At 54.1% G+C, this 115343-nt stretch carries 95 protein-coding genes and 1 riboswitch (1 of these 96 running past the window's edge); of the genes, 60 read left to right on the top strand and 35 right to left on the bottom strand.

What is annotated here, in order from left to right; all coding sequences use genetic code 11:
• From DFK18_RS09465 to DFK18_RS09440, 6 genes are all read left to right on the top strand, one after another.
• A protein-coding gene (locus tag DFK18_RS09465) for a site-specific integrase (protein WP_114418022.1) crosses the window boundary here: on the top strand, positions 1–372 show its 3' end. 1191 nt of this gene lie to the left of the window's left edge; 372 of the gene's 1563 nt are visible here — the last part of the coding sequence; its start codon lies beyond the left edge, outside the window; it ends in the stop codon at positions 370–372.
• Positions 369–2363 carry an integrase gene (locus DFK18_RS09460; RefSeq protein ID WP_114418021.1) on the top strand — a complete coding sequence of 665 codons (1995 nt, stop codon included), beginning with the start codon at positions 369–371 and terminating at the stop codon, positions 2361–2363. Before DFK18_RS09465 ends, DFK18_RS09460 begins: the two co-directional genes overlap by 4 nt.
• Positions 2356–2784 (top strand): hypothetical protein, encoded by a 429-nt coding sequence (locus DFK18_RS09455; RefSeq protein WP_114418020.1) that lies wholly within the window; start codon positions 2356–2358, stop codon positions 2782–2784. The genes DFK18_RS09460 and DFK18_RS09455 overlap by 8 nt, the downstream gene beginning before the upstream one ends.
• Before the next feature lie 279 nt (positions 2785–3063).
• A complete protein-coding gene (locus DFK18_RS09450; RefSeq protein ID WP_114418019.1) occupies positions 3064–4698 on the top strand; it encodes a site-specific DNA-methyltransferase in 1635 nt (544 codons plus the stop codon).
• Positions 4695–7349 carry a DEAD/DEAH box helicase gene (locus tag DFK18_RS09445; protein WP_114418018.1) on the top strand — a complete coding sequence of 885 codons (2655 nt, stop codon included), beginning with the start codon at positions 4695–4697 and terminating at the stop codon, positions 7347–7349. Before DFK18_RS09450 ends, DFK18_RS09445 begins: the two co-directional genes overlap by 4 nt.
• A 459-nt stretch (positions 7350–7808) precedes the next feature.
• The gene (locus tag DFK18_RS09440) at positions 7809–9314 is read left to right on the top strand and encodes a metallophosphoesterase (RefSeq protein ID WP_114418017.1); all 1506 of its coding nucleotides are present in this window, start codon (positions 7809–7811) and stop codon (positions 9312–9314) included.
• Between the two features lie 25 nt (positions 9315–9339).
• Here DFK18_RS09440 and DFK18_RS09435 read toward each other — a convergent pair whose 3' ends face one another.
• Entirely contained in the window at positions 9340–11544 is a 2205-nt protein-coding gene (locus DFK18_RS09435) for a P-loop NTPase fold protein (RefSeq protein WP_114418016.1), read from the bottom strand.
• Between the two features lie 546 nt (positions 11545–12090).
• Here DFK18_RS09435 and acuR point away from each other — a divergent pair.
• The 3 genes from acuR (at position 12091) to DFK18_RS09420 (ending at position 15598) form a co-directional block, all read left to right on the top strand.
• Positions 12091–12723: an acrylate utilization transcriptional regulator AcuR gene (gene acuR, locus DFK18_RS09430; protein ID WP_114418015.1), complete on the top strand. Its 633-nt coding sequence runs from the start codon at positions 12091–12093 to the stop codon at positions 12721–12723.
• A gap of 51 nt (positions 12724–12774) precedes the next feature.
• Positions 12775–13755, top strand: coding sequence for an acrylyl-CoA reductase (NADPH) (acuI, locus tag DFK18_RS09425; RefSeq protein ID WP_114418014.1), 981 nt, complete (start codon positions 12775–12777; stop codon positions 13753–13755).
• 214 nt (positions 13756–13969) lie between these two features.
• Complete coding sequence (locus tag DFK18_RS09420; protein ID WP_114418013.1) at positions 13970–15598, top strand: methyl-accepting chemotaxis protein; 1629 nt, start codon at positions 13970–13972, stop codon at positions 15596–15598.
• On the opposite strand, the gene DFK18_RS09415 is transcribed toward DFK18_RS09420, so the two are convergent.
• Positions 15595–17685 (bottom strand): ATP-binding protein, encoded by a 2091-nt coding sequence (locus tag DFK18_RS09415; RefSeq protein WP_114418012.1) that lies wholly within the window; start codon positions 17683–17685, stop codon positions 15595–15597. The genes DFK18_RS09420 and DFK18_RS09415 overlap by 4 nt on opposite strands.
• A 212-nt stretch (positions 17686–17897) precedes the next feature.
• Here DFK18_RS09415 and crcB point away from each other — a divergent pair, with 212 nt between their 5' ends.
• Entirely contained in the window at positions 17898–18290 is a 393-nt protein-coding gene (gene crcB, locus DFK18_RS09410) for a fluoride efflux transporter CrcB (protein WP_114418011.1), read from the top strand.
• Between the two features lie 88 nt (positions 18291–18378).
• Here crcB and DFK18_RS09405 read toward each other — a convergent pair whose 3' ends face one another.
• Positions 18379–20547, bottom strand: coding sequence for a malate synthase G (locus DFK18_RS09405; RefSeq protein ID WP_114418010.1), 2169 nt, complete (start codon positions 20545–20547; stop codon positions 18379–18381).
• A 183-nt stretch (positions 20548–20730) separates the two neighbouring features.
• Here DFK18_RS09405 and DFK18_RS09400 point away from each other — a divergent pair, with 183 nt between their 5' ends.
• Entirely contained in the window at positions 20731–21702 is a 972-nt protein-coding gene (locus DFK18_RS09400) for an alpha/beta hydrolase (RefSeq protein ID WP_114418009.1), read from the top strand.
• Positions 21703–21734: 32 nt separating this feature from the next.
• Complete coding sequence (locus DFK18_RS14500; RefSeq protein WP_162299747.1) at positions 21735–21908, top strand: hypothetical protein; 174 nt, start codon at positions 21735–21737, stop codon at positions 21906–21908.
• A 40-nt stretch (positions 21909–21948) separates the two neighbouring features.
• On the opposite strand, the gene serA is transcribed toward DFK18_RS14500, so the two are convergent.
• Positions 21949–23181 (bottom strand): phosphoglycerate dehydrogenase, encoded by a 1233-nt coding sequence (gene serA / locus DFK18_RS09395; RefSeq protein ID WP_114418008.1) that lies wholly within the window; start codon positions 23179–23181, stop codon positions 21949–21951.
• A gap of 345 nt (positions 23182–23526) precedes the next feature.
• Here serA and DFK18_RS09390 point away from each other — a divergent pair, with 345 nt between their 5' ends.
• Genes DFK18_RS09390 through dxs form a run of 4 tightly spaced genes read left to right on the top strand, consistent with a single transcriptional unit; the run spans position 23527 to position 27994 of the window.
• Positions 23527–24924 carry an FAD-binding oxidoreductase gene (locus DFK18_RS09390; protein ID WP_114418007.1) on the top strand — a complete coding sequence of 466 codons (1398 nt, stop codon included), beginning with the start codon at positions 23527–23529 and terminating at the stop codon, positions 24922–24924.
• Positions 24925–24943: 19 nt separating this feature from the next.
• Positions 24944–25201, top strand: coding sequence for an exodeoxyribonuclease VII small subunit (locus DFK18_RS09385; RefSeq protein ID WP_425451594.1), 258 nt, complete (start codon positions 24944–24946; stop codon positions 25199–25201).
• The gene (gene ispA / locus DFK18_RS09380; RefSeq protein WP_114418005.1) at positions 25198–26070 is read left to right on the top strand and encodes a (2E,6E)-farnesyl diphosphate synthase; all 873 of its coding nucleotides are present in this window, start codon (positions 25198–25200) and stop codon (positions 26068–26070) included. Before DFK18_RS09385 ends, ispA begins: the two co-directional genes overlap by 4 nt.
• A gap of 25 nt (positions 26071–26095) precedes the next feature.
• A complete protein-coding gene (gene dxs / locus DFK18_RS09375) occupies positions 26096–27994 on the top strand; it encodes a 1-deoxy-D-xylulose-5-phosphate synthase (RefSeq protein WP_114418004.1) in 1899 nt (632 codons plus the stop codon).
• On the opposite strand, the gene DFK18_RS09370 is transcribed toward dxs, so the two are convergent.
• Complete coding sequence (locus DFK18_RS09370) at positions 27960–28817, bottom strand: NAD-dependent epimerase/dehydratase family protein (protein WP_162299746.1); 858 nt, start codon at positions 28815–28817, stop codon at positions 27960–27962. The two genes, dxs and DFK18_RS09370, sit on opposite strands and share 35 nt — an antisense overlap.
• Positions 28818–28952: 135 nt before the next feature.
• On the opposite strand from DFK18_RS09370, the gene DFK18_RS09365 reads away from it, so the two are divergent.
• The 6 genes from DFK18_RS09365 to DFK18_RS09340 all read left to right on the top strand — a co-directional run bounded on the left by DFK18_RS09365 (position 28953) and on the right by DFK18_RS09340 (position 39761).
• Positions 28953–29858: a hydrogen peroxide-inducible genes activator gene (locus tag DFK18_RS09365; protein ID WP_114418002.1), complete on the top strand. Its 906-nt coding sequence runs from the start codon at positions 28953–28955 to the stop codon at positions 29856–29858.
• Between the two features lies 1 nt (position 29859).
• The gene (recG, locus tag DFK18_RS09360) at positions 29860–31965 is read left to right on the top strand and encodes an ATP-dependent DNA helicase RecG (RefSeq protein ID WP_114418001.1); all 2106 of its coding nucleotides are present in this window, start codon (positions 29860–29862) and stop codon (positions 31963–31965) included.
• A gap of 157 nt (positions 31966–32122) precedes the next feature.
• Positions 32123–33505, top strand: a complete 1383-nt coding sequence (locus DFK18_RS09355) for an HDOD domain-containing protein (protein WP_162299745.1) — start codon at positions 32123–32125, stop codon at positions 33503–33505.
• A gap of 14 nt (positions 33506–33519) precedes the next feature.
• Positions 33520–36021, top strand: coding sequence for a bifunctional diguanylate cyclase/phosphodiesterase (locus tag DFK18_RS09350; RefSeq protein ID WP_114417999.1), 2502 nt, complete (start codon positions 33520–33522; stop codon positions 36019–36021).
• Positions 35996–37882 (top strand): MFS transporter, encoded by a 1887-nt coding sequence (locus tag DFK18_RS09345; RefSeq protein WP_114417998.1) that lies wholly within the window; start codon positions 35996–35998, stop codon positions 37880–37882. The genes DFK18_RS09350 and DFK18_RS09345 overlap by 26 nt, the downstream gene beginning before the upstream one ends.
• Positions 37883–38021: 139 nt before the next feature.
• On the top strand, positions 38022–39761 hold the full coding sequence (locus tag DFK18_RS09340; protein ID WP_114417997.1) for an HD domain-containing phosphohydrolase: 1740 nt from the start codon (positions 38022–38024) through the stop codon (positions 39759–39761).
• On the opposite strand, the gene DFK18_RS09335 is transcribed toward DFK18_RS09340, so the two are convergent.
• Positions 39758–40624: a hypothetical protein gene (locus tag DFK18_RS09335; RefSeq protein ID WP_114417996.1), complete on the bottom strand. Its 867-nt coding sequence runs from the start codon at positions 40622–40624 to the stop codon at positions 39758–39760. The genes DFK18_RS09340 and DFK18_RS09335 overlap by 4 nt on opposite strands.
• A 206-nt stretch (positions 40625–40830) precedes the next feature.
• Here DFK18_RS09335 and DFK18_RS09330 point away from each other — a divergent pair, with 206 nt between their 5' ends.
• Complete coding sequence (locus tag DFK18_RS09330) at positions 40831–41406, top strand: hypothetical protein (protein WP_114417995.1); 576 nt, start codon at positions 40831–40833, stop codon at positions 41404–41406.
• Here DFK18_RS09330 and DFK18_RS09325 read toward each other — a convergent pair.
• From DFK18_RS09325 to DFK18_RS09310, 4 genes are all read right to left on the bottom strand, one after another.
• Positions 41398–43023: a diguanylate cyclase domain-containing protein gene (locus DFK18_RS09325; RefSeq protein ID WP_114417994.1), complete on the bottom strand. Its 1626-nt coding sequence runs from the start codon at positions 43021–43023 to the stop codon at positions 41398–41400. The two genes, DFK18_RS09330 and DFK18_RS09325, sit on opposite strands and share 9 nt — an antisense overlap.
• Positions 43024–43151: 128 nt before the next feature.
• Positions 43152–43832 carry a gamma-glutamyl-gamma-aminobutyrate hydrolase family protein gene (locus DFK18_RS09320; protein WP_114417993.1) on the bottom strand — a complete coding sequence of 227 codons (681 nt, stop codon included), beginning with the start codon at positions 43830–43832 and terminating at the stop codon, positions 43152–43154.
• On the bottom strand, positions 43817–44812 hold the full coding sequence (locus DFK18_RS09315) for an amidoligase family protein (RefSeq protein ID WP_114417992.1): 996 nt from the start codon (positions 44810–44812) through the stop codon (positions 43817–43819). The genes DFK18_RS09320 and DFK18_RS09315 overlap by 16 nt, the downstream gene beginning before the upstream one ends.
• A 22-nt stretch (positions 44813–44834) precedes the next feature.
• Positions 44835–45731 carry a ZIP family metal transporter gene (locus DFK18_RS09310; protein ID WP_114417991.1) on the bottom strand — a complete coding sequence of 299 codons (897 nt, stop codon included), beginning with the start codon at positions 45729–45731 and terminating at the stop codon, positions 44835–44837.
• An 87-nt stretch (positions 45732–45818) separates the two neighbouring features.
• On the opposite strand from DFK18_RS09310, the gene DFK18_RS09305 reads away from it, so the two are divergent.
• The gene (locus tag DFK18_RS09305) at positions 45819–46859 is read left to right on the top strand and encodes an AI-2E family transporter (RefSeq protein WP_114417990.1); all 1041 of its coding nucleotides are present in this window, start codon (positions 45819–45821) and stop codon (positions 46857–46859) included.
• 76 nt (positions 46860–46935) lie between these two features.
• Entirely contained in the window at positions 46936–48663 is a 1728-nt protein-coding gene (locus tag DFK18_RS09300) for a putative bifunctional diguanylate cyclase/phosphodiesterase (RefSeq protein ID WP_114417989.1), read from the top strand.
• Here DFK18_RS09300 and DFK18_RS09295 read toward each other — a convergent pair.
• Both DFK18_RS09295 and DFK18_RS09290 read right to left on the bottom strand, forming a co-directional pair.
• Positions 48655–49308, bottom strand: coding sequence for a hypothetical protein (locus DFK18_RS09295; protein ID WP_114417988.1), 654 nt, complete (start codon positions 49306–49308; stop codon positions 48655–48657). The two genes, DFK18_RS09300 and DFK18_RS09295, sit on opposite strands and share 9 nt — an antisense overlap.
• 14 nt (positions 49309–49322) lie before the next feature.
• Positions 49323–49793, bottom strand: a complete 471-nt coding sequence (locus DFK18_RS09290; RefSeq protein WP_114417987.1) for a gamma-glutamylcyclotransferase family protein — start codon at positions 49791–49793, stop codon at positions 49323–49325.
• Positions 49794–49854: 61 nt separating this feature from the next.
• Between DFK18_RS09290 and DFK18_RS09285 the strand changes: the two genes are divergently transcribed.
• Complete coding sequence (locus tag DFK18_RS09285; protein WP_114417986.1) at positions 49855–50145, top strand: encapsulin-associated ferritin-like protein; 291 nt, start codon at positions 49855–49857, stop codon at positions 50143–50145.
• 132 nt (positions 50146–50277) lie between these two features.
• Positions 50278–50841 (top strand): cyclic nucleotide-binding domain-containing protein, encoded by a 564-nt coding sequence (locus tag DFK18_RS09280; protein ID WP_114417985.1) that lies wholly within the window; start codon positions 50278–50280, stop codon positions 50839–50841.
• Here the strand turns inward: DFK18_RS09280 and DFK18_RS09275 are convergent.
• Both DFK18_RS09275 and DFK18_RS09270 read right to left on the bottom strand, forming a co-directional pair.
• A complete protein-coding gene (locus tag DFK18_RS09275) occupies positions 50779–51795 on the bottom strand; it encodes an AbrB family transcriptional regulator (protein ID WP_114417984.1) in 1017 nt (338 codons plus the stop codon). The genes DFK18_RS09280 and DFK18_RS09275 overlap by 63 nt on opposite strands.
• A 118-nt stretch (positions 51796–51913) precedes the next feature.
• A complete protein-coding gene (locus DFK18_RS09270) occupies positions 51914–52480 on the bottom strand; it encodes a cupin domain-containing protein (RefSeq protein ID WP_114417983.1) in 567 nt (188 codons plus the stop codon).
• Between the two features lie 255 nt (positions 52481–52735).
• On the opposite strand from DFK18_RS09270, the gene DFK18_RS09265 reads away from it, so the two are divergent.
• The 5 genes from DFK18_RS09265 (at position 52736) to gabT (ending at position 58504) form a co-directional block, all read left to right on the top strand.
• Entirely contained in the window at positions 52736–53845 is a 1110-nt protein-coding gene (locus tag DFK18_RS09265; protein WP_114417982.1) for an ABC transporter ATP-binding protein, read from the top strand.
• A gap of 38 nt (positions 53846–53883) precedes the next feature.
• Complete coding sequence (locus tag DFK18_RS09260) at positions 53884–54948, top strand: ABC transporter substrate-binding protein (RefSeq protein ID WP_114417981.1); 1065 nt, start codon at positions 53884–53886, stop codon at positions 54946–54948.
• 39 nt (positions 54949–54987) lie between these two features.
• A complete protein-coding gene (locus DFK18_RS09255) occupies positions 54988–56241 on the top strand; it encodes an ABC transporter permease (protein WP_114417980.1) in 1254 nt (417 codons plus the stop codon).
• Between the two features lie 3 nt (positions 56242–56244).
• Entirely contained in the window at positions 56245–57081 is an 837-nt protein-coding gene (locus DFK18_RS09250; protein WP_114417979.1) for an ABC transporter permease, read from the top strand.
• Positions 57082–57229: 148 nt separating this feature from the next.
• Positions 57230–58504 (top strand): 4-aminobutyrate--2-oxoglutarate transaminase, encoded by a 1275-nt coding sequence (gene gabT / locus DFK18_RS09245; protein WP_114417978.1) that lies wholly within the window; start codon positions 57230–57232, stop codon positions 58502–58504.
• Positions 58505–58635: 131 nt separating this feature from the next.
• Here the strand turns inward: gabT and DFK18_RS09240 are convergent, their stop codons facing one another.
• The 3 genes from DFK18_RS09240 to DFK18_RS09230 form a co-directional block, all read right to left on the bottom strand.
• A complete protein-coding gene (locus DFK18_RS09240; RefSeq protein WP_114417977.1) occupies positions 58636–59823 on the bottom strand; it encodes a CaiB/BaiF CoA transferase family protein in 1188 nt (395 codons plus the stop codon).
• Positions 59824–59886: 63 nt separating this feature from the next.
• Complete coding sequence (locus DFK18_RS09235) at positions 59887–61065, bottom strand: acyl-CoA dehydrogenase (protein WP_114417976.1); 1179 nt, start codon at positions 61063–61065, stop codon at positions 59887–59889.
• 188 nt (positions 61066–61253) lie between these two features.
• Entirely contained in the window at positions 61254–61811 is a 558-nt protein-coding gene (locus tag DFK18_RS09230; protein WP_114417975.1) for a hypothetical protein, read from the bottom strand.
• A 142-nt stretch (positions 61812–61953) separates the two neighbouring features.
• Here DFK18_RS09230 and DFK18_RS09225 point away from each other — a divergent pair, with 142 nt between their 5' ends.
• From DFK18_RS09225 to lpxL, 3 genes are all read left to right on the top strand, one after another.
• Positions 61954–62739, top strand: coding sequence for a FadR/GntR family transcriptional regulator (locus DFK18_RS09225; protein ID WP_114417974.1), 786 nt, complete (start codon positions 61954–61956; stop codon positions 62737–62739).
• 126 nt (positions 62740–62865) lie between these two features.
• Complete coding sequence (locus DFK18_RS09220; protein ID WP_114417973.1) at positions 62866–64164, top strand: TolC family outer membrane protein; 1299 nt, start codon at positions 62866–62868, stop codon at positions 64162–64164.
• A complete protein-coding gene (lpxL, locus tag DFK18_RS09215) occupies positions 64164–65081 on the top strand; it encodes an LpxL/LpxP family Kdo(2)-lipid IV(A) lauroyl/palmitoleoyl acyltransferase (protein ID WP_114417972.1) in 918 nt (305 codons plus the stop codon). Before DFK18_RS09220 ends, lpxL begins: the two co-directional genes overlap by 1 nt.
• Before the next feature lie 342 nt (positions 65082–65423).
• On the opposite strand, the gene DFK18_RS09210 is transcribed toward lpxL, so the two are convergent.
• Positions 65424–68543, bottom strand: a complete 3120-nt coding sequence (locus tag DFK18_RS09210) for an efflux RND transporter permease subunit (protein ID WP_114417971.1) — start codon at positions 68541–68543, stop codon at positions 65424–65426.
• Between the two features lie 3 nt (positions 68544–68546).
• Positions 68547–69704 (bottom strand): efflux RND transporter periplasmic adaptor subunit, encoded by a 1158-nt coding sequence (locus DFK18_RS09205; RefSeq protein WP_114417970.1) that lies wholly within the window; start codon positions 69702–69704, stop codon positions 68547–68549.
• A gap of 155 nt (positions 69705–69859) precedes the next feature.
• Between DFK18_RS09205 and DFK18_RS09200 the strand changes: the two genes are divergently transcribed.
• From DFK18_RS09200 to DFK18_RS09180, 5 genes are all read left to right on the top strand, one after another.
• Complete coding sequence (locus DFK18_RS09200) at positions 69860–71242, top strand: sigma-54 interaction domain-containing protein (protein WP_114417969.1); 1383 nt, start codon at positions 69860–69862, stop codon at positions 71240–71242.
• Positions 71243–71509: 267 nt separating this feature from the next.
• A complete protein-coding gene (locus tag DFK18_RS09195) occupies positions 71510–72550 on the top strand; it encodes a TRAP transporter substrate-binding protein (protein ID WP_114417968.1) in 1041 nt (346 codons plus the stop codon).
• On the top strand, positions 72550–73161 hold the full coding sequence (locus DFK18_RS09190; RefSeq protein ID WP_114417967.1) for a TRAP transporter small permease subunit: 612 nt from the start codon (positions 72550–72552) through the stop codon (positions 73159–73161). The genes DFK18_RS09195 and DFK18_RS09190 overlap by 1 nt, the downstream gene beginning before the upstream one ends.
• Positions 73151–74491 carry a TRAP transporter large permease gene (locus DFK18_RS09185; protein ID WP_114417966.1) on the top strand — a complete coding sequence of 447 codons (1341 nt, stop codon included), beginning with the start codon at positions 73151–73153 and terminating at the stop codon, positions 74489–74491. The genes DFK18_RS09190 and DFK18_RS09185 overlap by 11 nt, the downstream gene beginning before the upstream one ends.
• A gap of 26 nt (positions 74492–74517) precedes the next feature.
• Entirely contained in the window at positions 74518–75291 is a 774-nt protein-coding gene (locus tag DFK18_RS09180; RefSeq protein WP_114417965.1) for a 3-hydroxybutyrate dehydrogenase, read from the top strand.
• Between the two features lie 104 nt (positions 75292–75395).
• Here the strand turns inward: DFK18_RS09180 and DFK18_RS09175 are convergent, their stop codons facing one another.
• The gene (locus DFK18_RS09175) at positions 75396–76313 is read right to left on the bottom strand and encodes a phytanoyl-CoA dioxygenase family protein (RefSeq protein ID WP_245944359.1); all 918 of its coding nucleotides are present in this window, start codon (positions 76311–76313) and stop codon (positions 75396–75398) included.
• Between the two features lie 122 nt (positions 76314–76435).
• Here DFK18_RS09175 and DFK18_RS09170 point away from each other — a divergent pair, with 122 nt between their 5' ends.
• Both DFK18_RS09170 and DFK18_RS09165 read left to right on the top strand, forming a co-directional pair.
• Positions 76436–78703: a tRNA(Met) cytidine acetyltransferase TmcA domain-containing protein gene (locus DFK18_RS09170; RefSeq protein WP_114417964.1), complete on the top strand. Its 2268-nt coding sequence runs from the start codon at positions 76436–76438 to the stop codon at positions 78701–78703.
• A 66-nt stretch (positions 78704–78769) separates the two neighbouring features.
• The gene (locus DFK18_RS09165; protein WP_162299743.1) at positions 78770–79249 is read left to right on the top strand and encodes a hypothetical protein; all 480 of its coding nucleotides are present in this window, start codon (positions 78770–78772) and stop codon (positions 79247–79249) included.
• Here the strand turns inward: DFK18_RS09165 and DFK18_RS09160 are convergent, their stop codons facing one another.
• Positions 79250–79651, bottom strand: a complete 402-nt coding sequence (locus DFK18_RS09160; RefSeq protein WP_114417962.1) for an acyl-CoA thioesterase — start codon at positions 79649–79651, stop codon at positions 79250–79252.
• 144 nt (positions 79652–79795) lie between these two features.
• Here DFK18_RS09160 and DFK18_RS09155 point away from each other — a divergent pair, with 144 nt between their 5' ends.
• Genes DFK18_RS09155 through DFK18_RS09140 form a run of 4 tightly spaced genes read left to right on the top strand, consistent with a single transcriptional unit; the run spans position 79796 to position 84024 of the window.
• A complete protein-coding gene (locus DFK18_RS09155) occupies positions 79796–81424 on the top strand; it encodes a methyl-accepting chemotaxis protein (RefSeq protein WP_114417961.1) in 1629 nt (542 codons plus the stop codon).
• A gap of 1 nt (position 81425) precedes the next feature.
• On the top strand, positions 81426–82595 hold the full coding sequence (locus tag DFK18_RS09150; protein ID WP_114417960.1) for a MalY/PatB family protein: 1170 nt from the start codon (positions 81426–81428) through the stop codon (positions 82593–82595).
• A gap of 18 nt (positions 82596–82613) precedes the next feature.
• Entirely contained in the window at positions 82614–83231 is a 618-nt protein-coding gene (locus DFK18_RS09145) for an ABC transporter ATP-binding protein (protein ID WP_218563932.1), read from the top strand.
• Positions 83224–84024, top strand: coding sequence for an ABC transporter permease (locus tag DFK18_RS09140; protein ID WP_245944363.1), 801 nt, complete (start codon positions 83224–83226; stop codon positions 84022–84024). Before DFK18_RS09145 ends, DFK18_RS09140 begins: the two co-directional genes overlap by 8 nt.
• Before the next feature lie 64 nt (positions 84025–84088).
• On the opposite strand, the gene DFK18_RS09135 is transcribed toward DFK18_RS09140, so the two are convergent.
• The 4 genes from DFK18_RS09135 to DFK18_RS14495 form a co-directional block, all read right to left on the bottom strand.
• The gene (locus DFK18_RS09135) at positions 84089–84547 is read right to left on the bottom strand and encodes an ATPase (protein ID WP_114417958.1); all 459 of its coding nucleotides are present in this window, start codon (positions 84545–84547) and stop codon (positions 84089–84091) included.
• Positions 84548–84580: 33 nt separating this feature from the next.
• The gene (locus DFK18_RS09130) at positions 84581–86947 is read right to left on the bottom strand and encodes a heavy metal translocating P-type ATPase (RefSeq protein WP_114418066.1); all 2367 of its coding nucleotides are present in this window, start codon (positions 86945–86947) and stop codon (positions 84581–84583) included.
• A 98-nt stretch (positions 86948–87045) separates the two neighbouring features.
• Entirely contained in the window at positions 87046–87396 is a 351-nt protein-coding gene (locus DFK18_RS09125) for a hypothetical protein (protein WP_114417957.1), read from the bottom strand.
• Positions 87397–87493: 97 nt separating this feature from the next.
• Positions 87494–87850: a hypothetical protein gene (locus tag DFK18_RS14495; RefSeq protein WP_162299742.1), complete on the bottom strand. Its 357-nt coding sequence runs from the start codon at positions 87848–87850 to the stop codon at positions 87494–87496.
• A gap of 231 nt (positions 87851–88081) precedes the next feature.
• Here DFK18_RS14495 and wrbA point away from each other — a divergent pair, with 231 nt between their 5' ends.
• Positions 88082–88681 carry an NAD(P)H:quinone oxidoreductase gene (wrbA, locus tag DFK18_RS09120; RefSeq protein ID WP_114417956.1) on the top strand — a complete coding sequence of 200 codons (600 nt, stop codon included), beginning with the start codon at positions 88082–88084 and terminating at the stop codon, positions 88679–88681.
• A 260-nt stretch (positions 88682–88941) separates the two neighbouring features.
• Here the strand turns inward: wrbA and DFK18_RS09115 are convergent, their stop codons facing one another.
• The 3 genes from DFK18_RS09115 to DFK18_RS09105 form a co-directional block, all read right to left on the bottom strand.
• The gene (locus DFK18_RS09115; protein ID WP_114417955.1) at positions 88942–90342 is read right to left on the bottom strand and encodes a DUF3482 domain-containing protein; all 1401 of its coding nucleotides are present in this window, start codon (positions 90340–90342) and stop codon (positions 88942–88944) included.
• Entirely contained in the window at positions 90339–91385 is a 1047-nt protein-coding gene (locus DFK18_RS09110; protein ID WP_114417954.1) for a DUF2868 domain-containing protein, read from the bottom strand. The genes DFK18_RS09115 and DFK18_RS09110 overlap by 4 nt, the downstream gene beginning before the upstream one ends.
• Before the next feature lie 123 nt (positions 91386–91508).
• Complete coding sequence (locus tag DFK18_RS09105; protein WP_114417953.1) at positions 91509–92036, bottom strand: hypothetical protein; 528 nt, start codon at positions 92034–92036, stop codon at positions 91509–91511.
• A 139-nt stretch (positions 92037–92175) separates the two neighbouring features.
• Positions 92176–92275, top strand: a riboswitch (TPP riboswitch).
• Between the two features lie 76 nt (positions 92276–92351).
• On the opposite strand from DFK18_RS09105, the gene thiC reads away from it, so the two are divergent.
• Positions 92352–94253, top strand: a complete 1902-nt coding sequence (gene thiC / locus DFK18_RS09100; RefSeq protein WP_114417952.1) for a phosphomethylpyrimidine synthase ThiC — start codon at positions 92352–92354, stop codon at positions 94251–94253.
• 81 nt (positions 94254–94334) lie between these two features.
• On the opposite strand, the gene DFK18_RS09095 is transcribed toward thiC, so the two are convergent.
• The gene (locus DFK18_RS09095; RefSeq protein WP_114417951.1) at positions 94335–96584 is read right to left on the bottom strand and encodes a polyprenyl synthetase family protein; all 2250 of its coding nucleotides are present in this window, start codon (positions 96582–96584) and stop codon (positions 94335–94337) included.
• A gap of 275 nt (positions 96585–96859) precedes the next feature.
• Here DFK18_RS09095 and DFK18_RS09090 point away from each other — a divergent pair, with 275 nt between their 5' ends.
• The 3 genes from DFK18_RS09090 to DFK18_RS09080 all read left to right on the top strand — a co-directional run bounded on the left by DFK18_RS09090 (position 96860) and on the right by DFK18_RS09080 (position 98853).
• Positions 96860–97441, top strand: a complete 582-nt coding sequence (locus DFK18_RS09090; protein ID WP_114417950.1) for a YqaA family protein — start codon at positions 96860–96862, stop codon at positions 97439–97441.
• A 150-nt stretch (positions 97442–97591) separates the two neighbouring features.
• Positions 97592–97996, top strand: coding sequence for a DUF423 domain-containing protein (locus tag DFK18_RS09085; RefSeq protein ID WP_114417949.1), 405 nt, complete (start codon positions 97592–97594; stop codon positions 97994–97996).
• Between the two features lie 116 nt (positions 97997–98112).
• The gene (locus DFK18_RS09080) at positions 98113–98853 is read left to right on the top strand and encodes a sporulation protein (protein ID WP_114417948.1); all 741 of its coding nucleotides are present in this window, start codon (positions 98113–98115) and stop codon (positions 98851–98853) included.
• Here the strand turns inward: DFK18_RS09080 and DFK18_RS09075 are convergent.
• Positions 98850–99191, bottom strand: a complete 342-nt coding sequence (locus tag DFK18_RS09075; RefSeq protein WP_114417947.1) for a HopJ type III effector protein — start codon at positions 99189–99191, stop codon at positions 98850–98852. The genes DFK18_RS09080 and DFK18_RS09075 overlap by 4 nt on opposite strands.
• A gap of 138 nt (positions 99192–99329) precedes the next feature.
• Here DFK18_RS09075 and thiO point away from each other — a divergent pair, with 138 nt between their 5' ends.
• Entirely contained in the window at positions 99330–100430 is a 1101-nt protein-coding gene (gene thiO, locus DFK18_RS09070) for a glycine oxidase ThiO (RefSeq protein ID WP_114417946.1), read from the top strand.
• 140 nt (positions 100431–100570) lie between these two features.
• On the opposite strand, the gene DFK18_RS09065 is transcribed toward thiO, so the two are convergent.
• Complete coding sequence (locus DFK18_RS09065) at positions 100571–100822, bottom strand: PP0621 family protein (protein ID WP_114417945.1); 252 nt, start codon at positions 100820–100822, stop codon at positions 100571–100573.
• A 97-nt stretch (positions 100823–100919) separates the two neighbouring features.
• Here DFK18_RS09065 and DFK18_RS09060 point away from each other — a divergent pair, with 97 nt between their 5' ends.
• Positions 100920–102542 (top strand): NAD+ synthase, encoded by a 1623-nt coding sequence (locus tag DFK18_RS09060; RefSeq protein ID WP_114417944.1) that lies wholly within the window; start codon positions 100920–100922, stop codon positions 102540–102542.
• Between the two features lie 26 nt (positions 102543–102568).
• Here DFK18_RS09060 and DFK18_RS09055 read toward each other — a convergent pair whose 3' ends face one another.
• The 3 genes from DFK18_RS09055 to DFK18_RS09045 form a co-directional block, all read right to left on the bottom strand.
• Positions 102569–102988 (bottom strand): (R)-mandelonitrile lyase, encoded by a 420-nt coding sequence (locus DFK18_RS09055; protein ID WP_114417943.1) that lies wholly within the window; start codon positions 102986–102988, stop codon positions 102569–102571.
• 117 nt (positions 102989–103105) lie between these two features.
• The gene (locus DFK18_RS09050) at positions 103106–103576 is read right to left on the bottom strand and encodes a cyclophilin-like fold protein (protein ID WP_218563931.1); all 471 of its coding nucleotides are present in this window, start codon (positions 103574–103576) and stop codon (positions 103106–103108) included.
• A gap of 260 nt (positions 103577–103836) precedes the next feature.
• Positions 103837–104691, bottom strand: coding sequence for an outer membrane protein assembly factor BamD (locus tag DFK18_RS09045; RefSeq protein WP_114417942.1), 855 nt, complete (start codon positions 104689–104691; stop codon positions 103837–103839).
• Positions 104692–104873: 182 nt separating this feature from the next.
• On the opposite strand from DFK18_RS09045, the gene rluD reads away from it, so the two are divergent.
• The 5 genes from rluD to ilvN all read left to right on the top strand — a co-directional run bounded on the left by rluD (position 104874) and on the right by ilvN (position 112099).
• On the top strand, positions 104874–105836 hold the full coding sequence (gene rluD / locus DFK18_RS09040; RefSeq protein WP_114417941.1) for a 23S rRNA pseudouridine(1911/1915/1917) synthase RluD: 963 nt from the start codon (positions 104874–104876) through the stop codon (positions 105834–105836).
• Positions 105833–106585, top strand: coding sequence for a peptidoglycan editing factor PgeF (gene pgeF, locus DFK18_RS09035; protein ID WP_114417940.1), 753 nt, complete (start codon positions 105833–105835; stop codon positions 106583–106585). Before rluD ends, pgeF begins: the two co-directional genes overlap by 4 nt.
• Before the next feature lie 317 nt (positions 106586–106902).
• Positions 106903–109482, top strand: coding sequence for an ATP-dependent chaperone ClpB (gene clpB, locus DFK18_RS09030; RefSeq protein WP_114417939.1), 2580 nt, complete (start codon positions 106903–106905; stop codon positions 109480–109482).
• Between the two features lie 401 nt (positions 109483–109883).
• Positions 109884–111605, top strand: a complete 1722-nt coding sequence (locus DFK18_RS09025) for an acetolactate synthase 3 large subunit (RefSeq protein ID WP_114417938.1) — start codon at positions 109884–109886, stop codon at positions 111603–111605.
• A gap of 2 nt (positions 111606–111607) precedes the next feature.
• A complete protein-coding gene (ilvN, locus tag DFK18_RS09020) occupies positions 111608–112099 on the top strand; it encodes an acetolactate synthase small subunit (RefSeq protein ID WP_114417937.1) in 492 nt (163 codons plus the stop codon).
• A gap of 74 nt (positions 112100–112173) precedes the next feature.
• Here the strand turns inward: ilvN and ilvY are convergent, their stop codons facing one another.
• Entirely contained in the window at positions 112174–113058 is an 885-nt protein-coding gene (ilvY, locus tag DFK18_RS09015) for an HTH-type transcriptional activator IlvY (RefSeq protein WP_114417936.1), read from the bottom strand.
• Positions 113059–113183: 125 nt separating this feature from the next.
• On the opposite strand from ilvY, the gene ilvC reads away from it, so the two are divergent.
• The gene (gene ilvC / locus DFK18_RS09010; RefSeq protein WP_114418064.1) at positions 113184–114200 is read left to right on the top strand and encodes a ketol-acid reductoisomerase; all 1017 of its coding nucleotides are present in this window, start codon (positions 113184–113186) and stop codon (positions 114198–114200) included.
• A gap of 126 nt (positions 114201–114326) precedes the next feature.
• Complete coding sequence (pssA, locus tag DFK18_RS09005) at positions 114327–115220, top strand: CDP-diacylglycerol--serine O-phosphatidyltransferase (protein WP_114417935.1); 894 nt, start codon at positions 114327–114329, stop codon at positions 115218–115220.
• Positions 115221–115343 lie beyond the last annotated feature (123 nt).

Raw genomic sequence — 115343 nt, 5'->3', positions numbered from 1 at the left:
GCTCCTTATGCTCAGGCATTTGCGGGTGTTTTAGTTGACTCGGAAAAGGATGCCAAGAGAGGTGAAGACGCTACAAGTCGCGTCAGGACAGAAGAGGGCTGCGGAATTGGAACGTGCGGAGAACATGGTTTTTGCGGAGCCAATGTTCCTATTCCCTGCTATACCTGCATGCATTTCCAGCCTTGGCTTGATGGGCCGCATGAAGAAGTCTATAAGCACCTCTTAGGGGAGCGTGAGAGGTTGATTGAGATTACAGGCGACCTCCAGGTTGCAGCAACGCTTGACCGAAGCATTACTGCTGTTGCTGACGTTATCCAGCGCTGTGAAAGTCGGCGGGTTGAGCTTATGCAAGAGCAAGGAGCACTTCAATGAGCAATGTGTTCTTATTCAAGCCACGCGATGAACTCACCGCTGAAAAGAACTTGGAAGAATTTATTAGGAAGTGCCGGGATGACCTCACAGTTTTTGGTGTAGATCTGCCTTGGTATCTCGCCACTTGGCCAAAAATTGCTACTTTTGCAAAACTCGGGGTGACAACTCGCAAGCCGAAAGATGATGAAGTCATGGACGCCGAGTTTATTGAGTTTGCTAAGGCTTATTTTCGGTATCAGCAAGGACATAAGCCAACAGGTACAAAAAATGAGGGTAAAGCCCTCAGGGCACTTGAAGCTGCGTTGCTTCAGGTGACAGGCTCCGCTGCGCTCAAAGGACTTTCCTATAGTGTGCTGGATGAGGCTGCTCAGTTAGTTTTACAGCATTATGGTGCAGGTGGTGGCTACCATGCTGGCCGAGAGCTGCAGCGGCTGAGTGAGTTTGTTTCCGATAACAAGCTAGTCCCTAGCCCTGTCCTGGGCTGGCAGTCACCCATTCGGCGACCAGATGATAGAAATAAAACAGGGAAGCAGGGAAACGAGCAGAGAGACAAGCGCTTACCTAATGATTTGGCTTTAGAAGCACTCGCTGAAATATTTGCCAATAATCCAACAGATGAGCGTGACATTTTTACAACCTCTGTATTTGCAATGTTGATGTCAGCACCTTCTCGCATTACTGAGGTTCTTGCTCTGCCAGTCGATTGTGAAATTACTGAAGTGGATCGTGATGGTGTTGAGCGATATGGATGGCGATTCTTTTCTGGAAAAGGCTTTGAGGGTGATATTAAATGGATTCCTTCAGAGATGGTTTCAGTCGCCAAAGAAGCCGTTAGCCGACTGAAAAAGTTATCAGCTAATGCACGTGCCTTGGCTGCATGGATCGAAGACCATCCTGAAAAATTTTACCGGCATGAAAGCTGTCCAGAGGTTGCTGACGACGAGCCGCTGACACTGAAGCAGGTTCAGCAGGCACTCGGTTTTAAGACATTTCAGAACCGTGGTCTTGCCCCCAAGGATGGTGCTCATACCCTAAATAGCCTATGGGCGCATGCGCTAGAGCACTTGCCTTCTGATTTTCCCTGGTTCGATAAAAAAATAGGAATTAAATACAAAGATGCATTATTTGCACTCAACATAAATCAGTTCCACGGTAATCGCCCTACTATACCGGTCGAATTACACAAACCAAGTCACAACTTCTTCAATAACGACCTAACCCCTAGAGAGACGTTAGGTGAAAAGCACAAAAGCATTTTCGATAGGCACGGTTATAGTGATGCAGATGGCCGCCGCCTCAAAATGACATCTCACCAAGCAAGACATCTGCTGAACACCATTGCCCAGCGTGGTGGGCTGTCCAACCTGGAGATTGCCAAGTGGTCAGGACGTGCGGATGTTAAGCAGAATCGCACGTATAACCACATGAGCGAATATGAGTTGGTGAGTTTGGCTGAAAGCTTTGACCCTTCAAAAGAACTGTTTGGCCCGATCGGTGAAGCCCCTGCAAACCTGCCTGTTTCAACCTTAGAGTTTAATGCGTTGACGCAGGCAGCTGCTCATGTGACCGAGTATGGCTACTGTGTTCATGACTACACGATCAGTCCATGTGAGAAGTACCGAGACTGCGTTAACTGTACTGAGCAGGTATGCATCAAAGGCAATACAGAAAATCTTGAGCGAATCAAAGCCCGTTTAGCAAAAGTCGAGCGACTTTTTGAGGTGGCAACCCAGTCGGTGAATGATGGTGAAATGGGTGCTGATCGGTGGTATCAATACCATGAGAAAACGCTTCACCGTCTACGTGAGCTTGCCTCTATTCTTGAAGATCCAAGTGTTGCTGATGGAGCCCAGGTCAAACTGCGCGGCAATGATTTCAGTCAGTTGAAAAGAGTGATCAATAAAAAGTCTCCAGAGACTCTTGGGAATGATAGTGAGCAGCCTGAAATGCTCGCAGAAGCAACGAAATTGCTAGGAGGCGGCCTTGGCTAAGCGACTGACAAGAAAAGACATAGAGGCTATTGTCAGCTTGATCTTAGGCTGGTCGGAAGCTGATAGCGGAAAACTCACCTGGGATGCGATTGCTGAAGCAATTGCTCCTATAATTGGATGGCAGCCAACCAGGCAAGCTCTGAATGCACATGAGCAAATTAAGTCAGCTTATCAGTCAGTTAAAAAAGGCCATAAGCAGAAGGTTCAAGGAGAAAAACGCCCATCAAGTTTGAAGGTTGCTGGTGAGCGCATAGCCAGGCTTGAGCGTGAAGTCCAAATGCTCAAAGATATCAATGCGAAGTACAAGCAAATGTTTGCGATCTGGCAATACAATGCTTACAAGCGCGGCTTGACGGAGCAAGATTTGAATGAGCGCCTACCACTGATTGACCGCGACAGAACCGATGGTGAGATGCGTTAATGTAGAATACAGTAATGATCATTCACCTCTTTGTCGTTACATAGGTCACAAGCAATATTTTAAGGGATTTGTAATGGAAACTCCTCTTCAGCATCTACTTCAGCAATTCCGTAAAAGAACACTCAGCGAGCGTGACAAGGGTACTAGCTTTGAAAACCTGATGGTTCAGTATTTCAAGACGGAGTCTTTTTATAAGCAGTAGTATGCTGCAGTGTCGATCAGGCCAGCTGTTTGAGCGAATGATCTAGAGTATAGACGGATAAAGGAAAGACTTAGCAAGTGCCTATTTTACAATGGTTAACACGAGAAGAAGATATAAGGGCAGCTGAGAAGGTGCCTTATCGTCTTTTAGAAGAAGTTCCTGAATTAGGCTATGGCGACCAGGAAGCAGGCAATATGCTGATTCAAGGCGACAACCTGGATGCCTTGAAGGCGCTGCTGCCCTACTACGCTGGGCAAGTGAAATGCATCTATATCGACCCGCCTTTTAACACCGGCCAGGCATTTGAGCACTACGACGATAATCTGGAGCACTCAATTTGGCTCGGAATGATGGTTCCCCGGATGCAGCTCATCCATGAGCTCTTAGCTCCAGGGGGAACGGTTGCTGTCCATCTTGATGATGAGGAACTCGCCTACTTCATCGTGATCATGGACGAAATTTTTGGGCGCTCGAATAGGGTGAACCTTGCGACCTTCGTGCAAGGAGCGGCAGTGGGGCATAAGTCGATTAACCCCGGCCTCGTGACCGTAACAAACTATGTTCTGATGTATGCGAAGGACAAGTCTGAGGCATGGGCCCCCTATCGTGTCTTTACAGGCCGGGAACGGGACAAGCGATACTCATCGTTTATCCAGAACTATGACGAACCCTATCAGGTCTGGAAGCTGATCCCCCTTACTAGGGCTTTTGCGACCAGTGCAGACATGAAGGTTACTGAGCATAAGAAATCGCTAGGCGACGAATACGAGAATGCGCTGAACGACTTTGTCATCGAGAATTCGCACCGAGTTGTTCAACCTGTTTCGCCTGACTACAACGCCGTCGGTCAGGAAACGCGGGATATGATCGACCTATCGCTTCAAGAGCCGGGGCGCCTCTTTCTTCAAGAACGGGAGAACCACCCAGACATCTATCTTCAAAACGGGAAGCGTTGGTTGTTTTATCGTAGTAAGCTCAAGGAAATAGACGGGCAACTTGTCGCTGGCGAGCCTTTGACCAACCTTTGGGACGACCTCCGGTCGAACAACCTGCACAATGAAGGGCAAGTAAAGTTCCCTAAGAGCAAGAAGCCCGAAGCGCTCGTGAAGCGCGTCTTCGAGCTGTTCTCCAAACCGGGCGATATAGTGCTGGATAGCTTTCTCGGCTCTGGAACAACGGCAGCCGTAGCTCATAAGATGAATCGTCGATGGATTGGCATCGAACGTGGTGATCATGCCGTGACGCATTGCGCCCCGCGCCTTCAGAAAGTTATCGAAGGCGAAAACGGGGGCATTTCAAAAGCAGTGAAGTGGCAAGGCGGTGGCGGGTTCCGCTTTTACCGCCTCGGCCCGCCGGTCTTTACCGAGGACGGCCAGATCCAGCCCGATATCCGCTTCCCCGTGTTTGCCGCTCATATCTGGTTCGCGGAAACCGGCAGCCCGTGGACGGAACCCCAGCCCCTGACCCCGTTTCTTGGGGCGCATGAGGGCAAAGGCTATGCGCTGCTTTATAACGGAATCCTTGGTGATAAGTCAGCCTCTGGCGGTAATGTCTTGACCCGTAAAACGCTGGCCGTGATCCGAGCCGCCCAGGGTGATTTTACTGGCCCACTAACTGTTTACGGTGAACGCACCGCACTTACTGAGCCAACCTTGAAGGCGGAACAGATTGAGTTCAAACAAACCCCCTACGATGTGAAGGCACGGAAATGAAGCTGAAGGAATACCAGAAAAGCTCACTCAATACGCTAAAAGACTTTCTGGAAAAGGCCCGTACCAGTGAACCTAAAGCAGCCTATGAAGCGGTCACAAAAAAGCCCGAAATAGCTCAGCGACTCAAGGGTTATAGTGGTAAATACGAGCCTATCAAAGCATTGCCTAGCGTGCCTTATGTTTGTTTGCGCCTGCCAACAGGGGGCGGTAAAACAATACTTGCTGCACACTCAATTGCAGTAGCCAAGGATGCCTGGGTGGAAAAAGACTTTCCGCTGGTATTGTGGCTAGTTCCTACGAACACGATACGCCGGCAAACCGCAGAAGCATTAAAAAACCCCCGTCACCCCTATCGAAAGGCACTGGATGAAGCTTTTGAGGGCCGCGTTCGTGTGTTCGATATAGGCGATTTCACACAGATAATGCCGCACGATTTACGCTCGAATCTTTGCGTTGTGGTTGGCACCATCCAAACCTTGAGAGTTAGCAACACGGATGGGCGTAGGGTTTATGCCCACCATGAAATGTTAGAAGGGCATTTCAGCACTGTACCACCTAATACACAGGGGCTAGAGAGAAATGAAGAAGAGCCGAGCAAGGGTAGAATCAAGTTCAGTTTTGCTAATTTGATGCACCTGCATCGGCCATTGGTGATTATGGATGAGGCTCATAAAGCAGGAACCAAGCTTAGCCAAGATGTCTATGAACGCATCAACCCAAGCGCCTTGATCGAGTTCACCGCCACGCCCAAGGGGTTTAATAACATTCTTCACACCGTAACAGCACAAGAGCTGAAAGATGAAGAAATGATCAAAATGCCAGTAGTGCTGGATGAAGCAGAAACCTGGCAGGGTGCGGTGAACTCGGCGATTCTTAAGCGCGCAGAGTTACAAGAACATGCTGACCGAGACCGTGAAGGTTATATTCGACCTATCGTGCTATTCCAAGCACAGAAAAAAGGTGGAGAGGTGACGGTGGAGGTGCTTCGCAGCCATTTGATCGACAATGAAAATATCGATCCAGAAAAGATTGCAGTAGCAACCGGCGCACAGCGTGATTTAGACGGAATCGACCTTTTTAAACCTGATTGCCCGATTGAGTATGTCATCACCATAGAGGCGCTAAAAGAAGGCTGGGACTGTTCTTTTGCTTATGTATTCTGTTCTTTAGCGAATATCAGCAGTGCAACGGATGCCGAGCAACTGCTTGGCCGTGTATTACGGATGCCCTATGCAAAAAAACGCAAAGAACCAGCACTTAATAAATCCTATGCCAAGCTGGTATCAAAGAGCTTTTCAGAGGCAGCTATGGCACTGCGTGACAAGCTGATTGATATGGGCTTTGAAGAGAGCGAAGCAGAAAGCAATATCGAACCTGAACAGCTAGGGCTAGATGACGGACTCTTTGGGCACCAAACACGCCCACGCCCAACAATGGAGATGGAGATTGACGCTAGCGAAGACGAAGCGAAAAACATTGCAGCGGCCATGCCCAGCAAAATCAAATTGCGATCAAAAGAAGCGGGTAAAACTGTTTTAGAGATTGAAGGGTTTCTAAAACCCGCAGAAGCTGAAGAGGTGATAAAGCGTACGCCAGAGCGACTGAAAGAGAGAATTAAAGCAGATATTGAGGCGCATAACACAAAGCACGAATACCAGATACCACCGGCCCATAAAGGTGAAGAATTCACGATTCCGCGCCTAATGGCGTATGTGCAGGACGAACTGGTCTTTGGTGAAACCGATATTCTGATGGAGTACCACGATTGGTCATTGAGCGACCACCCTGTAAGGTTAACCAAAACCGAGTTTGATATAGTCGAAACCACCAATACTTTTGAGATTGACCTGGATGGAAACCGCCTTTCAATTGCGGCTGCAGATAGCAGTGAGCAACTTGCCCTCAATATAGAGGTGGAAGACTGGACACAAGGCGCACTGGTAAGGTGGCTTGATGGGAAAGTACGAGATCCCTGGATCAGCCAAACTGAACTCCTAGCCTGGCTTAACGATGTTATAACACATCTAGTCAGAGATAGAGAGATACCGCTAGCCCAACTGATGCGCTGTAAATTTATACTGGCACGCAAGCTAAACGAAAAAATCAAAGCCTTTCGCCAGGCAGAGCGTAACAAGGTTTACCAGGCGAACCTTTTTGGTTCAACTGCACGTATTGAAGTTTCTTTCAGTGACGGTATCCGGTTTTTTGATGAAATGTACTTTGATGTACCCAAGTACCGTGGCATGTATAAGTTTAAACGCCATTTTATGGGGTCAGATGAAGTGCCAACTTTTGACAGCAAGGATGGCGGTGAGGAAGTGAAATGCGCCTTTGCATTAGATAGCTTGCCGGGACTGAAATACTGGACACGAAATGTCAGCAGGCATAAAAACTCCTTTTCATTGCCGACCTCAACGGACAAATTCTATCCTGATTTTGTGGCTTTAATGGAAGACGGACGCTTGCTAGTAGTTGAGTACAAAGGCAAAGACCGAACACCAGAAGAAAGCCGGGATAGCCGTGAAAAAGAACTGATCGGCCAACAGTGGGCTAAGGCTTCAAATGGCAAAGCCGTATTTGTTATGGTGACAATGGAAAAAGGAGATCCAAAGGAAGTGAAAACACAGGTGGTTGATGGTTTAAAAAACTAGGGGCTTTAACCCAACGAAATTGTGGGTTAAGCCGCTACTCGTATCACAGTAACTTGCCTGAACTTAAGGCGCTTAGCCAGTACAGCTTTGCCTACCTAGGTGTACCCGACAATAAAATACATCTCGTTAATTTGCTAAGTTGTAGATGAGTGGAAGAAAGGGAAGGGGTGCGCAAGAAAAGCTTGGAGAGAGCCAAGAACCCAAGAGCCAAGGGAACAACAAAAGCCGCTTACCGACCCGATTTATCAAAAGCCAGCCTGGAATCGATACCTGATTTTGTCGGGATGTCTTTCCCTGTTGCGACGCTGCCTGACACTTGCCTTGATTTGGTTTAGCTGGATGTCACTTAGGTAATGGAAAATCCAACGATTGAGATCGTTACATAGGTCGCGATTAAGAGGCTCCTATTGGCTGAGCTTATCAAAGCGCTAAATAAATTGGTCAAAGGGGTTTGTTTAGATGAGTTTTCTAAAGTTGCCCGAAAACTGCAAAGGCCGAGACTTTGCTGTCGGTGACCTTCATGGGCGGTTCAGTGAGTTTCAGGAAGCCTTACGCCTAGTTGATTTCGATCCGAGCCGAGACCGTGTCATTAGTTGTGGTGACTTCATTGATCGTGGGCCAGACTCTCTTGCTCTTGGTGCCCTCCTTGAGGAGCCCTGGTTTTTCTCGGTTCGGGGTAACCATGAGCAATTGTTTTTAGATGGTTTTTCTGGGTTTGTCGATCTAGCAGAAGACGAGAATCCGAGTACGCAAGAAGCGAAGGACTACATTCAGGGGGCAGGAGGCTATTGGGTACGCAAGGCACCCGAAAAAGAACTTTATAGGCTGCGTGACCGATTGAGGCAGCTTCCCTGGATTATTGAAGTCACTCACCAAGGACAGCGCTTTGTGATTGCTCATGCGGACTTGCCTGGGGGGCATCGGCTTGCACAAACTGACTATAGCCAGGCGGCTTCCTTGCTTGCTGACCCGGAAAAGAAGGAGCATGAACGCAGTTGGATGACCTGGGCCATTTACAAAGCCGCACTTGTATCCACTGACACCCTGAGCCATAGGATAGGAGGCGTGGACTACGCTTTATTTGGCCATACACCAGCGACCCGGATGACTGCTCTGGGCGCTTTTCATCGTTTTGAAAATCGAGTGTATATCGATGCGAGTTTTGTGCCCGCTGAGCTGATGCTGGTGGAGCTTGGGAAAATTAAAAATCTTCCGCTTTACCCTAGAGCTGAAAATGATGTGTTAGCCCAAAACAGGGTATGCATGACTGGCTTTTCTTATCCAGTTGACCTGCCAGGTGGCGGTACAAAAATGCTGGACTTATCCGGCGATGTAAGCCTGCCCGGTGGTGTACGAGTCAAGATGCGCACCGGATCTTATGAAGCCCTTTTCTTTCGACAGGATAACGATAGCGATCTGCCTCGAATTCGTGACCTTTTAAATCAAGCTCAAAAACAACCATTCAAACCTGGTTGGGAGTTGCGTGTACTCAGCAGTGAGCAAGATTTTGAGTGTCAACTCGTCAGTGAGAGCCATAAAAATAGCCCTGACTCGGCTGTACCTTATTATGCGAAAGATGCAGGGTTTAAAGTGTTATCGATTTCACGAAAGACGACTGCTTTTAGTCAGCCATGGTATCTGCGTGCGAAGCAAGCGGGTTTTGAAGAGAGAAGAATTTTGACCAGTAGTGATTCCCTTAATTTTTCACGAGAAAAAGACCGTTGGATGGTCGAAAAGGTCGCCAGTCTGGCACCCCTGATAATATATGGAAAGCACACCGTTTTTGATGAGCGTTTTTCTTCCTGGATCGAAGGTTTGCCTGAGAGAGGCATCCGGGCTGGCTGGTTTCCATCTGTTGATTCTAGCGCCAGTAAGATGCAACCAGTGCCGGATGGTTTGAGTAGTAATCCTGACGGCTTGTTTGTTTTTTATGCTGAAAAATACGCTCCAAATGAGCTTGGCTAAGGCGAGGCGCTTAGTTGATTGACCACTAAAAATCTCGGGACTGTTCAATCGCCGTTAAAAGGTCTTTGGCTTCATCAGCGAACTCGCCATCTTTCATGTGTTCTAATCGGGTAATTGCATCATCCCAATCAAAAAAACGAATAACATTGCTTTTAGCAAGAGGGTAGTAAACCTTGTCGCTCATTACCCAGCCTCTCAGGTGATTTAGGATACGAAGAAAGCCTTCGTCATTCTGGCTGTATTCTCTAGTCCAGGCTACAACAGCTTGGTCATCATTGGTTATGTTCATCCAGCCATACAAATAGGCAGAAATGTCGGGCAAACAGGGTATTTGCTCTTTTGTATCTTGCGAATTGAGACGTTCTTTCAGGATAGTGATTGCTTTATCCAGGATGGCGTTGGAGATTGCCCACTGTTCTGGTCTTTGGGCTTCCTTTCCTATTTTTCCATGAGCGATAAGCTGAAACCTGAAGAACTCTCCAACTAACCAATTGATGGCTTTTCCTTCACTTGCCATATATTCAATAGCCTCAAGCGGACTGCTCGGATTCAATTCGCTCAACTGCTTTAAGCATTTTTCTGCAACTTGAATGGCAATGCCACTAAGTGAAATAGCAAATGCACGGTGTCCGCCATCTTCTTTTATTGCTACATCCATCATGTCAGACAGTGCTTGGACGATGCCAAGCAGCTGCTTCTCGTCAAGATCTGATAAAAGCTGGTCATCTAGCCGATTTAGTACATGTTCAAACCATGTTCTGCCAGTTGTTCGGCGCTCCATAGCTAGTTCGTCAAGACAGGCGGTTAAATGAGCAGGGTCTGAGCGAGCCAGCTCTAATAGGCCGTCAAATTCATTGTCTGGCATTACAGTTTTTGGGCCGGTCAGCGCAAAATAAAACCGATAATGTAGCGGACTGCCAAGGCGCTTTAGCTCTATAGCATCTTTAATGCTGGAAGGATTGGTAGAGGCGAATACTCGTTTGTCGTCTTCATCCGAATTTTCGAGACCAGGAATGAAACGTTTTAAGTTCCAAATAGAATTGCCTGAATCTATGCTTTCTGAAGGTAATAGTATTTTTAACTCTTTCCCTATTTCTTCCCTTTCATCATTTGAAATTTTCGCATCCCCCGTGACCAAAACAGAGCGTAACGAAAGGTAACTCTCAAGCCACTGATATAACTTGTAGTTTGTGGTTTTTATCAAGTGCAATCGGCAAAAATCAGGGAAATATACATCATCTGTGACCTGTGGATATACGAAACGAATGCTATTCAAGGCAAGCTTAACTTCACGAGGCGTTGATAATCCCATGCCCACTCTGTCAACAGCCGATCTTAAGTCGTTGAGTAGTTTTCCCTCTATATGCTTACCCGTTATTTCACCGTAGATAGCTATAGCTTCATCCAGAAAATTAGAGCGAAGATCGAATGGCTCAGGAAGAGGAAGGTTGAAAGTGAGTTGCACTATTTTCTGAAGGTAAAGATCGCCGTCTGAGACTTTAAGGCCGCTCTCAAGTGCTTGAGCCAAAACTTCACGGTCATAGCACATCAGGTAAGCGACTCTTGGGAAATCAGCAACAGAGCGAACAAGTCGAACAACCTCAACCGCTTGCTCAGGTTCAAGGCGGTCAAGATCGTCAAGAATGACAACAAACCCAATATCGAGGTCTTTAATTTTTTCTGCTATTTCATGCTTTAACTCGGGAAGGGCGGGTACTGGAGTTGATAATTGATCTGCTGCGTTGGCGACTGCATCTGAAACACCTTTAACTGCTTGGGCTCCAGGAGCAAAGTATCCAGCAATTGCAGCAAGGGAAGAGATGCTGCGGGCTGTTTTAGAACCATAGGTGCGTATCAGTTGGCTGGCTGTAGTCACACTTTCTTTCAATCTGCCCGCAGTGCTGCAACTATTGGCAGCGATTTGGCTATCTAATATTGCTGCCATCGGGTCTAGTAAAGCTGAAACCAGCGGTGAAGAATCTCCGTTCAACCATGGAGCAATTGTAATTGTATGAACATTTTCACCATCGTTAGCAGCAAGCTCAGCACGAAGAAAGTTTAAAAGTGACGTTTTTCCTGAGCCCCAGGGGCCTTCTAGCCCAATGACTATGCCATCACCTTTAGATGCTTGAACGATTGAAGGGGCAAGCTTTTTAGCCATACCAACGAAGCCGAATTGGTCTTTTTCTTTGTCTTCAAGTGCACGGTCAGTATCCAAAATTGTAGTCATCAGTTATCCAGTAAAAAGTTTTTGTAAAGCATGCATTTGGGTTGGAACTACTGACCAGATTAATCAGAAACCAGCCTGGAATCGATACCTGATTTTGTCGGGATGTCTTTCTCTGTTGCGACGCTGCCTGACACTTGCCTTGATTTGGTTTAGCTGGGTGTCACTTAGGTAATGGAAAATCCAACGATTGAGATCGTTACCTATGTCACAATCGGGATTCAAGCAGTCCACTGCATTTGTGTCACGGTGAAATCGCAGCTCTAGGAAAGCATGTTCTAATGGTGTTAAGAAAAAAAAGGTAAAAGATCCTTGATCTTTACTAAATTCTTTACTAAATTATTAGTTGTAAGACAAATGACTAGAAAAGAAGGTGCCTACATGATTTTAGAAAGATACCAGGTAAACCTAACCCTTCTGAAATGCACCTGAGAGTGTCATGTAAAGATAATGCTCTAAGAGCCTGCTTTAGCAGGCTTTTTTTATGGCTGCAAAAAGTGCCTGTTCTGCGGTTTGCATTTTATAGACGACCGGTCTATATTCGTCGTTATGCAAAATTCAGCTTCCCAACCCCGGCGCGGGCGTCCCAGAAAACAGCCCGCTAGTGATGAAGATACCCGTGCAGCGCTGATCCGCAGTGGAACAGAGTTGCTCACGGAACAGGGTTTCTTTGCCTCGGGGCTGGATGCCATCCTACGCCGGGTAGGGGTTCCCAAGGGATCTTTCTATTATTACTTTGCCAGTAAGGATGCCTTTGGCCGAGCGGTACTGGAGCACTATGGTGCCTATTTCGCCCGCAAGCTGGATCGTCATCTGCTCAATGACGCCCGTCCGCCCTTGGAGCGTATCCAGGATTTTGTCGAGGATGCGGCCGCTGGCATGCAGCGCCATGATTATCGCCGTGGTTGCCTGGTGGGCAATCTGGGGCAGGAAGTCAGTCTCTTGCCCGAGGACTATCGCAGTCTGCTGACGGCTATTCTGGAGTCCTGGCAAAAAAAACTGGCAGCCTGTCTGGAAGCCGCTAAGGTTAAAGGAGACTTGGCCGAAGGGGCTGATACTCGCCTGCTGGCAGAGGCTTTCTGGATTGGCTGGGAAGGCGCAGTCATGCGGGCGCGGCTGGAAGCTTCGCCCCGGCCACTCACTACTTTTTTGACCGCTTATCTGCAGGGGCTGCCCCGATAGTTTTTTGCGGTTATTTACTAGACGATCGGTCTAAAATAGAGGAGACAACAGATGTTTAAAGGTATTCTGATTGAAAAAACCGAAGACGGGCAGAAAGCCAGTGTGCAGACGCTGGAAGAATCCCAGTTGCCTGAGGGCAATGTCACCCTAAGGGTTCAGGCCAGTACGCTGAACTACAAGGATGGTCTGGCGATTACCGGCAAGGGTCCGGTCGTGCGCAGCTTCCCCATGGTGCCGGGCATTGATCTGGTCGGCGAGGTGGAAGAATCCACCAGTGATGAATTTAAAAAGGGTGATGCGGTGCTCCTGAATGGCTGGGGTGTGGGTGAAAAGCACTGGGGTGGCCTGGCTGAAAAAGCTCGCCTGGATGCTGATTGGCTGATTCCCAAACCCGAAGCTTTTACCGCTGAACAGTGTATGGCTATCGGGACGGCCGGTTACACGGCCATGCTCTGTGTCTTGGCGCTTGAGCGTCAGGGTGTAACCCCTGATCAGGGTGATATTCTGGTTACAGGTGCCAATGGCGGTGTCGGTAGCTATGCCATCGCTCTATTGAGCCAGCTGGGCTATCGCGTGGTGGCTTCCACGGGGCGTCCCGAGGAAGCTGATTACCTGCGCGAGCTGGGTGCTCAGGACATTATTGATCGCAAGGAGCTTTCCGAACCGGGTCGTCCTCTGGGCAAAGAACGCTGGGCGGGTGCTGTGGATTCCGTTGGCAGTCATACCCTGGCTAATGTTCTGGCCTCCACTCGCTACGGTGGCACCGTGGCAGCCTGTGGTCTGGCCCAGGGGATGGATCTGCCTGCGAGCGTGGCTCCCTTCATTCTGCGCGGCGTTACCCTGGCTGGTATTGATAGCGTGATGCGACCCAAGGCTGACCGGATTGAAGCCTGGCAGCGTTTGGGTGAACTGCTCAAGCCAGAGCAGTTGGATGCCATCACTCGCAGTATCAGCCTGGAAGAAGCCGTGGATACAGCTTCAGATCTGCTGGCCGGTCAGGTCCGTGGCCGGGTGGTGGTCAAGCTGGATTAATGTATTGCAGACCCAAGCCAGGGAGGGCTTGAGGTTGATAGGCAAAGCTTAATCTATTGATAGATATTTTTTGCTACTTATTTTTTATGGATAGGTTATCCTAATTATTGATTTCAAATTGATTCCTTTGAAACCTCTGATCAACCCCTTGCGCTGGTTGATTCTGCGCTCATAAGGTAAATCAGCAGCTCCCTAACCCTAATTAGGTGTACCTATGACCATTGCACAAAGACTATATCTGGGCTTCGGCCTGATAATGTTAATGATTATTGTTATCACTCTGGTCGGGGTCTTCAAGGTCAGCGTGGTCGATTCGACCTTGACCCAGGTGAATGACGTGGATACTCGCAAACAAAGATTTGCGATCAATTTTCGCGGTAGTGTCCATGATCGCGCCATCGCCATTCGTGATGCCGTTCTGGTAACCAGGCCGCAGCAACAGCAGCAATTCTGGCAGCAGATCGACGAACTGGATGCCTACTACCAGGAGGCAGCCCAGGGTATGGAGCGGCTTTTTTCCCGCTCTGCCAAGGTAACCCAGAAAGAAAAAGACCTACTGGCACAAATCGAGGTCATCGAGACCAGGACCCAGGCCTTGACCCAAAACACTCGTGATCTTCTTGCCGAGGGGCGTCAGCAGCAGGCTCGTGACTTTGTGCTGGATGAAGTTTCCCCCGCCTATACAGCCTGGTTGGCAGCCGTCAATGCCTTTATCGACTATCAGGAAGAGCAGATTCAGGAAGATGTCAGCTATGTGCGCGAAGAAACCGGTGGTTTTCAGACTCTGATGCTAATCGTGGCTGCAGTGGCTCTGGTCATCGGGGTGCTGGTCAGTCATCGTCTGGTTTCCCGTTTGACCCGCATGATCGGGGGAGAGCCGGAAGTAGCCGCACGGATTATCCGCCAGGTGGCAGAAGGCGATCTCACCCAGCAGATTCCCAGTCGTTATCCGGATAGCATCATGGGTGCCGTCGCCAGTATGAGTCAGCAACTGGCCGGCATTATCCAGGGCGTGACCCAGACAGCCAACAAACTGGCCGCATCAGCTGAACAGCTGCAAGCTACCGCCGGGCGTAACCAAGAATTGACGGAAAGTCAGCGTGAACAGACTGAACAGGGGGCTGCAGCCATCAATCAGATGTCAGCCACGGTTCAGGAAGTGGCCGGTCACACAGCAGAAGCCGCCCAGTTGGCTCGTACAGCAACCCGTGAAACCCTGTCCGGGGGTGAAGAGGTCAAGCAGACCCTGGCCAGTATCAATGAACTGGCTGCCCAGGTGGAAAAAGCCGGTGAGGTCATCGACCAGCTATCAGCTGACAGTACGGAAATCGGCACGGTAATGGAAGTGATTGAGAATATTGCCGAGCAGACCAACCTGCTGGCGCTGAATGCGGCCATTGAAGCGGCGCGCGCCGGTGAGCATGGACGTGGATTTGCTGTGGTGGCGGATGAGGTCAGAGCCCTTGCCAGCCGGACCCAGGACTCCACACGGGATATTCAGCAGCGAATTGAGCGGATGCAGACTAGCGCTCAGGGCGCCGTAGAAGTAATGGAGCAGGGACGCCAGAAAGCTGCTGAAAGTGTTGCGCAGGCACGTCGTGCTGGAGATTCTCTGGGTGTGATTGAAAATTCCGTCTCGGCAATTAACGACATGAATACCCAGATTGCCAGTGCTACAGAAGAGCAGTCGGCCGTGGCTGAAGAAATTAATCGTAATTTCAGCAGTATCACCGCTGCTTCTGAAGAAGCTGCCAGTGGCATGCAGCAGACAGTCACAGCCAGCCAGGCTCTGTCATCGCTGGCGCTGACACTGCAGGAAAGCGTCAAACGCTTCCGCGTTTAAGCGGGAGTCTTGGCCAGGGTGAAGCAGAAAACGCTGCCCTGGCCATTTCCTTCTGATTCGATCCAGATCTTGCCGCCATGGCGCTCCACGATCTTGCGGCAAATGGCCAGGCCAACCCCTGTGCCTTCATATTCATCCCGGCTGTGCAGGCGTTGGAATACCTTGAACAGGCGTTGTGACTGGTCTTCAGAGATGCCGATGCCATTATCCCGGACACGAAAGAACCAGGTGTCTTCGCGCTCATCAGCAGAGATCTCTATTTCGGGCTGCTGATCAGCGGGCTGGTACTTGAGGGCATTGCTGACCAGGTTCTGGAAGAGGCGAACGATTTCATTGCCGCTAGCCAGTAGCTGTTCGGGCCAGTGCCCCCGGAAGTGGATAGCTGCACCGCTATCACGAATGCTGGGGCTCAGATAGTTGAGGGCTTCTTCGGCCAGTTGGCGGATATCGACTTCGGCCAGGGGTTCGCCTTTGCGTCCGACACGGGAGTACTCCAGCAGGGATACCAGCATCATGTCCATACGTTGGGCACCATCCCGGATAAAATGCATAAACAGACGAGTATCCTTGTCCAGATGCTGTTCCAGCCGCTTGTTGACCAGGTCAGTATAGCTGCGAATCATACGCAGGGGTTGGCGCAGGTCGTGCGAAGCCACATAAGCAAACTGTTCCAGTTCTTCGTTCGAGGCCTGAAGAGCTGCAGCCTGATTCTGGAGTTGCTGTTCAGCATCCTTGCGCTTCTGAATGGTCAGGCTGGTACCCAGAATTCTCTGAGGGCGCCCTTCGTGGGTGTAATCCACCACCTGTCCCCGTGCCTGTTGCCATTGCCACTGGCCGCTTGCGGTCAGGGCGCGGTATTCCACTTCAAAAGGCTGGTTGTTGCGGATGCGCTCTCTGGTGGTTTGCATCACTCCGGGCAGGTCTTCGGGGTGAACCAAGGCATACCAGGCCTGATCATTGAGGGCAAAGGCATCCACTGCATAGCCCAGTTGTTGCCAGGTTTGTTGATCCCAGGTTAGCTCGCCGCTATCCACGCGCAGATCCCAGACACCAATACCGGCGGCTTCCTTGGCCAGGCGGTAGCGCTCTTCCTTTTCAATCAGGGTGACCAGGGTCTTGTGGCGCTGATGAATAACCCGGGAAAGACCGAGAAACAAGAAGCTGGCAAGAATAAAAGCCGCTCCCCAGCGCCAGGCTTCCTGCTCCCGGTAGAGAGCAATATCCGCCAGGGTCGGTTCCAGGTTTTCGGAGATAAACACCACCAGCGGCCAGCCGTTAACTCGTCCGTAAGCCAGTTGCCGCACCTTCTGATCGAAGGGTGAGGTGATGCGGGTTAAATGGTTGGCTTCAACCGGCCCCTGATGCTGAGCCAAAACGGGAGAATTTTGAGTCGGTGCCGAGGCCAGCCAAGGCAAGCGAAAATAGATCTCTCCATCCAGGTGGGCCATAACTGTCGCATGAGCGCCTTCACGGTTGACCAGTCCACGTAGGTCACTGGCCAGGGCTTCAAGATCGATGGCCAAAGCCAGGACACCATCAAATTCACCCTCAGGCGTATGCAAAGGTTTGCTCAGGGCTACAAAAGGCAACTGTTCATTGCTGCGCGAAACCAGCGGTTTGGATAGAAAAATGCGATTGGATTCGTGGTGTTGCTGATGCCAGGTGAAATAGCGTCGATCCGATAGGTCCGGGTTTTCATTGGGGCGGCTGAAAACTCGAGTCTGGCCTTCGGCATCCAGCCAGATCAAGGCCAGGATTTCGGGGCTGGGCGCCTTGCGGGCTAGCATGGCTTTCTTGAGTTGGTCGTCGGTTAGCTGGGTGGTGTTAATGACCTGCTCTATTGCCAGCAGGACTCTCTGCATTTCCTGCAATTTGGCCACGACCAGGGATTTTTGCAGTTCCAGTAGGGCCTGGGTGTGTTGTTCGCTGCGATTGATGGCTTCTTCTTTATAACCTTCAACAGACGTGCGATAGGTATGCAGCAGGAGCAAGCTGGACAGCAACCAGCAGAAAATCAATAGTGGTAGCAGAAGGCGGGAAAACTGGGTGCCTTCATTCATGCGGGTTAGCAGGGTCCATTTATGCATACAAAACTTTTAACCGGCTGATCGAATAACTGGCTCGGGATGATGGGTGTTCAAAGGAGTTGTTGGTTGTTGCAAGGCTAGTTCAGTTCTTGTTATCTCACCAACTTATAACCCGCTGAGATTCATCGGTATCCACATGAACTGAGTTTATCTTAGCTGAGGTTGGCGTCATAATGATTTTTTAGTTGTTGAATCGGGATGCGAATCTGCTTATGAATTTACCCCTTTCGGCTTTTGCTGTAGCGACGGGTGCCGGTATGGGTGCGTTGGTGCGCTGGTGGCTGGCGCTCAAATTCAATGCCAGCCTGGCGACTCTCCCGCTGGGCACTCTTCTGGCCAATCTTGCCGGGGGCTATTTGATTGGTCTGGCCCTGGCCTTTTTTGCTCAGCATCCCCAGCTATCACCGGAATGGCGGCTGCTTCTGGTCACCGGCCTGCTTGGAGGGCTGACCACCTTCTCCACTTTTTCTGCAGAAGTTGTTTACCTGTTGCAGGAAGGGCGCTGGGGTTGGGCTTTCTCGGCCACAGCCTTGCATCTGCTCGGCAGTCTGATCATGACGTTTGCCGGGGTTTGGACCTTTAATGGTCTTCGTGCTCTAGCCTAGAAGCCAGGTGATGACTTCCGGGGCTGCCTAACGCTCTTACCAGATAAAAAAACCGGGCCCTGAAGGCCCGGTTTGGTTTGCAAACTACTTACTGAGCTGCCTGGGCTTTCAACTCCAGACGGCGGCGGTGCAGAACCGGCTCAGTGTAACCACTGGGCTGGGCGCAGCCTTCAATCACCAGTTCCTTGGCCGCCTGGAAGGCGATGGACTGATCAAAGTTGCCGTGCATGGGCTGGTAGGCAGGATCACCGGCATTCTGCTCGTCCACTACCTTGGCCATGCGCTGCAGCGTTTCGATAACCTGCTCTTCACTGCAGATACCGTGATGCAGCCAGTTGGCAATGTGTTGGCTGGAGATACGCAGAGTGGCGCGGTCTTCCATCAAGCCGACGTTGTTGATGTCGGGCACCTTGGAGCAGCCCACGCCCTGGTCGATCCAGCGAACCACATAGCCGAGAATACCCTGGGCATTGTTGTCCAGTTCCTGCTGGATTTCTTCAGCAGACCAGCTGGGATTTTCCGCGACCGGAATGGTCAGAATAGCATCCAGATTGGCACGGGTCCGCGACTTCAGTTTCTCCTGAACTTCAGCAACATTGACCTGGTGGTAATGCAGGGAGTGGAGGGTTGCTGCCGTGGGCGAAGGAACCCAGGCGGTGTTGGCGCCGGATTTGGCGTGACCGATTTTCTGTTTGAGCATTTCACCCATCAGATCGGGCATGGGCCACATGCCTTTACCGATCTGGGCACGGCCCTTGAGTCCGCATTCCAGTCCGATGTCCACGTTCCACTGTTCATAGGCTTGAATCCAGGCAGAGGTCTTCATGTCGCCCTTGCGAATCATGGGGCCTGCTTCCATGGAGGTGTGCATCTCGTCACCAGTGCGATCCAGGAAGCCGGTGTTGATGAAGACGACCCTTTCCTTGGCGGCGCGAATGCATTCTTTCAGGTTAATGGTTGTGCGGCGCTCTTCATCCATGATGCCCATTTTCAGGGTAAAGCGCTCCAGGCCCAGGAGGTCTTCGACCTTGGCGAACAGCTCGTTGGAGAAGGCCACTTCTTCAGGGCCGTGCATCTTGGGCTTAACAATATAAACACTGCCGGTGCGCGAGTTGTTCAGACGGCTGTTGCCGAGCAGATCATGCTTGGCCGCCAGACTGGTTACGGCACAGTCAAGAATACCCTCGGGGATTTCCGAACCGTCCTTGAGCAGAACCGCTGGGTTGGTCATCAGGTGGCCGACGTTACGTACAAACATCAGGGAGCGGCCATGCAGCTTCACCGGCTGACCATCGACACCCGTGTATTCGCGGTCGGCATTCATGGTGCGGGTAAAGGTCTTGCCGCCCTTGCTGACGTCTTCTTCCAGGTTGCCCTGCATCAGGCCCAGCCAGTTGCTGTAAGCCAGTACCTTGTCTTCGGCATCAACGGCAGCAACGGAATCCTCGCAGTCCATGATGGCGGTCAAGGCCGCTTCCATCAGCAGATCCTTGACGCCGGCAGGGTCGGTTTGACCGATGTGGTGACTGGGATCAATCTGCAGTTCAAAGTGCAGGCCGTGATGCTGGAAGAGGATGCCGCTGGGTGCTGAGGCATCGCCGGTATAACCGAGCAGCTGGTCAGCGTCTTTCAGACCGGTGGTGCTACCGTCTTTCAGGCTGACCTGCAGTTGACCGTCCACCAGTTGGTAACCAGTGGAGTCCTTGTGGCTGCCCTGGGCCAGGGGTGCGCTCTGGTCCAGAAAATCGCGTGCAAAAGCAATAACCTTTTCACCGCGCACGGGGTTGTAACCGGGGCCCTTTTCAGCGCCGCCGTCTTCAGGCAGGGCATCGGTGCCATAGAGAGCATCATAGAGGCTGCCCCAGCGTGCATTGGCGGCATTCAGAGCAAAGCGAGCGTTGGTAACAGGAACCACTAGCTGAGGGCCGGCCTGGCGGGCAATTTCATCATCGACTTGGGTCGTGGTGGCCTGGAAGGCTTCGCCTTCCGGCAGCAGGTAGCCGATTTCTTTCAGGAAGTCTTTATAGGCAGCAAAATCAAATTTATTCTGCTTGTGCCAGGTGTCAATTTTGCTTTGCAGGTCATCGCGCTTTTGTAAAAGCTCGCGATTTTTGGGTGCCAGTTCGTGTACCAGCTTATCCAGCCCGGACCAGAAAGCTTCGCTTGTAACTCCACTACCTGGGATGGCTTTCTCATTAACAAAGTCGTAAAGTTCTTTGGCGACCTGTAAGTCACCTGCTTGAACGCGATCGGTCATGGAAAATCGCCTCTTTTTTGGGGGTTGATCAATAACGTAACCTGAAGGAATTTGTTGTAAACTGACCGCTATTACGGCGAGTTTTGTAGTAAATTTTCAGGAACTTACAAGTTGTTGAAGCAAGAAGATACAGGATTTCAACGGGAAAAACACCCGCCTTTAGACGAACAGAGAAGAAGCCGAATGCAGCCCCCTGTTTTTCATGTACAACTGCGTTTATGGCCGGATTCTTTTGCTAACCGTCAGTGGCAGAAAGAACTGCCGGCAGACCTGCTGGAGTATCTGCATTTTTATAAAATGGCCACACCCGAGGCCCCCACGGTGAAAGAGGCCAAGGCAGGTTGGGTGGAAGTCGAAGGCCTGCGTTGCTGGTTGCAGGCTTACCGGCCACAGACTGAGACTTCGCAAGCGGGTACGCTTTTGCATCTGCATGGTTACTATGACCATGGTGCGCTCTATCCCAGCTTGCAGCAGTGGGCCCTGCAAAAGGGTTTGCACTATCTGGCGGTGGATTTGCCCGGCCATGGCTTATCCAGCGGTGCTCGGGCCAGTATCCGGAATTTTAACCTGTATCAGCAGCTGCTGGCCGCCTTGCTTGAAGAATTGGAACAGGGCGATTTCCCACGTCCCTGGTTGGTGACGGGTTTTTCCACCGGGGGTGCCATCGCCCTGGAGCAGTTGCTGACACGTCCGCGTTTTGATGCTGTGGCCCTGCTGGCGCCCCTGATTCATCCCCTGGGCTGGGTGGGTATAAGACGCTGGCTGCCCTGGGTGAGCCTTCTGTTCAAGGAGTTGCCACGTAAGTACCGGGCCAATTGCCATAATGAGGAATTCCTGCAGCTGGTGAAGGAGAAGGACCCCATGCAATCCCAGCGTCTTTCACTAACCTGGGTCAAGGCGCTGGCCCGCTGGATTCCAAGAATTGAAAAGAGCCCCCCCTGTGGAGAGGTAGTCATGATTATCCAGGGTGAGGGGGATACCACCGTGGATTGGTCGTATAATCTGAGCGTTTTGAACAGGCTGTTGCCCGAAGCCCAGGTGGTGCTCTTACCCGATACCGGTCATCAGTTGTTGAATGAAGAAGAGAAAAGACGCCAGGCAGTGTTTAAACACCTAGACCTCTGGCTGGAAAATGTAAATACTAGAGCCTTTTAGCAATGGCCCTTTTACTCGTGTGGAGATAAGCAATGAAAAAGTATTTGATGGCGGGTCTGGTTTTGGCGGCTCTGGCCCTGACTGGTTGTGCTTCCAGTATTGAACAGACTGCAGAGGATGCAGCTAGAGCCCAGCAGGAAAGAAGTGACCGCTTGCAGAGAGATCATCGTTCTGCCACTGATCGCCTGGATCAGCAGGTCAACTAAAGGCACCCTCCCTGGCACCTTCCAAGATAGCAGCTTCTGATCAGAAGAGAACGCGACTGCGAATGGTGCCTTTTACATCCTTCAGCGCTTCCAGCGCCTGCTGGCTGTATTCCACATCGACATCGACAACAACGTAGCCGACTTTTTCATTGGTCTGCAGGTATTGGCTGCAGATGTTGATGCCGTTTTCGGAAAGCACGCGGTTGATTTCGGAAAGCACGCCGGGAATATTCTCGTGAATATGCAGCAGACGATGCTTGCCGGGGTGCGATGGCAGGGCGACTTCCGGGAAGTTGACGGCAAAGGTGGTCGTGCCGTTATCACTGTAGCGAATCAACTTCTCGGAGACTTCCTTACCGATATTGGCCTGGGCTTCCAGGGTGGAGCCGCCGATATGCGGTGTCAGGATGACATTGTCGAGACCGCGCAGAGGGCTGACAAACTCATCATCATTACCGCGAGGCTCAACCGGGAAGACATCGATCGCAGCACCGGCCAGATGCTTGGACTTGAGAACATCGGCCAGATCCTCGATCACCACGACCGAGCCGCGTGAAGCATTGATCAGGTGAGCGCCGGGTTTCATCTTGCGCAGTTGTTCACCGGTGATCATCCAGCGGGTGGATTCCAGTTCGGGAACATGCAGAGAAACGATATCGGACATGCCCAGGAGTTCATCCAGGGTTTCCACTTGGTGGGCATTACCCATAGCCAGCTTGGTGACCACGTCATAATAGTAGACTTCCATGCCCAGGCCTTCGGCCAGCACAGACAGCTGGGAGCCAATGTTGCCGTAGCCGACAATACCCAGCTTCTTGCCGCGCAGCTCATAGCTACCCTCGGCTGATTTCAGCCAGCCACCTTCGTGGCAGGAAGCACTCTTGTGGGGAATGCCGCGCATCAGCATGATCATCTCACCCAGAACCAGTTCCGCCACGGAGCGGGTATTGGAATAGGGCGCATTGAAAACAGGGATGCCACGAATCAGGGCTGAATAGAGCTCTACCTGATTGGTGCCGATGCAGAAGCAGCCAACAGCGACCAGCTTCTTGGCCGCAGCAAAGACTTCTTCAGTCAGCTGGGTGCGCGAACGGATGCCGATAAAGTGAGCATCTTCCACGGCCTTGAGCAGATCGGCCTCGGACAGGGATTTGGGATGATATTCAATGTTGGTGTAACCATTGGCTTTGAAGTTGTCCACTGCGGTTTGGTGAACGCCTTCAAGCAGCAGGATCTTGATCTTGCTTTTATCCAGAGAAGTGGTTTTAGCCATGAAGCGAGAGTCCGTGATAGGGGTGACTGACAGATGGAAAAACTTGCACCAAGCAAGCCAGCTTTAAAGAAGCTATGTTAACATAACCGGCCAGAGAATTAGCCTGTATTAAGCTGAAAATGGCTAAATTTTAACCTGTATTTTATTCATTATGACATAGATAGGAAGCCTCTGATTAACGTGATGAGCGCCGGTTAGACAAGGCGGAATTGAACGAAAAAGCGGAGTTTACAGCGGGTAAATGAGCATTTAGAGGTCAATTTCAACACAGTATAATCAAGCGCAATAGTTAATCTGAGGTTTCATAGCTGGTCGGGCAGGCAAGGCTTTACAGCGGAGAAGATAATGACACCTGAGCAAATCAAACAAGCAATCGAAGAGCAGATCGGTGCCGATAAGGTACGCCTGGACGGTGAAGCCCTGGAAGTCTACGGGCGTGACTGGACCAAGATACATGCCCCGCGTCCACGTGCCATTGCTTTTCCACGCTCGACTGAAGATGTTCAGGCCCTGGTCAAGTTTGCCCGTGAAAACCAGATCGCCCTGGTGCCCTCCGGTGGGCGTACCGGTCTTTCCGCTGGTGCGGTGGCGGCCAATGACGAACTGGTCATCGTTATGGATTATATGAACAAGGTCGTTGACTTTAATGCAGTGGATCGCAGTGTGACGGTTCAAGCGGGCATGATCACCGAGCAGTTGCAACAGTTTGCTGAAGAACAGGAGCTCTACTACCCGGTGGATTTTGCGTCTGCAGGCTCCAGCCAGATTGGTGGCAACATCTCCACCAATGCCGGGGGGATCAAGGTTATCAAATACGGCATGACCCGTGACTGGGTGCTGGGTCTCAAGGTAGTGACCGGCGAAGGCGAAGTGCTGGAGCTGAACAAGGGCCTGATCAAGAACAACACCGGCTATGACCTGCGTCACCTGTTTATCGGTGCCGAAGGCACGCTGGGAATTATCACCGAGGCGACCATCAAGCTGACCCGTCCACCTCGGGATCTGACCGTCATGGTTCTGGGAACCCCCAGCATGCAGGATGTCATGCAGGTGCTCAAAGCCTTCCAGGCTGAAGTGGATCTGACCGCTTTTGAATTCTTCTCCGAAAATGCCCTGGAAAAAGTCACTCGCCATCATCAGCTGCAGCGTCCTTTTGATTCCAGCACTGACTACTATGCCCTGCTGGAATTTGAAGCGGAAAACGAAGCCGTGATGGATACTGCCATGCAGGTTTTTGAAAAATGCATGGAAGAAGGCTGGGTGGAAGATGGTGCTATCAGCCAGAGCGAAGCCCAGGCTCAGAGTCTGTGGAGTCTGCGCGAATTTATTTCCGAAACCATCAGCCATGAAACCCCCTACAAGAATGACCTCTCCGTAGTTATCTCCCGGGTTCCCGAATTCCTCAAGGAAGTGGATGATTTTGTCCAGGAAACCTATCCGGACTTTGAGGTGGTCTGGTTCGGTCATATCGGGGATGGCAACCTGCACCTGAATATCCTCAAGCCTGCGGATATGGACAAGGATGCCTTCTTTGATAAGTGCCACCACGTCAGTGACAAGGTCTTTGCCATTACCCAGCAGTATGGTGGCAGTGTCTCGGCTGAACATGGTGTGGGTATGGTCAAGAAGGATTTCCTGCATTTCACCCGCAGCCAGCAGGAGTTGGCTTATATGAAAGCCATCAAGCAGGTGTTTGATCCTGACAATATTATGAACCCCGGTAAGGTGCTGGATCTCAAGTAATAGGGCAGGAAAAGACAGCGTGAATGAGGGCGCGAGCATGGCAGGCGAGCAGGACTTTGAGCAGCAATTGCAGGAGCTGGAACAACTGGTGACCCGTATGGAAGCTGGCGATCTTTCGCTAGAGGCTTCCTTGCAGGCTTTTGAGCGGGGGGTGCAGCTTACGCGCTCCTGTCAGCAGTTGTTGAATGCAGCCGAGCAAAGAGTCAGCCGCTTGCAGGAGGCTCAGGGAGATGTGAGTTTTGAACCTCTGGACATTCAGGGATCGCAGGACGCATGAAGCTTTTGAATAATCTGGCGGCCAGCAGCCGTCAAAGGGTTGATTCTGGCCTGGAATCCTTGCTGCAACAGGCGGGGCCGGATGCACGCCTGCAGGAGGCGCTGAGTTACAGTCTGCTTAATGGTGGTAAACGCCTACGTCCCCTACTGGTTTATGCGACGGCCCAGGCGCTGGGGGCTGACGCTGAAGTAGGCGATGCCCCGGCCATGGCGGTCGAGTTGATCCATGCCTATTCTCTGGTCCATGACGATCTGCCTGCCATGGATGATGATGACCTGCGTCGCGGTCGACCGACCTGTCATAAAGCCTTTGATGAAGCCACGGCCATTCTTGCCGGTGATGCTCTCCAGACTCTGGCCTTTCAGGTGCTGGCTGGCAGTCAGCATCCCGCCGCTTTGGACATGCTGGCTTCTCTGGCCCAAGCCAGTGGCCCTCAAGGTATGGTGGGTGGCCAAATGTTGGATTTACAGGCAGAAGGCCAGGCACTAACCTTGCCGCAATTGGAGACCCTGCACCGACACAAAACCGGTGCCTTGATCCGCTGTGCCGTACGCCTGGGTGGTCTGGCCGCCGGAGCTGATCAGGCCACACTGGATCGCCTGGATGCCTATGCCTCTGCTCTGGGGCTGGCTTTCCAGGTTCAGGATGACCTTCTGGATGTTAAAGGGGATGCCGCTACCCTGGGCAAGAATACCGGGGCCGATGCCCTGCATCACAAGGCAACCTATCCAGGCTTGCTGGGGTTGACCGGAGCCGAGCAAAAAGCCCAGGATCTGATCCGGGAAGCCAAGGCCAGTCTGGAACCGCTGGAGGGCGATTGGACCTTCCTGTTGGAGCTGGCTGATTGGTGTATTGAGCGTGACCACTAACTTATTTAATTAGAGCTGACCTTTCATGTTTGATGCCCTGCCTGCTGAGCGTCCGGAAACTCCTTTGCTGGATCAGATTCAGAGTCCGGCGGATTTGAAAAAACTCTCTGAACGCCAGTTGACCAGTCTGGTGCGGGAAGTTCGCTCCTGGTTGCTCTGGAGTGTTAGCCAGACAGGTGGTCATTTTGGTGCCGGTCTGGGCGTTGTTGAGCTGACACTGGCGCTGCATAGTGTATTTGATACGCCGGAAGATCGCCTGGTCTGGGATGTGGGCCACCAGGCCTATCCTCATAAGATACTGACCGGTCGCAAGGAAGAGCTTTTGACCATCCGCCAAAAAGATGGCCTGGCGGCTTTTCCCAAACGCAGTGAATCGGAATACGATGCCTTTGGCGTGGGCCACTCCAGCACTTCGATTAGTGCTGCTTTGGGTATGGCGATTGCAGCTCGCAACCAGGGCAGTAAGCGTCGCAGTATTGCTGTGATCGGTGATGGTGCCCTGACCGCAGGCATGGCCTTTGAAGCCTTGACCCATGCCGGTCACGTGCAGGCCAATCTCTTGGTCATTCTCAATGATAACGAGATGTCCATTTCCGAGAACGTGGGCGGCCTGGCTACCTACTTATCCCGTCTGCTGGTCAGTGAGCCCTATAACCATCTGCGTGAAAACAGTCGCAGGGTTTTATCCAAACTGCCCCTGGCCTGGGAGCTGGCGCGCAAGACCGAAGAACAGGTCAAGTCACTGGTGACGCCCGGCACCCTTTTTGAAGAGCTGGGTTTTAATTACCTGGGGCCAATCGATGGCCACAATCTGCCCGAACTCTTGAGTACACTAAAAAAACTCAAACATCTTAGCGGCCCGCATTTTCTGCATGTGGTCACCAAGAAGGGCAAGGGCTTTATTCCTGCTGAAGCTGATCCCATTGGCTACCATGCTTTGACCAAGCTGGAAAAACCCGTCAAACCACTGGAAACGCCCCCGCCGCAACCGGTCAAGAAGAAGCCCAAGTATTCCAATATTTTTGGGCAATGGCTGTGTGATATGGCGGCTGAAGATGAACGCCTGCTGGGGATTACTCCGGCCATGCGTGAAGGCTCGGATCTGGTTGAATTTTCCCGGCGTTTTCCTGAACGCTACTTTGATGTGGCCATTGCCGAGCAGCATGCTGTGACCCTGGCTGCGGGCATGGCCTGTGAAGGCATGAAGCCGGTCGTGGCCATCTATTCCACTTTTCTGCAAAGAGCCTACGATCAGTTGATTCATGATGTGGCGGTACAAAAGCTGGATGTACTCTTTGCCATAGATCGTGCCGGGGTAGTCGGTGAAGACGGCCCCACCCATCACGGTACGCTGGATGTCTCCTACCTGCGCTGTGTGCCGGAAATGGTGGTGATGGCACCGGCCGATGAGCAGGAATGCCGCCAGTTGCTGACGACGGGCTATCTCTATTCCGGCCCGGCAGCAGTGCGTTATCCACGCGGTACCGGTCCTGGTGTAGAGCCGGATCGGGCCTTAACGCCCCTACCGCTGGGCAAGGGTGAGGTCAGGCGTCAGGGCAAGAAGCTGGCCCTGCTGGCTTTGGGTAGCCTGGTGCCTACGGCAGAAAAAGTGGCCGAGCAATTGGATGCCACCCTGGTTAACCTGCGCTTTGTGAAGCCGTTGGATAAAGACCTGCTGCTGGAAATGGCTGCCAGTCATGATGCGCTGGTGACCCTGGAAGAAAACGCGATCATGGGTGGGGTGGGTAGCGCCATCAATGAGTTTTTTGCCGACCAGGGATTACAGCCTGCAATTCTCAACCTGGGGATTCCCGATCTCTGGGTCGATCAGGGAACTCCCGCCGAGCTTCTGGCCTCCTGCGGGTTGGATGAAGCCGGTATTCTGGCCGCTATCCGTCAGCGCTTTCCCGACTCGTCCTGTTAGCCAGTAGAGGCGCATAGCCTTCACGATAACTGGGGTAGCGGAAATGAAAACCGCTGGCGCGAAGCTGGCGATTGCTCAGCTTTTTGTTGCCGCCACGGCTGGGTAGCCGGTCACCGGGGCGGGGCAGTATCCCCAGCTGATGGGCGAGCCAGTGGGTCACTTCCTGCAGCGGGGCCGGTTCACAGTCGGTCACCACATAGGTTTCCTCGATAGCCTGATCTGCCGCATCCTGCTGCATTAGATGGCAAACGGCACGGGCACCATCTTCGATATGAATGCGGTTGGAATACTTGAGGGGTTCCTGGGGTGGAAAACGGCCTTCACGTACCTGACGAATCAATCTTTCCCGTCCTGGCCCATAAATGCCTGAAAAGCGCAGGCAGGTCACCGGCCAGGGACTCTGATACAAGAGTTCTTCCCCCTGTAATAACAGTTGCCCGGTGTAGGCTTCCGGGCAGGTGGGGCTGGCTTCATCCACCTCTTCCCCCTGGGTCTGGCCATAGACGCCGCTGGAAGAAATAAAAAAGATGCGTTTGGGCGAGATTTTCTGTCGGATCAGACTGGTGATCATCGCCTGAACACCCTCCAGGTAGGCTTGCCGATAGGCTGCCGGAGAGGAGTCATCCGCCGAGAGGGCATAAACCAGATAATCCACCTGGGGAAGTTGAGGCGCTGCCTGGGGCAGGGTCCAGGCCAGCGGGCGAAAATCGGCATCCAGGCGGTGGAGTGAGCGTCTGGCTGCCCAGACCTGATGCCCCTCTTCAACCAGCAAGCGGCCCACTCGACTTCCCAGGTCACCACACCCCAGAATCAAACACTGCATTACCTGCTCCATAGCTATATAGGATAACTTTCTGTTAGCTTGATTATTTAAATTTATGATGCATACTTAATTTCAGGTTTTCACGTGACCCGGGTGCTTCTCAGTTGACCGGCCCGAAGAGGATGTCGATATACCATGACACTGACCGAGTTGAAGTACATCGTAACCCTGGCTCAGGAAAAGCACTTCGGGCATGCCGCCGAACGCTGTTTTGTCAGTCAGCCCACCCTGAGTGTAGCGGTAAAAAAACTGGAAGACGAGCTGGGTGTTGCTCTCTTTGAGCGCAGTAAAAGTGCTGTTCAGTTAACGCCCACCGGGGAAAAAATCGTGGCCCAGGCTCGCAAGGTGCTGGAACAGGCTGCTTCCATCAAGGAAATGGCGCAATTGGGTCGGGATCAGCTCACTTCTCCTCTGCGCCTCGGGGCTATCTACACCATCGGTCCTTATCTGTTTCCGCATCTGGTTCCTGCTCTGCGTGAGCAGGCTCCCAAGATGCCGCTCTATATCGAAGAAAACTTCACTGCTGTTTTAAGACGTAAACTGAGAGCCGGTGAGCTGGACGCCATCATCATTGCCCTGCCTTTCACTGAAGCCGATGTGGTCACCCGTTCACTCTACGATGAACCTTTTGAAGTCCTTCTGCCACAAAAGCACGCCTGGGCCAGTCGCCCCCGGGTGCCTATCGAGGATTTGACCCGGGAAAAACTGTTGATGCTGGGTGAGGGTCATTGCTTTAGGGACCAGGTCATCGAAGCCTGTCCGGCTCTAGAAGCCAACCTGAAAAATCCCGAGCAAACCCTGGTTGCCGAAGGTGGTTCTCTGGAAACCATACGTCACATGGTGGCCTCCGGTTTGGGAATCACGGTTTTGCCACATTCGGCCATCGGTACCAGCCATTATGCACCGGATGTTCTGGTCACCCGGCCTTTTGAAGATCCGGTGCCTTCACGGACGGTTGCCGTTGCCTGGCGTACCAGTTTCCCTCGTCCCAAGGCCATCGAAGCGCTGGTTCAGGCTGTCGGGCAATTCAAGCAGGCCTGAAATGGCGGCCCTACCGCTACAGGAAGTAACGGTCACCCAGCTTAAGGGAGTGGGCCAGGCCCTGGCTGATCGTCTGGCTCGCCTGGGGATTCATCATCTGCAGGATCTTCTCCTGCATTTACCTCTACGCTACGAAGATCGTACCCGTATCAGTCCTTTGGGCAGCCTGAGAGTCGGCAGTACAGCCGTTATTGAAGGCGAGGTGGTGAATAGTCATCTGGGTCAGGGAAGAAGGCGCAGTCTTCTGGTCCGATTGCGAGATGCCACCGGCTCAGTGGGTCTGCGTTTTTTCCACTTTTCTGCTTCCATGAAGCAGCAGTTGCAACCAGGCTTACGTCTACGTTGCTATGGTGAGGCTCGCCCAGGTGCCAGTGGCCTGGAGTTTTACCACCCCGAATTTCAGGTCTTGCGGGATGACCTGCCGCCGCCTCCACTGGAACAACAACTCACACCGGTTTACCCGGTGACCGAAGGTCTGCAGCAAAAACGCCTGCGCCAACTGGTGGCCCAGGCGCTGGACTTTCTGGAGCAGCGCCCCCTGGATGAACTGCTGCCGGCTTCGCTTCTGGACCAGACGCATCTACAGGGATTGCGGAGCTGGTCGGTTAATCAGGCTTTACGCTACTTGCATTACCCCGATTGCCAGGCCGATCTGGAAGCTTTGGCTGCGGGTCAGCATCCGGCGCAGAAACGGCTGGCGCTGGAAGAGTTGTTGGCCCAGCAATTGGGGATGCTGTTATTGCGGCAGAAAACGCGGGAAGAAAGTGCGCCGCCGCTAACAAAATCAGCAGGGCTGCTGGAACAGCAGCTACGTGAAGGACTGCCCTTTGCGTTAACAGGAGCTCAGGAAAGGGTATTGGCTGAAATCAATCGGGATTTAACTGATCCTCATCCCATGTTGCGGTTGGTTCAGGGGGATGTGGGATCGGGAAAAACCCTGGTGGCAGCCCTGGCGGCCCTGAAGGCTTTGGCCAATGGCTATCAGGCCGCTTTGATGGCTCCGACGGAACTACTGGCTGAACAGCATTACCACAACCTCACGGCCTGGTTGCAGCCTTTGGGTATCCAGGTGGACTGGCTGGCGGGCAAAATGAAAGGCAAGCAGCGCCAGACGGCTCTGGAGCAGTTGGCCTTGGGAGAAACCCAGTTGCTGGTGGGAACCCACGCACTTTTTCAGGAAGAGGTGGTTTTTTCACGGCTGGCTCTGGTGATCATCGATGAACAGCACCGTTTTGGCGTGCATCAGCGACTGGCACTGAGAAACAAAGGCGGGAGCGAGGGACTGCTGCCCCATCAGTTGGTGATGACGGCAACACCCATCCCGCGAACCCTGGCCATGAGTGCTTATGCCGATCTGGATGTGTCCGTCATTGATGAGTTGCCGCCTGGGCGCAAACCCGTGACCACCCTGGCACTTCCCGATAGCCGCCGTCCGGAAGTGATTGCCCGCTTACGCCATGCCTGTCAGGAGGGGCGTCAGGCTTATTGGGTCTGTCCCCTGATTGAAGAATCGGAAGTGCTGGAATGCCAGGCTGCTGAAGTAACCTGCCAGGAATTACAGGAGGCCTTGCCAGAGTTGAAGGTGGCGCTGGTGCATGGGCGGATGAAACCGGCTGACAAGGGCCGTATCATGCAGGCTTTCAAGGAAGGCGAATATCAGCTTCTGGTAGCCACTACGGTCATCGAAGTGGGGGTGGATGTACCCAATGCCAGCCTGATGATTATTGATAATGCCGAACGCCTGGGATTAGCGCAATTACATCAGTTGCGGGGCCGGGTAGGGCGGGGTTCCACCGCCAGTTTTTGCACCCTGATTTATCATCCTCCTCTATCCAGTCAGGGACGCGAGAGACTCCAGGCCATGCGCGAAAGCAGTGATGGTTTTTATATTGCCCAGAAGGATCTGGAAATCCGCGGGCCGGGTGAGCTGCTGGGGACGCGTCAGACCGGTGAGATCGAGCTGCGTCTGGCCAACCTGAAAAGAGATGCCCATTTGCTCGAAGGCCTCAGGCCTTTGGGAGAGCGTCTGCTTGAGGAGCAACCACTTTTGGCCCGGCAACTCCTGGCTCGTTGGCGGGGGGATAGTCTGCGTTTTTCCCAGGTTTAACTCTCAGTTATAGCGGTTATAATGACTGGCTTTTGCCAGCCTTAACTCGACTTTCTGGCTGTCAGGGCTTAACCTACAGACTGGATTACCCAAGATTTTTTGGATCTTTACCTTTCTACTGATCCATCTGAAGGAGCAGCCAATGAAGCAGGGTGCCATGACTATTAAGCCAACTTATTCCATTACCGATTTGAACAATGAACCCCTTGCCCAAAGGCGCGTTCCCCGCAGCCATGCCAGCCCCAACCAACTACTGCGCAGTACACTACTTCAGGCCGTAGATGGTTTCAGTCTGCAGGCTGCTTATCCAGCCCATTGCCTTCTGGACTTGCAGAAGCTCAATGCTGGCGGTACCGATTGGCGGGCCCGTTCACCGGATTATCGCCAGAGCCTCTTGCGTGATCTCAAGGTGAAATCCTTGCCAGCCCTGCCTGGGGTGCTGCCTATGCCCCTGTGTGTGGATCTGCGTTATCTGGAAACAGACTGGGTGTTTGTAGAATCCGGTGATCCGGAATACCTGCTGCGCTTTACCCGCGATGAGTTTGTTCAACTAGTGGCGGATTCGGATACTGAAGAAGAAGACTTTTCCGTTCCCCTGACCGAGGCTCGCCCCAATCTGGATTATCCTCAACGGGATGAAACCGAAATCCGCTCAGCTGTTGAGGCGATTACTCAGCAACGAGTTCGGGCACGTTTGAGTGAGTCTATTGAAATTGCGCCCTTGCCTTTAAGCTCCCAGCGTTTGCTGACCCTGCAAACCAAGGAGGATGTTAGTGGCACCGAGCTGGCCCGGGTGATCGAAATGGATCCCAGTCTGGCTTCTCAGGTGATCAGCTGGGCCAATTCGCCCTACTACGGCGCACCCGGGAGTATCCGCTCGATTCAGGATGCTGTTATTCGGGTTCTGGGTTTTGATCTGACTATGAATCTGGCCTTGGGGTTGGCCATGTCCCGCCAAATCCGTCTGCCCAAGGATGGTGTTCACGGGCATAGCCACTTTTGGCGGGATGCCCTGATGCGGGCTCTGTTGGTGGAAAAGCTGGTCAAGAAGATTCCTCCCCTGGCGCGCCCCTATGCCGGTATGGCTTATCTGGCGGGCTTGTTACATAACTTTGGTTATCTGGTGCTGGCAGAGGTCTTTCCGCCCTATTTTTCCCTCTATTGCCGCAATCAGGAAGCCAACCCTCACGTGCCGCCAATGTATCTGGAGCGTTTTTTGTTTGGCATTACCCGGGAACAGATTGCCAGCTACCTGTTTACCACCTGGGGTCTGCCCAATGAAATGTGTATTGCCATTCGCCAGCAGCACAATCCGCATTACACGGGGTCCCACTTCAAGTATTCCAACCTCTTGTATCTGGCACATCAATACATGCATCCCCAGTGGGAGCAGCAGATTACCCGGATTCCTGCGGCCGTTTATGAGCGTTTGCAGCTGGAGCCTGAAGCAGCACTGGAAGCTCGTGCCGAACTGGATTCAGTACCTGATAAAGCCATGGAGGACTTCGTCCGCATGCTGGAGTCCAGCACCAAACGCTAACCGGGGCTGAAAGCATGCCTTTTGCTACCACGCCGCAAAATCTACTGCGCTTTCTCTTTTTGGGTATTTTTGGCGGGGTAGTGCTCATTACTCTGGGTCTGGGTGCTTACCTGGGTCTGCAAAGTCAGCAGCAACTGGTCTTCCAGCACGAAGAAAACCAGCGCCAGGCCATGCAGAATCTCTATCAACGCCTGGATGTTGAGCTGGAAAATCTGGATGATTTTATCAGCTATCGACTCAATCAGGCTGAAGAGCTGCTCAAAGCCCGTGTTCGTGAAGAAGTCGATGCTGCCTATGCTACTGCTCGTGGCCTCTATGCCGAAGGCCAGGCGCAGGGATTGGACACAGCCACCATCAAAAGCCTGATCATCGAAGCCTTACGTGATCAACGCCCGTTTGAAGGGCGGGGTTATTATTTTATCGATGACCTTCAGGGCCAATGCATTCTCCTGCCCACTCAGCCGCAACTGGAGGGAACTTCCCTCTGGGATAATCGCGATGATACGGGCCACTACATTATGCGTGGCCTCTTGGATGCCGTAGCTAATCCTGATCAGGCCGGTTATTCGCGTTACCGCTGGTATCGCCCGGATCAACCCGGCCAGATGGCGGAAAAAATCGCCTATGTCCGCTTGTTTGAGCCCCTGGGCTGGTTGATTGGCAGTGGCGACTACCTCTACCAAATGGAAGAAGATCTACAGCAGAAACTCCTGCAAAGGATTGAATCCGTGAGTCTGCCGGGTGATGGCTATGTCGCTGTGATAGCAGCCAATGGCCGCCTCCTGACGGCCAAATCGGCACCGGATGCCTTAGGCAAGCCTCTGGAGCAACTGGAAGATCAAGAGCACCGTCAACTGGTGGAGAGTTTTCTCCGGATTGCTGAGCAGGGGGGTGGCTATACCGAATACCTCTGGCAAAAGCAGGATGAAACAGGCCGCTTTCCCAAGTTGGCCAGAATACTACCGGCATCCTCAACCGATTGGATTTTGATCGCCGGTATTTATCTAGATGATCTGGAAGAAAAGGGGCCTAGTGAAGAAGCCTCTCCATTGACCGATTTATGGCAGCTATTGCCACGGCTTTATCTGCCATTGGCTTTGATCAGTTTTCTTACTCTACTCTTGGCTTGGTGGTATGTGCGCTGGCTACGCAGTCTTTTCCGAGATTACCAGGAGCGGATTGAAGTCAAGCAGCAGGAGCTGGAGCGACTGGCTAATTTTGATACCCTGACTGGCCTGCCTTCGCGACGCCTGCTGGTCAAAAGAATCTATGAATGCATGGAAGGAGCGGCAGAAAAAAACCACCAGTTTGCCTTGCTCGTGATCGATATCGACCGTTTCAAGAATATCAATGATTCTCTGGGACACTCCCTGGGCGACAAGCTGCTTAAACAGTTGGCGCAACGGTTGAAAGACGAGCTGGATGAAAAGATGCTGCTGAGTCGCATGGGGGGAGATGAATACCTGCTGGTGCTGCCGGAAATTCATGACCGCCACTCAATCGAGGCTTTGGCTGAAAAGCTGATCCAGATAATTGCCCGACCGCTGGAAGTCGATTATCACCAACTGGTGGTAACCGGCAGTATCGGTATCGCCATCTACCCGGATCAGGGCCTGAGTCCCGAAGCACTGTTCCGTCATGCAGATACGGCCATGTATCAGGCTAAAGCAAGAGGCCGGAACCGCTATTGTTTTTATGATCGAGCCATGGGACTGGAAGTGGCCGATCAACTGAAACTGGAAAATGATCTGCGTCAGGCTCTGGAAATAAAAGACCAGTTACAGCTTTACTATCAGCCCCAATGGGATAACTTCACCGGAAAACTGGTGGGCTGCGAGGCTTTAGTGCGCTGGCAGCATCCATCCCGTGGCTGGGTTTCTCCGGCAGAATTCATTCCTCTGGCTGAAGAAACCGGGCTGATCCTGCCGCTGGGAGACTGGATACTGGAAACAGCCGTTAGCCAGTTGGCTGCCTGGAAAAAAACCGGCTTGCCGGATCTCACCCTGGCTGTCAATCTATCTACTGCTCAGGTGAACCGGGATTTACCGGGACGAATCAAACGCCTGCTTGCCGACTATGAGGTTTCACCGCAACTGCTGGAGCTGGAAGTCACGGAAACACTTTTAATGCAGGTGACTGATGAGGCTATTGCGATTTTAGGGCAGTTGAAAAAGACCGGCATCCGCATTGCTCTGGATGATTTTGGAACCGGCTATTCCAGTTTGACGTATCTAAGTCGCCTGCCCCTGGATGTGCTAAAAATTGACAAATCCTTTGTTGATGGCTTGCCGGGCCGCCAGGATGATGTGGTGATTGCCCGCCTGATTATCCAGATGGCGGCGCATCTGGGCTTGACCACCCTGGCTGAGGGTGTGGAAACCGAAGAACAACTGGAGTTTTTAAAGTCCCAGGGCTGCCATTTGATGCAGGGGTATCTCAAGGCCAGGCCCCTGGATTCTGAAACCTTTTTTGAACTAGCGAGACAAGGGAATGCGTGGAATAACACTGATATTTAAACGTCGGTTTGGCCCTTTTTTTTGGACCCAGGCCCTGGGGGCATTTAACGATAACGTCTTTCGTTTTGCCCTGATGTTTACCCTGACTTTTACCGCTGCCGACCAACTGCAGTTGGATATCAATATCCTCATGAACCTGGCGGCCGGGCTTTTTATCCTGCCTTTTTTTCTCTTCTCGGGTATTGCCGGTCAGCTGGCGGACAAGTATGAGAAATCAGCAGTGGTGCGTAACATCAAATTGCTGGAAGTGGCCATCATGCTGACTGCTCTGCTGGCTTTTGCCCTGCAGCTCTGGTGGCTTCTCTTTGTCCTGGTTTTTATCATGGGGGCCCAGTCCGCACTCTTTGGCCCGATCAAGTATGCGCTCTTGCCGCAACAACTAAAGGCAGAAGACTTGGTGGCGGGCAATGCCCTGGTGGGAATGGGCACCTTCGTCGCCATCCTGCTGGGCACCCTCCTGGGAGGGTTGCTGGCCCGTTGGGCTGGAGAAAACTACTGGATCATCGGTCTGACCGTGGTGGTTTTTGCCCTTCTGGGCTGGTTAGCCAGCCGAGCCGTTCCCCAAGCCGCTGCTGGTGATCCCGGTTTGGTTCTCAACTGGAATATCTACGCCCAGACTCGCAAGGTTTTGCGGGAAGGTGCCAAGAAGCGCAGTGTGTTTCTGGCCATTTTGGCCATCAGTTGGTTCTGGTTTATGGGCTCAGGCTACTTGACCCAGTTCCCCAATTTTACCCGCAGTGTGCTCTGGGGTAATGAAAGTGTCGGTACGCTACTCTTGACCCTGTTTTCGTTGGGTGTCGGGGGTGGTGCCCTGCTCTGTGGTTATTGGTCACGGGGACGGCTGGAACTGGGTATGGTTCCTCTAGGCGCTTTGGGGATGGCGCTCTTTTCCTGGGATCTCTATGCCCAGGCTGCAGCCTTTCCGCCTTTGACGGCCGGTGAACCCCTGCGTGATTTAACTCAGTTCCGTGATGTCGGCGGGCTGCGTCTGGCCCTGGATTTGTTTTTAGCCGGGGTCAGTGGCGGGCTTTTCATCGTGCCCCTTTATACCCTGGTGCAAAAATACAGCCCGGTGGCTGTCAGAGCCCAGGTCATCGCCGCGCTTAATGTGCTCAACTCCCTGGCCATGGTTTTAAGTGCAGTGACCGGGATGCTGCTTTTGGGTGTGCTGGATGTTTCCCTGCCGGTATTTTTCCTGCTCTACGGGGTGACGGCCCTGATCGTCGGACTGCTGGCTTTGAAGCTGGCCCGAGATCCGGTATTGAGATTTTTGATCTATCTGCTCTCCCATAGCTTTTACCGGGTTAGCCACCGGGGGCTGGATAACATCCCTGAAGAAGGCGGTGCCCTGGTAGTAGCCAACCATGTCAGCTATGTCGATGCGCTACTTCTGGCAGGGGCTTGTCAGCGACCTCTGCGCTTTGTCATCGATAAGGATATTCATGACCTGCCTTATCTGAAACGTTTTTTACAGTTGGCGGGAACCGTGCCGGTGAGTTCGGAGAAGGTGGATCGTCAAAATTTGCAGCAAGCCTTTGCCCGCATCGAAGAAGCCCTAGCAGCGGGCGAACTGGTTTTTATTTTTCCCGAGGGGCGCCTGACCCGGGATGGTGAGTTGCAGCCTTTTAAAAAAGGAGTTGAGCGGATACTGGAGCGCTCGCCGGTTCCTGTTATTCCCATGGCCCTGAGGGGACTCTGGGGTTCCTGGTTTTCCCGGGCTCAGGGGCGGGCTTTCAAGAAATGGCCCAGACGCTTCTGGTCACGAGTTGAGGTGGTCGCTGGCGAACCCCTGGCACCTGAAGACGTCACTGCAGCAGGCTTGCAGGATATTGTAGAAGACTTGCGCGGTGACTGGCGTTAGAGGCGGGGCTTGAGCTGAGCTTTAAAGATGCTATAAAAATGATGTTTTTCTGGCATCCTACTTGGTTTTTTGCGTAAACTCCAAATAGGAACCGATAAACAAGGCTGTCAGGATACTGCCGCCCAGAGAGGGAAAGATCATGCGTAATCGGAATCATGATCGGGATACCCTGATCGGCGTTCAGGCCCGTATGGCTTTCGAGGCAGCTCAGCAGGCCGGGGAGATCAAGCTGCAACCCCTGGATAGCGCCGAAGAGGCGGCAGACGAACCCTGGTCGGTCACGCATGTCGACTGGAGCCCGCAAGACCGTTTACTGGAGATGCGACTGAGTGCCAGTGAACATCAGTTGATGCAGATAGCCAGACGCCATCTTTTCTGTATTTATATCAAGCATCAAAACCAGCAGTTTGTCAGTGCTCCGCTGGAGGTGGTTTTCGCCCAGCCCGGCGAAGAAAGTTTGTCATTAAGGCTGCCTTTTCCCCAGGCGTTTACCAAGGTTTTCCATCGCGAGTTCTTTCGCGTTTATATTGCCGGCAAGCTGGATATTCGTTTGCGTTTAAGCCTGCCCCAGGGGGTGCTCTCCGGTCAGCTACTGGATATCTCTGCCGGTGGTTGCCAGGCAGGCATACCCTTCCAAGCAGCGCTTTATCTTCTTCAGCCCTTGTCATCGAAACTTCAGGGGCAGTTGCTTTTTCCTCAGGGAGAAGAGGCTAACGTCGACTTGGAGATCAGCTATATTCAGCCGAGCGAGGATTTTTCCCAGGCTTTACTGGGCTGTCATTTTCTACACTCTGACCCGGATGCTGAAAAGAATTTTTTTCACTATACCCTGGAAGCTGAGCGCGAAATTGCCCGCTTGTCTCATCCGGACCAGACCCGCCTCAAGCCTTCTACGCTTTTTACCCCGGCCGCCACCCCACGTCCTCAGCCCAGTTCTGCGGCACCGGCACCCGTTGCCCGCAAAAAACGGGGGGATCTGATGACAGCCAAGCAGGCTGAAAAACTGAAAGGCTATGCTGATGAGTTGGCAGGGCAGGCCCTCTTGCTGGCTGCCGGTAAATCGCTGGATTCCAGCCGCTTGCGCAACCTGGCGGAGGCCTATCTGAGTCATCTGGATAACCGTGAAGCCGAATTGCTCTTGACTCTGGAACAGCCGCATCCGGGTATTCATCCGGTAATCCTGCATACTTTGCGGGTGACGGCACGTTGTTATCCTCTGGTGTTCAGACTGGGCATCAATCGCAGCTATGATCTGCCGGTACTGGTGGCCTTGCTATTGCATGACCTGGGTAAGTTGTTTATTGGCAGCCGTCCCTGTTTGAATCCTCTCAAGGTGACAGCCGATCAGCAGAGAAAAAAACTGCTGCGACGTTTTAAAAGCCAGTTGGTGCAGCTGCTGCGTTCGGCAGAAGAACTGAACTGGATCCCCAAGGCCTTGGGTGAGTCCCTGATTGTTAATGCCAATGAGCGCCTGGATGGAAGCGGCTATCCGCGTGGCTTGACCGGCAGGAAGCTCGACCCTCTTTCGCGTCTTCTGGAGGTGGTCAAGCTACTCGATTGCCAGGTGAGGGGTTATGGCAGCTCGCCCTTAAGCTGGCAGCAGGCCTACCAGACAGTGATTGCCCAGGGAAATCGCTTTGATCGAGATGCCCTGGATACCTTCGTTGGTTATCACGGCTTGCGCCCTATTGGTAGTCAGGTAGCCTTTGCTTCTGGTCATCAGGGCTGCGTTGCGGGGGTTTCCAGCAGTGGGCGCATTGAAGAAGTCCTGGTGCTGAAAAGCCCGGAAGCCTCGTCAGAGCAGCCGGGTGATAAATTGACCACAACAGATCTGGAGCGGCTAGGTGGGCTGGTCGAGAATAAGAGTCCCTTGGGTTAGGGACCCAGTTCACGCAAAAGCCGCTGGTGCCAAGCCTGTAGGTAATCTTGATCAGCTGCGGTTAATTGCTGGTTGGGGCGTAGGTAAATGAGTTGATAGAGCAGTTGCCATTCACCCTCGCTAGTGGTTTGCGGGAGTCCTGCCAAGCCACCCAGATCCGCGCCCTCTGCGGCCAGAGTGGCCAGCTGACTCCGGTAATGTGCTTCCAATTGGGCCGGAGTACGACCCCAGACCACCAGGGGAAAAAGCAAAAGCCCTTCCCGGGGTTCGGCCGTGAAGCCTCGGTCAGAAAAATTTTGTATGAGTGTTTCTTCGGAAATCGGGAAGCCAGGCGGCCGCTCCGGGTTGCTGCTTGGCTGGGAAAGTGCGGCGTTTGTTTGGCGTCTCTTGTCCGGAACCCGGCCGGAAACGCCGCCACCCCGGCCACTGGGTCCCTGGCGGCGGTCATAAAATTCTACCGAGATATGCTCGGGTGGCTGGCGCATACTGGCCAGAAAGGCAGCGTCGACAAGGCGTTGCAATTGTCCGGTTTGCAGGGGGAGTTGTTGTGCGGATAAGTGTTGCGCGGCGAGTAGCAGCTGGTAGGCAGAATCCTGGCGAAAGGGAGCCATCAACTCGCGAATTTCCCTTGCATCCAGGGGTTCGCCGGTTCGGCTATCCCAGAAGGCGACCCCCAGATGTTCCGGCGCAACCCCGATATAGCTGGTGAATTGCCGGGTAAATACTTCGCTGGCTTCCGGGTTGCCCAGGAAGTGCTGCAGGTTGTCCAGCAGCAGAGGTGGAAGAGACGGTGCTTCTGCTTTGGCTTCAAGGGTCAGCAGCCCCAGAAACAGGCAGATAGCCAGTCCGTAATGCTTGTACATGATCGGCTCCTTGTCGATTGGGCAAGATTAATGTGCTCTTCTCTCCTATTCAAGGCAGTCGGATGCTGTCATCTATCTTTCACCCTGATGTCTTGTTGGTGTCATCCAGGCTCTTCATGATGACGCCTGTTTTCACTACAGGGTCAAGTCGCCGGAGTTGACAAAGGCCCCTATCCAGCCCGCAGCAGGATTCCGAGGAGCCCAGAATGCAGTTGATACACTTGCCACAGTTACGTCAGGCCACCAGCCAGGAGCGTGAAGCTCTGCAGCGTCTTGCTGTTATGCAGCTGGATTACACCAGCCAACTGAGCGAAAACCGTCGACTATCCCTGATCAAGCAGCTACTGGTGCTCTTGCATCATCAGGAAAAACAATTGCTGCCATTTTTCCACAACCTCACTGCCGATGAATTTGACTGGATGGCCTGGCTGGTTTCTCCTGCGCTGGCCGCCGAGCTGGTTCGCCAGGAAGCACCCTTACCCGCGCTCACTACCCGGGAAAAAACAGCTTTGCCCTGCGAAAGTCTGCCCCAGGCTCTGGGGGCTGCCTGGGCTTTGTGTCATCTGGCCAGTTTGACCCGGGCGCTTCTGCCCGGTTGCAGCAAGCAGGGATTAAACAGCCGGGTTTTGCAGCAGTTGGAAGCCCTGGCCCAGATTTACTGTGCCTCCAGCAGTGATCACTTTGCAGCACGCAAGGCAGCGCGGCGAACACTGCAGCAGTTACACCAGCAGTTGGATGCCTGGGAGAAAGAGGTTCAGTTGCCCCTGGCGGTTTCAGCCTGATTCGGGTTGGTAAAGCCGGTAACAGTTCTTACCCGCCTGCTTGGCGGTATACATGGCCAGATCAGCATGGCGAATCAATTCATCGGTTGTTCCGTGATCCTGCGGATAGAGGGTGACGCCGATGCTGGCGCTGATCTGAACTTTCTGTCCGTTGAGATTCAGGGGTTCGGCGGCGGCCTGCAGAAGGCGATCTAGAACCCTTTGATAATCCTGGGGCTGCTTGAGATCGGTCAGGATCAGAATAAATTCATCACCGCCCAGGCGCGCAAGAGTATCGCTGTCTCTGAGCAGTTGACTGAAACGGCGGGTTATGGCCACCAACAGCTGGTCGCCCAGGGCATGGCTGTGACTGTCATTGACCGCTTTGAAACCATCCAGATCAATAAAACCCACAGCCAGGGATTCCCGGCGACGCTGACACTGGGCGCGTGCCAATTCCAGACGGTCAGTCAATAGAGTGCGATTGGGTAACTGGGTCAGGGCATCATAGTGTGCCAAGATTTCCAGATGGCGTTGATGTTCCTTGATCAGACTGATATCGGAAAAGAGCGCAACATAGTGACTGGGTTCTTTCTGATCTCCCCGGACCCGGCTGATATTACAAATACTGGGGTAGTGGCTACCATCCTTGCGGCGTTTCCAGATTTCTCCTTGCCAAGACCCCTGACTAGCTAGTTGCGCCCAGATCTGCTGATAAAAACCGGGTGGATGCTTCTCCGACTTGAGACATCGGGGCGTCTTGCCGAGTACCTCGCTGGCGGTAAAGCCGGTGGTATCGGTAAAGGCTTGATTGATCTGAATAATACGCCCACGCGTATCGGTAATCATGATGGCTTCACTGGCCTGGGCAAAGACCCGGGCACTCAGCTGCATGGCGGTTTCAGCCTGTTTTTTTTCAATCATCAGGGTGGCAAAGCGAGCCTCATCCTGAATAACCTTTAGCTCTTCTTCACCGGGGCGTTTGGGCGATCGACAATGAACACTCAAAGCACCCAGGGCTTCGCCGCTGGTCGTAATCAGCGGCTCTGACCAGCAAGAACCACCTTGATCCCTGCCTGCCTGGAAGAAGAGACGCAGAGGGGGACCGGGTTGCCAAGGCAGAGCAGGTTCGTTGGCGTAAAGACTAAATCGAGCCTCCAGATGAGGGTAGACCTGGCTGAGATAATGAACTTGAGTTTGCAACAACCTATGTAGCTCCTCACCCGCTGTCAGGGCTTGCAGCAGCTGGCGGCGGTGAAGCTCTTTCAGTTGCGAGCGTTGGTGACGGGTGATATCCAGGCAGTAGCCGATATAACCCTGAAAATCTCCTGAGGCAGTGAAGCGAGGGCTGGTGTCTTCCTGAATCCAGCGGTACTCACCATCCTGGCGCAGGAGGCGATAAACCCGGCTGCAGGCTTCACGCTGATCAAAGGCGTGGTAATAATCTTCCAGGCAAGTGGGACTATCTTCGGGGTGAAGGCTGTCAATCCAACCCTGACCCTGCTCTTCTTCCAGTTTGCGGCCGGTGAAGTTCAGCCAGGATTGATTGAAATAAAAGCGCTGCTTGTCCGGGCCGGCAACCCAGATCAAAGGAATTCCCTGCTCGATGATCTCTTGATAGAAAGAATCCTTAGCCATGGTTGCGGCTCCTGCAGCCAGTCAGGGGCAAATTTTCAGTATAGACAGCGGCAGGAGCTTTGCTAGGAAACCTCTGATTAACTAATGCGCTGGGTGATGAGAGGTTCCTGGCGAAATTTTGTAAAGCCTCAGGAGACGGCTAGTTTTTTCCGGCTGGCTTCTACCAGCGCCTTGAAGAGAAGTCTTTGCTGGCGCATAAAAATCAGGAATTCGGGGTGCCATTGTACGCCGAGAAGGAACTCCTGATCCGGGTCCTCGATGGCCTGGATAATACCGTCAAGGTCCCGTCCGGCCACGACAAAACCCTGCCCGGTCGCATTGATGGCCTGGTTGTGCAGGCTGTTGATTCGGGTCCTGTCTTTTCCCATAAACAGGTACAGCCAGGTATCCGGTTGGATACAAAGGGTTTTCAGAGGCAGCAGGGTGCGCCGATTGGAGGTCTTGCGGCGACGCTGGCGCAGGTCCTGATAGAGGCTGCCGCCACGGTAGACATTGAGCAACTGGGCTCCGCGGCAGATCCCCAGGACGGGTAGCTGGCTTTTTAGCGCCTGGTCGATAACAGCCATCTCCAGTTTGTCTCTGGCCTGGTCATACTTGGGGACGACTTCGGGTTCTGCGGCATAAAGAACGGGGTCGATGTCGTGCCCTCCGGTAACTACCACCCCGTCAAAGCTGTAATCCTGAGGGTGCTGGTCGGGTCTTAGTTGCAGGGGGCGGGCGCCATAAAGCCTTAAAGCCAGGGCGACACACCAGCGAGGTCCCAGGGCCCCTCTTTGCGGGCCGGTAATTGCAATTACAGGTCGAGCCATCGTTTTTCCAGTTCCTGAGTCCAGTTACCGATCAGACGATCAAGAGGTTTGTTGAGATATTTCAGGTAAGCCTGGCAGCAGGCGTCCAAGCGCTCGGTGTCAGCCGCCAGGCGCTCGACTTGAATCCAGTCATTCCAGGCCTGATACAGCCCCCAGTCAGGCCGATGGATTTCGCTGCTGGGCAAGCGATAGTGGAAAGTCGGTCGGGGTTTGATCAGGGGGTCTTCGGTAATTTTTCTTACCCTGGGGGCATCCAGATGCAGAAACAGGGGCAGACAATCCAGAGGCCGGTTACGGGTAGGATTGTCATAGAGGTAATCATCAATCAGCTGTTCCAGGGGTGGCCAATAGTGCTGATCGAGGACTTTTTTAACGTAGCTGGTTGGAAAGGGATTGATGTAGCTGGTGACCTGACGGGAGAGATCAATTCTTGCGCGAGCATGCAGCCACTCATAAAGGCACAAAAAGGCCTTGATCAAAGAGGTCAGGATGCGAGCATCCGTGTCTGGAATTTCCGGGTTCAGTTGAAGGCCGAAGGCATTGATCAGGCTGTCCGACGAGCCCTTGGCCCCGGCTTGATGAAGCCGAGCAATTAACTGCTCGACTTCCTGCAGGCGAGACAGGGGCAGGGGCGGGCTGACCACTTCCAGAGGGACCAGGTTTTCGGCAAACCAGGCCAGGGCTTCTTCTACGGATTTGCCCACTTCGCCGCTGAAGGTATCACGAACATGTTCCTCACGACCCATTTCCTTGAGTAGATGAAAGTCCAGTTCAATCAGCCATTCGCTCTGGTGAGAGTCAGTGATCTGGCGTTCATAACGCCCCTTGGTACTGATCTGTCCATCCAGTTGGTGAGCGGTGTGCTGAGCCAGAGCATCCAGCGTCAGCCCGGTCATTTCTATTTCCACGCCAATATGGCGTTCCTGACCCTGGGGGTTGGTCTGCCAGGGTGGATCCAACAGTTGCTGGTTCGGATTCATTGATTGCACCTAGTTGGAGGGTTTATTCCAACACAATATCAATACCGAGCATGACAATAAAGCCAAGCAAAACCCCAAGCGTGGCTTGGCTTTTGTTGTCCAGACGGTGGGATTCGGGGATGATTTCGTGGCTGATTACAAACAGCATGGCTCCCGCTGCCAGTGACAGAACGAAGGGCAGGAGTAGATCCACCAGGCTTACTAGCCAGGCGCCCAAGAGGCCGCCAAGAGGTTGCACCAGCCCGGTTAGCAGGCTGACTGCAAAGGCAACGGCCTTGTTGTGGCCCAGAGACAGGAGGGCCAGTGCGACTATCAGGCCTTCCGGAAGGTTCTGTAAACCGATGCCAATCGCCAGTGCCAGACCTGCCGTCAGGTTGTCACCACCAAAGCCAGCACCCACAGCCAGTCCTTCCGGCAGGTTATGCAGGCCTATGGCAAAAACAAACAGCCAGATCCCCTTGATTTTCTCCACAGAAGCTGGCGTATCGGGGCCGCCCATAAAATGTCGATGAGGCAGGTGCTGGTGGAGTAAATAGAGCAGTCCACCGCCCAGCGCCAGTCCACCGCCCAGCATGGCCAGGGTGACAAGATCAGAAGCAAACAGGGCTTCTGCCTGTTGCTGGGCTGGCAGAACCAGTTCAAAAGCCGTGGCTGCCAACATGACACCGGCACCGAATCCCAGAAGGCTGTCTTCCAGGCTTTTGTTGAGTTGCTGGATGAAAAAAATAGGTAGGGCACCCAGAGCGGTAAAAAGCCCGGCAATCAGACTGGCCAGAACGCCCAGTTGCAGGGTAGAGAGCTGCTCCAACTGGGGTAGTAGCCGGGCACCAAGCAGATAGCTGGCTCCCAGCATCGCGGCCAAAAGCAGAAGAGCCGGGACGAAATAGCGATAATAGGGGTGTCGAATCAGAGTCTTCATGTATAGTGATGACTAGTCGCTTTATCGAACAAGTGTTGCCCGAGCCTTCAAGCCAACCTATCAGCAGAGGTGACCCAAGGCCAGCCTATGCAAGCCAGATCCTCCACCAGTCTTCAGGCCCTTTTGGGGCTGGGGATTTTGTATACCCTTTATATAGCTCATGAACTGGTGTTGCCGCTGGTGGTAGCTTTCATGATCAGTCTGGTGCTTTCGCCCCTGGTTCTCAAGGCCAGACGCCGCTGGCATCTGCCCAAACCCTTGACCGCCTTCTGTTTACTGGTCTTGCTGGTATCCCTGCTGGGAGGGCTGGTGGCCAGTGTTGCCACGCCGGCCCTGGACTGGGCCGAAAAGGCTCCTGAAATCCTCTCCAACCTTTTTTTGCAGGACTCTCAGCTGCATTCACAGTTGAATCGCCTGTCGCGTTCGGCCGAACAGCTGGAAGAATCTGTTGGCGCCTTGTCCGGTGACCAGGTGCAGACGGTGCTCCTGTCGACGGATTCCTGGCGGAGCCAATTGGCCGACCAGGTGCAGGAAGTCGTGGTGGGGTTGGTGCTGGCAATCATTCTGACCTATTTCTTTCTGGTCAGTGGTGACCATCTGATCCGCAATCTGGCGCGTCAACTTCCCACCGGACGCCGGCATATCTTTCTGGGGATTGTTCGTAGCAGCCAAAAGCAAGTGGCCGGTTTTCTGGGCGTTTTTACCCTGACCAACCTGGGGGTAGGGCTGATTACAGCCTTGATTTGCTGGGCGGTGGGGCTGCCTAACCCTGTCTTCTGGGGGCTGATCGGGGGTGCAGCACGTTTTATTCCCTACCTGGGGGTTACCACGGCACTGGGGTTACTCTCTATGGTGGCGGCAACCAGTCTGGACGCCCTCTGGGCAATTCTTCTGGTGCCGCTTGCCTACCTCACCCTGACAGCGCTGGTGGGAACTTTCTTCGAACCCTATATCCACGGTTTCAGAATGGCTGTGAATCCTATCGTGGTGTTCTTTTCCATTTTCTTCTGGGGCTGGCTCTGGGGGCCGGTGGGCTTTTTTCTGGCGGTTCCCCTGATGACGGTGATCCAGGTGGTATTATCCCAGATACCGGCTTTAAGGCCGGTTTACCGGGTGATTGCCCGTTGATGGTGGAAGGCTTAGATGTTATTTTTGTAGCATCTTTGTACAGCTTTTAATTAATGCTTAGACCTGCAGATTCAATATGAAAAATATTAACTGTTTCAAGCTGATTGAAAGGGTAATGGAAAATACCCTGGAATCCATTCTGGTGACCGATGCCCGCGGTCGAATTCTGCAGGTCAACAAGGCTTTTACCCAGATTACCGGTTATACCGAAGCCGAGGCTTTGGGCAAGACGCCTGCGCTTTTGCGTTCCGAGCGCCATCCCCCCAGCTTTTATCAAGCCATGTGGGCCGAGATCGGTCGCCAGGGCAGTTGGGCCGGTGAAGTCTGGAACCGTCGCAAAACAGGCGAGATCTACCTGCAATGGTTATCCATCAATGCCATTGAAGATGAAGATGACCAGGTTTCCCATTATGTAGCCATCTCCCACGATCTTAGTGAATTGAGGGCCAAGGAGGCCGAGGTTGAATTTCTGGCCTTCAATGATCCCCTGACACGTCTGGGCAATCGCCAGCTGTTAATGAATCGCCTGGATCAAGCTTTGGCAGAATGCCGGCGCCGGGGTGATGTCTTGGCTCTGATGATTCTGGATGTAGGGCGACTGCGACCCATTAATGATCACTTCGGCATGGTGGCTGGCGACCAGGTGATTTGCACTCAAGCCGAACGGCTGCATCTGTTGGTGGATTCGTCCGATACTCTGGTGCGTTTGCAGGGAGATACTTTTGCTGTTTTGCGTCACAGTGATGCGCAAGTCTCCGCCATGTCGCATCTGGCCGAACAAATCGTGCGAGAGTTGAGTCGGGGGATCACGCTCAAGGATAAATCCCTGTTGATGCGTCCCAGCGTCGGTATTGCCTTGTTTCCTCAGGATGCCATGAATAAGGAGACGCTGATTCAGGCTGCCGAGCATGCTCATGTCCAAGCCAAAAAGTCCGGTCGCCAGGGTTTTCAGTTCTTTGACCATGGTCAGCATCAACAGCAACAGCGCCAGATGATTATCGAACAGGAACTGACCGAGTTGTTCAATGGCTATAAGCAGCCAGGGCTGGAACTCTATTTTCAGCCTAAAATCTGTCTGAGTAAAAGGTGCCTATGCGGCGCTGAAGCTCTTTTGCGCTGGAACCACCCCCTGCTGGGCTGGATCTCTCCGGGTGAATTTATCCCCATTGCCGAGCAGACAAGGCTTTGTGTGCGCCTGGATCGCTGGGTGATCCGCCAGGCTCTGATGCACATTCGAGAATGGCTGCAAGCTGGATATGAAGTGCCGACCCTAGCAGTTAATCTGTCTGCGCATCAATTGGATCAGGATGATTTTGCCGACTGGCTCGCCGCAGAGGTGCGTCGTGAAGGTCTGCAGCCGAATGTGATCCAGCTGGAAATCACCGAAGGGGCGATGATTCGCAACGGTGAAGCGGCGACCTGTCTGTTGGGTGAACTCCAGTCACGTGGCTTTCAAATCTCTTTGGATGATTTTGGTACCGGCTATTCCAGCCTTTCCTACTTGGATAGCCTGCCCCTGAATGAATTGAAAATTGATCGTAGCTTCTTGCAGCGCATCGATCAGGACATGCGTTCGCTTAAATTGCTTCGCTCTATCGTTGTCTTGGCCCAGACCCTGGACCTGCAGGTCGTGGTTGAAGGCGTGGAAGAAGAGCATCAGATTGAGCTGCTGAGTGAACTGGGCGATATCAAGGTGCAGGGTTTTTATTTCTATCGGCCTTTACCCGAAGCCGAATTTGCTCGCCTGATCAATCCGCATGAAGAGCCGCGCGATCAGGATTCGGGTGTTTGCCCCTCATCCTGAGATCTCCTGCCCCTGGCCGGAATGATCCGAGGGGCGGCTACCGGTATTGCGCGGTTTGAGCTCGTACTCTAGCCATTGGCGAACCTTCTTCTGATCACGGCGGCGGAGCAACTGTTGGGTATGGATATTCTGCGGGTAGATTTGTGACTGCTTGCCGTCATGACGCAGATAAAAGCGTCGCCTGGCTCCGACCGGATGCTTACTGGGTCCGTGAATGACCGCTGTTCTGATTTCCAACTCACGAATTTCTTCAAGTAGGTGGCTGGCTTGCTGGTGCTGGCTTTTACGCCCCAGCAAAAGATTGCGAAACGAACCCAGTACCAGATAGCCCCCGGCCTGGAGCGGACCCTGGCGAAGGATACGCTGCAGATTCTGGTCATCGGGATTGACCCGGGCGTATTCGGTAATTGTAAAAATGCGCGAAGCTCCCGATTGCAGATAGACTTCCAACTGCACGCATTGGATATGAACAGCTTCTTCGCTCATGTTGACCAAAAGACAAAGAGCATCCAGCTGCTCATGCTGGGCATGATGGATCACCAGATAGGGACGATTGCCACGTCGGTACTGCTGGAAAAAAAGCTGGAAATAGACGACCCAGACCAGGGCCATGACGGCACTGCTTAACGCGGTAATCCACTCCATGATGGGGCCCCTGTTCAGGGTTGCTCTTCTTCAGCGGGTGGAGACAGTAGCTGGTAAACCCAGGCCTGGCTGCCATCGGCCAGGGTTTTCAGCTGGCGCTGATACTTGATGCCCAGACGTTCATAGCGATCCAGGCGAGCCAGTTCCTGTGGCGAAACCGTCAATACCTGGCCCTGAACCCGAGAGCCGGGTTCGGGTTCCAGATCCAGGCCTTTTTTTTGGTAGCCGGGCAACTGGGCATCCCGGGCAGTGCTGGGCCCTCGCAGAATCAAAAAGCGCAACCAATCCCAGGTCAGGGTGCCATAGACAAAAACCTGCTGGGGTGTATTCAAGGCGGGTTGATTGGCAGGCGGTGGTTGATAGAACCAGGGGCTTTGCCAAACCAGCCAGGCACCCAAAACTGCGACCAGAAGCAGGCCGGTGACTGTAGCCAGAAGTTTGCTGAAGGTCAGGGTTAAACGGGATTTTTTTGGTGATTGATCCAAGGTTTGCTAAATTCGTCTTGATTTGTGAATTTCTTATAATCTAGCAAAGAAGGAGAAGCCCATGTCAAATGAAGGCTATCATGAACCGGTTTCCGAGTTGACCGATGAAACGCGTGATTTTCATCGCGCGATCGTTTCCCTGATGGAAGAACTGGAAGCTGTCGACTGGTACAACCAGCGTGTCGATGCCTGTAAAGACAAGGAATTGGCAGCGATCCTGGCCCACAACCGTGATGAAGAAATTGAACATGCGGCCATGGCACTGGAGTGGATTCGCCGCAACAATGCCGTATTCGACAAGTACCTGAAGGAATTCATGTTTACCGACAAGCCCTTGGGTCATCACGACTGATCAGCTTGGGGCCTGCCTGCCGGGCAGGCCTGGGCGCAAATTTCCAAAAAACTTTAACTGGGTCAGGTTTTTTACCCGGATTCCTCTGCTATCCTTGGCAGCAAATAACGACAGGAACGGAAAAGGCAGGCAATGAAACAGATCAATACGCTCCGACATAAAATCATGCAGCTGCTGTCCCGGCTGGAGTTCTTCAAGGATTTTCCTGAAACGGATAAGCAGCTGCTGGTTGAAGGCAAGGGAATGATCGTGCTGGCCGAGGAAGGCGAATATGTTATCAAGCAGGGGAGTGTTGATCCCACGCTTTATATTCCCTTGAGTGGTGAACTGGATGTGCGGGTCACTAATGAAGCGGGTAAGGAAGTCCGCATTGCCTCCATTCCTCCCGGTGAAACCGTGGGTGAAGTGGCTTTTCTGACTGACAGCCCGCGCACCGCCAGTGTTGTGGCCACCCGTCAGACAGTGCTTTTCCGTTGCAGTCGCGTGGCTCTGAAAAGCATGGCTCCTTCAGCACGTGAAAAGATCAAGGATCAGATCATTCTCAAGTTGATTGAGCGCTTGCAACAGAAGAATATGGAGCTGGGTAACCAGGGTGGCATCAAGGCTCCCCCGAGGAAAGAAAAGGAAAAACCCTCAGTTGCGCCAGAAGCGAACCAGGAAGGGGATGATCAGCATGAGAGCAAGAATCCTGAATAAATGATGGACGGCGATAAACACCGGGTCTACCCCTAGAGCCAGGGCGACCATGGCCATTTCTCCTATCCCCCCCGGGGTCATGGTCAGCATAGCCGTCGCAAAAGGTAACCCCAGTAACCAGTGCATCATCCAGGCAGAAAAGGCTGCCAGGCTCAAGGCAACCAGGGTTGCACCCAAAGCATGTTTGCCCAACCAGAGTAGTTCTCCCGGGCGGGTGCCATAAAAGCGGGCACCGATCGAAGCTCCCAACACCAGAAAAGTCGCTGCCACCAGCGTTTGAGTTCCGGTAAAGGCATAGCCATTCACTGCAGCGGTTACGCTCATGAACAAGGGCGCGGTAAATTCCGGAGTGGGCAGGCGCAGACGCTTGCCCAGCCACCAGGCTGGGAGAATGCCTGCCAGCAGCCAGAGATTCTGAGCTTCCTGGAAAAGCGGGTTTTCACTGGTCGGAGGCGGGGTGTAAAACACCCAGAAAAGAGAAGGAACCAGCAGAACGACAAAAGTCAGGCGCAGAGCATGAGCCAGCGTAATTTTGCGCTCATCGCCGCCAGCCTGTCCGCCCATGAGAATCATTGAAGTCATGGCACCGGGTACAGCGGAAAACCACGCTGAAGCCTGGTCAAAACCCGCCATTCGGCGAAAGTAGATGCTGACCCCGAGAATAATCAGAATGACCCCTAGAGTCAGCAGAGCCAGGCTGCCTGGCCAGTTACTGGCTTGTTGCAGCGTATCCTGACTGGCCTGACCGCCGAGAATGACCCCCAGACTGCCCAGAAAAACCGCCCGAAACCCCGGTTTGATGCCCACAGGCATACCTGCCAGAGAAACCAGCAGGTTGGCCAAAAGCGGGCCTAGCATCCAGGCCAGGGGTATTTGCAGAAAGCTGAAGAGCCAGCCTCCCAGGAAACCCACCGCCAGAGTTGTGATCAGTCTAAGCAGAAGCGTCCGAGACACAGGTCATCCGGGTCGGAGAAAGATAAAAAAGCGAGCCAAGGATAGCAGAAACACCTGCTGGCAGCTAAGCGCTGTTACCTTGGCTCGTTGCTAGAGGTAACAGCTTCGGGAAGAGAGGTTACAGATAGGGCGGCGTGCAAGCACTGACAAGAATGCACTCCTCTTGGCTTTTATTGCGAAAGCGGTGCGGCAGGCGGCTATCAAAAAGATAGGCATCTCCCGCTTTAAGAACCCGTTTCTGCTCGCCAACTGTCAGTTCGATTTCTCCCTGGATGACCAGACCCGCTTCTTCCGCCTCATGCTGGAGCATACTGCTGCCGGTATCCGCTCCGGGCGCATAGTGCTCATGCAAAAGCTGCAGCTGGTGATGCTGCATGTTACCCACCTGACGAAAACTGATGGCCCCCCGCGTCAGCGGCAGGAGCTCTTCGGCACGAAAAAACACCTGATCCTCCTGCGGAGAAGGCAGAGCAAAGAAATCCGCCAGACTGATGGGAAGGCCATCCAGTACCTTTTTCAGGGAAGCCACCGAAGGGCTGGACTGGTTGGATTCAATCAGGGAGATGCTGGCGTGGGTGACACCGGCCCGTCGGGCCAGCTCTCTTTGTGACAGCCCTCTTTCCTGGCGCAGCCTTTTTAGCTGGTGTCCGAGATTCAGTGTGTTGGAGGAAACATCCCGATTCATGATGATAAATGCACTCTTTTGAAGCCTGGAGATTTTTTATGATTACTTGGGGTGCAGTAATGGGCAGATGGTTAATTAAATTAACGCTTGACAGGCCCTGGTAACCGCTTTTTTCCAAGTTGGCCTAATTTATGCTTATAAATAGATTAAATTACTGAGGCTTTTATCTGTTTTCTTAAGCAAGAAGTGGGCCTTGGTATTACGAGTGTCAAATATATTTAACGCATCCGGTGATTCTGATAGGGAGGACAAGCGATGCAGGCAGGTGCTGAAAAGACACCCTTGGTCAGATTTAGCGGTGTGCAAAAGACCTTTGATGGTGAAAGCCTGGTGGTCAAAGATCTTAACCTGAACATCGCTGAAGGTGAGTTTGTCACCCTGCTGGGGCCTTCCGGCTCAGGCAAGACGACCTGCCTGATGATGCTGGCCGGGTTCGAGACGCCCACAGCCGGGGATATCTATCTGGGCGAAGAAAGGCTGAACAGTCTGCCGCCGCATAAACGTAATCTGGGCATGGTGTTTCAGAATTACGCTCTCTTCCCGCACATGACCGTGGAAGACAATCTGCGCTTTCCACTCAATGCCCGCAAGGTTCCCAAACCTGAAGCCGATGCCCGGGTTAAGAAAATTCTTGAGACCATCCAACTGGGTGAATTTGCCAAACGCCGTCCCCAGCAACTTTCCGGTGGGCAGCAGCAGCGGGTAGCTCTGGCCCGGGCTCTGGTTTTTGAACCCCGCCTGGTGCTGATGGATGAGCCCCTGGGGGCGTTGGATAAGCAGCTGCGGGAACAGATGCAGTTGGAAATCAAGCATCTTCACGAGCAGCTGGGTTTGACCGTGGTTTTTGTGACCCACGATCAAAGCGAGGCCCTGACCATGTCGGATCGGGTGGCCGTCTTTAATGATGGTGTCATCCAACAGATCGATACCCCCCAGAACCTCTATGAACAACCTGCCAATGCCTTTGTAGCCCAGTTTATCGGTGAGAACAACACGCTGATCGGACGGCTTGCCTCCCTGGATGGCGACTTCTGCCGTGTCGAAGCCGAGGGAGGGTTGGTTACCGGTGCGCGTCTGGTCAATGTTCGTGAAAAAGGGGCCTTGACCAGCTTGTCCATCCGCCCGGAAAGGGTGCATTTGAATGCTGCTGCTGAACAGCTGGAAAACCGGGTGTCAGGCCGTATCGAAGAATTCATTTATCTGGGTGACCACCTGAGGGTGCGTTGCTCACTTCCGGGCAGTAATGAGTTTATTGCCCGGGTTCCGGTCACCGACTCGGCGGCTCACTTGCAGGTGGGTTCCTCGGTGCTGCTGGGCTGGCGCAGTGAGGATGTGCGAGCGCTGGACTGTCCGGCTAACGATTGATTTCCCGCTACACCCCCGTAAAACCAATGAGGTGGAAAATGCTGAAAACCAAGAAAACATCCCGTTTCAACCTGCCAGCCCTGGCTGCGGCAGGCACCCTGGCTTCTGGTCTGTTGCTGGCCAGCACAGCCCAGGCTTTTACCGTAATCTCCTTTGGTGGTGCTTCCGGCGAAGCCATGCAGAAGGCTTACTATGGTCCTTTCCAGGAGCAAACAGAAGCTGAGTTGATCCCGGGTGACTACAATGGTGCCCTGTCGCGCATCCGGGCCATGGTGGAAACCGGCAATGTCAGCTGGGATCTGGTCGAGGTGGAGTCGCCCGAGTTGGTCCGAGGCTGCTTTGAAGGCATGTTTGAAATAGTTGACTGGGAGCGTCTGGGGCTGGAAAACCAGCTGATCGATGCCGCCGTTGAAGAGTGTGGCGTGGGGACTTTTGTTTGGTCCACCGTAATGGCTTATGACGCTGATCGCCTGGATGAAGCTCCCCAGACCTGGGCTGATTTCTGGAATGTTGAAAAATTCCCCGGAACACGTGGCCTGCGTAAAGGTGCCAAATACACCCTGGAATTTGCCCTCATGGCTGATGGCGTGCCTGCCGATGAAGTCTATGATGTCCTGAGAACCTCTGCCGGGGTGGATCGTGCCTTTGCCAAGCTGGATGAGCTCAAGGATCACATCCAGTGGTGGGAAGCGGGTGCCCAGCCGCCTCAGTGGTTGGTTGCCGGCGACGTAGTCATGTCCTCGTCCTATAACGGTCGTATCGCTGCGGCTCAGGAAGAAGGCCAGAATCTGGCGATTGCCTGGCAGGGCAGTGTTTATGATCTGGATTACTGGGCCATTGTATCCGGCAGTGATCACGTGGATACCGCCTATGATTTCATCCGTTTTGCCAGCCAAGCCGAAAACCAGGCTGTTTATGCTTCGGAAATTCCCTATGGTCCGGTCAATCCTGATGCCATTGCCGAGCTGAGCAGCGAACAGGCTGCGCGTATGCCTACAGCGGATGCCAACCTGGAAGGTGCTCTGGCCATGGATACTGCCTTCTGGGTGGATTATGGCGAAGAACTGGAACAGCGCTTTAATGCCTGGGCATCCAAGCTCTAATTGCTGGTGTTCGTCTAGATAGGATTAAGGGAGGCCCTGATGCCCCGGGTAATGTCTGCAACCGCCACCGAGGAAGTGACCGGGCGCGCACTGAAAAAACAGTTGCGCCAGGCCGAGCGGCTCAAAAAGATCAAGGCGCTGGCCTTGGTTCTGCCCCTGGTTATCTTCCTGCTACTGGTGTTCGTACAACCCATCTCCACCATGCTGGCGCGCAGTGTGGATAACTCCGAATTAATGGAGGTCATGCCGCAAACAGCCGCCGCCATTAGTGATTGGACGGGAGAGGGGTTGCCATCGGAAGCCGTCATGGCCGCCTTTGCCGAGGAGTTGCAAACTTCCCGGCGCGGTGGTGGCCTGGGGCGGGTGGGCCGCCGCCTTAATTATGAAGATCCGGGTTTTCGTGGCCTGCTGATGCGCACGCTACGGCGCCTGCCGGATGAACCTGCTGCTGCCTGGCAGACGGTCCTGCCGGAATTGGATCCTGCCTGGGGGGAAACATCAACCTGGCAGGCCATCCAGCGGGCAGCCTCACCGACAACGGATCGTTACTGGCTAGCTGCCGTGGATAGGGAGCGCTCATCCAGTGGTGAAGTCCAGCCGGTGGCCGAGGAGCAGCAGGTTTATCTGAGTGTTTTTGAAAGAACCCTGGTGATAGCGGGCAGTGTGACCCTGCTCTGCCTGCTTTTGGGCTTTCCGCTGGCCTATCTGCTGGCTACCTTGCCAACGGGAACCAGCAACCTGCTGATGATTTTTGTCCTCCTGCCTTTCTGGACCTCGCTATTGGTCAGAACGGCCTCCTGGATTGTGCTTCTACAAACCGGTGGGGTGATCAATGGTGGTCTTATGGGGCTGGGTTTGATCGATGAGCCCCTGCAACTGGTGTTCAACCGCTTTGGTGTGCTGGTAGCGATGGTGCATATTCTCCTGCCCTTTATGATTCTGCCACTTTATAGCGTGATGAAGGGGATTTCTCCCAGTTATCAGCGTGCAGCCATCTCCCTGGGTTGCCACCCCTTTGCTGCCTTCTGGAAGGTCTATGTACCCCAGACGATTTCCGGCGTCGCTGCCGGAACCCTGCTGGTGTTTATCATGGCGCTGGGCTATTACATTACTCCGGCTCTGGTGGGCGGCGCTTCGGACCAGATGGTCAGCTATTACGTGGCCTACTACACCAATACCACCAATAACTGGGGTATGGCGGCGGCGTTGGGAAGCCTGCTGCTGGTTGTCACCCTGGTGCTTTATCTGGTCTATCACCGTCTGGTTAACCAGCAACAGCTGGCAAGGAGTTAACCCATGGCTTTGCAACCCTATGCGTCTCCGGTGGAAAAAGCCTGGTACTGGTTTTTGCGGATTTTTTGTGCGCTGGTGCTGCTGTTTCTGATGCTGCCGGTGCTGGTGATTATTCCTCTGTCCTTCAATGGCGGCAGCTTTTTGACCTATCCGCTGGATGGCTTTTCCCTGCGCTGGTACCAGGAGATTTTTGATCCCCAGGGGCCCTGGTTGGCGGCGCTTAAAAACAGCCTGATCGTGGCACCCTTTGCCACGCTGCTGTCGATGGTTCTGGGCACGCTGGCAGCTGTCGGTCTGAATCGCGCTGATTTTCCTGGCAAGGGCCTGATTCTCGCCCTGCTGATTTCTCCCATGGTGGTGCCTCTGGTGATTGTGGCCGTGGGGATGTACTTCTTTTTTGCCCAGGTGGGCCTGTTGAATTCCTATAGTGGCCTGATTCTGGCGCATACTGTCCTGGGGGTTCCTTTTGTGGTCATTACCGTTAATGCCACCCTCCAGGGCTTTGATTTTAACCAGATGCGCGCCGGTGCCAGCCTTGGTGCCGACCCCCTGACGGTATTTTTCAAGGTAGTCTTGCCGCAGATACTGCCGGGTGTGGCTTCGGGTGGCCTCTTTGCTTTTGCCACCTCTTTTGATGAGGTGGTCGTGGCCCTGTTTATTGCCAGCCCTGCAGAAAGAACCCTGCCCATCCAGATGTTCTCCGGCATTCGTGAAAACATCAGTCCGGCGATTGCTGCCATGGCCAGCATCATGATTGCCCTGGCGGTTCTTCTGCTTTTGGTGATGGAGATTCTGAGGCGACGCAGTGAGCGTCTCAAGGGAGAGGCTGCGGTTTCCTGATTTTTGCAGGTGGCAATCCGCCTGCTTTAGGTGCTACCTTCTTGGAACCCGGGTATTTTTCTCCCCGGGGCAGCTGCCCAAAAAGGACTAGCCGTATTTAACATCCAGACAGAGAGTGTCTGTTAATTGCCCGAGTGGAGTAGTGGAAATGAGCAAAACCAATGAAGCTTTGATTGAGCGTAAAAACCAGGCGGTCGCAGCGGGCGTGGGTCTGGTGCATCCTATTTTCCTGGATTCAGCTGAAAATTCTACCGTGACGGATGTCGAAGGGCGTGAATATATTGATTTTGCCGGGGGCATCGCAGTACTCAACACCGGCCACCTGCATCCCAAGGTCAAGGCAGCCGTTAGCGAGCAGCTGGATAAACTCTCCCACACCTGTTTTATGGTGATGGGTTATGAGCCCTATGTGGATGTCTGCGAAAAGGTCAATCAACTGGCCGTCGGTTCTACTCCCAAGAAAACAGCTCTGTTTACCTCGGGTGCTGAAGCCGTGGAAAATGCCGTCAAGGTGGCTCGTGCTCATACCGGTCGTACCGGTGTGATCGCCTTTGGCGCAGCCTATCATGGGCGTACCCTGGCCACTCTGGCTCTGAACGGTAAAGTGGCTCCCTACGCTTCAGGTATGGGTTTGATGCCGGGTGATGTTTTCCGCGCCCAGTATCCTTGTGAGCTTCACGGTATTTCCACCGAAGATGCTCTGGCCTCGGTGGAGCGGATTTTCAAGTTTGATGCCGAACCCCAGGATATTGCCGCTATTATTCTTGAACCTGTTCAGGGTGAAGGCGGTTTTTATGTGGCCCCCAAAGAATTCATGGCGGCACTTCGCGAGCTTTGCGACAAGCATGGCATTGTCCTGATTGCTGATGAAGTACAAACCGGTGCCGGTCGTACCGGAACCTTCTTTGCCATGGAGCAAATGGGCGTCGAGCCGGATATCAGTACCTTTGCCAAATCCATTGCCGGTGGCTTCCCTCTTTCCGGTATTGTGGGTAAAGCCGATATTATGGATTCCATTGCTCCCGGTGGCCTGGGTGGTACCTATGGTGGTAGCCCCATCGCTTGTGCTGCTGCCCTGGGCGTATTCCAGGCTTTTGAAGAAGAAAAGCTGCTGGAGCGCAGCAAGCAGGTGGGTGAAACCCTGACCCGCGAGCTTAAAGAGCTCGCCAAAGACTATTCCGGTATTGGTGATGTGCGCGGTCTGGGTGCCATGGTGGCCATGGAATTCTTTACCCCTGAAGGCAAACCCGATAGTGAAATGCCGGGCAAGATTCTGGCCAAGGCACGCGAAAAGGGTCTGATTCTGCTGTCTTGTGGTCTTTACGGCAACGTGGTCAGAATCCTGGTGCCTCTGACGGTACCTGATGAACAGCTTAACCAGGGCCTGAAAATCCTGCGTGAATGCATGGCTGAGCTGACCTGATCCGGGTCTTTGCAAAGTCGGGCCAGTATTCCGGCTGAATGGAAAATCCCCCGCTAGCCGGGGGATTTTTTTTTCTTTATCAAAGGTGGATTGGAAAGCTCTGGTCAGCGCAGCCTCACCAAGCCTGGTCGTTAATCAGAGGTTTTCTGGCCTTTACCTAATAATTCGCTGAGCACTGCTTGGGTATGTTCACCCAAGAGGGGAGGTGCTGTGGCTGCATTAAGGTTTTCGCCATCAAAACGAATGGGGTTGCCGATCAGGCTGACTTCGCCTGCCTGGGGGTGGGGGCGGGTGATGGCCATACCTCGGTGTTGCACCTGGGGATCAGCAAAAACCTCTTCCAGGTTATTGATCGGGCCTGAAGGAACACCCAACGGCTCCAAGGCATCCAGCCATTCCTGGGTTTTACGGCTTTTAAGCAAAGGAAGCAGCAGATCGATGAGTTCCTGTCGGTTGGCCACTCTGCTTCGGTTACTGCTAAAGCGGGGATCTTCGGCCAGCTCCGGACAGCCGGCTTCCTGACAGAAACGCTGGAACTGACCATCATTGCCCACAGCCAGAATCATGTGTCCGTCCTGGGTGGCAAAGGCCTGGTAGGGGACGATATTGGGGTGGGCATTGCCCAGACGCTGGGGGACCTGACCGGAAGTCAGGTAGTTGAGCCCCTGGTTGGCCAGAACACCCACCTGGACATCCAGCAGGGATAGATCGATATGAGTGCCTTCTCCCGTTTGCTGGCGCTGAAACAGGGCCGCGAGAATGGCATTGCTGGCATACATGCCGGTAAAGACATCAGCAAAGGCGACACCAATTTTAACGGGGCCACCGCCAGGCTGGTCATCGGGCAGGCCGGTCAGGCTCATGACGCCCCCCATGGCCTGGATCATGAAATCGTAACCGGCTCTTTGAGCGTAGGGGCCATCCTGGCCGAAACCGGTGATCGAACAATAAATCAGTTGCGGAAACTGCTGGCGTAGGCTGGCGGCATCCAGGCCGTATTTTTTGAGACCACCCACTTTGAAGTTTTCCACCAACACATCACAGTGCTCCAGCAGGGCGATCAGGGTTTCTTGTCCTTCCTGGCTGGCAATATCCAGGGTGACGGATTTCTTGCCCCGGTTGCAGGACAGGTAGTAGGCGGCCTCTTCACTGTTCTTCAGCCAGGGCGGCCCCCAGTGGCGGGTATCATCACCTTTTTCCGGGCGTTCAATCTTGATGACTTCGGCACCGAGATCGGCCAGCTGCTGGGTACACCAGGGGCCAGCAAGAATACGGGAAAGATCAAGAATACGAATACCTTCCAGCGGTTTGGCCGGCATTGCTGCTTCCTCCAGATTGCAGAAAAAAGCTGCCCTGTAAGGGCAGCTCAAGGGGGGTAGTGCTTAGAAGAAAGCCTGAAGGCCTGTTTGCGCCCGTCCCAGAATCAGGGCGTGAACATCGTGGGTGCCTTCATAGGTATTGACGGTTTCCAGGTTGACCATGTGACGGATGACGCCATATTCATCGGAAATACCATTGCCGCCGTGCATGTCCCTGGCCTGACGGGCTACATCCAGGGACTTGCCACAGTTATTGCGCTTGATCAGGGAAACCATTTCTGGTGACCAGTTACCACTATCCATCAGGCGTCCTACCTGAAGTGCAGCCTGAAGGCCCAGTGCGATTTCGGTTTGCATGTTGGCCAGCTTGAGTTGCACCAACTGAGTCTGGGCTAGAGGACGACCAAACTGTTTGCGATCCAGGGTGTACTGGCGGGCAGCATGCCAGCAGAATTCGGCAGCGCCCAGGGCTCCCCAGGCAATGCCGTAACGAGCCTTGTTCAGACAGCCAAAAGGTCCTTTGAGGCCGCTGACATTGGGTAGGAGGTTTTCTTCGGGAACAAACGCCTTGTCCATCACCAGCTCACCGGTGATGGAAGCGCGCAGAGACAGCTTGCCTTCGATTTTGGGAGCGCTAAAGCCGGGCGTGCCCTTTTCCACAATAAAGCCTTTGATCTTGCCATCATGGGCTTCGGATTTGGCCCAGACGATGGCCAGGTCAGCAATGGGGCTGTTGGTGATCCACATCTTCTGGCCGGTCAGCAGGTAGCCGCCTTCGGTTTTTTCCGCACGGGTGCCCATGCTGCCGGGATCGGAGCCGGCATTGGGTTCAGTCAGGCCGAAACAGCCGACCAGCTCGCCTGAGGCCAGCCCGGGCAGGTATTTCTGTTTTTGCTCTTCACTGCCGTAGGCTTCAATGGGATGCATGACCAGAGAGGATTGCACGCTCATGGCTGAGCGGTAGCCGGAATCCACGCGTTCCACTTCCCGGGCGATCAAACCATAGGCGACATGCCCCATGCCAGCACCACCGTATTCTTCAGCTACGGTACAACCCAGAAGCCCCATTTCACCCATTTCCGACAGGATGTCCCGGTCAAAACGTTCTTCCCTAAAGGCTGTCAGTACCCGCGGCTGCAGCTTGTCCTGGCAATAGGACGCGGCGGCATCCCTGACCTGGCGTTCGTCTTCGGTCAGTTGTTGCTCAAGCAAAAAAGGGTCTTGCCATTGGAAAGAAGTCATCGTTTGCATACCTCAGGTTCAGCGTGTGAATGTCAGTCTTACTATAGATTTATTATAATAAATAGGAAAAAGCAAGTCCTGAGCACAAAAAGCTCAGCTGCCTACAGGAATCTGTATGCAAAAAGGCTGGGTGGGGGAGAAAATGCCAGCGGAGTTCGGGCCTGCACTGGCAAAGGCAGGAGAAGCTATCAGGCTTGGGAAGTGGAAACAGCCTCACCCTGACGGGTCGTGTTGAGGTTATCTTCGCGCCGGACCAGCAGCATCTTGTTCACACCTTCTTCCATGGCCATTTCAATATCAAACAGCGGGAAGGCGGGTTTGAGTCCCAGCAGCAGCTCACTGACAGGTGTGCCCTCATCAAAAACACCGATGGGCAGTTTGACTTGGCGTTTGAGTTTGCCGCCTCGGGTGGCATCCAGTTTGTTGATGGTGGTCCAGGCGGTGGCAAAGCGTTTTTCATCTTCGCGCAGGGGAATTTCGATGGTGTGGAAGTGGCGCAAAGCCAGATCCAGTGTCTGGCCGCTGAGCAGATGGCCGGTGAAATGGAGAATTCCCTTGTCCCGAAGGTGTTCGGCCAAGCCTTCAAGGTCATTTTCATCTTGAAGCGCTTGTTCCTTGACCAGGGCACGAATCGTCTTGGTATCACCCCAGACATGCTGCTGATCGATGTCCATGACTTCCAGCTTGGCCTTAAAAAAGTCATCAAAGCCGGAATAATAGCCCAGGGTCATATACTGACGTTCCATGATCTTCTCCGTAAAAAGAATAAAAATTAATCGAAGTCTGCGGGGTAATCAAGACTTAACACTACAACTTAAGAGGGGGTAGGCTTTTAGCAAGCCTTTTAATTTATCGGTATAATTGTGATTTTAAGCTCTCGGTGAATTCATGAATACGCATTTTGAAGGTTTGAGTTCTCCCCGCAAGATGAAGCGTTCCGACCAGATCGTTGAGGCCGTCAAGCGCTGGGTGGTGGTGAAGGATATTCAGCCGGGTGATCGTTTGCCCAATGAAAAGGCTCTGATGGAACTCTTTGAATGTTCCAAGGGAACGGTCAGAGAGGCACTTAAAGCGCTGGAAGTACAGGGCCTTATTCGGCTGAAAACCGGCCCCAAGGGAGGCGCAACCCTGGCTCAGGTTCCCTACCCCCTGGCTTCCCAACTGCTACGTAATTATCTTCATTTTCAGCATCCGACCGGTCCGGATATTTATCGACTGCGTAAACTGGTGGAGCCGGAATTGGCTGCGTTGGTGGTGGGGAGGCTGACCCCGGAAGATTTGCAGCTGATGGAAGAGCTGACCGAGCGTTGTGCCCAGGCACCGGCGGATTTTGAGGAAAGGTTGGAGCAGAGAATCGCGGAACTGGATTTCCATAATCTTCTCGCCGAGCGTTGTCCGGACCCCTTGTTGGCCTTTATCGGGCGTTTTCTTAACGATTTGATCAAGGACCTGGTGATCTTCCAGAAGGTGCATCTACCTGAGCAGGTGGAATTTTCCCAGGAGAACCTGGATTACCATCGGCGGCTGCTCAAGGCCTACCGGGCCGAGGATGAGGCTGAAGTGCGTGACCTGATGTATCGGCATATGCTGTCTGCAGAGAAGTTCAACAAGGAGCTGCAAGGCCAGTTGACCGGCAGTCTTTTAAGCCAGGGTGAAAGTCAGTTGCCCGGATGATATATTAGATAATTCAAAACTAGACGGACTGGTAGGTTTGAGATAGACTAGCAAGTCTAAACTGCTGGTCGGGTTGATCGTGAATCCGAACCTGACCTTAACAAGTGCCGATGAAGGGTGGATTTCATGTACCGCAAACATTTGATGGTTGGTTTACTGACTTGGGCTTTGACTCCGGCTCTCCAGGCAGCGGATCTTCTGGAGGTCTACCAGGATGCTGTGCAGGAGGATGCCGAGCTGGCCATTGAAAAAGCCCGCCTGGAACAGGCCAAGGCACAGATCAGCCAGGCAACATCCTATCTTCTGCCCCAGGTAGAGGCTTCAGGTACCTTCTCTCAGACCGATATGGATGGCGCACCGGAAACCTCGGAAAACCTGAATGTTACCCTTTCTGCCAACCAGGCCCTTTTCAATGCTGAAGCCTGGTATGGCCGCCAGGCCGCCGACAGCAGTTTTGCTGCTGTGGAAGCTCAATACCGTGATGCTGAACAGGGTTTGTTGCTTAGAGTGGCTGAAGCCTATTTTGAAGCCCTGCGTGCTGAAGACAATCTGCGCAGCCTGCAAGCTGAAGAACGTGCCATTCAACGACAGCTGGAGCAGGTGCGCGAGCAGCATGAAGTGGGTCTGATCGCGATTACCGATGTATTGGAAGCCCAGGCTGCTTATGACTCGGTCAAGGCCGCCCGCCTGGGTGCTGAGGGTGCCCTGATGATCAGCTATGAAGGCCTGGAGCAGATTACCAACCAGCGTTATCCTCAGGTGGCTACCCTGAGCGAAGACATGCCCATCAGCAATCCGATCCCTAATGACCGTCAGGCCTGGGTGGATACGGCACTGGAATCCAGCCTGAATCTGGCCGCTGCCCGTGCGGGCCTGGAAGCAGCCAACAAGAATCTGAGCTCGCGGCGTTCACGCCACCTGCCAACTCTTTCTCTGTTTGGTACCTACTCCCAGGACAGTGATGTCCAAAACCGCTATGGCGGTGATAATCAGCTGACGCTGGGCATTCAGGGCAGCCTGGAAATCTACGGTGGTGGTCGTACCAGTGCGGAAATTCGTGAAGGTAGCTACAGCCTGGAAGAAGCCCGCTACAATGCCGAGCTGGCGCGCCGCCAGATTCTGCAGCAGACGCGCAGTCTCTTTACCCAGGTCAGCACCAATGTCTTGACCGTGCAGGCCCGTCAGCAGTCCATCCGCTCGGCTGAAAGCGCCCTGGAAGCGACTCGTTCCGGCTATGAAGTCGGTACTCGTAATATCGTTGATGTGCTCAATGCCGAAAGAGCGGTTTGGTCAGCGCAACGCGATTATGATGCAGCCCGCTATGACTATGTAGTAAATTACCTGCGTTTGCAGCGTGCTGCAGGTCAACTGGATGTTGCCGATCTGCAGGAGCTGAATAACTGGCTTTCACTCGCAGGTCGTTAATGGCAAAAAAGAAATATCCGAAGTCTCCTCTGCATCCCCGATTCTGGCCAACCTGGTTGGCAATCGGGGTTTTGCATGTCTGTGCCCGCCTTCCCTGGAAATTGAAAATCCTTTTGGGCAAGGGGCTGGGCTATCTGGCCCTGGCTGTAGCCCGGGAAAGACGTCACTTTACCGAAGTGAATATCCGTCTGGCCTTTCCGGAAAAATCTCCTGAAGAACAAAAGCAGCTGGTCAAGGAGACTTTCCTGGCCAATGGCATCGGGGTGATGGAAATTGCTACAGGTCTCACCCGGGATGTCAGCTCCATGGCATCACGAATCACCTTTAAAGGCCGCGAGCATCTGGATCAGGCCCTGGCGGAAGGCAAGGGCGCTGTAATTCTTGGGATCCACTTTTCCGTGATGGATTTGGGCGGTGCCCTGCATGGTCTTTTCTATCAGGTGGATGCCATCTACAAGCCGCACAAGAATCCGGTTTTTGATCGCTTTATCCTCAAGGGAAGACAAAAACATTTTGACCAGATGACACCGCATCGCGATTTGAAAGGCCTGGTCCGCAGAATCAAGCAGGGGCATGCTGCCTGGTATTCTCCTGATCAGGATTTCGGGCGCAAGGTCAGTGTTTTCGCACCCTTTTTCGGGGTCAATGCCGCTAGCATTACTATGACAGCACGCATCGCCAAGATGACGGGAGCTCCGGTTCTTCCCCTGCGCATTCATCGTAACCCGGATAATTACACCTATATCCTGGAATATCTGCCTCCCCTGGAGAATTTTCCCAGTGGGGATGATGTCGCTGATGCCACCCAGGTGAATCAGGTGATCGAAACATTGATTCGTATCCATCCAGAGCAGTATCTATGGATGCATCGGCGCTTCAAGACGCGTCCCGATCCTCAGGACCCCAGCTTTTATTAGCCCTGTTTCAGCCCTTCGATTGATTGAGGGTGAGCAGTTGGGGTTCTGGCTTTTCCTCGTTAGAGCAGATCCACCCGCCGACAGGCCTTCTGCAAGCAGCCGTATTTTCCCTAGCAAGAGCCCGAACCTGCGTTCGGGCTTTTTTGTAGCCTGCCCCTAACTGGCTTCAGGTTCACTGGAAGAGCGGCGGTCGGGAAAAGCAGCCAAGGCTGGCGAGTCAGTCAGGTCTTTCAAAACCTGCCTGGTTTGTTTTTCTTGCTGCACCGAGATCGGCCCCTTTGCAGGCATAAAAAACCTGCCGCAAGGCGGCAGGTTTTAGAGGTTGGATGTTACTCAGAGGTTTTAGCTCTGGCTGGCCTCTTTCTTTCTCCAGCTGGCCAGATCATCCAGCAGCTTGTAGATCAGGGGAACAAAGACCAGGGCCAGGGTACTGGCAAAGATCATCCCGCCGACCACGACTGTACCGATTTCCTGACGACTGGCTGCACCGGCACCGGTGGCAAAAACCAGGGGCAGCGTACCGATGATAAAGGTCAGGGCCGTCATGATAATGGCACGGAAGCGTTGACGTGCTGCGGTGATGGCGGCTTCGGTGGAGGACATGCCGGTTTTACGGTTCTGGGCAGCAAATTCCACGATCAGGATCGCGTTCTTCGCCGCCAGACCGATCAGTACCAGCAGACCGACCTGGAAGTAGATATCGTTGGGGAAACCCTTGATCCAGGCAAAGAGTGCACCGCCAAGCACCCCGAAGGGGACGGCCGAGGCCACCGCCAGAGGCAGGGTCCAGCGTTCATACTGGGCTGCCAGGATCAGGAAGACCGCGAGCAGACCCATGGCAAAAGCGGCGGTGCCGGCATTGCCCGCTGCATCCAACTGGAAGGCTTCACCGATCCAGCCCAAGAGGCTGTTGCCGTCCTGGTTCAATTCCGCTGCTACTTCTTCCAGTGCTTGCTTGGCCTGGGCCGAGGTGTAGCCGGGTGCCGGGTCCGCCATGAGTTTGGCCGCCGGGTAGATATTGAAGCGGTTGATGATATCGGCACCACTGCTTCTTTCCAGGGTGATCAGGGAGCTGAGCGGAATCAGCTCACCGGTTTGCGAACGTACAAAGACCTTGCGCAGATCGTCCGGATGACTGCGGAAGTCCCCTTCCGACTGCAGGCTGACCTGCCAGAGGCGGCCAAGATAGGAGAAGTCATTGACGTACATGGAGCCAAAGGTGCTCTGCATGGCGGCAAAGATTTGATCCAGGGATACATTCAGTGCCTTGGCCTTTTCCCGATCCAACTGAGCTTCATAGCGCGGAATATTGGTATTCAGCGTGGTGCGGGCATTAGTCAGCTCGGGGCGGGCATTAGCTGCCTGGGCAATACGACTGGCCTGAGCCTGAATTTCTTCTGTCGTGGCTTCACCGCGAATCTGCAGATAGCCTTCCACACCACCGGTCAGGGAAAGCCCCTGGATGGGCGGCGGGGTGAAGGCAAAAATATTGGCATTTTGAATACCAAAGCCCATGCCCATGATCTTGCGGGCCACGGCAGCTGCCTGCTGATCTTCGCGTGGACGCTCGCTCCAGTCGGTCAGGTTGGCAAAGCCGAGCAGGGCATTGGTGCGCAGGGAGCCAGCGATGATGTCAAAGCCGGCAATGGAGGTGAATTCCTGCACTTCCGGAAGCTGAGTCAGTTGATTGGCCAGCTGATCACGTACGGCTTCTGTACGCGGCAAGGCTGATACCGGAGGCAGTTGGCCGATGACCAGAGCAACCCCCTGGTCTTCCGGTGGTACCAGACCATTAGGCAGGCGCTGCATCAACCAGCCGGTGGCCAGAATGAAACCGATAAACAGGGCAACCCCCAGGGTTTTCTGGCGCAGCAGAAGGCTGACCAGGTAGACAAAGCCACGGGTTAACCAGTCAAAGAAGCGGTTAAAGACCCTGAAGGGGGCTGCAGCTTCCTTGGGCTCCTTGTCCAGCAGCAGCGCACACATGGCCGGGGTTAGCGTCAGGGCTACTATGCCCGAGACCACTACGGAGACGGCAATGGTTACGGCAAACTGACGGTAAAGCTCGCCGGTCAGACCTTCCAGGAAGGCTACCGGAGCAAAAACCGCGACCAGTACCAGGGTCGAGGAAACCACGGCCCCGGCGACCTGCTTCATGGTTTCAATCGAGGCTTCACGGGCCTTCATGCTTTCTTCATGGATCAGGCGCTCGACGTTTTCCATGACGATAATGGCGTTATCCACCACGATACCGATGGCCAGTACCAGACCAAAGAGGGTTAGCAGGTTGATGGAGAAGCCCATCACCTGCATCCCCGCGAAGGTACCGATCAGGGACACCGGAATGGCTGCAACTGGAATCAGGGTCGCTCGGAAATGCTGAAGGAAAAGGAAGGTCACCGCCACCACCAGCGCAACGGCAATCAGCAGAGTGGTAATTACCTCCTGGATGGAGATTTCCACAAATTCGGTGGTGTCGTAAGGAATGGTGTAGCTGATCCCCTGAGGGAAGCGCTCGGAAATATTGACCAGGGTTTCCCTGACTCTTTCTGCAGTATCCAGGGCGTTGGCACCGGGTTGCAGGTAGACCGCCAGAGGAACTGCGGGGCTGCCGTTATAGGTAGCCGAGAGGTCGTAGCGTTGCGAACCCAGTTCTACCCGGGCCACATCACCCAGGCGCAGGGTGCCGCCATCCAGGTCGGAGCGCAAAATGACTTCTTCAAATTCGGCCGGGCTATCCAGAAGGCCGGGTGCTGCCACGGTAAAGGTAAATGCCTGGTCTTCCGGAGCCGGTTCAGCACCCAGTTGGCCGGCTGCGAACTGGGCATTCTGTTCGCGCAGGGCGGCAGCGACATCAGCAGGCGTCAGATCAAACTGGGCCAGCTTGTCGGGGCGCAGCCAGATACGCATGGCATAGTCCTGGGCACCGAAGAGGCTGGCTTCACCGACACCAGGCAGGCGAACCAGCTCGTCGATCACGTTAAGCAGGGCATAGTTACTGATAAACAGGGGGTCGCGTGAACTGTCCGGGGATTGCAGGACAGCTACCAGGAGTATATCGGTGGAGCGGGCCTGAACCCTTACCCCCAGGCTGCGCACCCTTTGCGGCAACTTGGGCAAGGCACTTTGCACCCGGTTGTTGACGTTGATGGCGGCCTGATCCGGATCAGTGCCCATGGCAAAAGTCAGGGTGATAGACAGGCTGCCCGCATCAGTGCTGGTGGATTCCATGTAGAGCATGTCATCGACACCATTGATTTCCTGCTCCAGCGGAGCAGCCACAGCTTCAGCAAGGACTTCGGCACTGGCTCCCGGGTAGTTGGCGGTTACCTGGATTTGCGGTGGTGCCACCTTGGGGTATTGTTCGACGGGCAGGGCGCGCATGGCTGCGGCACCGGCCAGAAGAATGATGATGGAAATGACCGAGGCAAAAATGGGCCGGTCGATAAAAAAGCGGAACATAGTTTATTCCTCTCCTTCAGGTGCATTGGTCACCTGAACGGCTGCGCCGGGATAGAGGGCCACCTGGCCATTGACCACCAGTTGCTGGCCTGCTTCCAGACCCGAAAGTATGACCTGGCGAGTCTCGACTACAGGCCCCAGTTCAACCGGTGCAGGCTGGGCCTTGTTGTCGTCAGAGACCAGATAAACCTGGGGACCTTCACGACCATCGGTAATGGCGGTTTGCGGAATGACCACTACATCTTCCAGTTTTTGTAGCACCAGAGAGAGGCGTACAAACTGGCCGGGTATGAGGGTGCCTTCCGGGTTGGGGAAGATGGCACGGGCGGAAACGCTGCCGGTGCGGGGGTCGATACTGCTATCGGTGAAATCCACCTGACCGGGATGCTCGTAGCTGGAGCCATCCGGCAATAGCAGGCTGGCCTGGAAACTCTGGCTTTCACCGGCATTGGCGCGTGCCTTGCGGGCCAGTCGTTGCACCGCAGCATCACTTTCAGGCAGGGCAAAGCGGACATGCACCGGGTGATTCTGGGTGATGCTGGTCAGTAGAGTGCCGGCATCCACCAGGCTGCCTTCTGACAGGGTTTCCAGACCGGTGATGCCGGAGATGGGTGCGGTCACTTGGGTATAGCGTAGATTGCGCTGGGCATCGGCAACAGCGGCTTCAGCCTGGGTCAGGCTGGCTTCGGCCAGTTCCAGGTTGGTGACTGCCTGATCTTTTTCTCGCTGACTGATGGAATTGCGAGCGTAGAGATCGGTGATACGGTTGAGTTCCCGCTGGGCCTGATCCAGGTTGGCGCGCGCTGTACGCCGGTTGGCTTCAGCAATCTGCAGGGCGATGGCGTAGGGTTCGGTATCCAGTTTGAACAGAGGGTCGCCTTCCTCGACACGCTGCCCTTCGACATAGAGGCGTTCTTCAAGAATACCGCCGACGCGGGCACGAACCTCAACCTGGCGAGAACCCTTGACCCGGCCAGCATAATCCACGCTGACCTCAACATCATCGGTACTGACAGGTGCCAGGGTGACGGGGGCGGGCGGCCTTCCCTGTTGTTGGCTGGCCTGGCCTGCCTCTTCGGAACTACAGCCTGCCAGGTAGATCAGTGGAATCAATAAAAAAGACAGCTTGATGCTGTTACGTTGTAGGGCAGCAATTGACATGCAGGTTTCTCCAGAGAAATGGGTTGCTGGCAGAAATGAACAAAAGTGTACTGACTAGTCCAGCAAGTTTAGACTTGTCGGTCTAAGCGGTCAAGAGGCCTCAGGGTTACAATGCTGAAAAAAACAAAGAACTTTCACTGGCAAGAGGCAGGCTGATGTCTTTATCCGCACCAACTTCATCAAGGCTTATCGAGGCCCTGGATGCCCTGGAGGAATGGCTGGTTATTGTTGATAGCCAGGCATGTATCCAGTTTATCAACCGGGGCTACGCCCTTTTTCTGGGGGTGGATCGGGAAGAGGTTTATGGCAAACCCATTGTCGAGGTGATTGAAAATACCCAGATGCACCGGGTTGTGGAGACCGGGCAGCCGGAGGTGTCCTGCCTGCAGGAGATCAAGGGGCGACACATGATTGCCAATCGCTATCCGATTTTTCGCCGGGGCAAGGTGGTCGGTGCGGTCGGCAGTGTGCTTTTTCATGACACCCATGAATGGCGGCAGGTGAATACCCAGATTAAATCCCTGGTTTCCGAGCTGGACTTTTACCGCAAGGCCCTGGATCAGGAGCAAACGGGAGCCCGCTACCAGCTGGCGGATCTGGTTGGGCGTAGTCCCCTGATTCAACAGTTGAACGAGAAGGTGAAAAAGGTTGCGGCCGGGGATGCTTCTGTTCTGATTCGGGGCGAGTCGGGAACGGGTAAAGAACTCTATGCCCATGCCCTGCATCTGCTTTCCGAGCGTTCGCGGGCTCCCTTCGTCAAGATCAATTGTGCTGCTATCCCCGAAAACCTGCTGGAAGCCGAACTCTTCGGTTATGAAGAGGGGGCTTTTACCGGGGCCCGTAAGGGTGGTAAGCAGGGCAAGTTCCAACTGGCTGCCGGGGGGACGCTGTTTCTGGATGAAATCGGTGATATGCCCTTGTCGATGCAGGTCAAACTCTTGCGGGTGCTCCAGGATCGGGAAGTCGAAGCTGTGGGCTCCAACCGCCTGGTCAAGGTGGATGTGCGCTTGATCTCCGCCACCCACCAGCCTCTGGAAAAACTGGTGGAAGCCGGTGAGTTCCGCGAAGATCTCTACTATCGCATCAACGTGGTTTCTCTGGAGTTGCCGCCTTTGCGAGATCGCCGTGAGGATCTGCCAGCTCTGGCAGAGCACTTCCTGCAGCGCCTGGCGCGGCGCACCGGACGCAGAGTGCCCAAGCTGACAGCCCAGGCCTTGACCCGCATGCTGGAATACTCCTGGCCGGGGAATGTCAGGGAGATGGAAAATGCGCTGGAAAGTGCTTTTTATCTATCACAGGGGCATAAGATCTCCCTGCATGCACTACCGGCCACCCTGACGCAGGGCGAGGGCGATCAGGTCTATCTGCCTTCGGGCAGTCTCAAGGAGCGCTTGGCTCTGGTGGAGAAGGAAATCCTGGAGGAAACCCTGAGAGCCTGTAATGGCAATCGCTTGCAGGCTGCCAGACACCTGGGAATCGGCAAAACCACCCTCTATGACAAGCTGGCCCGTTATCGAATTCCAGTCGATGAAGGCTAGGGATTCCGGGTTTCCGGAACCTTTCCGAAAATCCGGAAAGGTTTTTGTGCCCTGGCAGCTGTTTTTAAGTCTTTTTTTCCGGAAATTCGGAAAAATCACACCGGTTGTCGAGCATTATGCTTGACGTTTACGTCAACATTATTTCTAAGTTGTTGATTGTAAAAGGTTGCTCTGTTTTGGGCAGGCTTTTTGATTGTTAGTCGGCAGCCGTTGATAAAAGCGGTCACAGGCTTCATGACAACAAGCATAAAAAAACGGAGTAGCTCCATGATCAAGAAACCCCTAGCAGCGGCCGTCGCTGCCAGTTGCCTCGCTGTTTCTGCCGCCACCCTGGCTGAAGGCCCTCGTCAGATTGATGTTGCCAGTGTTTTCGATACCGGAAACTTCCTCGGTGCGGGTGCCAAGTACCTGGGTGACGAGGTAGAAGTCGCTTCCGGTGGTGATATCAAATTCCGGGTCTATGAGCCGGGTGATCTGGTACCGGCTTTTGAGGTTTTCAATGCCGTCTCCAGCGGTGCTGTTGATGCCGGTTGGGACTGGATGGGCTATTGGGCCGGGACCATCCCTCTCCTGAATCTCTACGGTGCCCTGCCTTTCGGCCCGACGCCCGAAGCCTTTGCCTCCTGGATGTGGTCCGGTGGCGGTGTGGATTATATTCAAGCGGAATACGATGACTACAACATCAAGGTTCTGCCCTGCTTTGTTTCGCCCCAGGAGACCGGTGGTTTCTATAACCAGGAAATCAATTCGGTCGAAGATTTTGATGGTCTGCGTTTTCGTATCTCCGGTCTGGGCGCGCGCGTCTTGAATAAATTCGGTGCGTCCACCCAGCTGATTCCCGGTGGCGAAATCTATCTGGCGCTGGAGCGCGGTCGTATTGATGCGGCAGAGTTCTCTGTGCCCCAGGTGGATGAAGTCATGGGCTTTGAGGACATTGCTAGCTACTACTACTTCCCCGGTTGGCATCAGTCGGCCAGCTGGTTCTCGCTGATCATGAACAAGAATGTCTGGAACCAGTACTCCGAAGAGCAGCAGGCGCAAATGGAAACTGCCTGTCGTTCCACCCTGGCCTGGTCGATGACTTCTGCCCCTCACCGTCAGGTGCAGGCGCTGAACGAGATGCAGGAGCGTAGTGATATCGAGGTGCGTCGCTTCAATGATGCCACCCTGAACGAGCTGAAAGCGGCCTGGGAAGAAGTGGTGGCTGCGGAAATGGAAGATAATCCCGAGTTCCGCGAAGCCTATGAGTCGCTGATGGCCCATGCCCAGCTGATTGAAGAGTGGTACGACCTGCAGGAGCTGCCCTAATGGAAAACGCCGTTCACCTGCGTGTGGCGGCGGCCCTGGAACTGGCATCCCGACCCCTTATCCGGGTCGGGATCCGGGTTGGGCAGGTGACCAGCTGGCTCGTTCTGGCGGTCATCGTTGCTGTCATGCTGACCGTCATCATGAATGCCCTGGGCATGAATGAACTCCTGCGTTGGGAGACGGATGTCTTCCTGTTTCGCGATGCTTTTACCATTAACTCGGCAACTGAGCTGCAATGGTACCTCTACGGCATTTTTGTGCTCTTTGCGTCCACCTATGCCCTGCACACCAATAATCATGTGCGCGTGGATCTCTTCTATCAGCGCTTTCCCAAGCGCATCCAGCATCTGGTGGATCTGGTCGGGCATCTGGTCTTTCTGATTCCCTTCTGCCTGCTGGTGGCCTATCTCTATTGGCCGCAGGTAGAAATGAGCTATGTCTCCGGCGAGCAATCCAATTTCGGTGGCCTGGGCGAGCGTTATCTGATCAAGGGTGCCCTGCCGCTGGCGCTGGTTTTTCTGGCCGTCAATGCACTGGGTCGTATCTTCCTGGGGCTGGCCCTGATACTTGATCCCCGACTTGAATCCAAGGAGTCCGAGCATGCTGGCTGAATACCTGCTACCACTTTTGATGGTGGCCTGCCTGTTTGGCGGGATCTTTACCGGCTACCCCGTGGCTTTTGTTTTGGGCGGGTTGGCGATAATTTTTGCCCTGGTGGGTGAGGTGCCTCTGCCATTCCTCGGCATGATGGGTTCACGCATCTACGGCGGTGTTCTGGAAAACTGGCTGTATATTGCCATCCCCCTGTTTGTGTTTATGGGCTTGATGCTGGAAAAATCCGGGGTGGCCGGGCGTTTGCTGCTCACCCTGCAGCGTCTGTTTGGCCGGGTTCGGGGTGGTCTGGCTATTTCCGTGGCTATTCTCGGTGTGGTCATGGCTGCCAGTACCGGGATTGTGGGGGCCTCGGTGGTGATGCTGGGGCTGCTGGCTCTGCCGGTGATGCTCAAACAGGGTTACCGGCAGGAGATGGCCTGTGGCGTCATCGCTGCATCCGGCACCCTGGGTATTCTGATTCCCCCTTCGATCATGTTGGTGCTGATGGGTTCGATCATGCAGCTATCGGTCGGGGATCTTTTCAAGGCTGCCCTCTTTCCCGGGTTGCTGCTGGGTGCCCTCTATGTGGTTTATCTGCTGGTAATGGGGCGCTTGAAGCCCGAGTGGATGCCCCTGGCTGACCCGGATGCCGAAGAAACTGATACCACGCCCCTGGCTTTTGCCCTTCTGCGTGATCTGGTGGGACCGGTCTTCCTGATGGTGACGGTGCTGGGGTCGATCATGGCAGGGATTGCCACGCCAACTGAAGCGGCGGCTATCGGGGCAGTGGGTGCGCTGCTGCTGGCCGTGATTGCCCGCAAGCTAAAATACGCCACCTTAAGGGATGTCTGTTACGACACCGCCAAGACCACGGCCATGATCATTTTTATCGTGGTGACTGCCACGGCTTTCAGCTTGATCTTCAAGCGCTTGGGTGGTGACTACATGATCATGGATCTGGTGGATTCCACCGGTCTGGGCCCCTACGGGTTGCTGCTGATGATCATGCTGCTGATTTTTGTGCTGGGTTTCTTCCTGGAATGGATCGAAATCAGCTATGTGATCCTGCCCATCTTGCTGCCGGTGATCGAGTTGATGGACTTTGGCATGTCGACTCAGGCGACCCTGGTGTGGTTTGCCGTGCTCATGGCGATCAATCTGCAAACCAGTTTTCTGACGCCACCCTTCGGTTATGCCCTTTTTTATCTCAAGGGGATCACCAAGGGCCAGGTGGAAATTACCACCATCTACAAGTCGATTCTTCCCTATGTGCTGCTGCAGCTGCTCGGGCTGGCGCTGTGCATTCTCTTCCCTGCCCTGGTGCTCTGGTTACCGGGCCTTGTGTAAATCTGCTGAGTTGACGGGAGTTGAAAATGTCAGGTAAACGCGTATTGATCACTGGAGCAGCCAAGGGCATAGGTTTTGAAGTGGCCAGAGCTTTCCTGGAAGAAGGGGCCAGGGTGGCCATTCTCGACAGGGATCAGGCTGCCCTGGACAAGGCTCTGGATCAGCTGGGCGGCCAGGGTGATGACCGCCTGGGGCTGGTCTGCGATGTAACGGATGAAGAGCAACTGCGTACTTCGGTCAGGCAACTGGTGGATGAGTTTGGTGGCCTGGATGTGTTGATCAACAATGCCGGGCTTCAGCATGTGGCTCCGCTGGAGGACTTTCCTTCCGAACGCTTCCGAACTCTGCTGGATATCATGCTGGTCGCGCCGTTTTTGACTTTGCAGGAAGTTTTCCCGGTGATGAAAAAGCAAAAAGGCGGGCGGATCATTAACCTTGCCTCCATCAACGGTTTAGTGGGTTTTGCCGGTAAAGCCGGTTATAACTCTGCCAAACACGGGGTGATCGGCTTGACTCGGGTCGCTGCACTGGAGGGGGCTGAGCATGGTATTACCGTTAACGCCCTCTGTCCGGGTTATGTAGATACCGAAATGGTACGCGGGCAATTGAATGATCTGGCCAGGGATCGCGGTGTTCCCCTGGAAAAGGTACTGGAAGAAGTGATCTATCCGCTGGTGCCGCAAAAACGCCTGCTCGATCCCCGAGAGATTGCTGACTACTGCCTGTTTCTGGCCAGTGGTCGCGGACGGGGTATTACCGGGCAGGCAGTCGTTATTGATGGGGGCTATACCTGTCAGTAGCCTTTCTAAAAAAAGCTGCATGCACGTCCAGGCGTGATGCAGCTAATGATTGAAAGCTGATGATGGCTTGCCTGGACAGGTAACTGCCCAGGCGTTTGCGGCTGTTATTTGAGCGGTTCTTTCAGGGGTTCCAGGGGCGTGGTATCCCGGCTGGCCAGGAAGGAGGGCCGGGGTTTCTGACCACTGAAAGGAGCCTTGCAGGCGTTTTTCACGCTGTTGTAAACAAAAAACAGATTGGTTCTGGGGTAGCTGGCCAGGTTGTCGGGCGAGCCATGCATGATATTGCTTTCATGGAAAACGATGGTGCCGGGCTTACCAAAGGCACCGGCCAGTCCGCCCCCTTCCTTGATCAACCAGTCCAGGCTTTCCACATTGGGTGTGCCTGCTTCCTGTTTACGCAGGGACATCTTGTAGTTGTCCTCGGGCGTGGTGCCTGCACAGGAGAGATAGTGTTTGTGCGAACCGGGGATGAGGAAAAGCGGGCCATTAAAGGGGTCGTTTTCCGTGAGCATGATCCAGCCGGTTACAGCGCGCATCTGGGGCATGCCATCTTCGACGTGCCAAGTTTCAAAATCGGAATGCCAGGGAAAGGAGCGCCCCTTCATGCCGGGTTTGACGTTAACCCGTGACTGATGCATGTAGACATCATCATTCAGTAGTTGGCGGGCGATATTGATCATTCTGGGGTCGCGCGCCACCTTGTGGATAAAATCACTGAAAAAGTGAGGCTGGAAAAGGGAGCGTAGTTCTTCGCTATCCGGCTCGATGACCATTTCTTCACGGCCTTTCAGGCGCTCTTTCATGGCCGTGAGTTCTTCCTGAATCGGGGCAACCAGGTCTTCTGCAGCACCCTCCAGAATAATAAAACCGTTTTCATCAAAGCTGTCGAGTTGTTGCTGATTCAGGGTGTAGTCATCTTTGTTCTGGTCGGCAGAACCCCAGACAACCGGGTCTACACGAGGAAGCCAGCGAGCTTCACCACCAGTGCGCGAAGGATAGAGATCTTTTACTTGCATATCCATGTTGAGTACCTCCTGAAAGTTTTCTTGTGTCTTTATTTCTCCAAAAAATGTTAGGGGCTGAAGCGCGATTTTCAGGCAGGCGGTATCGACCTGGCTGGAAGAGGCGTTCAGAATTTGATTGAGTGTGTCAAAATGTTTGGCCTGAGAAGGCCAAGAATAAATGGCAGACGAGAATAGCTGCCGGGATTGTTACTGCACTAGTTAATCTGAGGATAAGTACGATCAATTTCAAGACCCTGAACGTCAAAAAATACTTGGATTCGCTCCGGGCCAAGCGGCATCGCCAACTCCTCTGGCTGCAAGGTAGTCACGACTGGTGTCGAGTGCAAGCTCTGAACCTGATCAAGGAAGCCGGTTGGCAGCAGGGTTGGTGGGTCACTGCAGACCAGCAGCCGGTAGAAGGCCTGCCAAAGGGTATTCATCACCTCTCGGCCGCAGCTAGTCGCAAGGAATTGGGCAGTGAGCAGGCCTGCCTGGTATTCGATGCCTTCACGGGGCTGAGTCCGGATTCATTGGGTGCTCTGGCGGGTACGTTGAAGGCGGGGGGCTTACTGCTTTTGCTAACACCGGAAAACTGGTCGCAATTCCCTGATCCTGATTACCGGCGTTTGACTCCCTGGCCCTGGCAGCCAGAGCACTTGTCCCGGCGTTTTTTGCAGCGTTGCCAAGGGCTGCTTGCTGATTTGCCCGGCGGCTATTGGCGTGAAGGCGAAGCTGCGCCTGCTTGGGCCGACCCGGATGCCTGGTCTCTGGCAGCGGACGTTGCTGATGAGGCCGAAGCCATCACTCTGGATTGGGGAGCTAAAACCTCGGATCAGGAGGCTTTGATAACCAAGCTGTTGGCTGCCTGGTCCCTGCCTTCTCCACCTGCTCAGGTCATTACTGCCAATCGGGGGCGAGGCAAGAGTTCAGCCTTGGGCCTGGCAGCAGCGGCCTGGTTAGAACAGCACCCGGATCAGACTCTGGTCGTGACCGCACCCACGGCACTGGCCAGCCAAACGCTTTTCTCCCAGTTTAATGCCCGGCTTGAAGGCCGGGGTGTGAAGGGGTCACGGTCGGGGCAGCTTCGCTTTATGGCTCCAGATGCTCTCTTGCAGGAAAAGCCTCAGGCAAATCTGGTATTGGTCGATGAAGCGGCCGCCTTGCCGGTCCCTGTATTGAAACAAATCCTGGATTTGTGGCCCGCCAGTGTTTTTGCGACTACCCAGGCTGGCTATGAAGGTAATGGACGAGGGTTTGCACTGCGTTTTACCCGCTACCTGCAAGACCAGGCTCCCGGTTGGCAAGAGCACAGCCTCAACCAGCCCATTCGTTGGGCCGCTGATGACCCCCTGGAATTTACTGTTAACCGCCTGTTAATGCTGGATACCCGCTTGCCTGATCCTCCAGAAGGCGAACACCCGGCAAGTATTGCCTGGCTGGATCGCGATGAGTTGGCGACCGACGAAAAGCTATTGAGGGAGGTGTTTGGTCTACTGGTTCTGGCCCATTACCGAACCACACCGGATGATCTTCGCCAACTGCTGGATACACCCGGTGTGCGCCTGGCCATTATGCGCCAGGAGGAGCTACCTCTGGCTCTGGTCTGGATTCAGGAAGAAGGCGGGATGGATGCAGAGCTGGCGCAAGAAATCTATCTGGGTCGCCGACGTCCTCAGGGACATCTGTTGGCTCAATCCCTGGCATTTCATGCTGGTCAGCCCCAAGCGGCAGAAGTCTCCTGGTGGCGTATCCAGCGCATCCTCGTACATCCGCGACTACAAAGGCAAGGGCGAGGTCAACAGTTGCTGCAATGGGTGCTGGAACAGGCAGTATCCAGTGGGGAGCAGCAGCCGGATTTGCTCGGCAGCAGTTTTGGGGCAACTCCGGAATTACTGCCCTTCTGGCAGAGTGCGGGTTTCCAGGCTGCTCGTTTGGGAATAACCCGAGATCAGGCCAGCGGTGAGCATACCCTGCAGGTTGTTCGCGGTTTGACGTCTCGGGGCAAATCGCTGGAAGCAGATTTGAGCCAGCGCTTTGCTCAGACCCTGCCCGACCAGTTGCAGCAGCCACTAAAAAACTTGCCCGCTGATCTGGCCGCCGAGCTGTTAAGGCAGCCGGGTTATGATGCTGGCGTACTGCTGGCGGCGGATCGGCGCGAACTCAAGGCATTTAGTGAAGGGCATCGCCCCTGGGCTGTCACTCTCACTGCTTTGAAAAAATGGTTTCTGGCTGTTGTTAGTGATCCCGCCCGGGAGATCCCTTTAGCTGATCGACGAGCCTGGACGGGCCTGCTGTTTTTGGAGTGGTCACGCCCCCAACTGGTGAAGGCTTTGCGTTTGTCCGGTAAAAAACAGCTGGATGCCTGGTTGCGAGCCAGTTATCAACGCCTGGACTCGAGCCAAGAGTAGGCAGGAGGGCGCTTTTATTTTAAGATGCCCTGCTTATTTAACTGGTTTTTTAATGGGGAGTTGTTCATGTCCGGTCGTTTTCTCCTGGCTCTGGTGATGACAGGGCTGCTGACTTTGGTTGCTAGCAGCCAGGCAGTAGCCGAAAACAGCCATGCGCTGGGCTATGATGTTCTGCGCCAGGTCGACCAATCGGTGGATGGAGGACAGGTTAACCTCAATTATCAGCTCTCCCTGGGACGGCGTTCCGGCCTGGTGCTGGGGCTTGCCTCCGGGGATGATTTTCAGGTCGCGGAAGTGGCTTTCAAGCGCTATAACGAAAAGTACCTGAGCGGCACTTTCTTTCAGCTGGGCGCAGCCTATTGGGATAATGGTGAAGAGGTCTCCGAACTGGTCACCGATTTGCGCCTGGGTTATGAGCTACCACTAACGCCCTGGATGGTCGCTTCAGCTGCCATCAGTGGTATCTACGGTTTGGATCACCCCATGACCGGCAAGAGTGGAGACCCGCTGTTTCGTCCCCACTTGGGCGTGATGATTCACTTTTAATTAACTTGTTTCCGGACGCAGGTGAGCTTCCAGTGAAGCACGAAGTTCGCCTTCGATGGGCTGGGATGCCTTGTTGGTAAAGCTGTAATAAACCAGCGTTGCCTGGCCCTTGGCTCCCAGTGTGCCTTCCTGCCAGGCTTCCTGGCCGACGGTGAAAGAACTTTTACCGACTCGCTCGATATAGGTTCTGATTTCCACGTCCTTGCCGTAAAAAAGCTCACCAACAAAATCCACTTCAATTCGGGCTAGAATCAGTTCCCATTTTTTTGGGTCCAGGTCCGGCGTGAAGAGTTTGAAGACATCGTTACGAGCCAGCTCAAACCAGACGGGCAGGCGGGTATTGTTGATATGTCCCAGGGCATCGGTATCGGTGAACCCTGGGGTTAAAGCGTAGGTAAACATGATGAACTCCCTTGATCGGTTGTTAACTTACAAAAAAACAGCAAGATAAATCTCACATTTGCACTTGTTGACGTTAACGTAAACTCAAACTTGATCCAGGGCAAGAGAAAGAAGCATTAAATTAGAGATTGCTTGAGGGCTAGCATGCTTAAAAATTTTCGTATTCAGCACAGAATCTGGTTGATTAATCTGTTGGCTGTAATCGGAATGGTGATCATTCTGATGATGGCGGTCAATCGCCAGTACAGCGAAATGGAAGATCTTAAACTTCAGGAAATCCGCCATCTGGTGGATGTGGCTGAAGGGGTTGTCCGTGATTACCAGCAGCAGGTGGAAGCCGGAGAATTGAGTCTGGAGGAAGCCCAGGCCGATGCACTCAGACGTATCAGTGCCATGACCTATGGTGAAGATAATGACTATGTCTGGGTTCAGAGTGCTGATGCCGTCATGTTGGCCCACCCCAGCCCTGATTTGATCGGGCGTCAGCTGATGGGACTCAAGGATGTCAACGGCAAGCCTTTCTTCAAAATGTTCACTGAAGAAGCCCTGGAAACCGGTGAATCGGTGATGCCCTACTACTGGAATCGTCCGGGTAGTGAAGAGCCCCAGCCCAAGCTGTCTTATGTGCGCTACTACCCCGAGTGGGACTGGATGCTGGCGACCGGTGTCTACATTGATGATATCGATACACGTTTTTATGCCAGCCTGACCGAATTGAGTGTCATGACTGCTGTGGTTCTGCTGGTGCTTCTGGGCGTTGCCGTGGTGATTGCCCGCTCGATTACCAAGCCTTTGGAAAATACAGCCGCTGCTCTGGCCAATATCAGCAAGGGTGATGGCGATCTGACGGTGCGCCTGACCGAGAAGGGTCGTGATGAGGTCGCCGAGGTGGCGCGTCACTTCAACCACTTTGTTGAAAAAATCCAAACCCTGGTCAATGAAGTGCGTTCCTCGGTCGGCTCGGTGGCTGCCGCTGCCGAACAATTGGCTACCGTTTCCGAACAGGGGCACCGCACCCAGGAACAACAGACGCAGGAAACCGATCAGGTGGCTGCGGCGATGAACGAAATGAGTGCCAGCTTTCATGAAGTGGCGCGTAATGCTAGCGAAGCTTCCGATGCGGCCAACGATATGGATGAAGCGGCGCTGGAAGGGAGCAGCAGCGTTGGTGATGCCACTACAGCCATTAACCATCTGGCCGAGCAGGTACAAAAGTCCACTCAGGTGATCCACAAACTGAGTAAAGATACCGAGAATATCGGCACCGTGCTGGATGTCATCAATGGGGTGGCCGAGCAAACCAACCTGCTGGCCCTGAATGCTGCCATCGAGGCGGCACGAGCCGGGGATGCCGGTCGCGGTTTTGCCGTGGTAGCTGATGAAGTTCGCTCCCTGGCCAGTCGTACCCAGGAAAGCACTCAGGAAATCCATCGCATGATTACCGAGCTGCAGGAAGGTGCGGGTGAAGCGGTGAAAGTCATGGATGCCAGCCTGAGAGATACCGAAGCGACGGTAGCCGCGGCACAAAAAGCCGGTCATTCTCTGGATTCCATTGCCTCGGCGGTGGAGCGAATTCGGGATATGAACCAACAGATCGCTACGGCTTCCGAGCAGCAGGCCTCCGTGGCTGAAGAAATTAATGAAAACGTGGTAAATCTGGTCAATCTCTGTGAAGAAAGCAGTAGTGCTACCGGAGATACGCAAACGGCCAGTACCGAGTTGACCTCCCTGGCCGAACAACTGCAAAGGCTGGTCGGCCAGTTCCGGGTGTAATATGAATTTTGATTTTTCTACGCCCTTGAACCGCAAGGGAACCGCGAGTCTCAAGTGGCAGCGCTACCAGGACCAGGACATTCTGCCCATGTGGGTGGCGGATATGGATCTGGCTGCGCCTCCAGCCGTTCAAAAGGCTCTGGGCCAGGCTGTGGATCTGGGTGTTTTTGGCTACGGTGAAATACCGCCAAGTCTGGTTCAGGCTTTTCTGGACTGGTGCCAAAAACACTACGCTTGGCAACCGGAGGCTGATTGGCTGGTCTGGTTGCCGGGCGTGGTGCCGGGGTTCAATCTTGCTGTTGAAGCCCTGGTGAAAGAAGACGAGCAGCTGCTGATCCAGACGCCGGTTTATCCGCCGCTAAGACTGGTGGGTAAAGCCAGGGATCGCCGGGTTCAGGATGTAGTCCTGAAACCCTCGGCAGTCGAAGGGGGGCACTGGGATCTGGGCATGGATCGTCTGGCCGAGGAAGTGGAAGACGAGACCCGCGCTGTTCTTCTTTGCAATCCCCAGAACCCGACCGGGCGCATCTATTCGCGCCAGGAACTGGAAAGCCTGGCCGAGGTGGCTGAAGCCAAGGATTTGCTGGTCATCAGTGATGAAATCTGGGCGGACCTTTTGCTGGAAGAAGGTGCCCGGCATCTGCCCTATCCGGCCATCAGTGAGGCTGCGGCCCAGCATTCGGTGACCCTGATGGCACCGAGTAAAACCTTCAATATTGCCGGTCTGTCCTGTGCCCTGGCGATTATTCCCAACCCCGAATTGCGGCGTCGTTTTCGGCGCAAAATGCGTGGCTTGATGCCGGATATGAATTATCTGGGCCTGCTGGCTGCCGAAGCTGCCTGGGGGCAGGGTGAAGACTGGTTGCTGGCGCTACGCCAGCACCTCAATGGCAACCTCGATCTGCTGGAAAGCTGGCTGCAAGATCCCCAGCATCCCCGGCGTGGAAAAATTGGTTACAGTCGTCCCCAAGCCACCTTTGTCGCCTGGCTGGATGTCAGTCAGTTGGGACTGGATAACCCCTATCAGGCCTTTTTGGATGCGGGGGTGGCCCTGTCACCCGGCGAACCTTTTGGTGATGCCAATTACCTGCGTATTAACTTTGGCTGCCCGGCTGCTCAATTGCAGGAAGCCTTGAAGCGCATGGCCAGGGTGGTGGATTCTCCCGTATAACCCGATCAGGAGAGACCGGTGACTGCTCAAAGCTTGACCACTTTAAAGCTGATAACCGGGCAGTTGAGCGGCATTTCTTTCAAGTTTGAGCCCGGCGAACTGGTCTGCCTGTCGGGGCCTTCCGGTTCGGGTAAAAGCTGTTTTCTTCGCGCTCTGGCCGACCTCGACCCTCACCAAGGAGAGGTCTGGCTGGGGGACCGCGAGCAGCAGAGTTATTCGGCCCATCTGTGGCGGCAAAAGGTCCGCCTGCTGCCCGCTGAAAGCCAGTGGTGGCAGGAGCGGGTTGGTGATCATTTCCCGCTGGATTTTGATACCTCCCAATTGCTTGACTTGAACCTGCCCGCCATGGCGCTGGATTGGTCCGTGGCCCGCTTGTCATCCGGCGAAAAACAGCGTCTTGCCTTGCTACGTGCCCTGGCCTGGACACCCCAGGTACTGCTTCTGGATGAGCCCACCGCCAATCTGGATGCGCAAAGAGTGGCCCAGGTTGAAGATTGGCTGCAATACAAGATTCGCCAGGAAGGCTGGCCGGTGATTTGGGTTTCCCACGATACCCAGCAGATCAAGCGTCTGGCTGATCGTCATCTGGAAATCCGGGCAGCAACTATCCGGGAGGTGCCCCTTGCAGGTGATTGAGCTTTCCTGGTGGCAACTGAGCCTGGCCGTGGTTTTATTGCTGCTGCTGGCTCTCATCACCCATCTGAACCGTTTGGGGTTGGCGCGCAGTCTTGTGATCGGAGGCTTGCGTACTATCCTCCAGCTGAGCCTGATCGGGCTGGTGCTGGAAACCCTCTTTGCGGCTAACTCCTTGCTCTGGGTCAGCCTGCTGGGGCTGGCTATGCTACTGCTGGCCGGGCGCGAAGTCATGGCGCGGCAAAAACGCCGCCTGACGGGTTTCTGGGCTTACGGAGTGGGCACCCTGTCGATGTTTGTCTCCTCCTTTTCGGTCACTCTGCTGGCCTTGATTGTGATCATCGGGCCGGACCCCTGGTATACCCCGCAATATGCCATCCCGCTTTTGGGGATGCTCCTGGGTAATACCATGACGGGGGTGGCCATTAGTCTCGATCGCCTGACCGAACTGGCCTGGCAGCAGCGTCAGGCGATTGAATGCCGACTGCTTCTCGGACAAACCGGGCAGGAAGCACTCGGCCCGATACGTCGGGAAGCGCTGCGCGCAGGCATGATTCCCAGCATTAATGCCATGGCTGCAGCGGGCATTATCAGTCTACCCGGCATGATGACCGGACAAATCCTGGCAGGTACGGCTCCGGCCCTGGCGGTTAAATATCAAATTCTGATTATGCTGCTACTGGTTCTGGGGACGGGTTTGGGCAGTTTTCTAGCAGTGGTGGGCGGCAGTCGCCGCTTGCTCGATCAACGCGAGCGGCTGCGTCTGGATCGTTTGCGACAGCCAGAAAATAGCTAGTCTGCTTGGGTTTTGAAGTGAGAGAGAACTAGAGGGGAGACCAGGTCTCCCCTGGGATGGCGCTCTAGAGGTCGTCCATGCGCTCTGTCTGAATCACCAGTCGTCGGGTTTCTGTGTCTTCCATCTCCAGCAGAAGCTGCATGAGTTCTTCTGCTTCAGGAATATCCGCCCTGGCCAGCAGGGTCTGGTAGAGAGTGATGATGTCTTCATGATAGGAGAAGACTTCCCGGCTAATGGCGTTTGCATCCATTTGCAGGTAGCGGCCGTCACACTCTGGATGAGCCCGGACCTGATCATAGGGCACATAATCAAAAATATAGGTGTTGGCGACCTTGGGATCGGAACGCTCTTCAGCGAGCACAACTTTCTTTTCCATCTCTTTTTCCTGACCCGCCAGATAGCTCAACAGCATTTTGGCGCGCTCATCGGTATGCTGGTCTGCGTCTGCGGCCAAACACTCAGCCAGCCGCAGGTGTTGTTGTCGGGTCCAGTCCACTAGATCGGCTAGAGTTTTTATTTGCATAAAGCTCTCCTTTTACTGTTTCCAAAAAAATGCTCACTCTTGTTTCTGCCCCAAGGGGATGAAACGCAGCCGCAGCGCATTGGCGATGACACTGACGGAAGATAGCGACATGGCAGCTGCTGCAAAGATGGGGGATAGCAGAATACCGGCAAAGGGATAGAGAATCCCGGCTGCTATGGGCACCCCGGCGGAGTTGTAAACAAAGGCAAAGAAGAGGTTCTGGCGGATATTGCGCAGGGTGGCCTGAGACAAGCGCCGGGCCGTGACGATCCCTTGCAGATCACCGCGCAGCAGAGTAATGCCTGCACTTTCAATGGCAACATCCGTACCGCTGCCCATGGCTATCCCCACATCGGCGGTTGCCAGGGCAGGCGCATCATTAACGCCATCACCAGCCATGACCACCACTCGACCTTCATCTTTCAAGCGTTGAATGACCCTGCTTTTGTCTTCCGGCAGGACCTCGGCTTCCACTTCATCAATGTTCAGTTGCTTGGCCACAGCTTTTGCGGAGGTGGGGTTGTCACCGGTCAGCATCACCACTCGAATGCCTTCTTTCTGCAGAGCGGCAATCGCAGCTTCTGAGGTTTCCTTGATGGGATCGGCAATCGCCAGAAGACCGGCGGGCTGGCCGTCGACTGCGGCAAAAATAACCGTTGCCCCTTCATTGCGTAGCTGTTCGGCTTTTTCTTCATAGTCAGCCACGTTGACGCCTTCATCCTCCATCAACAGGCGGTTGCCCAAGAGAATGCGCTTGTCATGGATGTAACCGGTTACCCCCTTGCCGTTGGGAGAATCAAAATCCTTGGTTTCGGGTAGTTGCAGCTGCATTTCCTGGGCATGATCCACAAGAGCTCGAGCCAGCGGATGCTCACTGCCTTTTTCCAGACCGGCTGCAAAGTAGAGTAAATCCTCCTCACTGAAGCCTTCGGCTGTGACCGACTGGGTCAAGCGGGGCTGGCCTTCAGTCAGGGTGCCTGTTTTATCCACAACCACTGTATCGGCTTTTTCCATGAGTTCCAGGGCTTCAGCATCACGAATCAGAACCCCGCTTTGGGCACCGCGTCCGACCCCGACCATAATCGACATGGGTGTCGCCAGACCCAGGGCGCAGGGACAGGCAATGATGAGCACGCTGACGGCAGCAATCAGGGCATAGGTCATGGGTGGCTGGGGCCCCAGGAAGGACCAGGCAATAAAGGTGATAATCGACACCAGAATCACTGCAGGGACAAACCAGCTGGCCACCTTGTCAGCCAAGCCCTGGATGGGGGCTCGACTACGCTGGGCACTGGCTACCAGCTGCACGATCTGGGACAGCAGGGTATCCTGACCCACCTTGTCGGCACGCAGGATAAAGCTGCCCTGTTGGTTGATACTACCGCCGATCACGGCATCACCGGCTTGGCGCTTAACTGCCAGGGGTTCGCCGGTCACCATGGATTCATCAATATTGGAACTGCCTTCCAGTACCTCTCCATCCAGGGGAACCTTGTCGCCCGGGCGAACACGCAGGCGATCGCCAACCTGGACCTGATCCAGGGTGACTTCCTCTTCCTCGCCCTGATCATTGAGTCTGCGTGCAGTGGCCGGGGCCAGATCCAGCAGGGCCTTGATGGCGCCAGAGGTTTTTTCCCGGGCTCTTAATTCCAGAACCTGCCCCAAAAGCACCAGAACAACTATGACTGCGGCTGCTTCAAAATAGACCGCCACGGAACCATCTTCCTGGCGAAAGGCTTCGGGAAAAACGCCTGGAGCCAGGGTGGCAACCAGACTGTAGATCAAGGCAACCCCGGTACCCAGAGCGATCAGGGTGAACATGTTGAGGTTGCGGCTGATGACGGATTTCCAGCCGCGAACAAAAAAAGGCCAGCCGCACCAGGCCACCACGGGGGTCGCCAGCAGCAGTTGCACCCAGTTGGAAGTCTGGGGAGCGATATACTGATGAATAGCAAACAGGTGGCCACCCATTTCCAGCAGAAAAACAGGCAAGGCCAGAACCAGGCCAATCCAAAAACGCCGGGTCATGTCTTTAAGTTCGGATGAAGGGCCTGTATCCGGAGTGACCTGCTCGGGTTCCAGCGCCATGCCACACTTGGGGCAGTCACCCGGCTCGTTTTGGCGTATTTCCGGGTGCATGGGGCAGGTGTAGACACTCCCCGGCGGGGCTGGTTTCTCCTCTTGTTTGCTGGAATCCAGAAAGCTATCCGGGTCCTTTTCAAAGCGGTGTTGGCAAGAAGACGAGCAGAAATACCAGGTTTTTCCCTGGTGTTGGCTGCGGTGCTCCGTTTTTTGTGGATCAACCTCCATGCCGCAGACAGGGTCTTTGGCGGTAGAAGCTTCAGAGGCTTCCTCGGAAGACGAATGGTGGTGATGATGGGCATGCGTCTGTTCGGACATAAAATCCTCCCAGTCAGGTGCTTGTTCTTTGACCACCCCCAAGGCTTCAGGGGTGGCTGAATTGAACTGCTGATGCAGCCTTGATAGCTACTTTGCTTTTAACGCGGCGTGGGCGGTTTGGAGCAGCAATGTGGCTGGTGCTTGGCATTGGCCCTGGCATTTTCATCGGTAAATCGATACCAGGAGATTTTTCGCCGCGTCCACCAGCTGTTTTTAAGGTAACCGCGATAGCTTTTGATCAGCTCCAGCGTCTGTTGGGTTGACCAATAGCGGGCATCATAAGTCAGGTGTAGCAGGTTTTTATCGGATCGACTGGCCTGGTCAACGGCTTCCAAGCGATTGAGCCCTTCAAGCAGCTGTTGCCACTGGCTTTCTTCCAGCCCTTCGAGAGGGAGCTTACGGCGCATCAGGTAGGCCCGATCCGGGCTTTTGGGGATTGAAGTGGACATCTTGTTTCTCCTCAATTCATGACCCTGTTCTAGTCAGGGCAACTGGCGTTAACGGTTTTTCTTCTGACTGAGGGGCAGCCAGGCAGGTTGATCAACGTCAGGAAAGGGTTTGAGGAGGCGGTGTCAGTGCCGGAATAAAGGGGTTGATGTAGCCGGGAGTTCCGGCAAGGCTCGGTGCTGTGGTGATAGGCACAGAAACAGGTGTTGGTAGAGTGGGCAAGAGAACCAGCCCCAGATTACAGCTACTCAAATGGTTGCTGGCTAGACAAACGGAGGTAGCAGGATGACAGGGGGCGGGCGTTGAGTCGGCAATAACAGCGCCAGAAGACCCCAAGGCATTGAGGCCAGGAGGAAAACTGGCTGGGTGAGGTGTGGAGGCCGCAGTCAAGGAGCTGCTCGCTAGAAGAAGGAGCAGAACCAAGCAGAGCAAACCTGTTGGCCTTGTAAGGGGCATGGGCCTCCTTTTACTCGGAAAATCAGTGCCTAACATCAGTTATTGGGACTCCTGTTCAGGTTTCAAGTTCCTTGCCAATCCAAGTGGTAAAGACGCAGGTTTGGGAAAAAGGTCTTAGTCAGTGTTTATCCGGGTCATAAAAAGATGAAATCGGTCAGGGTTTGCTGATTTGCCTGCTGCTTGACTAGATTGAAAAGGAACATTTCCTAATCCAAAGAAAAGGAGCAGCCAATGACACGCGTTTTGGTTCTCTATCATTCCATGTATGGCCATATCGAAACCCTGGCTCAGGCGGTTGCTGAGGGGGCCAAAAAAGTTTCCGGCGTTGAGGTGACCATCAAGCGGGTTCCCGAAACCATGGATGCCGAGGCTTTCGAAAAAGCTGGCGGTAAAACCGACCAAGCTGCTGAGGTCGCCCGTCCTGAAGAGCTGGCAGACTATGATGCCCTCTTGCTGGGGACACCTACCCGCTTTGGTAATATGTCCGGCCAGATGCGTAATTTTCTGGATCAGACGGGTGGCCTCTGGGCCAAGGGGGCCCTGGCTGGCAAGCTGGCCAGTGTGTTCACATCTACCGGTACTGGTGGTGGCCAGGAGATGACGATTACTTCCACCTGGACGACCCTGGCTCACCACGGCATGCTGCTGGTGCCAATTGGTTATACCAACCCGGATCTGTTTGATATTTCGCAGGTTGGTGGCGGTACGCCCTATGGGGCTTCCACGCTTGCTGGTGGTGATGGTTCCCGGCAACCGGATGAAAGAGAGCTGGGCATTGCTCGCCATCAAGGGGAGTATGTTGCCGGTCTAGCGGCTAAATTCCAGGGTTAATTCTAAGAAACCTCTGATTAACTATTGCGCTTGATTATACTGCGTTGAAATTGATCTCAAAATGCTCATTTACTCGCTGTAAACTCTGCTTTTTCGTTCATTTTCGCTGGCGACCTACACGGAAGTAGGAAGTGCTGGAATTTATCAGGAATGAATTCAGCCCTAATCTACGCTCATAACGTTAATCAGAGGCTCCCTAAGTATCCCGGTTTATTTTTCTTGAGCGGTTTTCTGCACAGCGTTGAAGTCCTTTGGGGGCTTCAACGCCAGCTGGTTTCGACTTCCTCTTGCATGGCCGCTTTTAATTTTTCCCTCAGATGTTGGCTGATCCAGGTGGTCAGCGCTTCCTGGTGACGACTTTTCCACTTGTTGTCCTGTAGTAGCTTGGCCCACTGCAAAAGCTGAACCTGCTGGCTACGCGGCCAGTCACTGGCCTGTGCCTGGAGCGTCAGGCGGGTGCGCTGGGCATGAGGACGCAACCAAAGCAAACGCGTAAAGGTCAGGGCGCGGGCCATGACCACTAGCGGGAAATTGGGATGGCGTACCGGCCCGACATAATCCTTCTTACCAGCCAAAGGCAGCCAACCCAGACGTTTGCCAGGCAGCTGCTTACTGGCCCACCAGCCGCTGGTTGATCCCAAGAGTCCACCAGATAGGGCGCCCAGCATAAAAGAACTGCCACCCACGCCCAGGTCGATTAGCGAGCCGGCTGCCATGCCGGCCGCTCCAGCAGTGATCAGCAGATCTCTTTGCTTGAGACCCCAGAGATACCAGTTTTCAGTATTCATCAGGTTTTCCTGGCCCAGCTCCCATTCACGGGTCGTTTCCAGCCGGGTGGAAGCATGCCCCCATTTTTGACTCAGGTGTTCAAACAGCTGGTTTTCGGCGGCATCCAGTTTTTCCTGTAAAAACTCTTCGGGGCTGCCTGCCAGTAAAGGTGGCAGACCACCGAGGGCTTCGCGGCGACTGATCTGCTCGCACCAGTATTCAGCCAGTTCCAGGCTGACTTCTTCCAGTCGTTGCTGGTCCCGGCTGGCCAAAAGTTGGCTCAAGCGGTGCAGGGCGGGTGTCCATTCACTGGTGAGTTCGGCCAGCGCACGCAGTAGCGCCTGGCGGGCAGGCAGGCTGGCTGTGAGAGGATTAAATATTCGTACCCACTGGAAAAACTGGTTGAGGGTTGCCTGCCATTGTTGGTGAGGCCCTTCCTGAGTGATCGGGTTAATCACGGCCATGCGGGGTTGGCCAGTCCAGCGCAGTATTTCCATTTCTGCTTCATCGGCCGCTGTTGGCTCGCTGGCCGCATCGGTGACATAGAGAATACCGGCTCCCTGCATGATCGGGCGTAAAAGCTGGCATTCATCAGGGAAAGACTGCCAGTGTTCTTCCTTCTTGAGAAAATCCCTGACTCTTTGCGGTCGTTCTGCCGGACTGACTGACTCGGCTTCCAACCAGGCCAGCAGTTGGCGAGGGCGCTGAAAGCCGGGGGTGTCCGTCAGGGTCAAGAGGCATTGGTTGCCCAGGTGGAATTCATAATCCTGGCTGCTTTGCGTCGTGCCGGATTCCGTACCAATTTTGACACTGTCGTTTTCCACCAGCGTGGAAACCAGCGAGGACTTGCCCTGGTTGGGGTGACCAACGACACAAAAATGAGGCGGTGTCATGAATGAGCCTCCAGCCAGGTGAGTTGATGCTTGTGGGCAAAACTCTGCCAACTGGCCAGGTGGCGCTTACTGGGTGATGGCTCTGCAACGACTTGAATAGCTTGCTGACAACCCGCCTGGCGAGCTTCGTTGATTTTGTCGGCCAGTTCTGCCAGAGGTGTTTGCTGGCCGGATACTTCCCAAACCAGTTGTTGGGGTGCTTGTTTTAGCCAGCTTTGCCAGAGGGCTTCTTCTTCCTGCCAGCGTCCTTGCCCCAGATTCAGGGCCAGCGGTTGGCTGGCGGCCGCCGTTGCCAGTTGCCAGCCCAGGTGGGGAGCAGTCTGCCAGGCAGCGGGAGACTCCTCCTTCAGGTTGGTTGCTGTCGGGTCAGGGTTTTCGGGTTCTTCCTGGCCGCGAATTTCCAGACGCTGGGCCAGTAACTGCCGATAACGCCAGCGACAGAAAAGCATTAACAAGAGCCGGGGTAGCAGGTTGTAGGTGAGCAGACTGGCCAGCAGAAAAGGCCACCAGCGGCTGGCCAGTGCAAAGTTGCCCTGGGTGTTTTCGATGCGCGCAAAACGAGTGGCTTCAACCAGTGACAGATCAGGAACCGCCTGAGGCCAGAAGGCCTGCCAGGGTAGGCTGATCCACCGGAAGAGAGGCAACAGTTGATCGGCATCCGTAATCAGGGTGGAACTCCAGCCAAAAGCCAGATCGGTAAACAGCAGCAGCAGGAGAAAAACCAGCAAAATGCCCAGGGCAAAGACCACCCAGAGCAAATGCATTTGCTGCAGCAACCACCAGCGTTGATGAGTCTGGGGTTGCCAGTAGCTGGAGCGCTTGAGCAGGGGTTTAAGCCAAAGAGGCGAGCGGGGCAAAAGCATCAACACCAGTGCCAGAAGACTGCCCAGTAAAGGCAAGCCCGCCCAGAGCCACCAGATGCCCAGGAGGTTAATGCGTCCTTCCGAGGTATAAGCCAGGGCAGCCGAACCCAAAATCAGGCCAGCTATAGCTGCTACCCAGAGTAGCCAAAAGGGGCGTTTAAGTTCCTGAGAGGTCTCCAAAATATCTCCCTAGCTAACTTTAACCCGAGCCTAGAAGTTGGCAGCGGGCAAGAGGATAGAACTGATGTTAGCAGCTTTGATTAAGCAAGAGGGAGTTATCGATCAACAGCAAACGGTTGGATATCAGGCAGCGGTTTGCAGGTTATTGCTGATTTCCTTGACCAGGGTTTCTGTATCCGGTTTGGCCTGGGCTGCATAGGCAGCGGCGACCTGACGGGGATCAGGAGCCTGGGCCGGCTTCATGGTGGTGACATACTGGAGTTTGGGGTACTCCTCAGTCAGGGCTCTCAGCCAGCTGAAATGGCCGGGGTTGCCGTAGGTTAGGGCATGACCCATGCTGCCTTGGATCTGGCGAGCCAGACGGCGGCTGTAGGTGTCTTCCACCAGAACGATGTCATGGTGGTTGGGGGGGCGGTTGGTGTAGTTGGTCAGGCCCGGAGGATCATATTTGGTCGGTATATGCGACGGATGGATCGGTTGGGGCGCATAGGTGGGCAGGGTGTTGTAAATCCCTGGCAGATCCGGGGAATAGACAGGTGCCATCATCAAACTCAACATCAGTGAAAACTGAGCACCCTGCGCTGAATTCAGCGAGTTGTTCAGGCTTTCCTGAGCTTCTAGAGAGTGATTAAAAGCGTTTTCAATACGCATGGCGGCTGTCGTTCCTGATCAAAAAACAGAAGTTAATGAAGGCTTCTGAACCCTATTTCGGCGGCCTGGCGGGAAACTTTAGATAGAAAACAAAAAAAGTTTGCTTTCGCTTACCGGGGGCTGTTGCTAAACTCCCCGTGACATCTTGACGGGGTGCCTGGCAAATAATCCAGGCTGAGATAATACCCGTTGAACCTGAACCGGTTAGTACCGGCGTAGGAATCGAGATACCTCTTCTGTATTGCGGTCTGTCCGCCCTCGTTTTTTCCGCCCTGCCGGTTCCCGCATTTCGATCAGCTTTCGTGGGAGCAAGCAATGAATCAGCCCGAATCCAATTTCAGCAGCCAGTTTTTAAGAGAAAAGGCCCAGGTCGATGAGGCCAGTGTCCAGCCGCTGCCCAATTCCCGCAAGGTTTATCTGCAAGGGTCGCGTCCCGATATCCAGGTGCCCATGCGGGCGATCAGCCAGGCGGACACGCCCGCCCAGTTCGGAACCGAAAAGAATCCTGAAATCCTGGTTTACGATACCTCCGGTCCCTACACCGATCCCCGGGCCGAGATAGATATTCGCAAGGGCCTGCCCGCTTTGAGAGCCCGCTGGATTGAAGAGCGTGAAGATACCGAATTGCTGGACGGTCCGACCAGTGAATTTGGCCGCCGTCGTGAAGCCGACCCGACCCTGGAACCCCTGCGCTTTAACCTACAGCGTAAGCCCCGGCGCGCCCAGCCGGGTAAAAATGTCAGTCAGATGCACTATGCCCGTCAGGGAATCATTACCCCGGAGATGGAATTTATCGCCCTGCGGGAAAACCAGAAGCGCCTGGAACTGGGCAGCGAAGCCGTGGAAAAAATCCTGGAACAGCAGCATCCAGGTCAGGGCTTCGGGGCGCGTATTCCGGAAGAAATTACGCCGGAATTTGTGCGTGAAGAAGTCGCTGCCGGTCGTGCCATTATTCCCTGCAATATTAACCACCCGGAAAGCGAACCCATGATTATCGGGCGCAATTTCCTGGTCAAGATCAACGGCAATATCGGTAATTCGGCGCTGGGTTCCTCAATTGAGGAAGAGGTCGCCAAGATGACCTGGGGGATTCGCTGGGGCTCGGACACCATCATGGATCTGTCCACCGGCAAACACATCCATGAAACCCGGGAGTGGATTATCCGCAATGCACCGGTTCCCGTGGGCACGGTCCCCATCTATCAGGCTCTGGAAAAGGTCGGCGGTGTGGCCGAGGATCTGACCTGGGAGATTTTCCGGGATACCCTGATTGAGCAGGCCGAGCAGGGGGTGGACTATTTCACCATCCATGCCGGGGTTCGCCTGCATCATGTTCCCCTGAGTGCCAAGCGGGTGACGGGTATTGTTTCCCGTGGTGGTTCCATCCTCGCCAAGTGGTGTCTGGCCCACCACAAGGAAAACTTCCTCTACACCCATTTCGAAGATATCTGCAAAATCTGCAAGCAGTATGATGTGGCTTTCTCCTTGGGTGATGGCCTGCGTCCCGGCTCCATTGCCGATGCCAATGATGAAGCCCAGTTCGGTGAGCTGGAAACCCTGGGCGAATTGACCAAGATTGCCTGGAAGCACGACGTCCAGTGCATGATTGAAGGCCCCGGTCATGTGCCCATGCACCTGATCAAGGAGAACATGGATAAGCAGCTGGAATGCTGTGATGAAGCGCCCTTCTATACTTTGGGCCCCCTGACCACGGATATCGCACCGGGTTACGATCACATCACCTCGGGCATCGGGGCCGCGATGATCGGCTGGTACGGCTGTGCCATGCTCTGTTATGTCACGCCCAAGGAGCACCTGGGGCTGCCCAACAAGGAAGACGTAAAAACCGGCATTATCACTTACAAGATTGCGGCTCATGCTGCGGATCTGGCCAAGGGGCATCCGGCTTCGCAAAGACGTGATAATGCGCTCTCCAAAGCGCGCTTTGAATTCCGTTGGGAAGACCAATTCAACCTGGGGCTGGACCCGGATACCGCCCGGGAATTCCATGATGAAACCCTGCCTAAAGATTCCGCCAAGGTGGCTCACTTCTGCTCCATGTGCGGGCCCAAGTTCTGCTCCATGAAAATCAGCCAGGAAGTGCGTGAATACGCTGCTGACCAGGAGGCTGTGGATGCGGCCGAAGTGGAAGCGGGGATGCAGGAACAGGCTGAGCGTTTCCGGGAAACGGGTGGTGCCCTCTACCACAAGGCTTGATCCAACCAGTGAAAAGGGCCCTTAACACGGGCCCTTTTGCTGAATCGCTGGATTTTCGGGATTTGAATCGGTTGAAGAAGACTAGTTCTGCCGTTCAACCAGCCAGGAAGCAATCTGCACCAGAGCCTGTGAATTCGGGATTTCACGAACCGCTTCGATGGCTTGGTAATAGTGACGGTAGAGCTGTTCGGTCGCACCCTGACGACCCAGACAGCGAACAAAGGTCGAGGTTTGGTTTTGTTGGTCCAGTTGGGCGGGTTTGCCCAGAGTGGCGTTATCCGCTTCCACATCCAGAAGATCATCCTTGATTTGAAAGGCGATTCCCAGGTGATGGGCATACTGCTTAAGCCGAGCCAACTGCTGTTTAGGCTGCCCTGCCAGGATGGCGGGTAATACCAGCGCACTTTCAATGGCATAGGCGGTTTTTTTCAGGCTGATTTCTTCCAGCGCTTCAAGGCTCAGGGTTTTACCTTGTGAATCCAGATCCAGCCACTGGCCGTGGCAGATTTTCTGGCTGAGTTGACTGGCGTATTCCAGGGATGCAAGCAGGTTTTCCGCTTTGAAAATCCCCATGCCGGCATGCACCTCCACTGCCTTGAAGATCAAATTGACGGCAGCAATCTCCGCCTTGGCTTCGCTTTGCAGGTGCTGATGCAGGGTTGGCTGTCCACGGCGCAAATCGGAATTATCCTGGCTGGGTTTGTCATCCAGAATCAGTGAAGCCGTGTGCATGTATTCGATAAAACGGATGACCGGAGCAATGGCCGCAAACTCCAGGTTCAAGCAATCCTGGCTATAGAGGGTGCATAGAACACCACGAAAATATTTGCCGCCTGCGGCCAGTGAATAATTGCCAGCCTCTTCCAACTCGTTGTCGGCTGGCAAAGGCAGGAGGTTTTTGATCTGTGCTTGAATGCCTTCAATGCGTTGTTTCAGCTCGCCTGCCTTGTCCTGCTGGAGTTGTTCCTGCAGTTGGGTGCTGAAAAATTTATCCAGCCAGGCCATTTCCAGTGGCATCTCCAGAGTCGTGAGCAGGGCTTGCTGAAGTTCATCCAGTTCGGGGCAGCCTTGGGTCAGTTGTTGCAAGCGCTGTAAAAACGGCTCTTTACCCAGGCGTTCCAAGAGCGATTTATGACTGTTGATACAGCGTTTAATCAGCAGCTGCTTGATCTTGGGGTCTTCTCGATAACAGTGATAAATGAGGTGGTGCAGCAGGGCCCAATAGAGCTTGTAGGGATGAATGCCCTGATAGGTTTGGTTGTGATAAATCAGGGCAACAAAGGGGGTGATATTGCCTTCCTGGTAGTCCAGCTCGACATCCTTTAAATCATCATGCAGTTGGTTGAACAGGCCGAAATACTGATAGTTGCCCAACTGAACCTGATTGGAAACCAGCGCATCCGCCAGGATTCTGGAGCGGCTGGATTTGTTGATCATGTCGAGCCATAGCTGGCCCGAAGTCTGTTGCTGGGATTTTAAAAAGATATAGGCCTGATCCAGAAAGGCTTCGAAATGATCGCCCTGTTGCTGCTGAATAAAGGTGAAGGCTTCGGCTAATTCATCAAAAACATAGGTCAGCCAGGGTGTTTGTTCGGTTGGCTTGTGCACGACCCCGGTTAAAATCGATGCTTCCAGTGCCTGGTCAAAGCTTTGCTGCTGTGCCGGTGTCAGGACTTGAGAGTCCTGCAGATCATCAATCAGTGGGTAGGTCAGGCCATAGTAATAACCCAGGCGAATTGCCTGGTCAAAATCGGCAGCATCGCCCTGGCTTTGCCATGAATTCATCAACACGCCAGCCACGACCTTGAGTAGTTTACGCAGGCCCTGGTGCTCGGCCAGGGCTTCGGGCAGTTCCTGCTTTAAACGATAGATCTTGGCGGATAGCCAAATAAAAGCACTTTCGGCCTGATGCTTTATGGCCCAGAGAAAGCCCTGGGTCATCATGTCCGTGTTGGCTGCTGTTGTCCGAGGATCGTTAGACGGGGATAGCTGTTTAGCCAGGTCCTCAGCCAGGGTGTCGATTTTGCTGGCTACTTCGGCCTGGTTTAAATCCAGATCGAGATCGCGAACAAATAAATAGCTGATGGAATCCTGCAGGTAATGCTTGAGCTTTTTTTCCTGAGCCAGTTTTTTGATAAATGCCGGGCTATTAAAAAAGCTCAGCTGGTGAGCGAAGGAAACCTTGGGGGCGTTTTTGCGCCAATGGCGGATAGCCTCAGCGAGGCTGGAGAAGGTTTGTGGCTGCTGACTGAGAGCCAAGAGGCTGGTTAGAAAAAGTTGTGCCTGATCCTGGGCATTGGCAAAACCTTGCATCCTAAGTTGGTTGGCCATTGTACTCGCTTAAATTCTCGTTCGGTCGGATGGGTTGCAAGGGAAGGCTGTTATAGAGACAGCGCGGGTTGCCGAAGGTTCTAACCAGGATCTTTTCCTGCTGAAGTGGTGTTATGCACGTCAAATTATAGGCATTTTTTATCATGGTGCACACGGTAATTAAATCCCTGTAAGCTGGCAAGATCATGAAAGCAATACTAAGAAGCAAGTAGTCTTGGAATACGGACAGAGCCCTATGAATCCATTTTGTCAGTCCCGGGTAGGTCGTCAAAAAAATGAAAAAACGTCACCTTGATTATTTCTCAGCCCTGGCCGAGCAGAAATGGGTCTACCCGATGCTGTTTGTCTTCTCTTTTCTGGAGTCGATCATCCTGCCTATTCCTCTGGAGCTGGTGCTGGTGCCCTTGATGCTGCATGGCTCCAAGAAAAGAACCTGGGCCTTGGCCGGTACGGCCTTGTTGGGTTTTTTGGCGGGGGCCAGCTTTGGCTATATCACGGCCATGCATATGGTTGAGACCCTGGCTCCCTGGCTGCTGCCCTCGCAGCAAAGCCAGCAATACTACCAGACAGCGGTTATGGAAATGCAGCAGCAGGGCTTCTGGTATCTCTTCCTGGTTGGACTGACGCCCCTGCCCACGCAGATCGCCATGCTGGCCGCGGGAAGTACGCTGTTTCCTTTCGGGCTCTTTTTGCTGGCCATGCTGGTGACCCGGTCTGTGCGTTATTTTTCCATCGCCTGGGTGATGAATCGCTGGGGTAAGTCCGGTTATCAGTGGCTTAGCAAACATCAGTCCCGAGCCAAAAAACTGGCGCTTGCCTTGCTGGTACTGGTGATCGTGTATGAGGTGGTTTTTTAAAAGCTTAGAGCCGGTGTTTTTATATTGATCTGGATGCTCGCTGGTCAATTGCTACCCCCTCAGGCAGGGGCGGGTTCTGCTACAGCACCAGGCCAGCAGCTGTTATAGTGGTTTGATTTACATGAATCTAAAGGTCTTCAAGGGGGCAAGATGCTAAGCCCGAGTCTTCTACAACGCCGCTGGTTACTGGTGATTGCTGTCAGTGGTTTTCTGGTCGTTGCCCTGGGTGCTTTTGCCGCCCACGGGTTAAAACCCTATCTCGACGTTCGGGCACAAAACTGGTTTGAGTTGGCGACCCGCTATCAGATGTGGCATACCCTGGCTCTCTTGGGGGCGGTAGGTCTGTTGGAAACAGGGCGGGGCTTTCGGGTTGCCGCCTGGGGCTGGCTGATCGGGATGTTGCTTTTTTGCGGTTCGCTTTATCTGATGGCCGTGACTGGCCGTACGTCCCTGGCCTGGATTACCCCCTTGGGCGGTACCGCCTTTCTGGTGGGTTGGTCAGGTCTTCTGGTGGCTAGCTGGCGTCTGACGGTGAGCCGCTCGCATCAGGACTGACACAGGTCAGGGCAGAGGCTGCCCGGCTTGGTTAGTTTTTAGGAAACCTCTGACTAACTATTGCATTAATCAGAGGCTCCTTAACTCTTTATATACAAGTACAAGGACTCATCATCATGTTTAAGAAAATTCTGGCCAGTGTGGGTATCGGTGGCGCCAAGGTGGATACCATCCTGCACAAGGAAACTCTTTATCCCGGCGATACCTTTGAGGCGACCGTCATGATCAAAGGCGGTGAGACCGAACAGGAAATCTCGGGTTTGGACTTGGCCCTGGCTGCCCGCGTCAAACAGGAAGTGGATGATGCCGAGGTCTATTTGAGTAAAACTCTGGCTAAATGGCACCTGGCTGACCAGTTCACCCTGCAGCCCCATGAAACCCGCGAAATTCCGGTCAGTGGTGAGCTACCCCTGGAAACGCCGATTACCAGTAACAACGCCCGTAATAACCAGACTCAGGTGTGGATAGCGACGGGATTGAACATTGATATGGCTCTGGATGCCCGGGACAAGGATATTCTTAATATTATCCCCACCCCGACTCAGGCGGCAGTGCTGAAAGCCATGGAAGAGTGCGGCTATTCCCTGGTCAAGGCCGATGTGGAAAAGGGTGGCTTGCGGGCTCCCAACTTCCAGTCGACGCTGGGTTGCTACCAGGAGTTGGAATATCGGCCCAACAGCTTTGCCCTCTTTGGGCTCAAGGAAGTGGAAGTATCCTTTGTGCCCACACCCACCGAGACCCACATCCTGTTTGAACTGGATCGGGCCTTCGGTGGTGACAGCTATCGCAGCATGACTCTGGCCAATACCCTGGGCCAGGATGAAATTACTGCGCGTATCAAGCAGCTGCTGGGTTAACGCCGGGGGGTCAGGGCCTGGTCATCGAACTCGACCCCGGCCCAACCGGTTTTCATGAAATTACTAATGTTCTGGTGATCTTCGCCCTGCGGGTTTTGCAGTACGTCACGGGTGTAAAAATCACCAAAGGCATTGAGGGTGGCCTGCTCGCTGAGTTGGTGGTGCAGGCCAAATGCCAGTATCTTGCAAGAGCCCTGGTTGCTATCAGCAGGATTAACCTGCTGGCCATTAGTAAAGCGCGTGGGTGTGAATTCGTATTCACGATCGATGACTTCCATCACTTGTGAGAAGTCGACCGGGCCTTGATTTAATTCTTTAATCAGTTGTTCGAGAGTCATCTTGTTTCCGCTTGTGGATTCAATCAACCAGATGGCAATAACCGTGGGTTAGGTCTGCTGCTGATGAGCGCCAGGCGCTGATCAAGAGGCCGAAGTATGCCAGCTAAGCGGGCAGTTTATAACATGAGGAAGGGGTGAATGAGCGATTTTCTTCTAGTGGGTGGTGGTGTGATCGGTATGATGCTGGCGCGCAAACTGGCGGCAGCCGGTGCCGAAGTCACCCTGATCGAACGCCGGCAATGTGCCCAGGAATCCAGCTGGGCCGGAGGAGGCATCGTTTCGCCCCTTTATCCCTGGCGCTACCCGCCTGAAGTCACCGCCCTGGCCAACTTTGCCCAGGATTTTTACCCCCGTTTGGCTGAAGAATTGCTGGAAGAAACCGGGATAGATCCGGAATTCCTGCCGCATGGGTTGCTGATGCTGCGGGTGGCTGACCAGGAGGATGCCCTGGCCTGGGCGGCACGTGAGTCCAGAAATGTCGAGGTGGTGGATTCGGCCTTCCTGTATGAAAAGGAACCTGATGTCGCTCCGGGGTTTGATCAAGCCCTGTGGATGCCCAAAGTAGCCAGCGTGCGTAATCCGCGTCTGGGTCAGGCCTTGCGGGCTTCGGTGCAGCAGAACAAGCGAATTCGTCTGCTGGAAGACACTGAGGTGACCCGGATTTTCCATGAGGAAGGCGAGGTGCTGGGTGTTCAGGGACGACAAATGGTCTTCTCGGCGCGCAAAACCGTTATTTGTGCGGGGGCCTGGTCCGGCAACCTGATGCAGGAGCTGGGTGTGGAAACCTCGATCAAGCCGGTGCGCGGTCAGATGATCGTCTTCCGGGCCGATCCGGATCTGCTGCAGCGGGTGGTCTTGATGGATGGCCGCTACCTGATTCCACGTAAGGATGGCCGTATTCTGGCTGGATCAACCCTAGAGTATGTCGGTTTTGATCACCATACCACGGACGATGCGCTCTATTCCCTCAAGGAAACCGCCTGCCAGCTGCTGCCTGCTCTAAAAACCTGCGAGGTCGAACACCACTGGGCGGGTTTGCGTCCCGGTAGTCAGGACGGAATTCCCTACATGGGTGAAGTGCCAGGCTATCGTAATCTCTTTATGAGTGCCGGCCACTTCCGTAATGGCCTGGTCTTGGCACCGGCCGCCACCCAGGTGATGGCGGACCAGCTTTTGCAGCAGGAGCCGCAACTGGATCCGACTCCCTATGCACCTAGCTTAAGAATGGCAGCTTCTTAGGAAGCCTAGGATTAACTATTGCGCTTGCTCATACTTCGTTGAAATTGATCTCAAAATGCTCATTTACTTGTTGTAAACTCCGCTTATTCGTTCAATTTCGCCTTGTCTGATCTGCGCTCATCACGTTAATCAGAGATTCCTTAGTCCTTGTCTGACGAGGACTGATAAGCATCCCGGTGATCAATACTGCAAAAGTGGAGGTCACCGGATTGGATCGCCTCATCCGCAGGCAGATGGACACCGCATTCCTGGCATTTGACCATCTTGGGGCCGGGGTCGTCCTTGTCGGACGTTTTTTCTGATGGCCGGGCCTGCTGCCAGTACTGCCAGAGTCGCCAGCCAGCCCAGAAAACCAGAACAAACACCAGCAGGCGAATAATAAGAAGGCTCATCCAGTCTCTCCGTAAGCAGGGAAGTCTTTGCTATTTAACTGCCCTTTTATCAAAATAAGCGCCATTCTAACAGTTTTCCCGTTTCTGGAGCTTTAGCTTGTCAACCCTGCGTATCTATTCAGCCCAAATCAACCCTCGGGTCGGTGACTTTGCCGGTAACTGCCAACAACTGCTGGCTGCGGTAGAGGCCGCCCGTGAAGCCGGAGCCGATCTGCTCTTGACCCCCGAACTGGTCCTGAGTGGTTATCCCCCGGAAGACCTTCTGCTTAGACCCGCTCTGCAGCAAAGAGTGCAGGAGCAGTTGGCGGTGCTGGCCGCTCAGGTGACCGACATGACCCTGGTTGTGGGTTATCCGGTGGTACGCGACGGTCAGCTCTACAATGCTGCCGGGGTGCTGCAAGAGGGGCGCTGGACTCACGAATACCACAAGCAATGCCTGCCCAATGATCAGGTTTTTGATGAAAAACGCTATTTTACGCCGGGTGAAGAATCCCTGGTGATCAAGGTTCAGGGCATACAGCTGGGCATCATGATCTGCGAGGATCTCTGGCACCCCCAACCGGCAGAGCGGGCTCAGGCCGCTGGCGCCGAAGCCCTGTTGGTTCTCAATGCTTCGCCCTGGCACCAGGATAAACACTGGCAGCGGGTGGAACTGGCCAGTAAACGCTGTCAGCCTCTGAAATTGCCGCTGGTCTATTGCAACCTAGTCGGCGGGCAGGATGAACTCCTTTTCGACGGAGCTTCCTTTGCCGTGGATGCCCAGGGTGAGCTGCAAGTGGCGGCTCCGGCGTTAAAGCAAGCCGGTATGCTGGTTGAACTGCAGCAGGAAACCCAAGGTGTCAGCCTGCAAGCCGGTGAGCAGGCTAATTGGCCTGATCCCCTGGCTTATCTCTATCAGGCTTTGGTGCTGGGTCTGGGTGACTATGTCAACAAGAGCGGATTTAAAGGCGTGGTGCTGGGCATGTCCGGCGGGATTGACTCGGCGCTGTCCGCTGCGATTGCCGTGGATGCCCTGGGCAAGGATCGAGTTCAGGGGGTGATGCTGCCCTACCACTATACCTCCAGCATGAGCTTGGAAGATGCTGAAGAGGAAGCCCGCCTGCTGGATATCGATTATCAGGTTTATCCGATCGCACCCATGGTGGATAGTTTTATGACCGGACTGGAGCAGACCTTTGCCGGAACCCAGCGGGATACCACCGAAGAAAATCTGCAGGCCCGTTGCCGTGGCACCCTCTTGATGGCCTTGTCCAACAAGCTGGGGCTGATGGTATTGAGCACCGGCAACAAGAGTGAAGTGGCGGTGGGCTACTGCACCCTCTATGGCGATATGGTCGGCGGTTACAATGCCATCAAAGATGTCTACAAGACCCTGGTCTTCCAACTGGCTGACTGGCGCAACCAGCAGGGGCGAGTGATTCCCCAGCGGGTCATCGATCGTCCGCCTTCAGCAGAACTGGCCCCGGACCAGAAGGATGAAGATTCCCTGCCCCCCTACTCAGTACTGGATAAACTCCTGGAAGGTTATATCGAACAGGATAAATCCGCTGCTGACCTGCTGGCTGAAGGTTTTAGCGAAGAAGATGTTCGCAGGGTGATCGGCCTGGTGGATCGTAATGAATACAAACGCTACCAGGCCGCCCCCGGTACCCGGGTCACCTACCGGGGCTTTGGCAAAGACCGGCGTTATCCGCTGGTCAATCACTGGCCGGTTTTTTAATACCGGGCGTTTCGGGGTGCTTAGGGTCAGGACTGGCCCTGGTAGTCTTCATCACTAACCTTTTCCAGCCAGGTAACGCTGGTTGCATCCTGACTTTCCTGAATGGCCAGGTGGGTCATGCTCTGATCCTCGCTGGCACCATGCCAGTGTTTTACATGAGGCGGAATCCAGGCGCTGTCGCCTGGTAGCAGCAGTTTTTTGCTCCCGCCTTCTTGCTGCAACCAGCCCTTGCCTTGTGTAACGATCAAGAGTTGTCCCAGCGGGTGCTGGTGCCAGGCAGTTCGGGCACCCGGCTGAAAGGTAACCGAACCGGCCGAGGTGCGTGAGGGTGCCTGTTCCGAGTGCAGCAGCTTTACCGTGACCGAGCCGGTGAAGTAGTCCTCTGGCCCGGTGAAACTTTCCTGTTCTTCGGGAGGGCGAACTTGAAGTGTTTGCTTGTCTTGCATGTTGATCTCCACTTTTGATGGCTCAAGGTTGCGTGCTATTCCGAGACAGGTGGCGTCTGCCACCAGGTCGAGGTCTCGGGACGGGAAGCGGAATTGAGAAGCAGCTTTTGGCCGGGATTACTCGACCAGGGTGAGGGTGGCGGTAAAAGTCTCGTTGGCCTCCAGGGCTTCCAGTCCTGATTCTGCTTCACCCAGGGGAATCAAACCGGTGGAATAATCGAAATCCTGATAGAAAAACGCCAGATTACCCCAGGGGGCATAGTAGGTCAGGCTGCCTTTTTGCGGGTCCCAGCCCCGGGCAGCCCCTTCGGTCGACAGCTTGCGAGGCAGGTAACTGATTTTTTCGATGCCGTGAAAGTCTTCAAATTCCAGTGTCAGGGGCAGCTGGCTTACAAGGTCCCGTGTGGTGGGGTTGTCTTCCAGGGTAATGCGTAGATGGGTTTCACCCAGGGTCATCAATAGGGTTGGCATTGGGGGCTCCTCGGGTTGATCGGATGCAAAAGCCGTAAAAGAAAAAGCTGCAGCCAGGGTGATCCATGTCAGGCTGATCAGGATGGCTGGAGCGTAGCGCTTGCGAAAAGGGTTCATGCCTGCCTCGATACAAGGATTGAATGGCTAGTTGCTGCGAGCCGGTTGACGTTTAAAAAACGTTTTGCAGCAAGCTACTGCAGGATGCGTGAAGAATTTGAATCAATCGCTAGCAAGCAGAGCTATTGCTGCATCTGGATTTTCATTCTAGGTGAGGAGAAAGTGGAGATATAGCCGCTAGACTTGCTTGGTGGTATGAAAGGAATTCATGGATAAGGCGATCAGTCGCTGGTTGACCAACGACTGATCCTGAAAGGAGCTTAGAAGTTGAGAAGATCAAACGTCAGCAGCTGCCAGAGGGTTTTATCCGGCTGGTCGGTAGGGTGTAGCTGAATGAATGCCTGGTTGTTACCCAGTTGTGGGTGTTGGGGCGCAATTTCGATCAGTAATTGCTTGAGGCGTTCGGCTTCTTCCTGGTTGTCCAGGTGCAGGTAGCCCTCAACCAGGACAGCCAGGGCATCGGGTACAGCGGGAGTATCGGCATAGCCTTCGAGTACTTCCTGACCGCGATTGATGGCGGCAATGGGAGCGCCACGTCTTAGGTAGAAGCGGCCGATGTGCACTTCCTGGGCGGCGAGCAGATTCTTCAAATAGCGCAAGCGCTGGGCTGCGTCCGGGGCATAGTCGCTATCGGGAAAGCGTTCGATCAGGCGGCGAAAATCACCATAGGCTTCGCGCGTTGACCCTGGGTCGCGTTGGGAGATGTCAGCCAGTTCCAGGCCTTCCAGGGCATGACGCCCCCCATCCCAGGCAGCCATGCCCCGTAGATAATAGGCATAGTCCACTTGTGGATGATCCGGGTTCAGGCGAATAAAGCGGTTGGCAACGGCCCGCGCAGCTTCGTATTGGGTGGTTTTGTAATAGGCGTACATGAGTTCCAACTGCGCCTGATCACCATACTGACCAAAGGGGAAGCGGGTTTCCAGAGCCTGGAGGCGTTCGATGGCGATGGAAAACTGGTTGTCATCCATGGCTTCCTGGGCTTCCTGATAAAGCTGGCTTTCGCTTTTTTCTTCATTGCTGAGGTTTCCGGCGCAGCCACTCAGGAACAAGATGAGCAGACTGGCGACCAGCAGCTGGGTCAGGGTGGTTGGAAGGCGGGCAAAATCCGGCATGGTGGTTTTCTTGCTCCTGAACTTTAGGGCCAGAGTCCAGAAAGCTTCTGGAGGGGCGAGCCTTGACTAACCGGCGCTCACCACGTAAACCAGAAACTCCCTAGTGTTGAATGCGGTGGTAGAATACTGAAAAGACCACTTGAATTCGAGTGAATCCGACCTTTAATTTTACAAGTAATTCCATGACCCAGCTAATTGAGCAAGAAGCGGAAGTTCCTGCCGACCTGGCCGGCAAGCGCCTGGACCAGGCTGCTGCTGAACTCTTTCCGGATTTTTCCAGAGCCAAATTGCAGCAATGGCTCAAGGAAGGTCAGTTGACCCGTAATGACCTGCAGGGAAAAGCCAAGGATAAGGTTCAGGTCGGTGATCGCCTTTTGCTGCGCGCTGAACAAGAACAGCAAGTCAGTGATCGCCCCCAGGATCTGGCGCTGGATGTTGTTTTTGAAGATGACTCCCTGCTGGTGATTAACAAGCCCGCAGGTATGGTGGTGCATCCTGCCGCAGGCCATAGCGATGGCACCCTCCTGAATGCTGTGCTTTATCACGCCCCCCAATTGGAAGAGGTGCCCCGAGCAGGAATCGTGCATCGTCTGGACAAGGATACTTCCGGCTTGATGGTGGTGGCCAAAACCCTTCAGGCTCAGACCGCCCTGGTCGCCCAGTTGCAGGATCGCAGTATGGGGCGGGAGTATGATGCGGTTACGCTGGGGGTGTTAACCAGCGGTGGTAAGGTAGATGCACCTCTGGGGAGACATCCCAAGGATCGCAAACGTCAGGCGGTGGTGGTTTCCGGTGGCAAACCGGCCGTGACGCATTACCGCGTGGTTCAACGTTTTCGCGCCCATACCCATGTGCGTTGCAAGCTGGAGACAGGCCGCACCCACCAGATCAGGGTACACCTGGCTCACCTGCGTCACCCGTTAGTTGGTGACCCTGTCTATGGAGGGCGTCTGAAGCTGCCCGCCGGAGCCAGTGAAGAACTCAAGGAGTTTCTGCGCGCCTTCCCCCGCCAGGCCCTGCATGCCCGCAGCCTGACCCTGGTGCATCCGCTTTCCGGGGAAACCTTGAGTTGGCAGGTGCCTTTGCCTGAAGATATGCAGCTACTGCTGACCCTCCTCGACGAAGACATGCGAGAAGCCAAATGAATGATGCCTCAAGTGATCAACTGACATTGCTGTATCCGCAATGGCCTGCCCCGGAAAGAGTTAAGGCCTGGGTGACGACTCGTGAAACCGGGCCTAGCGAGGGCGCTTTTGCCCATTTTAATCCGGCCGCTTCGGTGGGTGATGATCCCGATCAGGTGGCGGCTTGCCGCAGGCAGTTGCTGCATGAAACGGGTAACCGCCCGCTGAATTGGCTCAAACAGGTGCATGGCACCCAGGTGCTCACAAATTTTCAACCCGGAGCCGAGGCTGATGCGGCCCTGGCCACCAGCGGAGACTATGCCTGTGTGGTCTTGACCGCCGATTGCCTGCCGGTTTTCTTCTGTGATCGTCAGGGAACCCGTGTTGCTGTTGCCCATGCAGGCTGGCGCGGCCTGGCAGACGGAGTGTTGGAAAACACGGTCAAGGCTCTGGGCGTTGCCCCGGAAGATTTGCTGGTATGGCTGGGCCCGGCTATCGGTGCCCGCGTATTTGAAGTCGGCCCCGAGGTGCGTCAGGCTTTCCTCGAAGGTCATCCCGAAGCCGCTGCGGCTTTTGTTCCCAGCCCTTTTCGCCTCAAACACTATATGGCGGATCTCTATCGTTTGGCTCGCCAGCGTTTGGAAAACGTAGGGGTAGAGCAGGTCTTTGGAGGCAATTTCTGCACCCTCTCGGATCGCGAGCGTTTTTATTCCTACCGTCGTGATGGTCAGACCGGGCGGATGGCCAGTGTGATTTGGCTGGAAAGCTAGCTGGGACACAATTCCAAATAAGCGGGCCCAGGTTTATTTAGGTGACCAGAGATGCATCTTGCAGTGCTGCTGCTTTCAAGGCAGCTCTGGTCTTTGGGTGGCTTGTCCTTTATCTGCATTTTATTTTTTAAGTGTGACCGATATCAAAAAAACGGTCATTTTTCTTCTTGGAACCCTTGAATCGGGCTGTCCCGCTCCCCATTTAACAGTTAATCCCAGTAGAGTAGCGAGATGACCAGTCGCTGAATGACCGGCTGACTGATTTCTCCAGCCACAGTTGACTCTACCCGTATTTATTTTTCCAAGAGGTTAGCTTCATGCGTATCGATCGCCTGACCAGTAAAATGCAAAATGCCTTTGCCGATGCCCAATCCATGGCGGTCGGCCAGAATCATAATGAAATCAGCCCTATTCACCTGCTGCTAGCCTTGCTGGATCAGCAGGGTAGCTCGCTCAAGCCCCTGATCAAGCAGGCAGGCAGTGATCCCGCCAAGCTGCGTAATGAACTGAACAAGGCGTTGGACAGTCTGCCCAGCGTTAGCCAGCATGATGGCAACGTGCAGGTTTCCCAGTCCATGGGTCGTCTTCTCAACCTGGCGGATCGCGATGCCCAGCAGCGTGGTGACCAGTACATTTCCAGTGAGTTGGTTCTCCTGGCCGCTATGGATCTGGGTGATGCCACGGCCAAGGCTCTGAACACCGCCGGGTTGAAAAAAGAACGCCTGGAAGCTGCCATCGACCAGGTGCGCGGTGGCGAAGCTGTGGATGACCCCAATGCTGAAGAGAGCCGCCAGGCGCTGGAAAAATTTACCATCGATCTGACGGCCCGGGCGTTGGATGGCAAGCTGGACCCGGTGATTGGTCGTGATGACGAAATCCGCCGCACGATCCAGGTCCTGCAGCGCCGCACCAAGAACAACCCGGTTCTGATCGGTGAGCCGGGTGTAGGTAAAACCGCCATCGTGGAAGGTCTGGCGCAGCGGATCGTAAATGGCGAAGTGCCCGAAGGTCTGAAAAACAAGCGGGTGCTTTCTCTGGATATGGGTTCACTGATTGCTGGGGCCAAATTCCGGGGTGAATTTGAAGAACGTTTGAAAGGCGTACTCAAGGAGCTGGCCAAGGAAGAAGGGCAGGTCATCCTCTTCATCGATGAGCTGCATACCATGGTGGGTGCCGGTAAGGGTGAAGGCTCCATGGATGCCGGTAACATGCTCAAGCCCGCGTTGGCCCGGGGTGAACTCCACTGTGTGGGGGCGACGACCCTGGATGAATACCGCCAGTATATTGAAAAAGATGCCGCTCTGGAGCGTCGCTTCCAGAAGGTGCTGGTCAATGAACCCAGTGAAGAGGATGCCATTGCCATTCTGCGTGGTCTGAAAGAACGCTATGAAGTCCACCACGGCGTCGAGATTACCGATAGCGCCGTGATTGCCGCAGCCAAGTTGTCCAGCCGCTATATCTCCGATCGCCAGTTGCCGGACAAGGCTATCGACTTGATGGATGAGGCTGCCAGTCGTATCCGTATGGAAATTGACTCCAAGCCCGAAGAAATGGATAAGCTGGAGCGCCGTCTGATCCAGTTGAAGATCGAAAAAGAAGCCTTGAAGAAGGAAACCGATGCCGGGTCTAAAAAACGCCTGGAACAGCTGGAAGAGCAGATCACCGATCTGGAGAAGCGTTTTGCCGATCTGGATGAAATCTGGAAAACCGAAAAATCCAGTCTTCAGGGGGCCCAGCAGATCAAGCAGCAACTGGAGCAGGCGCGGATTGATCTGGAAGCAGCTCGCCGTAAGGGCGATTTGGGGCGCATGTCCGAAATCCAGTATGGCGTGATTCCCGATCTGGAGCGCAGCATGCAAATGGCTGATCAATTGGATGCCGTGGAACACCAGCTATTGCGTAACCGGGTCACTGACGAGGAAATTGCCGAGGTTGTGGCTCGCTGGACGGGTATTCCGGTCAGCAAAATGCTGGAGTCGGAAAAAGAAAAACTGCTGAAAATGGAAGATGCCCTGCACGAAAGCGTGATCGGCCAGGATGAAGCGGTGTTGGCCGTGGCCAATGCCGTACGGCGTTCACGTGCCGGCCTGGCCGATCCTTACCGGCCTAGCGGTTCCTTCCTCTTTTTGGGGCCGACCGGTGTGGGTAAAACCGAGCTGTGTAAGACCCTGGCTCGGTATTTGTTTGATACCGAAGAAGCCATGGTTCGCATCGACATGAGTGAGTTCATGGAGAAGCATTCAGTGGCTCGCCTGATCGGTGCACCTCCCGGTTACGTGGGTTATGAATCCGGTGGTTATCTGACCGAGGCGGTTCGTCGTCGTCCCTATTCAGTACTTTTGCTGGATGAAGTGGAGAAAGCGCATCCGGATGTGTTCAACATCCTGCTGCAGGTGCTGGAAGATGGCCGCCTGACTGATGGCCAGGGCCGCACCGTCGACTTCAAGAATACGGTGATTGTCATGACCTCCAACCTGGGCTCGGACCTGATCCAGCGTATGGGCAGCAGTGAGGAATACGAGAGCATGAAATCCCAGGTGATGGAGGTGGTCGCCACCCATTTCCGTCCCGAGGTGGTTAACCGGATTGACGAGGTGGTGGTCTTCCATCAGCTGCGCAAGGATCAGATTCGCGGTATTGCCGATATCCAGCTGCAGCGCCTGCGTGAGCGTCTGGCTGAGCGGGAACTGGATATGGAGCTATCCGAAGACTTTATGCAGAAACTGGTCGAGCAGGGTTATGACCCGGTTTACGGTGCCCGTCCTCTGAAAAGAGCGGTTCAACGGATGCTGGAAAATCCCCTGGCTCAGGAAATTCTGGCGGGTAAATTTGTCCCCGGACAGACCATTCAGGTGGATGCACAGGAAGATACCACTGTGTTTTCGGCAAAAGCCTGAAAAGTCTTCTGAAAAAGCGTCAAAAGCCAGGGAAGGCTGCTTGACAAATCCTGCCTTTTATACGAGTCTTGCCCCTTCCTGATAATGGGCGTGGAAACCTTGGGGCGACCCCCCGACTGCCGCGTGATGAGCAGGCTGTAAAGAAACCAGTCTCTCTCCATCAAGGACTTCCAGACCTGCATATCCTCTGGTCAGGTCAAGCCCAACCATCGCATACTACCCGTGCGACAAGAGTGCAGACCCCCACCCGGGTCTCAATTGCCCAGACACGGCAAGCTATCAGGTGCTTTTCAGCTCGGCTGAAGGGCTTTCCGGGCGAGTGTTCTCAGTGCGTCCGGAACTTAACCGAAGCAGCTTGGATCTGCTTCTTGCACTCGAACAGTTTCAGGGGGTTCACGAAAGTGGAATTACTCTCAGGCGCAGACATGATCACCCGATTCCTGGCGGATGAAGGTGTTGAATATATTTATGGTTATCCTGGTGGTGCTGCGTTGCATATCTATGACGCCATCCACCGCCAGGACAAGGTGCACCACGTACTGGTGCGTCACGAACAGGCGGCCACTCATATGGCCGATGGCTATGCCCGGGCAACCGGCAAGCCGGGTGTGGTTCTGGTGACTTCCGGTCCGGGGGCGACCAATGCGGTGACCGGTATCGCCACGGCCTATATGGACTCCATCCCCATGGTGGTGCTCTGTGGTCAGGTCATGAGTCACCTGATCGGTGAGGATGCCTTTCAGGAAACCGACATCGTTGGTGTGACCCGTCCTATCGTTAAGCACAGTTTCTCGATCAAGCACCCTTCGGATATTCCTCAGGTGCTGAAAAAGGCCTTCTACATTGCGACCACGGGCCGCCCCGGTCCGGTCGTGGTGGATATTCCCAAGGATATGACCGCACCGACTGAAAAGTACGAGTACGTCTATCCCAAGAAGGTCAAGATGCGTTCCTACACGCCTGTGGGTCGTGGCCATACCGGCCAGATTCGCAAGGCCGTTGAGTTGATGCAAAAAGCCAAACGCCCCATTCTTTTTGGTGGTGGCGGACTGGTGCTGGGTGAAAGCACTGAGCTCTTCCAGCAGTTGGCCAGAAAGTTGAATATCCCGGTGACCACGTCACTGATGGGGATCGGTGCCTACCCGCAAACGGATCGTCAATCCCTGGGCTGGCTGGGGATGCACGGCAGTTTTGAAGCCAACCAGGCCATGCACAACAGTGATCTGGTGGTGTGTATCGGTGCTCGTTTTGATGACCGGGCCACCAATAATACGGCCAAGTTCTGTCCTACAGCCAAGATCGTGCACGTTGATGTGGACCCTTCCTCAATCGGTAAGACCGTTCGTGTAGACGTGCCTATCGTGGGTACGGCCAAGAGCGTTCTGGAAGAAATGCTGGCGCTATTGGGCGAAAGCAAGGAAGAAACTCCGGATCTGAGCGACTGGTGGAAACAGATTGATGACTGGCGTGCCAGTCGTACCGGCCGTCTTTATGAGCAGGCCAAGGATGGTGAGGTGATGAAGCCTCAGCAGGTGGTTGAAGCCGTCTGGAAGGCAACTCAAGGTAAGGCTTATGTGGTCACTGATGTGGGCCAGCACCAGATGTTTGCTGCCCAGTACTACAAGTTCGACAAACCCAATCACTGGATCACTTCCGGTGGTCTGGGCACCATGGGCTTTGGTCTGCCTGCAGCCATGGGCGTCAAGCTGAACAAGCCGCAGGAAGAAGTCGTGTTGATTACCGGTGAAGGTAGCTTCCAGATGATGATGCAGGAACTCTCCACCTGCGCTCAGTATGGAATTCCGGTCAAGATCATCAACCTTAACAACCAGTCCCTGGGTATGGTTCGCCAGTGGCAGGATTTGAACTATAACAAGCGCCATGCTCAGTCTTATGTTCAATCCTTGCCTGATTTCCAGAAGCTGGTTGAGTCCTATGGCCATGTAGCCATGAAGGTGGACACGGCGGATGAACTGGATGCGACTCTGGAGAAGGCTTTTGCCTCGAAGGATCAGCTGGTTTTTGTCGATGTCTATGTTGATCCCCACGAGCATGTTTATCCCATGCAGGTGCCTCAGGGTTCCATGCGCGATATGCTGCTGTCTAAAACGGAGAGGACTTGATCATGCGACACATCATCTCAGTTCTGATGGAGAACGAGGCCGGTGCCCTGTCGCGGGTGGTGGGTCTTTTCTCTCAGCGCAACTTTAATATCGAAACCCTGAACGTGGCACCAACCGATGATCCGACGTTATCGCGTCTGACGGTCACCACGGTAGGGGACGACCGGGTTATCGAGCAGATCACCAAGCAGCTCAACAAGCTGATCGATGTGGTCAAGCTGGTCGATCTGACTGAAGGTCAGCATATCGAGCGGGAAATGCTGTTGGCCAAGGTCAAGGCAGTGGGTGCTCAACGGGCTGAAGTCAAACGCACCACGGAAATCTTCCGGGGTCAGATTATTGACGTTACCCCCAGCATCTACACCATCCAGTTGGCCGGTGATGCGGAAAAGCTGGACGCCTTTATTAATGCCCTGGGCAGCAACACGCTGCTGGAAGTAGTTAGAACCGGTGTTTCCGGTATTGCTCGGGGTGAGAAGGTGCTTAGCCTCTAGCCATCCTCGTCCGGGTATGACCCCAGGATGGCACGAGTTGACTCCAACCTGCCGGTTTTCGCCGGCAGGTTTTTTTATACCTGAATTTGCGACCAGAACGCCTGGATTAAGGGGCTGCGCAATTTTCTTTCCAGCACACAAACCCCGACATCATAAGCGGCCAGACGGGGTGTGACGTCCAGCAGACGAACTCGATCCGCCAAAGGGCTGTTGTCCAGTACGATCTGGGGCACTACGCCGACACCCAGGCCTAGACTTACCATGCTGACGATGGCCTCGTTACCACTGACCTGAGCATAGATATTGGGCTGTACGGCTTTTTGCCGGAACCAGCGATCGATGCGATCACGAGCCAGTCCCCGTTCCGACAGGATCATGGGAATGCGCGACCAGTCAATCGCTTCCACACCTTCTTCCAGATAGGCAGAAATGGCTGGGTCGCCCACCGGTGCAATAAACACCAGAGGCGAAAGACCGATGGAGCGAAAAGCCAAACCTGCGGGCAGTTGTTCCGGGCGTGCGGCGATGGCCAGATCCTCTTCACCCTTGAGTACACGGCTGACCGCAGCAGCAGGGTCACCGGTATGCAATTTGATCTCGATGCGCGGATGCTGACCACGAAACTGGCGCAAGAGGTCATATAAAAAACTGTAGCTGGCAGTCACCGAACAGTAGACGCTGATTTCACCCTGTAGCTCCTGGGCTTCGGACAAGAGGGTGTTGCGTAGGCTGTCCCACTGACTGAGCGCATCCCGGGCATAATCCTGAAAGACGCGCCCTTCTGCAGTGAGTTCTACATGGCGGTTGTCACGGATAAACAGTTGCACACCCAGAGTTTCCTCCAACTGCTTGATGCTACGACTAAGGGCAGAAGGGCTCAGATGGCAAAGATGGCTAGCCTTGGCGAAGTGAAGGGTTTCGGCCAGGGTTAAAAACTGGCGCAGCAGGCGTAAATCCATATATTTCTCTCTGTGCAATACTCTGTTGCAAATATAGCATTTTACGCAACAAGTAAAATCCCTTAGTCTGCACGGACTGCTTGATTAGCACTTATTTTATTCTCAATGGAGACTTTCCCATGGCAATGACCGTGTACTACGACAAAGACTGCGACCTTTCCATCATCCAGAGCAAAAAAGTAACCATCGTTGGTTATGGTTCTCAGGGTCACGCTCACGCGAACAACCTGAAAGACTCCGGGGTTGATGTAACGGTTGCTCTGCGTCCCGGCTCTTCTTCTGCGGCCAAGGCTGAAGCAGCTGGCCTGAAAGTGGCTAGCGTTCCAGAAGCGGTAGCTGGTGCAGACGTTGTTATGGTATTGACTCCTGACGAATTTCAGGCCGCTCTTTATCAGGACGAAATTGAACCCAACCTGAAAAAGGGCGCAACCCTGGCCTTTGCTCACGGTTTTGCTATCCACTACAACCAGATCGTTCCTCGCGCTGACCTGGATGTCATCATGGTTGCCCCCAAAGCACCGGGTCACACTGTAAGATCCGAGTTTGTTCGTGGCGGCGGTATTCCTGATCTGATCGCCATGTTCCAGGATGTTTCCGGTAAAGCGAAAGAGCTGGCGCTGTCTTACGCCTGCGGTGTTGGTGGCGGCCGTTCCGGTATCATCGAAACGACCTTCAAAGATGAAACCGAAACCGACCTCTTTGGTGAGCAAGCAGTTCTCTGTGGTGGTGCTGTTGAACTCGTTAAAGCCGGTTTTGAAACCCTGACTGAAGCAGGTTATGCGCCTGAAATGGCTTACTTCGAGTGTCTGCACGAGCTGAAGCTGATCGTTGACCTCATGTACGAAGGCGGTATCGCCAACATGAACTACTCCATCTCCAACAATGCTGAGTATGGTGAGTATGTGACGGGCCCTGAAGTTATCAACGAGCAGTCTCGTGAAGCCATGCGTAATGCTCTTAAGCGTATTCAGGATGGTGAATACGCCAAGATGTTTATCCAGGAAGGTGCTGCCAACTATCCTTCGATGACTGCACGTCGTCGCAACAATGCAGCTCACGAAATTGAAGTAGTGGGTGAGAAGCTGCGTGGAATGATGCCTTGGATTGCAGCCAACAAGCTGGTCGACAAAGAAAAGAACTAATCGGCCTCTGTTAAAAAAAGCGCAGCCTGAAGCTGCGCTTTTTTTATGCCTGAAATTTAGCGGCTGGCTGCAGAGGGTGTAGAATGAAGGTCTGAATATTATTGCTGCTAAATTAAGGTGTAAGACATGTCTTCTGACGAGCAGGAAACGCAAGAGTCAAACAATTCACGGAAATCTGCTGACTCCGAGAGGCCCAACAAGGATGATGAGTTGACTCGTCGGGCTCACCGTATGGTGGGAGACGTTATCGAAGAAGTCGTGGAAGAAGATGAGGTGGATGGTAAAAGGGTTCGCCACCGCGGTATCTATCTACTCCCCAATCTGTTTACCACGGCTGCACTCTTTTCCGGCTTTTATGCCATTGTTGCTGGTATGAACGGTGACTTTGGCTATGCAGCCATTGCTATCTTTACCGCCATGTTTCTGGATGGTCTGGATGGACGCGTCGCTCGCATGACCAATACCCAGAGTGCTTTTGGTGCTGAATATGACAGTCTGGCCGATATGGTGTCCTTTGGTGTCGCTCCTGCCTTGGTGGCTTTCACCTGGATGCTGCAGGATTTGGGTAAATTCGGCTGGATTACTGCCTTTGTCTATGTGGCCGGAGCCGCTTTACGCCTGGCCCGTTTCAATGTGCAAATCGGTTCGGTGGATAAAAAATGGTTTGTCGGCCTACCCAGTCCCTCGGCAGCAGCAATTGTCGCAGGTTTGGTCTGGGTGCTACATGGCCTGGAATTTGAGGCTTTTGCCAGCCAGGTTGTGGTGGCTTTAGTGATCGCCTCCCTGGGTGTATTGATGGTTAGTAATGTACGCTATTACAGTTTTAAAGATATTGATCTTAAAAACCGGGTGCCCTTTATGGTGCTCTTGGCCATCGTGCTGGCATTAGCAATTATTTCCATTGAACCACCAATCATTCTGCTGACCCTCTTCCTGCTTTATGGAGCTTCCGGACCGCTGCGAGCCGTCTTTCGCAAACGTACTCTGGACAGCAAAAACAGTAAGCGCGAGAAAAAGTAATTTTTTTTCACCAACCCCTTGCATCTGAAAAATTAGTGCCTATAATACGCCTCTCTTGTCGGGGAGGCAGCGGTTTCGACCGGTGTTGAGGAGCTGGCAAGAGGTCTGCAAGAAGTTGTTTTT

Source organism: Marinospirillum perlucidum, assembly GCF_003336805.1.
In the GTDB taxonomy this organism is placed as follows: Bacteria; Pseudomonadota; Gammaproteobacteria; order Pseudomonadales; family Halomonadaceae; genus Marinospirillum; species Marinospirillum perlucidum.
This window is presented reverse-complemented; position numbering and strand designations above follow the sequence as displayed.

Bases quoted from the DNA above. Each gene is read 5' to 3' on its own strand.
- recG (WP_114418001.1), top strand. From the start codon at position 29,860: ATGGCGGCCCTACCGCTACAGGAAGTAACGGTCACCCAGCTTAAGGGA.
- DFK18_RS09440 (WP_114418017.1), top strand. From the start codon at position 7,809: ATGAGTTTTCTAAAGTTGCCCGAAAACTGCAAAGGCCGAGACTTTGCT.
- pgeF (WP_114417940.1), top strand. From the start codon at position 105,833: ATGAATGATGCCTCAAGTGATCAACTGACATTGCTGTATCCGCAATGG.
- DFK18_RS09180 (WP_114417965.1), top strand. From the start codon at position 74,518: ATGTCAGGTAAACGCGTATTGATCACTGGAGCAGCCAAGGGCATAGGT.
- crcB (WP_114418011.1), top strand. From the start codon at position 17,898: ATGAATTTACCCCTTTCGGCTTTTGCTGTAGCGACGGGTGCCGGTATG.
- DFK18_RS09330 (WP_114417995.1), top strand. From the start codon at position 40,831: ATGCAGTTGATACACTTGCCACAGTTACGTCAGGCCACCAGCCAGGAG.
- DFK18_RS09135 (WP_114417958.1), bottom strand. From the start codon at position 84,547: ATGCAAATAAAAACTCTAGCCGATCTAGTGGACTGGACCCGACAACAA.
- DFK18_RS09065 (WP_114417945.1), bottom strand. From the start codon at position 100,822: ATGAGCCTTCTTATTATTCGCCTGCTGGTGTTTGTTCTGGTTTTCTGG.
- DFK18_RS09400 (WP_114418009.1), top strand. From the start codon at position 20,731: ATGCAGCCCCCTGTTTTTCATGTACAACTGCGTTTATGGCCGGATTCT.
- DFK18_RS09095 (WP_114417951.1), bottom strand. From the start codon at position 96,584: ATGGCCAACCAACTTAGGATGCAAGGTTTTGCCAATGCCCAGGATCAG.
- pssA (WP_114417935.1), top strand. From the start codon at position 114,327: ATGTCTTCTGACGAGCAGGAAACGCAAGAGTCAAACAATTCACGGAAA.
- wrbA (WP_114417956.1), top strand. From the start codon at position 88,082: ATGACACGCGTTTTGGTTCTCTATCATTCCATGTATGGCCATATCGAA.
- DFK18_RS09230 (WP_114417975.1), bottom strand. From the start codon at position 61,811: ATGGAACGTCAGTATATGACCCTGGGCTATTATTCCGGCTTTGATGAC.
- DFK18_RS09210 (WP_114417971.1), bottom strand. From the start codon at position 68,543: ATGTTCCGCTTTTTTATCGACCGGCCCATTTTTGCCTCGGTCATTTCC.
- DFK18_RS09305 (WP_114417990.1), top strand. From the start codon at position 45,819: ATGCAAGCCAGATCCTCCACCAGTCTTCAGGCCCTTTTGGGGCTGGGG.
- DFK18_RS09435 (WP_114418016.1), bottom strand. From the start codon at position 11,544: ATGACTACAATTTTGGATACTGACCGTGCACTTGAAGACAAAGAAAAA.
- DFK18_RS09370 (WP_162299746.1), bottom strand. From the start codon at position 28,817: ATGCAGTGTTTGATTCTGGGGTGTGGTGACCTGGGAAGTCGAGTGGGC.
- DFK18_RS09175 (WP_245944359.1), bottom strand. From the start codon at position 76,313: ATGGATATGCAAGTAAAAGATCTCTATCCTTCGCGCACTGGTGGTGAA.
- DFK18_RS09445 (WP_114418018.1), top strand. From the start codon at position 4,695: ATGAAGCTGAAGGAATACCAGAAAAGCTCACTCAATACGCTAAAAGAC.
- DFK18_RS09295 (WP_114417988.1), bottom strand. From the start codon at position 49,308: ATGGAGTGGATTACCGCGTTAAGCAGTGCCGTCATGGCCCTGGTCTGG.
- DFK18_RS09365 (WP_114418002.1), top strand. From the start codon at position 28,953: ATGACACTGACCGAGTTGAAGTACATCGTAACCCTGGCTCAGGAAAAG.
- DFK18_RS09075 (WP_114417947.1), bottom strand. From the start codon at position 99,191: ATGACTCTCGAACAACTGATTAAAGAATTAAATCAAGGCCCGGTCGAC.
- lpxL (WP_114417972.1), top strand. From the start codon at position 64,164: ATGGCAAAAAAGAAATATCCGAAGTCTCCTCTGCATCCCCGATTCTGG.
- DFK18_RS09085 (WP_114417949.1), top strand. From the start codon at position 97,592: ATGCTAAGCCCGAGTCTTCTACAACGCCGCTGGTTACTGGTGATTGCT.
- DFK18_RS09115 (WP_114417955.1), bottom strand. From the start codon at position 90,342: ATGACACCGCCTCATTTTTGTGTCGTTGGTCACCCCAACCAGGGCAAG.
- DFK18_RS09055 (WP_114417943.1), bottom strand. From the start codon at position 102,988: ATGCAAGACAAGCAAACACTTCAAGTTCGCCCTCCCGAAGAACAGGAA.
- DFK18_RS09200 (WP_114417969.1), top strand. From the start codon at position 69,860: ATGTCTTTATCCGCACCAACTTCATCAAGGCTTATCGAGGCCCTGGAT.
- DFK18_RS09225 (WP_114417974.1), top strand. From the start codon at position 61,954: ATGAATACGCATTTTGAAGGTTTGAGTTCTCCCCGCAAGATGAAGCGT.
- DFK18_RS09415 (WP_114418012.1), bottom strand. From the start codon at position 17,685: ATGCATAAATGGACCCTGCTAACCCGCATGAATGAAGGCACCCAGTTT.
- acuI (WP_114418014.1), top strand. From the start codon at position 12,775: ATGTTTAAAGGTATTCTGATTGAAAAAACCGAAGACGGGCAGAAAGCC.
- DFK18_RS09285 (WP_114417986.1), top strand. From the start codon at position 49,855: ATGTCAAATGAAGGCTATCATGAACCGGTTTCCGAGTTGACCGATGAA.
- DFK18_RS09235 (WP_114417976.1), bottom strand. From the start codon at position 61,065: ATGACTTCTTTCCAATGGCAAGACCCTTTTTTGCTTGAGCAACAACTG.
- DFK18_RS09355 (WP_162299745.1), top strand. From the start codon at position 32,123: ATGACTATTAAGCCAACTTATTCCATTACCGATTTGAACAATGAACCC.
- DFK18_RS09150 (WP_114417960.1), top strand. From the start codon at position 81,426: ATGAATTTTGATTTTTCTACGCCCTTGAACCGCAAGGGAACCGCGAGT.
- DFK18_RS09325 (WP_114417994.1), bottom strand. From the start codon at position 43,023: ATGGCTAAGGATTCTTTCTATCAAGAGATCATCGAGCAGGGAATTCCT.
- DFK18_RS09390 (WP_114418007.1), top strand. From the start codon at position 23,527: ATGACACCTGAGCAAATCAAACAAGCAATCGAAGAGCAGATCGGTGCC.
- DFK18_RS09130 (WP_114418066.1), bottom strand. From the start codon at position 86,947: ATGTCCGAACAGACGCATGCCCATCATCACCACCATTCGTCTTCCGAG.
- DFK18_RS09340 (WP_114417997.1), top strand. From the start codon at position 38,022: ATGCGTAATCGGAATCATGATCGGGATACCCTGATCGGCGTTCAGGCC.
- DFK18_RS09270 (WP_114417983.1), bottom strand. From the start codon at position 52,480: ATGAATCGGGATGTTTCCTCCAACACACTGAATCTCGGACACCAGCTA.
- DFK18_RS09335 (WP_114417996.1), bottom strand. From the start codon at position 40,624: ATGTACAAGCATTACGGACTGGCTATCTGCCTGTTTCTGGGGCTGCTG.
- DFK18_RS09320 (WP_114417993.1), bottom strand. From the start codon at position 43,832: ATGGCTCGACCTGTAATTGCAATTACCGGCCCGCAAAGAGGGGCCCTG.
- DFK18_RS09310 (WP_114417991.1), bottom strand. From the start codon at position 45,731: ATGAAGACTCTGATTCGACACCCCTATTATCGCTATTTCGTCCCGGCT.
- DFK18_RS14495 (WP_162299742.1), bottom strand. From the start codon at position 87,850: ATGCCCCTTACAAGGCCAACAGGTTTGCTCTGCTTGGTTCTGCTCCTT.
- DFK18_RS09300 (WP_114417989.1), top strand. From the start codon at position 46,936: ATGAAAAATATTAACTGTTTCAAGCTGATTGAAAGGGTAATGGAAAAT.
- DFK18_RS09260 (WP_114417981.1), top strand. From the start codon at position 53,884: ATGCTGAAAACCAAGAAAACATCCCGTTTCAACCTGCCAGCCCTGGCT.
- DFK18_RS09265 (WP_114417982.1), top strand. From the start codon at position 52,736: ATGCAGGCAGGTGCTGAAAAGACACCCTTGGTCAGATTTAGCGGTGTG.
- thiO (WP_114417946.1), top strand. From the start codon at position 99,330: ATGAGCGATTTTCTTCTAGTGGGTGGTGGTGTGATCGGTATGATGCTG.
- acuR (WP_114418015.1), top strand. From the start codon at position 12,091: ATGCAAAATTCAGCTTCCCAACCCCGGCGCGGGCGTCCCAGAAAACAG.
- clpB (WP_114417939.1), top strand. From the start codon at position 106,903: ATGCGTATCGATCGCCTGACCAGTAAAATGCAAAATGCCTTTGCCGAT.
- DFK18_RS09185 (WP_114417966.1), top strand. From the start codon at position 73,151: ATGCTGGCTGAATACCTGCTACCACTTTTGATGGTGGCCTGCCTGTTT.
- dxs (WP_114418004.1), top strand. From the start codon at position 26,096: ATGTTTGATGCCCTGCCTGCTGAGCGTCCGGAAACTCCTTTGCTGGAT.
- DFK18_RS09280 (WP_114417985.1), top strand. From the start codon at position 50,278: ATGAAACAGATCAATACGCTCCGACATAAAATCATGCAGCTGCTGTCC.
- DFK18_RS09125 (WP_114417957.1), bottom strand. From the start codon at position 87,396: ATGTCCACTTCAATCCCCAAAAGCCCGGATCGGGCCTACCTGATGCGC.
- DFK18_RS09045 (WP_114417942.1), bottom strand. From the start codon at position 104,691: ATGCCGGATTTTGCCCGCCTTCCAACCACCCTGACCCAGCTGCTGGTC.
- thiC (WP_114417952.1), top strand. From the start codon at position 92,352: ATGAATCAGCCCGAATCCAATTTCAGCAGCCAGTTTTTAAGAGAAAAG.
- ispA (WP_114418005.1), top strand. From the start codon at position 25,198: ATGAAGCTTTTGAATAATCTGGCGGCCAGCAGCCGTCAAAGGGTTGAT.
- gabT (WP_114417978.1), top strand. From the start codon at position 57,230: ATGAGCAAAACCAATGAAGCTTTGATTGAGCGTAAAAACCAGGCGGTC.
- DFK18_RS09420 (WP_114418013.1), top strand. From the start codon at position 13,970: ATGACCATTGCACAAAGACTATATCTGGGCTTCGGCCTGATAATGTTA.
- DFK18_RS09460 (WP_114418021.1), top strand. From the start codon at position 369: ATGAGCAATGTGTTCTTATTCAAGCCACGCGATGAACTCACCGCTGAA.
- DFK18_RS14500 (WP_162299747.1), top strand. From the start codon at position 21,735: ATGAAAAAGTATTTGATGGCGGGTCTGGTTTTGGCGGCTCTGGCCCTG.
- DFK18_RS09105 (WP_114417953.1), bottom strand. From the start codon at position 92,036: ATGCGTATTGAAAACGCTTTTAATCACTCTCTAGAAGCTCAGGAAAGC.
- DFK18_RS09080 (WP_114417948.1), top strand. From the start codon at position 98,113: ATGTTTAAGAAAATTCTGGCCAGTGTGGGTATCGGTGGCGCCAAGGTG.
- DFK18_RS09160 (WP_114417962.1), bottom strand. From the start codon at position 79,651: ATGTTTACCTACGCTTTAACCCCAGGGTTCACCGATACCGATGCCCTG.
- DFK18_RS09315 (WP_114417992.1), bottom strand. From the start codon at position 44,812: ATGAATCCGAACCAGCAACTGTTGGATCCACCCTGGCAGACCAACCCC.
- DFK18_RS09050 (WP_218563931.1), bottom strand. From the start codon at position 103,576: ATGAACCCTTTTCGCAAGCGCTACGCTCCAGCCATCCTGATCAGCCTG.
- DFK18_RS09255 (WP_114417980.1), top strand. From the start codon at position 54,988: ATGCCCCGGGTAATGTCTGCAACCGCCACCGAGGAAGTGACCGGGCGC.
- DFK18_RS09190 (WP_114417967.1), top strand. From the start codon at position 72,550: ATGGAAAACGCCGTTCACCTGCGTGTGGCGGCGGCCCTGGAACTGGCA.
- DFK18_RS09250 (WP_114417979.1), top strand. From the start codon at position 56,245: ATGGCTTTGCAACCCTATGCGTCTCCGGTGGAAAAAGCCTGGTACTGG.
- rluD (WP_114417941.1), top strand. From the start codon at position 104,874: ATGACCCAGCTAATTGAGCAAGAAGCGGAAGTTCCTGCCGACCTGGCC.
- DFK18_RS09405 (WP_114418010.1), bottom strand. From the start codon at position 20,547: ATGACCGATCGCGTTCAAGCAGGTGACTTACAGGTCGCCAAAGAACTT.
- DFK18_RS09345 (WP_114417998.1), top strand. From the start codon at position 35,996: ATGCGTGGAATAACACTGATATTTAAACGTCGGTTTGGCCCTTTTTTT.
- DFK18_RS09165 (WP_162299743.1), top strand. From the start codon at position 78,770: ATGTCCGGTCGTTTTCTCCTGGCTCTGGTGATGACAGGGCTGCTGACT.
- DFK18_RS09205 (WP_114417970.1), bottom strand. From the start codon at position 69,704: ATGTCAATTGCTGCCCTACAACGTAACAGCATCAAGCTGTCTTTTTTA.
- DFK18_RS09220 (WP_114417973.1), top strand. From the start codon at position 62,866: ATGTACCGCAAACATTTGATGGTTGGTTTACTGACTTGGGCTTTGACT.
- DFK18_RS09350 (WP_114417999.1), top strand. From the start codon at position 33,520: ATGCCTTTTGCTACCACGCCGCAAAATCTACTGCGCTTTCTCTTTTTG.
- DFK18_RS09155 (WP_114417961.1), top strand. From the start codon at position 79,796: ATGCTTAAAAATTTTCGTATTCAGCACAGAATCTGGTTGATTAATCTG.
- DFK18_RS09240 (WP_114417977.1), bottom strand. From the start codon at position 59,823: ATGCCGGCCAAACCGCTGGAAGGTATTCGTATTCTTGATCTTTCCCGT.
- ilvC (WP_114418064.1), top strand. From the start codon at position 113,184: ATGACCGTGTACTACGACAAAGACTGCGACCTTTCCATCATCCAGAGC.
- DFK18_RS09090 (WP_114417950.1), top strand. From the start codon at position 96,860: ATGAAAAAACGTCACCTTGATTATTTCTCAGCCCTGGCCGAGCAGAAA.
- serA (WP_114418008.1), bottom strand. From the start codon at position 23,181: ATGGCTAAAACCACTTCTCTGGATAAAAGCAAGATCAAGATCCTGCTG.
- DFK18_RS09195 (WP_114417968.1), top strand. From the start codon at position 71,510: ATGATCAAGAAACCCCTAGCAGCGGCCGTCGCTGCCAGTTGCCTCGCT.
- ilvN (WP_114417937.1), top strand. From the start codon at position 111,608: ATGCGACACATCATCTCAGTTCTGATGGAGAACGAGGCCGGTGCCCTG.
- ilvY (WP_114417936.1), bottom strand. From the start codon at position 113,058: ATGGATTTACGCCTGCTGCGCCAGTTTTTAACCCTGGCCGAAACCCTT.